Raw genomic sequence first — 115343 nt, forward strand, 5'->3', positions numbered from 1 at the left:
TTTTGACTTGAAATCAAAAATATTAATCCACCTCTTTGTGTTTAAAAGGGAAAATGGCCGTCTATAATGAGGGATGGTAGCTGTCACATTTTTTCTATTTTTAGCTTATTACTTCTTAAATTGTCATACTTAAGGAAACCTACCTTTTCATGTAGTATAGTTTCTAAAAAGGAGGTATACAAATGCAGCATCATATTGAAATTACATCTGAAAAAATAGCCATTATCAGGCTGGGGGGCGAACTCGACCACCATGCAGCTCGCCATATCCGCGAAGACATCTCTCAGGCGATCTATAGCGGTTATGTACAAGACATTATCTGGAACTTAGAAAGCCTTCAATTTATGGATAGCGCAGGCGTAGGCTTAATACTTGGGAGGATGCGAGATCTGCAAGTTCATAATGGCCGTACATTAATTATTAAACCTTCTTCTACCATGGAGAAAATATTCCAGTTCTCTGGATTAGGAAAATATATTTGGCATGACACTGAACAAGAAGCCATCCAAAGTTTAGGAGGGATTCTGCATGGATAATGAAATGACGCTATCATTCATGGCAGTAAGCGATAACGAAGCACTCGCTAGAATAGCGATTACAAGCTTTTTATCAGTACTTGATCCAACTATTGAAGAACTATCAGAAATTAAAACAGTTGTCTCAGAAGCAGTAACAAATGCGATTATTCACGGTTATGATGAAAATCCTAATGGCATTGTAACAGTACAAGCTTCAAGACATGGCCGAGAAGTAACCATAACAATTCTTGATCAAGGTATAGGAATTGAAAATGTGACACAAGCGATGGAACCGCTATATACAACAAAACCATTGCTAGAAAGGTCAGGGATGGGCTTTACCATCATGGAAAGCTTTACAGATCAATTAACTGTGCAATCAGAACTCGGGAAAGGAACGGCCGTTACTTTCAAGAAACAATTTCAACCAGTCCAAGAGCCGCTATATGTAAGGTGACAATATGACATCAAACCCGCAAGCGTCAAAAGAGTTACTAACACAAGATCGGATGCGAGAGCTTATCAAATTAGCGCAGGCAGGGGATGAAGCAGCAAGGAAAGATATGGTAGAAGGAAACACAAGACTCGTTTGGTCCATTGTTCAACGATTTGCATCACGAGGGGCAGACTTAGAAGACTTGTTTCAAATAGGTTGTATTGGCCTCATGAAATCAGTTGATAAATTTGATTTATCCTACCCGGTAAAATTTTCCACATATGCTGTTCCAATGATCATTGGGGAGATTCAACGATTTCTGCGCGATGACGGTATGGTAAAAGTGAGCCGCTCCATTCGTGAGCTTAATTTTAAAATCCGTCATGCAACAGATGACTTCCTGAAGAACAATGAAAGGCCGCCGACATTGCAAGAATTGGCGCAGCAATTAGATGTTTCTATTGATGACATCACAATGGCCAGCGACGCGCTACGAGACCCTGCTTCACTTCATGAACAAATTTTTGAAAGCGATGGGGATCCGATCAGCTTAATGGATCAAATGAAAGATGAAAGATCTGAAAAACCTTTTGAACATATTCCATTAAAAGATATGTTAGAGAGACTGGGGAAAAGAGAACAATCAGTCATCTATCTGCGCTATTACCATGATTGCACCCAAAGTGATATTGCCGAACGTTTGGGCATTTCTCAAGTGCAAGTGTCACGGCTAGAGAAGAAGATATTAGCACAGCTTAAAATTTGGTTAACAGATCAACAATACGAACAATTGGTAAAGGTGGCAGAACATGAGCAATGATACCAATAATAAAATAGTATCTTTATTTCAAAGCAACGAAGCTGCAGAAGAGTTCATGATTTCGCAGTTTGGTAAAAGTGAAAGCTATGATATCAATATGAAATATGTCCATGTGCACAACATGGACGTATTTATGATTAATATTAATGGCTTAACTGATACAGAAAATTTCACACGTATTTTAACAGCCACACAGCCTACTTCTGTCTTTGCGAAGAACCAAGCTCAAGTGGAAAAAGAAGATGCTCCAGAATTAGATGCTAATAAAAAAGATGAAAAAGTGGATTCAAGCAAAGAAGAGAAATTAAGTGTAGAAGCAAAGTACTTCTTTGAATGTTTTCCTTATTTTGCTTGGGAAATGCAAACCTCTAAGGATAAATTGTTAGCTGCGATCTTAAGTGGGCAAGTCGCATTTATCACACCCTCTGGTATAGCATTTGTTGCTGATTTAAGAAGTTATCCTGGTAGACAACCAGAAGAACCAGATAATGAAAAGGTAATAAGAGGTTCTAGAGATGGCTTTACAGAAAATATAGTTTTGAATACAGCGCTAATAAGAAGGCGAATTCGAGACACTTCTTTAAGGTTTGAACTTCACCAAGAGACAGCTAGAAGCAAAATGGACATAGCTATTGTTTATATTAAAGAACTTGTTAATGATGAGCATCTCCATTATGTAAGAGAGCGACTTAAAGCAATTCACCATGACGGCATGACAATGTCCGATAAATCACTAGAAGAATGGCTCATTAAGCAACGTTATCACCCGCTTCCATTTGTCCGATACAGTGAAAGGCCGGATATTGTAGCTGCGCATGTTTTAGAAGGTCATATCGCCATTGTAGTAGACACATCACCATCTGTTATATTGGTCCCAATTACAATGTTTCATCATTTGCAACATGCTGAAGAATATAGACAAGCGCCAGCCATTGGCACAATGCTTAGATTTTTGCGCTTCTTTGGCGTATTTTTAAGTTTCTTTTTGCTTCCTCTATGGTTTTTACTAGTTAAACATCCTGAATTTATCCCGCAATCGATTGATTTTATTGGCATTAACAAAAAAACCTCAGTTCCTCTCCTCGTCCAAATATTAACTGCAGACATAGGCGTCGAATTTTTAAGGATTGCCGCGATTCATACTCCTACTCCTTTATCAACTGCCATGGGACTTATTTCAGGGATTATTATAGGACAAATTGCAATCGATGTCGGCTTATTCTCAGCTGAGGTTGTTCTCTATACGGCTATTTCGGCCATTTTCACCTTTGCTATTCCTTCTTATGAGCTAAGTATATCAATAAAAATATTTAGAACCATCTTGCTCTTATTAACAGCAGCATTAGGGTTAAATGGTTTCTTTATAGGATTATTCCTACTTGTTTGGTACATGGTCTCTCTAAAACCGATGAAGGTACCTTATTTATGGCCGCTCATTCCATTTTTCCCAGCTGGGTTTGCCCATGTATTAATTCGCTTCCCAATGACTAACGACGCTCCTCGTCCGTATATTGTTGGAGCGAAAGACAGAAAGCGAAACTAACAGCGCATTGCATCTCTCTTCCTATCATGGTAAAGTTCATTATAAAGAAAATTCGGTTTATTCATGATAGGAGAGATTTGATGTTTTTATATGGAACGCAAGCAATTAATGAATTAGGCCATTTAACAATTGGAGATATAGATACGGTAGATCTTGCAAAGAAATATGGGACACCCCTTTTCGTGTATGACCTCGAGTTATTTTACAAAAGGGCAAAGAGCTTTATCGATACTTTCGAGAAAGCTTCTGTGAAAGCACAGGTGTGTTATGCAAGCAAAGCGTTTTCAAGTATCGCCATCTATCAGGCTGCAGCGGAAGCAGGCTTATCGATAGATGTGGTTTCAGGAGGCGAGCTCTACACAGCATTACAGGCAGGAATTCCTAGCAATCGAATTCACTTTCATGGAAATAATAAAAGTTTGGAAGAATTAGAGCTTGCTTTTAATGAAAGAATTGGCTGTATTGTCATTGACAACTTTAGAGAAATTCAATTACTAAAAGAAATAGCTGCGCGTCAAGAGCAGAAAATGGACGTAATTCTTCGGGTTACACCGGGGATTGAAGCACATACCCATGATTTTATTACGACAGGACAAGCAGATTCGAAATTTGGCTTTGACTTGAATAATGGGCAAGCAGACAGAGCATTTAAAGAGCTGCAACACGATCCTTTTCTAAAACTGCAAGGTCTCCACTGTCATATTGGCTCACAAATTTTTGACAGTACAGCATTCAGGTTGGCTGCCATTAGATTGATAGAAAAAATTGGTAAATGGCATAATGAGGAAGACTATGAGATCAACGTGCTAAATTTAGGCGGAGGCTTTGGTATTCGATATACGGAAGACGACGAGCCATTGGAGCCAAATATCTATGTAGAAGAATTAATTCGAACAGTATCAGAAGAAATCAAAAGGCACAGTTTAAGCATGCCTGAAATTTGGATTGAGCCAGGTCGCTCACTAGTAGGCGAAGCTGGAACAACTTTATACACTATAGGTTCACAAAAAGTGGTTCCTGAAACACGAAAGTACTTAGCAGTTGATGGTGGAATGTCTGATAATATTCGTCCAGCTCTATATGGGGCGAAGTATGAAGCGGCCATTGCTAATAAGATTTTACAGAAACCTGCTGAGTTTTACACGATAGCTGGTAAGTTATGCGAATCTGGTGATAAACTGATTGAGCATATACAATTGCCAGAGGCTGAGCCTAATGATATTCTTGCTATATTTTGCACGGGTGCTTACGGGTACTCCATGGCCAGCAACTATAATCGAATTCCCCGGCCTGCGGTGGTATTTGTAGAAGAGGGAAGACATCAGTTGGCAATCAAGCGTGAAACATATGAGGATATTGTAAGGTTAGACCTTCCTTTGACAATTGGAAGGAGGTAAAAGCTATCGTGAGAAGAAGCAATATTATTTTATTAATATCATTTATTTTAATGGCTGTGATTTGGGGAGTAATCTATTGGTTTTTTGTAGCACCTGATTCCCTTACCAAATAACGGAAGAATATTTGCGCATTTATTTATTTTCGTGTAGGATATTCAAAGAGACTTAAAGGCAAAAAGAAGAGGGATCTAATACATGTTATGTCGTTATAAAAAAGCAAACGAAAAAATTGCAATGGGGCTCTTGTCCTTTATGCCAGAACATAAAGACGTGAAAAAATTGCAAGAGACGATTTGTCAATATAACTCTGATCCAAACTGGCAACTATATTTGTGGAAACAAGACGATGATTATATTGGTCTTGTAGGAGTCGAAATTAAAGATAATAAATGGATTGTTAGACATATTTCCGTTGATCCTTCTCATCGTGGAGAAGGCGTTGGAGTCGAAATGATTCGAAAGCTTTATGAAATGGATGTTTGTGGCTCTATTGCCGCTGATGAGTTAACAGAGCCGTTTATACAAAAATGTTTAACAATGTTGGAAGAAGCAGACGAAGAGGTTTAATGTCTGCTTCTTCTTTTTTCGTTCCGTGCACGAAGAATATCCGTACGATCTCTAAGCATATGCTTATTTTGAAGGAATTGATCATCTAGGTTTGGCAATATAGAGATGGATTCTTCTACACTATCTTTTAAAGAAATTGATATTATATTGACTGGCCAGTTTTTAAAAGGTTCCCTAAGACTCACATTTTTTTGAGTTTGATGAATATGTTCGATTACGCTAAGAGCATCGATTTCCTTGTCATCAAAAAAAGGCGAGTGAAGGGAGTTGCGAAGAGTTAACTCTGCTTTTTTTAAAATAGTATCAGCACCTTTGTAATTGCCTCGCCTATAATGATATAAGCCAGTAGCTAATTGGATCCAGCCTGTTAGTGGATGTAATTTATCCCGTGGAGCTACATACTTCCAGTACTCCTCTAATACTTCATGGCACTCAAAATAATCTTGGTTGCCATTAAAGTATGCGAGAAATTGAATAAATAAAGGATGATGCATAGGATGCATTTTGCTCACCTTTCCTCTATACTAAATTTTAAAGAAAAATTGTCAGGTGGTAAGATATGTCATACGAAGTGAAGTTAGAGGCTTTTGAAGGCCCTCTTGATTTATTATTACACTTAATTCATCGTTTGGAAATTGATATATACGATATACCGATGGCTGAGCTTACTGCACAGTATATGGGCCATATTCATACGATGCAAGTTTTGGAATTGAACGAAGCAAGCGAATATTTGGTTATGGCTGCAACATTGCTCGCCATTAAAAGTAAAATGCTATTACCAATATATGAAGGGGAACTGACTGAAGAAGAGTTTGAAATTGAAGAGCAGGATCCCCGTGATGAGCTTGTAGCAAGATTAATAGAATATAGAAAATATAAAGAAGCAGCTCTTAATTTGAAAGAATTAGAAACCAGCAGGACACATTATTTTACGAGACCGCCAACAGATTTATCTGCTCTTATGCCAGAGGAACAACTTGCTTTATTTGATGCTTCAGTCAATGTTTATGATATGGTTGCGGCGTTCCAAAAAATGTTAAATAGAAAAAGATTGAAAGCACCTTTGTCTACAAAGATAACAAAACAAGATATCACGATAAAAGCTCAAATGAAGTCTGTAATTAATGTATTAAAGTTTTCCAATGGACGTGCAGACTTTTTTGATTTATTTCCGTCAGATGACAGAGAAATGCTTGTTATCACATTTTTATCACTTCTAGAATTGATGAAGCGGCAAATCGTGGCGATTGAACAATTGAACAACTTTGCCGATTTAACGGTGATACTACGGAAGGAAGAAATAACAGATGAGCAACTTGAATCTATTGATGAGTAAAATTGAAAGCCTATTATTTGTCATAGGTGAAGATGGACTGACAATTAAACAACTATCCATTTTACTAGAGGCTGATGAAGGAGAAATAAAATTAGCTCTTGAGCAAATGATGAAAGACTATGAAGAACAGGATAACAGGGGAATCAAACTAAAAGAATTAGCAGGAACCTTTCAGCTAATTACGAAGCCACAGCATGCTGAATTAATCCAAAAATTAGTAGAGAACCCTCCAAGCCAATCATTGTCACAAGCATCTTTAGAAGTGTTAGCTATTGTCGCGTACAAGCAGCCAATAACTCGTGTAGAAATTGATGATTTAAGAGGTGTAAAAAGTGAGAGAGCGTTACATACTTTAAATGCAAGAGGTTTAATCCATGAAGTGGGAAGAGCAGAAGGGACTGGACGTGCAATATTGTATGGCACCTCGAAAGAGTTCCTAAATTATTTCGGTTTAAATGATTTATCTGAATTGCCGACTCTCCCAGAAGAAGGAATGGAAGAGCTGGATGATCAACCAGACTTATTTATGTCTAAATTCCAAGAAGCCTTCCAGGAACCTGGAACAGAATGAAGTTAAAGGAGTGACAATTTGTATCGTTGGATTATCGTAGTATTAAGTTGCCTTGTCGTTTTTATGCCATTTGAAAAAACCGCTCAAGCTGCTTCTCATTCGTATGCAGTAATTGATGCAGATACGGGAAGGCTGCTTATAGGGATGAACGAACATGAAAGACTCCCAATTGCAAGTCTTACAAAAATGTGGACAGCTTTTGTAGCAATTAAAGAAATGGATATAAATAAAACGACAACCATTTCGAAAAGAGCAACCTTGAGCGAAGGGTCTTCCATTTATCTAAAAGAGGGTGAAGAGACGAGCCTCAAAACACTGCTCAATGGCCTGCTTCTCCGTTCGGGTAATGATGCTGCAACAGCAATTGCAGAAGAAGTAGGTGGGTCAGCAGAAGGCTTTGTTAAATTAATGAACGATTATGCTGTGCTCTATGATTTAACAGAAACGAGATTTGAAAACCCTTCTGGCCTTCATCATGAAAAGCACTTATCCTCTGCTTATGATACGGCCCAAATGCTTCGTATTGCGATGCAGGAGAAAAAATTCCGTAAAATTGCTACTACCAAATTCTATAAAAGTGATTTGGAAAACCCAACAGTTTGGCAAAACAAACACAAATTGTTACACTCTAATAAATATGCGATTGCAGGTAAAACAGGTTATACAAAAGTAGCAGGACGAACACTTGCAACATATTTTGAAAAAGATGGAAAACGTGTAATTGTTGTGACGCTAAACGAATCAAATGACTGGCAAGTGCATGCTGGATTTGCAGACACAGTTTTCAACAAATATGAACAACGTGTCTTAGCAAAAAAAGGTGTTTATCAAGTGAAAGATGATTTACAAGTTAAACTTGACCATCCTGTGTCGGCTTTGTTAACAAAAGATGAGAGCAAAAAAGTCAAATCTATTTTGCAAATGCCGCGCATTGCACAGGGAGAGATTGGTGTATGGCAATTCCAGTTAAATGGAAAGCCTTTGATTGAAGAGCCTGTACAAATGATTTGGAAGTAAAAGGACTGTCCTAGTGACGGTCTTTTTTTCTTTTATTATTAGTCAAAGTATGACATAATTTTTGAAGGCTAATAGCATTAAGTTTAATGAGGTGACTAAATGGAAAGACTACAGAAAGTAATTGCACATGCGGGAATTGCTTCTAGAAGAAAAGCAGAGGAATTAATTACAGAAGGTAAAGTAAAAGTAAATGGTCAGGTCGTTCGTGAGCTTGGTATCAAAGTATCTTCACATGATTCGATTGAAGTAGAAGGTGTAAAAATAGAAAAGGAAGAGAAAGTATATTACTTATTATATAAACCGCGTGGTGTTATTTCAGCTGTATCTGATGATAGAGGGCGCAAAACTGTTTTGGATCTTTTTCCGCAAGTGGAACAGCGGATTTTTCCAGTCGGCCGTTTAGATTTTGATACATCTGGAGTTTTATTGTTAACAAACGATGGAGAATTTGCAAATCAAATGACACATCCTCGCTATAAAATTGATAAAACATATGTAGCAAAAGTGAAGGGTTTACCTCGCAGGGAAGATTTAAAAAAATTAGAACGCGGGATTGAGCTAGAAGATGGCAAAACTTCTCCGGCAAAAGTGAAAGTGCTATCATCGGATAAACAGCAAAATAAGTCCATCATTGCGCTTACCATTCATGAAGGTAAAAATAGACAAGTGAAGCGTATGTTTGAAGCTATTGGATGCCCAGTTCAAAAATTAAAACGGGAGCAATTTGCATTTTTAGGTTTACATGGATTAAATGCAGGAGAATCACGCGAATTAACAGCACATGAAGTAAAACAGCTACGTGTATTGTCAGAAACAGGAAAAATCGGCTAACCAGCCGATTATCCTTCATAAAGCTTTCACAAAGACCTATATCTTACAGAACTAATTAGATTAAATTTGCTATAATGGAATAGGCTGTTTCTACTGTTAAAGGAGGCTTTCTATGCCAATGGAAAAAAAACAAAAAAGGCTCTATCTACGAATAGCCATCTTGGCTGTTCTTGTAGCTGCAATCGTTTACACTATTTATACAACAGCAAATAAGAATGATGTAAAGTTGCTTAAAGTGGGGGATGATGCTCCTAACTTCTCGCTTGTGGATTTAAATGGTAAAACACATAAGCTATCGGACTATAAGGGTCAAGGTGTCCTGTTAAATTTTTGGGGAACTTGGTGCAAACCTTGTAAAAAAGAGATGCCTGCTATAAACGATCAATATAAAGAATTTAAAGATCAAGGAATCCAAATATTGGGTATTAATATTGCTCAATCCGAACTTGAAGTAGCAAGTTTTACAGACAAGCTAGGAGTTGAATTTCCAATAGTGATCGATAAAACTAGAAGTGTTATGAGGGCATACAATGTTGATCCGTTGCCAGCTACGATACTGATTAATAAAGATGGCAAAATTGAGAATATTATTACCGGGGAAATGAAAGAGAAAGAGATTAATCAATATCTAAACAGTATTAAACCATAATAAGGAGTTCTTACGGATGAAAAACATAACGTGTGAATGTGGCCATGTCAATCCTGAAGGAACACATCTGTGTGAAAAATGCGGAAGGCCGCTAACAGAAGAAGAAAAGCACGCAAAAGTCGTCGATATGAAGTATGAAGGAAGAGCCATTCGTTCAAAAACATACAATAAAACAATCATCGATAAAATATGGAACTTCTTTTCAAGTGTCAAAGTCGGCGTCTCGATTATCGTCATTACACTAGTTGCTGCAGCTATCGGCACATTCTTGCCGCAAGTAATGTATGTTAATGTCATGCAAGGTGAAGATGCAAAACAGGCTTATATTGATAACTATGGAACTTTTGGTAAAATTTACTACAACTTAGGACTGAGTGATATTTACAGTTCTTGGTGGTTCCAAACCTTAATTGGTATGCTGGCGATCTCTATTATTGCTGCAAGTATTGATAGAGGCGTGCCTCTTTACAAATCATTAAAGAATCAACGTGTAAAACGACATGAAAGTTTTATGAAACGCCAACGTATTTTTGGCGAGAAAGAAATAGCCGCGGATAAAGCGGAAGAGTCATTAAATTTAGCTGAGAAGAAAATGAAAGAGCTAAAGTATAAAGTGAGAAGAGAAGATGGAGTATTGCTCGCGGAGAAAAACCGATTTGCGCGCTCTGGTCCATATATCAATCACGTAGGGCTTATCATTTTCTTATTTGGTGTTATGTTGCGCTTAATGCCTGGATTTTATATTGATGAATCATTATGGATTCGAGAAGGCGAGACAGCATCTATTCCTGGTATGGATGGTTATTATCTACATAATAATAAATTCACCTTTGAAACGTATAAAAAAGAGGAACAAAAACAAGAGTTCAATCAATCCAAAGCTGCTGTTAATTCAATAGCAAAAAATTATCAGTCAGATGTTGTGCTTTATCAATCAAAGGATGAAGGCATTGCTGGTGAGACCCAAGATATGAAGAAAGTGGCACACCATGCAATACAAGTGAATAAACCACTGAAATACGATGGCTACGCCCTCTATCAAATGGATTTTAAATTAAACGAATTAAAAGCAATGAATTTTAATTTAGTGAACAAGAAAACAGGAAAATCTTTAGGTGAAGTAGATATTGACTTAACTGAACCAAAAAAAGAGTATGATTTAGGAAATGGTTCAAAAGTCGAGGTTAAAGGTTACTATCCAACTTTTTCAGGTTTTGATGATGGGGAACCGCAATCTGACTCACCGCTACCTAATAATCCTGCTTTTATTTTCAAAATGTATACACCAGAAACACCAAAGGGTGAGACAAGCTTTGTTGCAATTAAGCAAACACTTGAACCACTTGGCACAACTAAATATCAAATGAAATTCCAAAATATCGAAACTCGTAATGTTTCCGGCCTAACAATACGTAAAGATAGGACTCTCCCAATTTTAGCAATCGGTGGTATAATCTTTATGTTAGGTGTAGTAATAGGTTCATATTGGAGTCATCGTCGACTTTGGCTACAACGTACAAATGATGGTCGCCTGTTGCTTGCTGCGCATACAAATAAAAACTGGTTTAGCATGAAGAAGGATTTGGATGCGGTTACTACTTACGCCCACCTGCCTTTATGGGTTGACCAGCAAGAAGAAGATGAGAAGGAAATGGAAGAAAAGGAAGGTGACAACACCTTATGAGTTTAATTGATCTGAGCAGCACGTTATTATTTATTGCTTTTATCGCTTATTTAGTAGGTACGCTATTTTTTGGTGGAGCGGTAAAAGGCGGAAAACAAGATGCATCCGTCTCCAATAAAAAGTGGGGAACTATCGCCATTACTGTTACAATTATTGGTTTTATTGCAAACTTAGGCTATTTCATTACTCGCTGGATTTATTCTGGACACGCGCCTGTAAGTAATATGTTTGAGTTTACGACTGCATTTGGCATGTTTGTTGTCGGTGCGTTTATTCTCATTTATTTTATTTACAAACTGCCATCACTTGGCCTTTTTGCTTTGCCAATCGCCATTTTGATTATTGCTTATGCAAGTATGTTCCCAAAAGAAGTGACGCCATTAATCCCAGCACTTAAAAGTTATTGGCTAACTATCCATGTTATTACGGCTGCGATGGGCGAATCCATCTTAGCCATTAGTGCTGTAGCTGGTTTGATTTATCTTATGAAGAGCGTTGATACACAAAAACGTACAAAGAGCAGCATTTGGCTAGAAATCGTCATGTATGCTGGCGTACTTGTATTAGGATTTGTGATTGTGACTACTACTTTTAAATTAATGGATTACAATGCTGATTTCACCTATGTAGATAAAAATGGCGCGACACAAGAAATTACTTATAACACGCCGGCTCTATTCGGTATGCATGAATATGAAATGAAATCTCCAGACAAGATGAAACCTTTAGCTGCCATGCCGGCATTAGTAAATGCGAAAAAATTAACGACAGTAGTTTGGTCCATACTCTTTGGCTCAATCTTGTATATTATCATTCGTTTAATTCTTCGCAAATCCATTAGCCGTGCAATCCAACCACTTACAAAACGAGTAAATATGCAGTTGTTGGATGAAGTTGGTTATCGATCTGTACTAATTGGTTTCCCTGTCTTTTCACTTGGTGCGCTAGTCTTCGCTATGATTTGGGCACAAGAAGCTTGGTCAAGATTCTGGGGATGGGATCCTAAAGAAGTTTGGGCTCTTATTACTTGGTTATTCTATGCTGCATTTCTTCACCTGCGTTTATCTAAAGGGTGGCAAGGACAAAAATCAGCATGGCTTGCAGTAATCGGGTTTGTTATTATTATGTTCAATCTTGTAGCAGTTAACTTGATTATTGCTGGACTACATTCTTATGCTGGATAACAGCTAATTAATTAAAGCAATAAACCTAACAACTATAGTTAAATATAGTTAGATATAAGGTTAGCTTGATATTTCACAATGAGAATACGCTGTATTGACTAGAGTACTTGTCTTTAGATGCTATTTCTATGACAAAAGAAAAGCCTTTTTTCTCTTATGAGAAAAAGGCTTTTCTTTTCATTTTCTATTAAGAATTGTACAATAATACTATAGCATACTGGGAGGCATGTACAGTGACTGAACAAATTTCAATATTAATAGTTGATGATGAAGAAAGAATTCGTCGACTTATCAGAATGTATCTTGAGCGTGAAGGATACATAGTAGAAGAAGCAGAAAATGGAGAAGAAGCGGTAGAAAAAGCATTAACCAATGATTACCGCTGTATTCTTTTAGATATTATGATGCCGAAAAAAGATGGTTTAGAAGCCTGCGAGGAAATTCGTGAGAAGAAATCAACACCAATTATTTTGTTAACAGCAAAAGGTGAAGAGGCTAATAGGGTCCAAGGTTTTGAAACGGGTGCGGACGATTATATTGTAAAGCCATTTAGCCCACGAGAAGTAGTACTACGAGTAAAAGCTATTCTACGCAGATCGGCTGCCTTTTCACCCGTAACAGTGACATCGGTTTCGAAGGATTTAGTTGTGTTCCCGCATTTGACTATTGACAATGATGCACATCGCGTTTCAGCGGATGGCGTAGAAGTGAATCTAACGCCGAAGGAATATGAATTGCTTTATTATTTGGCAAAAGCACCAGATAAAGTATTTGACCGAGAACAGCTATTGAAAGAAGTATGGCATTATGATTTCTTCGGTGATCTGCGTACAGTTGATACACATGTCAAAAGACTTCGTGAAAAATTAAATCGCGTATCGGAAAATGCTGCAAAAATGATTGTAACTGTTTGGGGAGTGGGCTATAAATTTGAGGTAGTGAATGATTAGGATATGGGGCAGTGTAGTCGGGAAGCTATGGGTAACCATATTGCTTCTCGTTTCATTTGTTTTATTTGTATTCACAGTATTGATGCTTGAATTTTTATCCAAATACCATACCCAACAATCTGAAGCCCTACTAAGACAAGAAGCGACCACCATCGCACGAGTCGTCGATGACCATAAATCGATAGCCTCTACTAAATCTATAATACATGATATTTTAAGCGATGAAACAAATGCAGTTATAGCAGACAAGCCTGGTCATGATCTATTTTCTTTGCAAGAAGGGGTGAATTCAGAGAAGATAAAAGAGCGGATTATTCGTGAAAAATCCTTCAATAAAGCTTTTACTTCATCTAAACCTATTGTGAAAGAAATGATGCTTCCTTCCTCAACCGAGAAGGACCATGTTGAATCGTATATTGTTTTAGCCTTTCCTTTAAATGTTGAGAAGATGGAGCATAGTGTCGTCTTTATCTATCAAAGTCCTGATGCGATTCATCGAACATCAAAAGAAACAACAAAGATTGTATTTCTATCAGCTATTATAGCCTTTCTATTAACAACTTTCTTTGCCTTTTTCTTATCAACGCGTATCACATCCCCTTTATTGAAAATTCGTGAAGCGGCGTTTGAATTAGCGAAGGGACACTTTGATAAAAAGGTACCGGTCCTGCAAAATGACGAAATTGGTCAGTTAGGGATAGCCTTTAACCAAATGGGTAAGCAGCTCAAGCACCATATGGAAGTTATCAACCAAGAAAAAGAACAACTTTCAAGTATTCTAACTTCGATGACAGATGCTGTTATTACATTTAATAGTGAAAGAAGTATCATATTAAGCAATCCTCCCGCGGATCTCTTGCTTCAGAAATGGGCGATCAAAAAACGAGATGAACACCAATTGATCCCTAATGAAATTTACCATATGCTTGACCATGTCTTAGAAATGGAAGAAGTATTAAGAGAAGAGTTGGAAATGGAAGGGGCATATTTTTTAATCTCTATAAGCCCTCTCTATAGCGGTGATTCTGTGCGGGGGGCTGTTGCCGTGCTTCGCGATAAAACAGAAGAACATCGCTTAGATAAGTTGCGTTCTGACTTTATCGCAAATGTGTCACACGAACTAAGAACGCCGATTGCTATGCTGCAAGGCTATAGTGAAGCTATTATCGATGATGTCGTATCTAGTGAGGAAGAACGGAACGAAATGATACGAATTATCTATGATGAATCACAGAGAATGGGTAGGTTGGTTACAGATTTGCTAGATTTGGCGAGGATGGAATCGGGGAACATCACCTTATATAAAGAAGTAGTACCGATTACGCCTGTGTTCGAACGAATCACCCAGAAATTTGTTCAAGCAGCAAGAGAAAAGCATATCACGCTAACCTACTCATCGTCATTTGATGATGTGACACTGATTAGTTTAGATGAAGACCGCATTGAGCAAGTCCTAACCAATTTAATTGACAATGCCATTCGCCATACAAGGGAAAAAGGTATAGTACAAGTTGTTGTTGATCAGCAGCAAGACTATGCGCGTATCCAAGTTAAGGATAATGGCGCAGGTATTCCAAAAGAAGACATAGAATATGTATTTGAACGATTCTATAAGGCTGATAAAGCAAGAACTAGGGGAAAAGGCGGCACAGGATTAGGACTTGCGATTACTAAAAATATTATTGAAGCACATAAAGGCAGGATCTTGGTAGAAAGTGAAGTGGATGTGGGTACAAGTTTTATTTTCTACTTGCCGTTAGCCAAGGTCAGTGAAAATAAATTTTAATAAATAAAAACGCCAGCATAAAGTTGCTGGCGTTTTTTGTTACAACGAATGGTGCAACTCTCTTTACAAAGTTCTAAATCTCTTATATAGTTGAATTGTAATAAAAACATATTGATTCATCTTCGGGGCAGGGTGAAATTCCCGATCGGCGGTATTAGAGGCATTTTGACCTCTTGAGCCCGCGAGCCGTTAAGGCAGGACTTGGTGAGAATCCAGGGCCGACAGTATAGTCTGGATGGGAGAAGGTGAAGGTACGGTCGTCTGTGCATTTTTTTGTGAAATGCGAGGACGTTTATTTGACTATGCCTAACTCTCCCTTAAGCGAATTTTTGCTTAGGGGTTTATTTGTTCATAATCAAAACGGGCCTTTCCTCTTTTTGAAGTGAATCGCAAAAGGAGAGAAAAACGTTGAAGAACACACGTCTACAAAAAATGGTGACGATTGGAATGTTGAGCAGTATTTCATTTGTATTAATGATTTTTAACTTTCCATTGCCTCCATTCCCGGCTTTTCTAGAAGTCGACTTTAGTGATATCCCCGCTCTTTTGGCAACAATTACAATGGGGCCTGTTGCAGGAATAACAGTAGAAGTCATCAAAAATGTGCTAGATTGGTTTTATAAAGGCAGCCCAACAGGTGTGCCAGTAGGACATTTGGCAAATATTACAACAGGTATATTATTTATTATGCCGGTTTACTTTGTATATAAACGTTTAACAACTACCAAAGGGCTTTCAACTGGATTAGTAGTCGGTACAATTTCAATGGCTATAGGGATGAGCGTTCTTAATTATTTCTTATTTATGCCGATGTATTCCTACTTCTTAAATGTACCAACTGAGACAGGGACTGTCCTAACAAAAACAATTGTAACGGGTATATTGCCTTTTAATATTATTAAAGGTATTATCCTAACAGCTATCTTCTTGCTTCTAGCTTCAAACATGAAAAAGTGGATACAAAAACAGCAAAAACAATATATGTAAAAATAGATTGCTAGCTTATGATAAATAAGCTAGCTTTTTTTGTTTAATGGAGTTCGAGCTAATGAGCCCCTTTTTTCTTTAAATTATAGTATAATAGATAAGTCGTTTTAAAAGCCAAGATTTATCGGCGTCTAAAAATTACTGACCCCGTCTTAATATCTTGTAAATATGAAAGATAGGTGAAATAAATGAAATATCAAGTTTTATTATATTATTTCTATACAAAAATCGAAGATCCTACGCAATTTGCTCAGGAGCATCTAGCATACTGCCAATCAAATGAATTAAAAGGCCGTATATTGGTTGCTCCAGAAGGAATCAATGGTACACTTTCTGGAACTGTAGAAGCTACAAATGCATATATGGATTATATGCGAAACAATCCACTTTTTGAGGGAATTGTTTTTAAAATAGATGAAGCAGAGGGCCATGCCTTTAAAAAAATGCATGTACGTCCGAAAGATGAATTGGTGAATCTCCATTTAGAAGAAGATATTAATCCAAATGAATTAACCGGTGAATATTTAGAACCAGCAGAGTTTTTGAAAAGAATGCAAGAAGATAATACAGTTGTGATAGATGCACGTAACACATATGAATATGATCTGGGGCATTTTAGAGGTGCGATTCGTCCAGATATTCAAACATTCCGCGAATTGCCAGAGTGGATTAATGAAAATAAAGAGCAATTTGAAGGTAAGCAAATCTTGACATATTGCACGGGCGGCATTCGTTGTGAAAAATTCTCTGGATGGATGAAGAGAGAAGGCTTTGACAATGTGGCTCAGCTTCATGGAGGCATTGTCACATATGGTAAAGATGAAGTAGCTAAAGGGCAATTATGGGATGGCCAATGCTATGTGTTCGATGAACGGATTGCGGTTCCAGTTAACCAAGTAGAACATGTCATTGTTGGTAGAGACCACTTTGATGGTGAACCTTGTGAGCGTTATATCAATTGTGCAAATCCTGAATGCAATAAACAAATCTTATGTTCGGAAGAAAATGAACATAAGCATCTTGGTGGTTGTACGCATGAATGTAGGGTCCATCCAAGAAACCGTTATATTGCTAAACATCAATTAACTGAAAGTGAAGTACTAGATCGTCTAGCGCAAATTGGCGAAACGATTGCTAAATAGATATAAAAAAAGCAAAACGCACAGCGCGTTTTGCTTTTTTTATGACTGTTTTTTATTCTTAAAATATTGAAGAATAAATTGTCGGAATTGCTTAGCACCTGGAGATAGATAACGTTCTAAAGACCAAGCCATTCCAATGACCCTTTCTAATTTTAAATCGCTAATTTTTATTTTCGTCATCCTTTTTGGATTTATTTCTTCTCCATCAGGTAATATGGAAACACCTAATCCTGCTGCCACGAAACCTGCTACCGTGGCTACTTCATCCCCTTCAAATGTAATTGTCGGAGTTAAGCCTGCTTGATCTAGCGCTTCATCAATTTGAATGCGCAAGGCATATCCCTTTTTAAGCAATACGAAAGGTTCATTGGCCAACTCAAATATGGTAATAGTTTTACGATCGGCAAGCGGATGTGATATTGGTACTATAGCATATAGCTCTTCACGCCAAAGCTCCATCCATTCTATAGGTTTTTCTACATTCATTTCAGCAAGCAGACACAGGTCTAGTTCCCCGGATTTTAGTTGTTTAAGCTGTGAGTGAGTGTGATTTTGCTTTAGTACAAAATGAATGTTTGGAAACTGTTTTCTAAAATGCATAATCAAATCTGGCACTACATTTGTGCCAAGTGTATGTAAAAAGCCCAGATATACTTCTCCGTGATTCGGATTAATTAGTTCTTGAATTTCATGGAGCCCATCTTGATATTCTCGCATAATATTGTGGACACGTTTAACAAATATTTCGCCATACCTATTTAGCTTGATGGAACGGCCCTGTCTTTCAAATAAAGGAACCCCCAACTCCATTTCTAACCTAGCAATTGATCGGCTTAGTGCTGGTTGGGAAATAGACAATTTCTCGGCTGCTTTGGTCATATGCTGGATTTTAGCCAACACCTGAAAATATTCTAACTGTTGCCATTCCATTAGACTTCGCTCCTCTTACCTTTGATTTAATTATAGTAACATATCTACAGCCTTTTTCGCTTTGTTAAGAGATGAATAAAAGGATGTGAATCCTATTTAAAAAATGGAATAAATACAATATAAAAGACTTATAGGAAAGTAAGTGATATAATTTGTAGAAGAAAATAGAAGAAAAGAATATTATGACAAATATGTAACATCCGTTACGCTTCTATTAAATGCCATCAAAAGACCTATACAAACGCTTTATTCATGATAATATAAGTAATGGTAAATAACGCATATAAAGAAAAATAGGGAAATGAGTTGATTTAGATTGAATAAACGCACAAAATGGGGTCGCACTGCTATAGCAACCCTTGCACTGTCATGCGGCTTTATGTACACAACGCAACAACCAATTGATGTAAATGCAAAAACATCCGCGCAGATGATTCAAAAGAAAGCATCCATCGATCATAAAATTAACCTCTTAAATAAAGAAATTAAACAACTACAAAAACAACTAGACAAAAAACAAACTGAATATGAAAAAACTTTACAAGAAATAGCAGAAACAAACAATGAGATTGCAAAAACTGAAAAAACGATCAATGAACGCTCAAAGATTATTGAGGACCGTTTAAAAGCATACCAAAATCAAGATCGCACATTCAGTCCATACCTAAATGCTATTTTAGGCGCAGATAACTTTGCGGATGCTGTAAGCCGTACTGTTTCTGTAAAAACCATTTTAGATGCAGACCAAAACTTATTAGATGAACAGAAAAAAGACAAAGCTAAGCTTGCTAAAGAAAAACACAATTTGCAAGAGAAGCAATCTAAGCTACAAAAACAATTCCAAGAAATGCAAGAAGAAGAAAATAGATTAGAAACAAAAAAAGCTGAAAACAAAGCAAAATCTCTAAAATTGAAAGAACAAATTGCAACGAAGAAAGAACAAGAAAGACTTGAAAGAGAACGTAAAAAGCGTGAAAGAGAAGCAAGACGCTTAAAAGCTCTTCAAGAAAAGCAATTCTTGCAAGCTAAAAAAGCAAAAGAAGCACAACAAGCTCAAGAAGCAGAAGCAGTAAAAGCTGCACAAGTCAGCAAAACAAGCAATAATACAGTAAAAGCTGAAAGCGTACCTCAACAGAATAATGCTGGCTCATCAGGTAATGCGGGCAATGGTAACAATGGTGCAAAAGTTACCGATAGTGATCAAAAAGCACCTTCTGTATCAGGTTCTGGTTCAGCTAAAGCTGCAATAGCTGAAGCTAGTAAATATTTAGGACGAGCTTATGTATGGGGTGGAAGTAATCCATCTACAGGATTTGATTGCTCTGGTCTAACTCAATGGTCGTTCAAACAAGCAGGCATTAGCTTGCCGCGAACAGCTGCACAGCAATATATAGCTACCAAAAAAATTAGTGCAAGTGAAGCGAAGGCAGGAGACCTTGTGTTCTTTAGTTATGGACAAGGGATCGCTCATGTCGGTATTTATTTGGGTGGCGGAAGAATGCTAGATGCCCAAAATAATGGTGTTGTAACTGAATCTCTAGATTGGTGGAACCAATATTTAGTTGGATACGGTCGCATTTCTGGTGTTAACTAATATTATATTGTCCACTCTCAAACTTACTTTATCGCCAATTATATAGATATGTTAGTAGGGAAGATGAACCAATAATTATATAGCACTCTACAATCCCATAGATATTTTAACTTCTGAATTAGCCTTCTCTTATGAAGGCTTTTTCTTTTTATACCCTGTAGGAAAAGATTTAAAACAAAATTGAAAGGGTAAGATACTATGTAGATAATTTTAGATGATTATATGGTAAAGTAATCTATAAGTTAGTAGTTAATACATATCCTAGGAGGTATAATATATGGATTTAATGGAGAATTTGCAGTTAAAGTATCCGATTGTGCAAGCCCCGATGGCTGGAGTGACCACTCCTGAAATGGTAGCAGCGAGCTCAAATGGAGGAATCTTAGGATCTATTGGTGCAGGCTATTTAAACGCAGAGGTGACAAGAGCTTTTATTCAGGCTGTCAAGGAAAAAACGGATAAGCCGTTTGCTGTCAATTTGTTTATTCCCAATTTTGTAGAAACGACAACAGAAGAACTAGAAGAAGCCTATAATGTGTTAAAGCCGTATCGCAAAAAATTAATGATTGCGGAAGAAGGGGCTCCATTATCTGCCACTGATTTTGATGGACAGATTGATGTCATTATAGAAGAAGGCGTAAAAGTTTGTTCTTTCACGTTTGGCGTACCATCTGAAAATCTCTTAGATAGACTCAAGCAACATGGCATTTATACAATCGGGACAGCTACGACAATAAAAGAAGCCTTATACATTCAAGAGTTGGGAATGGATGCGGTTGTACTACAAGGTGAAGAAGCGGGGGGACATAGAGGTTCATTTATAGAACCTATAGAGTTTATCCCACTCAAACAACTATTAAAAGAAGCGCAAGAAGCGATCCATATTCCTAAAATAGCAGCTGGAGGTATTGCAACGAAAGCCCAAATGGAAGAAGTGCTCTCTTTAGGGGCACAAGCGGCACAAATCGGTACGGCCTTCATTGTCAGTGAAGAAAGTGGTGCAGCTTCAATTTATAAAAAACAGATTTTGTTAGCTGATGAAGACAATACTGCCTATACAAAGGCTTTTTCAGGGAAATATGCAAGGGGTATAGAAAATGACTTTATGGTCTTTATGGAGGGAAACACGATTGCTCCATATCCTTATCAAAATGATTTAACTAAAAATATTCGTCTTCGGGCGACAGAGCTAGATATGTATAGTTTAATGGCAATGTGGGCCGGAACAAGTTTGCATCTAGCTAACGAGGGAACGGTGCAAGACATTATAGATCGACTAACCAAGTGATCGCCTTAAAATAAGTGCGTTCATTGGCTAGAAAATAAAAAACTGCTTCACCCAATGTTAATATGGGATGAAGCAGTTTTTAGTGTTATTAGATGCCAAGAATATGATAACCGCTATCGACATAAATAACTTCTCCTGTAATGCCGCTTGATAATTGGCTAAGCATAACAACGGTCATGTTTGCCACTTCTTCAAGTGTCACATTACGTTTTAACGGAGCAGATTCTTCAATTTTATTTAAGATAGTATTGAACGAAGGAACACCTTTAGCAGCGAGTGTTTTGATGGCTCCAGCTGAGATAGCATTTACGCGGATACCGTCAGTGCCTACATCTGCAGCTAAATAACGAACAGATGCTTCTAAAGCAGCTTTAGCAACGCCCATGACATTGTAGCCCTCAAGTACACGTTCTGCACCTAAGTAAGTCATAGTGACAATCGAGCCGCCTTCAGTCATAAATGGACGAGCAGCGTTTGCAACAGCGATCAAGGAGTAAGCGCTTGTATCTTGTGCAAAAGCATATCCTTCGCGAGATGTTTCAACAAAACGATTTTTTAAATCTTCTGCATGTGCAAAGGCAACAGAATGGACAATCCCATGAATTGTACCTACTTTTTCAGAAATTTCGTTGAATGCATGCTGTATACTTTCATCGCTATTTACATCACATTGAATTAATAGTGGTTGAATATCCTCATAGTTTGCAAGTTGTTTCTCTAATTTTTTTAAAGAACGTTCTTTACGGTATGTAAAGATGACATTAGCGCCGACTTCAATCAATGCTTTGGCTGTACCCCATGCAATACTTCTGTCATTTGCTACGCCCATCACGACGATATTTTTATCTTTTAGTTGAAATAGATTATCCATCGTACCCTCCTATAATAGTTGCTATTAATACCAGATACTAAAAATTGTAACCTATCTATTAAAAGAATGCAATCGTGAAATATACCCTTCTTTGTGGTATGACAATTTAGAAGAATGGGAATTTGTGAATGCTGAGTACTTGTATATTCTTTGCTCGTTGTAGTTAATATTTTCATGCGTTATCGTTTCTTAAAGCATAAGAAAAGTGCGCTATTACAAATTAAAAGGAGATGAAATGATGAAAATAAAAATCTTCCCATTAATTACAGCTATGGCACTTACTTTGGGTTTTGCTTTACCTGCTTTTTTCAAGTAAGTACAATCTGTTAATTTGGAAAACAGAAGAATATGGTAGAATATTAAAGGGGAAAAGTTTCTAATTAAAAAAAGAGTGTCAGGGATGCCTAAAGCATTTTTGATATAAAGGAGTAATAAAATGTTAATTGATTTTGATGAGTCAATTATGCTTATTGCAGCTTTCTTTTGGATAATTATAATTTTATTTTTAAAAATAAAATATAAAAAAAGCTATGTATATTTGTTCTTTTTCACTATATTTTTTATATATTTATGTAATGTTTTAAAGTACACTCAATTCCCTATAATCCTTGACGGAGAGATGAAAAAAGACATAGGGCAAAATGTATGGGGGGACGCTAATTTCATTCCATTTAATCCAGATTATTTTGCAATAAAAACTTCCTTACTTAATATTTTATTGACAATTCCATTTGGATTTGGACTTCCTTTCATTTCTAAAGTAAGTTTTAAAAAGATTGCCGTTTTAGGTTTTTTACTAGGGGTTTTTATAGAAATTTTACAGCTAATCATAGCTTTAATGGTTGGTTTCACTACTCGTTATGTTGATGTAAATGACATAATCTTTAACTTTTCGGGGGTCCTCTTGGGTTATGGTGTATTTAAATTATTCCTGAAATCCTTTAAGTTTTTAATCAAAAAGAACAATATTGAACTAAATTCTTTTTTGAAGTTTATACTTAACTCGCACTCGTAATAGCGAAATTAAAATGCTCAATTTACCCCTAAGATTTATAATTGTTACATATAAGGTTTCGACAGCAGAAAAACAGTCTCGACGAGTTAGCTCTAATATATCCAGTAAATGAATTTGAAATGATAAAAAGAGCACCGAATTAGGTTCGATACTCTTTTATCTATAACGTTATATAATTATTCATATTTAAGCGCGTCGCCTTCAAAAGACTCCTCTGCTACTTTAATCGAATCTGTTGGACACCCTTCAAAAGCATCCTCCATATCTTCCATCAAATCTTCTGGAACTACAGCTGTTCCCGTGTTATCATCTAAAATAACGAAGGCAATACCTTCATCATCGTAATCGTAAATATCCGGTGCTGCCGCCCCACATGCACCGCAAGCAATACATGTATCTTGGTCAACGATGGTAAATTTAGCCATTATACTTCTCTCCTTTACTATCAATCCCAATAGCTTCTTACTTATTCTAAAACGCTTTTCCTCACATTTCAACCTAAATCACTTTAAATGGAGGAATAATCATGTATATACAACAAGTACTATTATCTATTTTTTCTTCAATGAATGGCCAGCGTTCTGCAACAGCAGCCCTTCATTTGTTAAGGGGGAAGAGGTCAGGCCAGACGATTCAAGATGTGGGAACATTTCACCTTCACAAATATTTTGGTATCCTGCCGAAACTTTCTAAAAATACCTTTACGGATGAATTAAATCAATTAATTGATGCAGGCTGGGTTCATATAAATGATGGACAACAAGCAATTATAACAGCAAGAGGGAAAACAGTTCTTCAGCAATCTAAGGAAATACTTTTTAATGGATGGTACTATCGTGGCAATGAACACATCTTTTTTAAGCGACTTTCGCTTGTAGTGCAAACTTTGTCGCATTTTCATGCAGGAGACTATCGTTTCATGCCACTACAGAAAGATGAGGAAATTCAACACTTTGTAAAACAGTTTTTAATGGGAAAACCATATAAAGAGGATAAATTTAAAAACCAGTTCAGAGATGAGTTGGAAGAATCTATCCAACAATTGCCGTTAGATGACAAGCACAAGTTAACGATTGTTTTACGAATAACAGGGTATCGTTTATCAGGCTGGACATGGCAACAATTAGCGGAAGAGTTTGATGCAACTGAGTTAGATATGCAATTAATATTAATCGAGTCGTTACATATTTGGCTGGACGACCTGTATGCAAAGCGTAATCAATATCCCTTTTTACATCAACTGGCTGCAGGAATAAGGCTTGAAAATGTTTTAAATGATTCCACAAAGAAAACCGCAGATTTATATTATAATGGCTATACACCAGACCAAATCGCACAAATGCGTTCATTGAAAATCAGCACAATTGAGGACCATTTTGTAGAGATGGCAATGAATGATATAGATTTTCCACTCAATCAATTTATTAGCGAAGAGGATACAGATAAAGCAAGAGATGTAATGAGACAGACTGGGAGCAAAAAATTAAAAGTTATTCGTGAAAGTATTCCGCATTTGTCTTATTTCCAAATTCGATTAGTGATGGCGACAAAAGGAGGTTGAGCTTATGAAACTTGAAGATATTCTTTATCGGCATTTTGGTTATGAGTCGTTCAGAGAAGGACAAAAGGAAGTAATAGAGGCCATTTTAGAAGGACGAGATGCAGTAGCGCTACTGCCAACAGGAATGGGCAAGTCATTATGCTATCAGCTTCCGGGATATATATTAAATGGTCCCATTTTAATTATTTCACCGTTGCTCTCATTGATGCAAGACCAGGTAGATTCATTAAAAAGGTTTGGAGAAAAGAGAGTGATAGCTCTCAATTCTTTTTTACAAGGCAGTGAAAAGTTACATGCACTTCAACGAATAGCTACTTATCGATATATATTTATATCTCCTGAAATGCTTGCAACCGACTTAATCCAGCGTGTTTTTCAAAAGATAGATTTCTCGCTCATTGTTGTAGATGAGGCGCACTGTATTTCACAATGGGGATTTGATTTCCGCCCAGATTATTTGAAGATTGCCAGTTGGATTCCTAAGAGAAATAGACCCCCAATATTAGCCTTAAGTGCGACTGCTACAGAACAAGTGGTAATTGATATTAAAACATATTTGAAAATGATTCATCCATTTGAATATATCCACTCTGTTGAAAGGCCTAATATTCATTATGATGTCATTAATCTTCCTAGTGTTGAAGAAAAACTACCATGGATTATTAATCATGTTGTGCAAACCGAGGGACCAGGTATCATTTATACACAGTCGCGAAAAAAAACGCTTCTTTATGCTGAAGAGCTTCGAAAAAAACAGATAAGAGCAGCCGCTTACCATGCTGGAATGGAGATGGAAGATAGGCAGTTTATCCAACAGCAATTTCAATCAGGAGAATTAGAGTGGATATGTGCTACAACTGCATTTGGTATGGGAATCCATAAAGATAATGTTTACCAAGTCCTGCACGATCATATACCTGCCACAATGGCGAATTATATGCAAGAGGTTGGAAGGGCAGGGCGTGATGGGAAAGATGCGCTTTCCATCTTGGTACATAGTCCAAAGGATGAAGATCAGACACGCTTTATCGTGACAGATGATTTGCCAAGTTCATACCATGTGGAAGCTTTTATGGAATATCAACGTCTAGAACAAGATCCAAAAAAAATGATTGATTTAAACCAGATTAGCGAAACGGGTTATCGGGTTTTGTCATATTGGATGGCACAATTGCCAGGGGAAAAGGTTATCCAAAAGTTAGAAGATTTACGCAGACAAAAGGTAGAGCAAATCAGAGAGGTTGCAAACTTTGTAGAAGCTCAAAAATGTATGCGAGAAGGATTAGTTTCCTACTTTGGGCAATCGTTGGAAGAGAAGCCACCAAACTGCTGCCATTTTTGCGGGATTAATCACCAAGAAATTGTCGCAACAAGAGAGTTTCATCCTGTATCAAGAAATCGACCATCATGGCAAGAACGGTTACACGCACTTATGCCCTAGTAAGTTCGTTCATTTACAAGTACCTATTAATTCGTCATAATAGGAGAATAGAAGTTTTATTGAAATGGGGGATTTCCATGCCTCAAGATGATTACCGAGGAAAAATTGAAGAACATAGACAGGCAATTTATATTGAGCCGGAAGAAGAAGAGAAAAATCCTTCTAGAATGAAAAGAAGACATCAAAACGATGAGGGTAAGCAGAAAAAAAACCAAAGCAAACCTAAATTGCTAACAGCATTAGCAATTGTCTTTATATTAATTCCTATTTCCACCTTGATATATTTTAGTACACTCTCACATGAAAACAGTCATGAGAAAGCTGAAATAGAGAGTGACAGTGGTGTCCATATTGAGACCAATAGCGAAAAAGAAAAAGTAACTACTCAAGCGTCAAAAAAAGAGGAACAGGAGCAGCTGAAGAAAGAACAAGCCGCTCAAAAAGAAGCAGACCGAATAAATGCAGAAAAAGTGAAAAAAGAACAAGCAGAAAATGCCAAGCTTGAAGCACAAAAAGAGAAAGAAGAACAAGCAGCAAATGCAGAGCTTGAAGCACAAAAAGTGAAGCAGCAACAGTTATATGAGGAAGCAAAGGCAGCTGGACGTCTCTATAATGTTAAAGAAGGGGAAACAATTGAAAGTATCGCAATCAACTTCTATGGTAGTACTGCCGGAATTGCGATTATTCAGGAAGCAAACGGTATTACTGGAAATACCGTTGCGCCAGGAACAACAATTGCAATACCAGCCCAAAAATAAATTAGATGTAACACAAATTTTGTTTTTAGGCTAAATACCTTTGTATCTTGTAAACCATGCCTGTGTATAGGACACCGCCTCAATTATTATTGTCAATCTTAATTGAGGTGGGCAAAAGTCCGTAAAAAAATGCTTATATTTTAAAAGAGTTCGGGTATGTGGTATAGGGCGCATGCCTGTTTTTTTATGGTGTCCAGGCGTATAATGTACAATTAGACAATACTGTAAACTTAAAATTGATTGTTTAAAGGATGTATATAGAGATATCTCTGAAACGAAAGAAATTACAAGGAGTGACATTGTAGTGCTACAAGAAGAAGCAATTATTGTAGGCGGCGGTCCATGTGGCTTAGCTGCGGCTATTTCATTAAAACAGATTGGTCTAAACCCTATTATTATTGAAAAGGGAAATATCGTTAATTCGATTTATAATTATCCTACGCATCAAACATTTTTTAGTTCAAGTGAAAAACTAGGAATTGGTGATATACCTTTCATTACTGAACAACAAAAACCAAAGCGGAACCAGGCATTGGTCTATTATCGTGAAGTTGTAAAGAGAAAAGACCTAAATATTCATCGCTTCGAACGAGTTGAACAAGTAACGCCAAATGAGGGCAAGTTTATTGTGAAAACAGATCTGGCTGAATATGAAACACCGTATGTTATCATTGCGACAGGATATTATGACCATCCCAACTACATGAACATACAGGGAGAAGAACTACCAAAAGTGTATCATTATTTTAAAGAGGGCCATCCCTTCTTTGATACAGACGTATTGATTATTGGGGGGAAGAATTCTGCGATAGATGCAGGACTAGAACTTCATAAAGCAGGTGCTCGTGTGACAGTTGCCTACCGCGGGTGGGAATACTCACCGAGCATTAAACCATGGGTATTGCCAGATTTCGAGGCGCTTGTTCGCAATGGCGAAATCAATATGATGTTTAATACACTTGTGAAAGAAATTACGCAGGATGAAGTGATGTTATTGCAGGAAGGTAAAGATACTACTATCAAGAATGACTTTGTATTCGCGATGACAGGGTATCATCCTGATCATTCGTTTATTCAAAAAATGGGCGTAACAGAAGATAAAACGACGGGCCGCCCGACATTTAACCCAGAAACCATGGAAACTAATGTACCTGGATTATACATTGCAGGCGTAATTGCAGCTGGTAATAATGCTAATGAAATTTTTATTGAAAATGGAAAACTGCATGGAGATTTAATCGCAAAATCAATTAAAGAAAAACGCTAAAATAAACAGCTATGCTTTTATCGATAAGTAAATGTATCTGACGACTTATCTTTACGAAGAAACTTATAATTAAGATTGTTTTTTCAAACAATTATTGCTGTTAAAATTAAAAGACAGATTTACTCTACAAATGTGTAGAATAAATCTGTCTTTTGGATTTTATAATTTGTGACTTAAAAAACTAAGCCAGTCCTAGGGTGATCTTTCATGAATTAGATAACTTCGATTGATTTTTTATAAGTATATTTTTTATGAACGCTGATCCCGCCGCCACCATTATTGTTACAAGAAGTATCCCGGATCCCATTACTGCAATTATTGGCGGTAGTGCATTTGCATTATCAAGTGTAAAGATTCCAATGACATACAAAAGAATAATAACAAGTGCACAGTATTTTATTCGATTTAATCCTTGAACAAAGCGACTAGAAATAATAGATTGACACTCAATAATTTTAATCATATTTAGAGTCTCATATATCGCATAAAAAAAGGGCAGCGCTGTAGCGTACATTCCTAATAAAATAGGATATTTTAGATATGTAACTTCTGGATGTATTAATACGGTTTCCTGTGCTATCCTCGGTAAAACAAACACACACATTAGCAAAAAGAATATGCAAGTTAAAATTAGGGTTGAACTCAAAAAGACGTAATTGATTTTTTGCATCCTCATCATCATCTTCTCTCCTTAATTATATAGTTATTAAATATAACGACTGACTATTCAAAATGTTTCGATGAATAATGAGTCATCTGCTTTGCCACTGATGGAGTACAAAAAGGCAGAATCATAAAGATTCTGCCTAAGTAATATGAAACAAATTATTTTCTATTATTTAGTGTTTTCGATTTGATTATGATAAAAACCATGTGAATAACATACTTTACTTCTTTATTGACTTAATAACAAGCCTTCCTCATTAATCGGTTTTTTATCTTTATTTAGAGTTATTAATAGCTTAATCCGTGCCTTTTGTCCATTAAGATCAGTTACGAAAGATACACCTAGGTCCTCTAACATTTTACCGCCACCCTCATAACCATACACGCCTTGTGCGATCCCATTAAAACAACGAGAAACGAGTACAACAGGAATATTGTGTGCAATCAATTCTTTAATTGCCGGCAACAGGGATGGTGGAACATTGCCTTGTCCTAAACCTTCCAACACAACACCATCATATTTGCAATCAATTGCCGAATAAAGAAGGTCTGCTTCCATTCCAGCATATATTTTAAATAGGGCAACCTTTTTATCTAAACTGTTTACTTCTACATACTCTCGTTTGAGAGGAGCTTGTTGAAAATGAATTAAAGTTTTAGTCACTAACCCAAGCGGACCATATTGTGGCGATTGAAAAGTAGAGACTGAACTAGTAGAAGTTTTTGTTACGTTTACAGCAGAATGCAGCTCATCATTCATAACTACAAGAACACCTTTATTTCTTGCTACCTCAGAAGAAGCAACTCGGACAGCTTCCACTAGGTTGTAGACTCCATCAGCACCTAATTCATTCGATGAACGCATGGCGCCTGTTAATACAATCGGTATCTCAAGATTAGTCGTTAATTCTAAAAAATAAGCAGTTTCTTCTAAAGTATCTGTACCATGTGTAATTACAACACCATCGATAGCATGTCCCTCAACCGTCTTAATAATTAAATTTCGTAGCTCTAACATCTTCTGAGGCGTAATATGTGGTGAAGGAAGATTGAAAGCTTCTATTTCAATAATGTCAGCGATATTTTCTAGTTTTTTACTTTCTTGTATTAATGGATTTACGATATCAGGGATGACACCTCCGTCTTCACTGACATGCATAGAAATAGTGCCACCTGTATGAATAAGCAAAACTTTTTTCTTCATAAAAAGTCCTCCTCGAAATTTCATGTCTTTTCTTATAAAATAGTACTATAAATAGAGATGGGGTGCTTAAAAAAATGTTCGTTCTTTTATCCGTGTCCATTGCTCCCGCTCTAGCGCTCTTTAGTTTTTTTTATTTAAGGAATCAAATGGCGACAGAGCCGAGAACAACATTGTTACACACTTTTATATATGGTGCAATATTAACATTTCCTATATTATTTTTGCAATTTGTATTAATGGAAGAACACATATTTTCACATGTTATCTTACAAGATGTGTTATTTTCCGGAGTAGTGGAAGAGTTTTTTAAATGGTTTATATTATTTGTGGCTATTTACAATCATATAGAGTTTGATGACCCATATGACGGTGTTTTATACGGAGTCAGTATATCACTAGGATTTGCAACTGTTGAAAATATATTATATCTTCTCTCTTATGGATTAGATACAGCTTTTATGCGGGCTCTCATGCCTGTATCTAGCCATGCCCTTTTTGGCGTTGTTATGGGCTACTATCTTGGAAGAGCTAAGTTTACGGAGAAAAAGATTTCTATACGTTATCTAGTAGTAGCTTTAACTTTGCCAATGCTACTTCATATTGTATATAATTTCATCCTCACAATTGAAGGCATGTGGGCATATATTATGCTGCCATTCATGTTATTTTTATGGTGGTTTGCCCTGCGCAAAGTGAAAACTGCACATAAACAATTGGTTCAAATGCTTGTGGCGCAACAAAAATTTTAATACTTATAATGTTCTATTCTGAGAGGATTTTTTCTCTCAGTTTTTTTGTATAAAAAACATGCAAGAAACCATGCTTATAGAAAAGGAGCTGTCAATATGAGACGTTATCAAATGCTTTTGTTGGTTATTCTAAGTCTTTTTCTTACAAGCGTGGCCCCGAGGACAGGAGAAGCATTCTCCTCACAAGTTATTACAAGAGGCGCGTTTGGCGATGACGTTATTGAATTGCAATCAAGACTTCAATACATTGGATACTATAAAGGAACGATTGATGGGAAATTTGGCTATAGCACATATTGGGCATTGCGAAATTTCCAGGATCAATATGGATTGCCGATAGACGGAGTAGCTGGTGCAACGACGAAGAAGAAGTTAGCATCGGTTTCAAACTATGATAAAGACTATGTAATGGGACAAATAAGAAAAGGAAATAAATTTACTGTCTATGGTGGCCAAAAGAAAACTACACAAGAAGGCACTGGCAATGGGGCAGATATGCAAATCCCAAGTAAATTTACGGAACAGGATTTGAAGTTGTTATCAAATGCAGTATATGGAGAGTCAAGAGGAGAGCCATATGAAGGACAAGTGGCTGTAGCTGCTGTGATATTGAATCGTTTGGAAAGCCCTGATTTTCCTAACACTGTTTCAGGTATCATCTTCCAACCTGGTGCTTTTACAGCTGTATCAGATGGACAAATCTGGCTTGAACCGAATAAACAAGCGATGGAAGCAGTACTGGATGCAATGAATGGATGGGATCCCTCACAAAATGCCCTTTATTATTTCAACCCAAAAACAGCAACAAGTAAATGGATATGGACAAGAAAACAAATCACACAAATTGGCGAGCATATCTTCTGCATTTAGTAAAACTGGAGGTGAAAACGAATGAAAAAAACCATATTTTTATTAAGCTACGCATTAATAGCATGCTTAATATTTATAGTAGCATCGAATAGAGAAAATAAGGAACTTCAATATCTACTGCATGGGCAATATACAAATAAAATGGCAGATGCTTCAACACAACTAAATGAGTTACAGCAAGCTGTTCAGCAATCCTTAATGTATAAAGATACCACCGCATTGCATCAATCATTACAGGATGTATGGCGCTTGTCATCTGATATTAAATATTCCATAGCGGATTTACCGTTAGATCAAGAATTTACAAGCGAATGGATGAATTATCTTGGTCGACTAGGTAACAATGCAAAAATGACGATGACATCTAAAGAGAACGCTGATAAATGGCATGCTAACATAAAGAATGTTTCTGAAAACCTCACAAACTTTTCAAATGATTGGCAAGTAGCAACAGCTCATGTGTTGCAGCAAGATAACAATTATAAACATTGGCTAGAAGAACAAACGGCAGACCCATCGACAGGTAATTTTAAAAATATGGCTAAATCAATTAAGACATATAGAGAAAGTGATTTTCCGCTGACTGCTAGTGAATCAGATCATGAAAAGAGGAAAAACCTGCAAAAATTAGATGACCGAAAAATTAGCGAAAGCGAAGCAATAAATCGTTTTAAAGATATGTTCCCAGAGTTATCAAATGCCACTATAGTAGTGAAAAATAGCAGAAAAGGGGCACCGTATCCTTTTTATCATATTACTTTCACTAAAGGCGAACGCACAGGTTATGCGGATTTGACTGTAAAAGGTGGCCATCTTCTTTCCTATTTAGTTGAACGACCATTTGGACAAACTAGTCTTCCAATTCTAAAACTAAAAAAATTGGCAGATCAACATTTAAAAGAACTAGGCTATACCGATGTTGTTGAAACAGATGCAAGAGAAAATAGTGAAGTTTGGCACTTAAGCTACGCAAGAGTAGATCAATCAACAAAAGCGAAGATTTATGCGGACGGCGTGCAAGTGAAAATAGCTAAAGATACTGGTGAAGTTGTTGGTCTTAATGGAATTGAGTACATTCAAAAAGAAAAAGTAAAACCGCAAACGATGAAGAAAATAGATTGGAATACATTCTTTAATCGCGATGCGGAAGTAATGGAAGAGGATTTAGCATATGTTGAGGATAAAGATTTTGTTGAGAGACTTTGTTATGAAGTAACAGTTAGAGTGAACGCAAATAAAACGCAGCACACATACAAAGTACTAATTGACACAGAGACAGGTGAAGTAATTAAAAACGAGCGACTGTCATAAAAAACATATATCAGTGGGGAACGTATCCTCACTGATTTTTTTATAGGTCTAAAGGTGTCGGATGATTAAATAATATGTCGTTTTTAAATTCATAATGATAAAAATAAAAAAAATTATAAATGCATTTTATGCTCTTTTCCTTAATGTAGAATGGATATAGCTAAATTGTCCAATCCGTGGCATAATAAAAACACAACTTATGAATCATAAAGGGAGATTGCTATGGAATTGAAAATAGGTACCAATATAATATTAGAATCAATTTCTTCCGATGTAAAAGATCGCCTTCGCGCTAAAATTGTAGAGCAAAAAAACAATATTCTCTACATTGATTATCCAACCAATATACAAACAAATAAGACCTCTTTTTTGTTAGAGGGTGGACAATATCGCGTTTCTTTTGTTGATGAAGCTAAAAACGCTTTTGCATTTAAAACAGAAGTACTTGGAAGAATTAAAAACAATATTCCAATGATTATGCTGGCATTACCTGCTAACGATCAGTTTATTAGGATACAAAGGCGTGAATATGTTCGTGTAGCTACACCTGTTGATATTGCTGTAGAGTATAATCAACAGAATTATCAATATGTGGCGGAAGACATTAGCGCTGGTGGCTTAGCAATCAACATTCCCAGAATTGTACCATTTAAAGAAAATGATGAATTGCAACTTATCATTGTCTTGCCATTTTCGAATTCAAATGAAGGAGTTAAATATGTTCATACCTCTGCAAGAGTCATTCGGATAATCGAAAAAGACCAAAGAATGTTGGCTACACTGCAATTTACAAATACGGATGACGTCGACCGACAATACATTGTAAGATTCTGTTTTGAACGGCAATTACAAATTCGCAAAAAGGAAACAAGCTTTTAGGATATCTTGAAACTGTGAAGTTGTAATCTGGTAGTAAAAGCAATAGACGACTAATCATTTAATATAAAGACGAGAATAGCGTCTCCTATGAGGAAAGCCCGTCACAAAATTTTTTATTATGAATGGAAAATAATATCAAGAGAAATGGACGAATGTTGAGTTTAAAAATCACATTTGTTCGTTTTTTTATTACCTTAAATAAATATGCTAGCTTCATATTAATAAGGTGGTTCTCCTTGCTGTTTGAACGAAGATTCAATATTGAGTAATGTTTCACTTTATCTTTTCACGGGCAATTGGTTTCTGTGTTACAATATGACGGAGAGAAGGGGTTGACATTTGAATATGAATATACAAATCGCTATTGATGGTCCTGCAGGGGCCGGCAAAAGTACAATTGCCAAAATAGTGGCAGAAAAGCTTGGCTATACTTATATTGATACGGGCGCAATGTACCGTGCACTTACATTAAAAGCATTGAACGAACATATAAATTTAGAAGATGCTAAAAGCATTACTGATTTGCTTACAAATACGAAGATCCAGTTAAAGCCTTCAAGTAATGGACAACTTGTATTTCTTGATGAGAAAGATGTATCGGAAGAAATCCGTTCTAATGAAGTGACCAAGAATGTATCGAAAGTTGCTAGTCATGCAACGATGCGAGAGATTATGGTAGATCACCAGCGCGAAATGGCAAAGCAGGGCGGTGTAGTAATGGATGGACGAGATATTGCTACCGCAGTGCTGCCAGAAGCAGAATTAAAAGTATTTATGTCAGCGACAGTGGAAGAAAGAGCTCGGAGAAGATATGAGGATAATAAACACCGAGGTATTGAATCATCATTGGAACAATTAAAATCCGAAATAGCAAATCGCGATAAATTAGACAGTGAGCGTGAAGCTTCTCCTTTAATTCAGGCACCAGATGCCATTTTCCTGGATACAACAGAGCTTTCTATTTCTGAAGCTGCACAAACTATTTTGGAATTAGCAAACGAAAGGATGGGCTAAATGGACTTTTACCAATTTGCTAAAACAGTTGTGTTTAATGTACTAAAGCCAATCTACCGCATGGAAGTTATAGGGAAAGAAAATTTTCCTGAAGAAGGCGGTATACTTTTATGCTCAAATCATATCGATAATTTAGATCCTCCAATGGTGGGCATTTGTTCACCAAGACCGGTCAACTTTATGGCAAAGGAAGAGCTTTTTAAAGTACCTATTCTAAAATCCATTCTCCCTAAGGTACATGCATTTCCTGTGAAGCGCGGTTTAAGCGATAGGCAAGCTTTGCGAGTTGCAATTGATACATTAAAAGACGGCCAAGTTGTTGGTCTTTTTCCAGAAGGTACTCGCAATAAAAGCGGCAAACTAGGCAAAGGTTTTTCGGGCGCTGGTTTTTTTGCATTGCGAGGAAATGCAAATGTGGTTCCATGTGCCATCATAGGTCCATATAAACCGTTTAGAAAAGTGAAAGTTGTATTTGGTAAACCAATCGATATGGAACCGTACAGAGAAACAAAGGCAAAAGCGGAAGAAGTAACACAAGTGATCATGGATCATATCCAGCTATTGCTAAATGAACATCATCCTGAAAATAAATAATATGTGATTATAAGGGTTAATTTTTGTTTTTACTAGCAAATTCTTATAAAATAGGAATTATACATTGTGAAGGAGGATTACATATGTCTGAAGAAATGAACTTAAACGAAGTAAACGAAATCCGTGAAGGCGATGTCGTAAAAGGCAAGGTCGAACGAGTGGAAGATAAAGTTGCAATCGTCACTATAGCTGGTGCACCGTTTGATGGCGTAGTGCCAATTAGCGAGCTATCTAGCTTGCATGTGGAAAAAGCTTCTGACGCTGTCTCCGTAAATGATGAATTAGAATTAATCGTAACAAAAGTTGAAGAACCCGATGATGCAAAGCCTGGTCAATACGTGTTGTCAAAACGCAAGGTTGATGCGAAAAAGGCATGGAAAGTTTTAGAGGAACAATTTAATAACGGCGAAATAATTGAAGCTGAAGTGAAAGATGTAGTGAAGGGTGGCCTTGTCGTTGATCTAGGCGTTCGAGGATTTGTACCCGCTTCACTTGTAGAAGATCACTTTGTTGAATCTTTCGACGATTACAAAGGAAAAACGTTAACATTCAAAATCGTAGAGATGGAAGAAGAGAAAAACCGTCTAATCCTATCTCACCGCGCAGTTTTAGAAGCCCAAAAAGCTGAGAAAAAGGGCGAAGTGTTAGGTGGTATTCATGAAGGGGATGTACTAGAAGGCACTGTTCAGCGTTTAGCTTCGTTCGGTGCATTTGTAGATCTGGGTGGCGTTGACGGCCTTGTACACATTTCTCAGGTATCTCACGAACATATTGATGATGTGGCAACCGTTCTTTCTGAAGGACAACGTGTTAAAGTAAAAGTTCTATCCGTTGATCCAGAACAAGAGCGTATTTCTTTATCTATTAAAGAAACACAAGAAGGCCCATGGGCAAATATTGAAGAGAAAGCTCCAGTGGGTGCTGTTCTTACAGGGAAAGTGAAACGCCTAGTTGGTTTTGGCGCTTTCATCGAAGTATTCCCAGGTGTAGAAGGACTTGTCCATATCTCGCAAATTTCACATAATCATATTTCCACTCCTCATGAAGCTTTAAAAGAAGGCCAAGAGGTGGAAGTGAAGGTTCTGGGCGTTGATCAAAACGAAAAACGTTTATCTCTTAGCATTAAAGCATTACTAAATAATGCAGAAGAAGAAGTAACAGACTATGAAATGCCAGAAGAAACAAATGGATTTTCATTCGGTGATGTGATTGGTGATCAACTAAAAAATTTCTCAAAAAATAACTAATTAAAAGAAACAGACGCAAAGAATCGTTCTAGCGTCTGTTTTTTCTTGCAATGCATCAGTTTTTTGATAAAATAAAGATATATTGACTTGAATTGTAGGTGATGGTGACAGATCAGATGCCATCACCTTTTTTGTTGTATAATAGGATTAAGAAGTTGGAAGGATGAATTTAAAATGACGAAACCGATTGTCGCAATTGTCGGCCGTCCAAATGTCGGTAAATCGACTATTTTTAACAGAATTGTAGGTGAACGTGTGTCCATAGTGGAGGATATTCCAGGTGTGACGCGCGACCGAATCTACAGTTCTGCGGACTGGCTTACACATGATTTTAATATTATTGATACTGGCGGTATTGATATAGGAGATGAGCCGTTTTTAGAACAAATTCGCCATCAAGCAGAGATTGCCATGGACGAAGCAGATGTAATAATCTTTATGGTCAATGGAAGAGAAGGCGTAACATTGGCAGATGAGCATGTAGCCAAAATTTTATACAAAACAAAAAAACCAGTAGTACTAGCTGTTAATAAAATTGATAACCCTGATATGAGAGATATGATATATGATTTTTATTCATTAGGCTTCGGCGATCCATTCCCAATTTCAGGCTCACATGGTTTAGGCTTAGGAGATTTGCTTGATGAAGTAGCTAAACATTTCCCAAATGAAGAAGAACAAGTATACGATGAGGATGTCATTAAGTTTTCATTAATTGGCCGTCCAAATGTCGGCAAATCTTCTTTAGTTAATGCCTTTCTTGGAGATAACCGAGTTATTGTCAGCGATGTTGCTGGTACAACGCGTGATGCCATTGACTCAAATTATGAATTTGATGGTCAAGAATATGTCATCATTGACACTGCTGGAATGCGCAAAAAAGGAAAAGTCTATGAGACAACAGAGAAATACAGTGTCCTTCGAGCCCTTCGAGCAATTGAACGTTCAGATGTTGTTTTGGTTGTTTTAAACGGCGAAGAAGGTATTCAAGAACAAGACAAAAAAATTGCTGGCTATGCGCATCAAGCTGGTAAAGCTGTCATTATTGTTGTGAATAAATGGGATGTTGTAGAGAAAGACGAAAAAACAATGAATGAAAAAACAAAGGAAATTAGAGAACAATTCCAGTTTCTTGACTATGCACCTATTATTTTTGTGTCTGCTAAAACCAAGAAACGTGTACATTCCATTTTGCCAATTATTAATCGCGTCAGCGAAAATCATTCCATGCGGATTCAATCGAGCATCTTAAACGAAGTAATTTCAGATGCTGTAGCAAGAAATCCTGCACCAACAGATAAAGGTCGTCGCTTACGTATTTACTATGTAACTCAAGTAGCGATTAAGCCGCCAACATTTGTTGTCTTTGTCAATGATCCGGAATTAATGCACTTTACTTACGAGCGTTTCCTAGAAAACCGAATTCGCGATACTTTTGACTTTGAAGGAACGCCGATTAAGTTGATTACAAGAGCGAGGGACTAATAACTATTTAATAGAAAGGGGCTTTTACATGAGTCGTGTAGCAGTGCTAGGAGCAGGTTCATGGGGGACATCATTAGCGATTGTTCTAGCAGAAAACGGGCATGATACATTACTATGGACACATAGAAAAGAACAGGCGGAAGAAATTAGCAACCAACATAGGAATGCTAAATATTTGCCGGAAACAATCTTGCCGGAGAATTTAAATGCGACAGATGATATGGAAAAGGCAATTTCACATGCGGAAATAGTTGTCATGGCTGTGCCTACTAAAGGTATCCGCGAGACTTGTAAAAAAATGCTCAAGACATTAGACAAAAAGGTCCTTTTTATACATGTCTCAAAAGGAATCGAACCAAATACTTTATTGCGGATATCTGATATTATTAAAGAAGAAATTCCAGCTGAATTTATTGAGGAAATTGTAGTCTTGTCAGGTCCTAGTCATGCAGAAGAAGTGGTATTGCATCATCCTACAACAGTAGCAGCTGCGTGTGAAGATATAGTAGCAGCTGAGCGAGTACAAGATTTATTTATGAATCAATATTTCAGAGTATATACAAATAAGGATGTCATCGGCGTAGAAATAGGCGGTGCCTTAAAGAATGTTATCGCATTAGCTGCAGGAGCCGTTGATGGTTTAGGATTTGGCGACAATGCCAAAGCCGCCCTAATTACGCGAGGTCTTGCCGAAATCTCCAGATTGGGTGTGAAAATGGGTGCTAACCCACTTACATTCTCAGGGCTGGCAGGCATGGGTGATTTAATTGTCACATGTACAAGCGTCCACTCCCGTAACTGGAGAGCGGGCCATATGCTCGGCAAAGGGTATACACTAGATGAGATTCTTGAACAAATGGGCATGGTGGTAGAAGGCGTTCGTACAACAAAGGCAGCCCATCAGCTTGCAGAGAAGTACGATGTGTCCATGCCGATTGCAGAAGCGTTGTACAGCGTTTTGTTTGAGGATAAGAATCCTCGTCAAACGGTGGAAGAACTTATGCTTAGAGTGAAAAAGCAAGAATTAGATGCGTATTATCTTTAAACTTTGTTAACTTCCATACTGTATAATGGTGTCATAAGATATTTTCAACGATCTACGTATTTAGTGAATAGTCAAAATAAGAGGTGAGCAGCAGCCATCTCTTATTTTTTTAGGCTATCTCATAGGGTTTAACTGAATGTACATAAGAAAGGTGGTTGTATCGTTGTCAAATTTAGTGCTTCTTGCTAGTACAGGCATATCCGGTATGACAATGATGTGGATTTCTTTTTATTCCATTGGTTTTATGCTTGTCGCGTCAGGACTCATTTATTTAAGCAGACAAAAGATAAAAAATCGAATTATCAGTTCAATTGTCGCGTTGATTGCGTATATTTTTTTAATAATTGGCTTTTTGACAATGGTATTTGTTGTAATGTCATTTTAAAATAAATTAATGAGGGAAAGTTTATGAAAAAATATAGCTTATTATTATTTGTTGCATTACTTACAGTGGTGTTGACAGGATGTATGTATCCAGATAAAGAGAAAGTAGAAAATCAATTGCCTGATCAAGCACAGTTATTAACAGTCCAAAAGACTATTGATCAATTCAGAAAAGATACAGGCGGTTTATTGCCGATTCAGAATCGTGATCAAGATGTAGACCAATATATCAAGTACCCAATAGATTTTTCAAAGCTTATAAGTGGCGGATATATTCCGAAAGCTCCAGGCAATTCTTTTGAAAAGGGCGGAATATATCAATATGTAATCTGGCATGCAGAGAGCAAAAAGCCAAAAGTAAAATTAGTCGATCTGCGGGGCACTGAAATTATCCGAGAGATGAATATTAAAAAAGGTGTGAATGGATTTGTGCCAATTGCGGGCCAAATCAAGGATGATATTTATCAAATAGATTATAAAAAAATGGGCTATAAACAAGCCCCTACTGTTCCTAGCCCTTATTCAAATACCAATCTGCCCTTTATAGTAAAAGGAAGTGGCGAAATTTGCATTGATTATTCTATTGAACTGCAAAGAATTCTTGATAAAGAAAAGCCAAATGTGAAAAGTGGTGAGGATATCAGACACCTTTTATCGGATCGCTATGAGGTTTTGCCTGCCTATTCTTTGCCTTATACAGTGAATGACAAACAAGAAGTTGAATTTCTTACAGATTCGAAAAGAAAATAATAATTTACCTTTTTAAAAAGCGTTTCATGACTTGTGCATGAAACGTTTTTTGCGTGCATAGGATATAGTGCTGAGAAAAAGGGGGAAGAAAAACATGTCACAAGAAGTGTACGAGCAAATGGCAACAAGAACGAACGGCGATATTTATATTGGTGTAGTAGGACCTGTAAGAGTAGGTAAATCAACGTTTACAAAGCGTGTTATGGATATTATGGTATTACCGAATATGGAAGATGAAAAAGAAAGACAACGAGCACAAGATGAGCTGCCACAAAGCTCGCCTGGTCCAGTCATTATGACAACAGAACCTAAATTTGTCCCAGCGAATGGCGCGCAAATTTCAGTAGGCAATCAGGATATGCCTTTTAAGATTAGATTTGCAGATTGTGTAGGATACATTATTGATGGAGTGAAAGGCTATGAAGATGAAAATGGACCAAAGTTGGTACATACACCATGGCACAACGACCCAATTCCATTCCAAGATGCAGCTAAAATTGGCACAGACAAAATTATACGAGAGCATGCTAATATTGGTGTTGTAATGACGACTGATGGTACAGTTAATGGTATTCCGCGTGAATCTGTCCGTCAGGCGGAGCAAGATATTATTGATCAATTACAAGAAATCGGCAAACCATTTGTCATTGTAGTGAATAGCAAAATGCCAGCACATACGACTGCTAAAGAATTATGTGATGAACTACATGAGAGGTATAATGCACCAGTCATTTCTACATCAGTAGATCAAATGACGTTAAATGAGGTAAAACATATCCTAGAAGAAGCATTATATGAATTCCCAATTAAAAAATTGGAAATGGAAAAACCGGATTGGTTGGATGTACTAGAAGAGAATCATGAATTAAATAAATTGATCAAGCAATCAATTGACAATTGGAAGCAATCTGTCAATAAAATTAGAGATATTGAACGCTTGACAAAAGAATTGCTTGATGAGGACTTCATTGCTTCAGCACAGGTGAAAAGTGTAGATGCGGGATTAGGGCATGCGATAATTAGCTTACAACTGAAAAATGATATTTTCAAAAATATCTGTGACGAATGGCTGGAAGAACCTATCCAAAGTAAGAAGGATTGGTTATTATTTATAAAAGAATCGCAACAAGCGAGAAAATCTTATCAACGCTTCCATGAAGCAATTGAGCAAGCACGCAAGGATGGTTATGGTGTAACACTGCCGACCCTTCAGGAATTCGAACCGTCAAGACCAGAGATTATTAAACAGAATAATTTCTTTGGTGTCCGCATGGAAGCAAAAGCACCATCTTATCACATTTTACGTATTGATATGGCAGCGGAATTCGCACCATTGATTGGGTCAGAGTTTCATAGCCAGCAGCTGCTGAAAGATTTAACGTATGCCTTTTTACATGATCGGGATGCATTATGGGAAACGCAATTATTCGGCACACCATTGTTTGAAGTAATGAAAGAAAGCATTGCTTACAAGACAGATGCAGTTCCTAAACATGCAAAAGCAAGAATGCGCCAAACGATAGAAAAAATGGTCAATAAAGGCGATTCAGGCATGGTAACATTTATTTTATAAATACAATGAATCTGGAATGAAGCTTGATTTATCTAAATAAAGAAAATAATTTATAAATTGAATAAAAGGAACAATGAAGGACTATTTACAGTATGTAAGTAGCCCTTTTTTTATGGTGTTTTTCATGTATCTATATGTAAAATCGATATCATATATTTGCTTTAATTGTACATATTTTACTGTCGTATACTTCATTTAAACATGCTATATTGGTTGAGACAGGCATTATTATTTGCTTAAAATCAACAAATGAAGTATAAATATTGTTGCACAGTAAATAGTGTTGTGATAATCTTTTTACATGATTTAGTGGTATGCCTTTTGAGAGGAGGTGAATGGTGTGAATAAAACAGATTTAGTAAACTCTGTTGCAGAAACTGCAGAACTTTCTAAGAAAGATGCAACAAAAGCAGTTGACGCAGTATTTGAATCTATCCAAGCAGCTCTTGCAAAGGGAGATAAAGTACAATTAATTGGTTTTGGTAACTTTGAAATCCGCGAACGTGCGGCTCGTAAAGGACGCAATCCTCAAACGGGTGAAGAAATCGAAATCGCTGCAAGCAAAGTACCTGCATTCAAGCCAGGTAAAGCGCTTAAAGATGCAGTAAAATAATTTTGCATCTGTTACATAGAGTAGCCAATTTAACTGGCTACTCTTTTTGTATAATTAAGAGTGAACAGGACCAACTATACATAAAAAGATATTACTTAGTGGGATGGGCTAAGAATAATATAGGTTTTTTTAAGTTTAGAAAATGGGATAAATCCGTTTTCATATTTTGCGATTAGAGGTCTTGTATGTTAATCTCATTTTGAGACTTTTTTAGAAGCATAGGGGGTTACCATGATTAATATTAAAGAAGAGAAAATCGATCATTCAAATTCGAATGTTGACTTAAATAAAATTGAACAAGCAGTAAAAATGATACTTGAAGCAGTAGGAGAAAATCCTGATCGTGAAGGATTATTAGATACGCCAAAACGTGTGGCGAAAATGTATGCAGAAATGTTCCAAGGTCTTCATATAGATGCTAGAGATTATTTTAAAACAGTTTTTCATGAAGAGCATAATGAAGTAGTGTTAGTAAAAGATATACCATTCTATTCTATGTGTGAACATCACTTAGTACCTTTTTATGGTAAAGCACATATTGCTTATTTGCCAAAGGGTGGAGTTGTTGCAGGTCTAAGCAAGCTTGCGCGAACAGTTGAAACTATATCACACCGTCCACAATTGCAAGAACGTATTACAAGTGAAATTGCTGAAACAATGATGGAAATGCTAGAGCCAGAAGGTGTTTATGTTGTGGTGGAAGCAGAGCATATGTGCATGACTATGAGAGGTATTAAAAAACCAGGTGCAAAAACGGTTACATCTTCAGCAAAAGGAATCTTTTCAGAAGATGATGTGAAACGACAAGAAATACTATCATTCATTAAAATGGCTTAATTTACGCCTTTTTTTATGGTATGATAGGAAAAGGAAATTCGAATACAAGGAGACTCTTCAAATGGGCCAAAATGATTATGTAGTAATACGTGCAAAGGAAGATGGCGTCCATGTGATCGGTTTGACTCGCGGGAATGATACAAAATTTCACCACTCGGAAAAACTGGATGAGGGTGAAGTAATGATCGCGCAATTTACAGAACACACTTCAGCGATGAAAATTCGAGGCAAAGCAGAGATTCAAACAGCATTTGGTATTGTTGAAAGCGATGCGAAAAAATAAAATTATAGCCCGTTATACTATCTCTTGAAAATAAGGTGTTGAAAGATTGATTGGGCCAAGCTTGCAGTAGGTGAAAAAGCCCCAATTGACCTTTTACATTGTTAAAACGAGATAAGTAATACAGTATAGCAACAGGAAATGAACTGAATGGAGAAAAGTTTATGAATGCAGCAATTTTAGAAGAACATTTATTACAATCAAAAAATAATATATTAACCAAATTGCATCATAGAACGCTCCTGCAGTATACAGGCCAGCCAATTATTTTTGATGGACAACTTCGCTATATATTATTGCCAAAATTGAACGGCGAACATTGGCCGAAAAAAATAGAACAGGCTGTAAACGCAGTTGCTATGGTTTATGCCGCATTGAATGGCCATGAACAAATCAACGAACAAGATGCTGCCACAAAAAGGCAGCAACTAACAGTTCTTGCTGGCGATTACTATAGCGGTATGTATTATGCAACACTTGCAAAAATTCCTGATATTGAACTTGTTCGTTCATTGTCTGAGGCTGTCGCCAAGAGTAGCGAATCTAGGACTGTTTTGTATGAGCCTATGAAGCGTTCGATGGATGAATGGTATAAGATTCTAGAAGTGATCGAATCAACGATTACATGCCAGTTTTTGAAACATTTTAATCTAGATAGTTATATTGAAATTGTCAAAGACGGACTGGTTTTGGAACGACTTAAACGAGAATTACAGTTCTTACAAGAAAAGCATATGAAAACGCCATTCCTGAAAATACTAGAACAACAGCAAGAGTATGCAGGCATGAACAATGAACAAATTTTAAGACGGCTAATCTCTAACCTTTCATCTAGGCTAATACGTATTATTACAGCTTCTCCGATCTTACAAGATGAAGTAAAAACATTTATGTTGCAGCATGTTGAAGTAAATGTAGAGGCACAGATTACGATGAAAGGTGTTGAGTAGAATGGCTCAATCTAAAGAAGAGCGCGTACACGCTGTATTTGAAAATATTTCAGATAGCTACGATAAGATGAATTCTGTTATTAGTTTTCAGATGCATAAAAATTGGCGTAAAGATACAATGAAACGCATGGCTGTAAAACCAGGTTCTCATGCGCTAGACGTCTGCTGCGGCACTGCAGATTGGACAATTGCGCTTGCTGACGCAGTTGGAGAGAATGGCCATGTCACAGGGCTAGACTTCAGCCAAAATATGCTGAATGTAGGCATTGAAAAAACAAAGAATATAAAACAAATAGAGCTAATACAAGGAAATGCGATGGAACTGCCATTTGATGATAATACGTTTGATTATGTAACAATTGGCTTTGGTCTTCGCAATGTACCTGATTATATGCAAGTTTTAAAAGAAATGCACCGTGTGGTAAAACCGGGCGGCAAGGTTGTATGCCTTGAAACATCGCAACCTGAAATTCCGGGTTATAGACAATTGTTCCGCTTTTATTTTCACTATATCATGCCGTTATTCGGCAAGCTTTTTGCTAAAAGTTTCAATGAATATTCTTGGTTGCAAGAATCTGCTAATGATTTCCCAGGGATGAAAGAATTGAAAAAAATGTTTGAAGCTGCGGGCTTACAAAATGTAATATACAAATCATATAGTGGCGGAGCAGCTGCTATGCATATGGGCATAAAAAAAGAAATTTAGTGTAGGGGATGTTTAGACGCGTGGAAAAGATGAAGTTAAAGCTTCTTTATGCTGATCTGCAATCAGACATAAGAGTCATCGAAAAAGAATTAGAAACAGCGTTGGATTCATCTTCACACTATTTGAAAGATGCCTCTCTCCATTTGCTGAAGGCTGGCGGAAAACGTATTCGACCTGTCTTTGTGTTGCTCGGTGCAAAATTTGGCCAATATAATATAGATGATATGAAAAACGTAGCTGTGCCACTTGAGTTAATACATATGGCATCGCTTGTACATGACGATGTCATCGATGACGCTGAGCTGCGTAGAGGGCGTCCTACTGTTAAATCCCAATGGAATAATCGTGTTGCTATGTATGCCGGTGATTTTATTTTTGCAAGGGCATTAGAATATATGACTAATATTCAAAATGAAAAGGCTCACCAAATTCTATCTAAAACGATGGTGGAAATTGTGCAGGGAGAAATCATTCAAATTGAGGATAAGATGCATTTAAACCAATCTATCCGTGATTATTTCCGTAGAATTAAACGGAAAACTGCATTGCTTATATCCTCAAGCTGCCAGCTTGGTGCTGTAGCCGCTGGAGCAGATGATAGCGTAGCACATCACTTAAAGAAGTTCGGCTACTATGTAGGCATGTCATTCCAAATCATTGATGATGTTCTGGATCTGACAGCTACAGATAAACAGTTAGGGAAACCCGCAGGCAGTGATTTACTTCAGGGGAATATCACATTGCCTGTCTTATTGGCGAAAAACGATTCAGCTATTCGGCCATATATTGAAAAAGCTTTGAGCGGCGATATGAAAGAAGATGAACGACAAGTTTTCTTGAAAAAAATGCGTAGCTCTAACGCAATCAACGAAGCCTATCATATAAGCAACTTATATTTGCAAAAAGCTTTAAAAGAAATTGAAGAATTGCCAGCCAATTCTGTGAAAAAGTCTTTAAAAGATATTGCTTTATATATGGGGAAACGCAAATTCTAAAAATTGTTGAACATTCAAGCGTTCAATGATACTATTTTCAAGTAGGGTTTTTACCCTAGAACATCTTAAGGAGTTGTAATATTTAATGGCTATCCAAAAAACATTTTTAATGGTTAAACCTGACGGTGTAAAACGCCAATTAGTTGGTGACATCGTTGATCGATTCGAACGCAAAGGTTTCGTACTAAAAGGTGCTAAACTTATGCAAGTATCTCAAGAATTAGCTGAAAAACACTATGCCGAACATGCGGACAAGCCATTCTTTGGTGAATTAACTGAATTCATCACATCTGGTCCTGTATTTGCGATGGTATGGGAAGGCGAAAACGTTATCTCTGTAGCTCGTCTAATGATGGGTGCTACAAACCCTGAGCAATCAGCGCCTGGCACAATTCGTGGTGACTACTCAACAACTTTATCTCACAATGTGATCCACGGTTCTGATTCATTGGCTTCAGCAGAACGTGAAATCGGTCTATTCTTCACAGAAGAAGAAATTCACTAATATCAAGAAAACTGTTCACTTCAAATGAACAGTTTTTTTATTTTCCTTCAAACTCTATTAATAGACCATTTCCGATTTGGAACTAATTAGGTATAATAAACCTAGGTCTAAAGAGAGGGAAGAGCATATGACGGATTATGAAGGATTTATCACAAATATTAAACGTAAAACAAACATTGATTTGGCTTTATATAAAGAAGCCCAGATGAAAAGAAGGTTAACATCCCTATATGAAAAAAGAGGATTTAAAAATTTCAATGATTTTTATAAGGGAATGGAAAGAGATCAACAATTATTAAATGAATTTTTGGATCGAATGACAATAAATGTATCAGAGTTTTATCGTAACGGCAAACGGTGGGAAGTTCTTCAAAATAAGATATTTCCAAGATTATTAAAAGAGAATAGAAAACTCAAAATATGGAGTGCAGCCTGCTCAACGGGAGAAGAGCCATATACTATCGCTATGGTCTTATCAAACTATCTTCCTTTATCGCAGATTTCAATTTTAGCAACTGACCTTGATGAAAATGCAATAGCAAAAGCAAAAACTGGGATATATCCAGAACGATCGCTAGCAGAGGTTCCTACAGCTATTAAAGAAAAGTATTTTGTGAAAAACGGGATGTTCTACCAAGTGAAAGATGAAATAAAACGGACAGTGACCTTCCGCAAACATAACTTGCTCAAAGATCCATATGAACAAAATTATGATTTGATTGTGTGCCGCAATGTAATGATCTATTTTACAGAAGAAGCAAAAGATCAAATATACCTCAATTTTAGTAAAGCGCTTCGGCCAGGTGGAGTATTATTTGTTGGTAGTACAGAGCAAATCTTTAATCCATCAAAATATTCGTTTGATATTGAAGATACATTTTTTTATAGCAAGGCATAAGTTGAAGGCGCTTTCGTTTTATACGAAATGCGCTCTTTTTATTAATCACAAATTTATCCGTCTGTTCATGCTTTTTTGAGTTAAAATATGTTATAGTGAAAAACATACACTTTAACGAGTTGAAGGGGGAAAGTATATGCGTTATTTAACAGCAGGAGAGTCGCATGGACCACAATTAACTACTATTATCGAAGGAATACCAGCCCAATTAGAGCTAACAACAGAACAGATTAATAAAGAACTTAAACGTCGACAAGGTGGCCATGGAAGAGGGCGTCGCATGCAAATAGAAACAGATACTGTAGAGATTGCTTCAGGTGTTCGACATGGCAAGACGTTAGGGTCGCCGATTGCGCTAATTGTCAAAAATGATGATTGGAAACACTGGACAAAAATTATGGGTGCGGACCCTTTGCCAGAAGATATAAACCCAGATGAGATTAAAAGAAAAATTACGAGGCCACGCCCAGGACATGCAGATTTAGTAGGCGGAATTAAATACGGTCATAGAGACTTAAGAAATGTATTGGAACGCTCATCGGCAAGAGAAACGACTGTGCGTGTAGCAGTTGGCGCTGTAGCAAAAGTTTTACTAAATGAATTAGGCATCCATATTGTATCGCACGTAACAGAAATCGGGGGAGTCATTGCAAATCCTGAAACGACGATGAATAAAACAGTTCATGAAATTCGTCAAATCATTGAAAATGATCCGTGTTATTGTGTAGATCAAGATGCTTCTATTAAGATGGTAGAAGCAATTGACGCAGCTAAAAAAGCGGGAGATTCGATTGGCGGCGTTGTAGAAGTTATAGTAGAAGGTGTACCAGCTGGAATCGGTTCTTATGTCCATTATGACCGTAAATTGGATGGTAAATTAGCTGCGGCTATGATGAGCATCAATGCCTTTAAAGGAGTGGAATTTGGTCTTGGCTTTGAAATGGCTCATTTAAAAGGCAGCGAGGTGCATGATGAAATTCTCTGGAATCCTGAAGAGGGATACACAAGGAGAACCAATCACTTAGGCGGTCTAGAAGGTGGTATGTCTACTGGGATGCCAATCGTCGTTCGAGGAGTAATGAAGCCTATTCCGACATTATATAAACCACTTCAAAGTGTTGATATTGATACTAAGGAACCTTTTAAGGCAAGTGTCGAGCGTTCCGATAGTTGTGCTGTACCTGCTGCTTCAGTGGTGGCAGAACATGTTGTAGCTTTCGAAATAGCAAAAGCTATCGTTGAACATTTCCATAGCGACCAGCTTGGCCAATTAAAAGACCAAATAAATGAGATGAGAAAAATAATGAAGGAGTTTTAGTGATGAAAATTCCAATCCATACTCCCTCCCGTAGCTATAATGTGCATATAGGTCAGGGAGACCTTGAAGAAGCTATAAAAACGTATCAACAATTTATCGTAGAAAGAGACAAGGTAATTGTATTTACGGACGAAAATGTATGGGGAATCTATAAAGATGCATTCACAAAGAGTTTCCCTTTTCCGTTCTCTGTATTTGTTATGCCAGGCGGAGAAGCATGCAAAACATTTGAGCAATACTTAGCCGCGCAGACATTTTTGTTAGAACAAAATTGTACACGTAAATCAATGCTGTTTGCTTTTGGTGGCGGAGCAGTTGGTGATCTTACAGGCTTTGTTGCCTCCACTTTTATGAGAGGAATTCCGATCATTCAATTGCCTACGACCATTCTTGCCCACGATAGCGCAGTAGGAGGAAAGACTGCGATAAATCATGCTTTAGGCAAAAATATGATAGGAACCTTTTATCAACCAGAAGGTGTCATATTCGATATTGAATTTTTAAAAAGCTTGCCAGCACAAGAGGTAAGATCAGGAATGGCTGAAGTAGTAAAACATGCACTTATTTCTGACATGGTCTGGTTACAGGAATTAATGGAACTTCCGCCAATGTTCAATCTAGATGATGAGAAAACGATGGGCTATTTAGAACATGGGATTCGTGTAAAGGCTAATATAGTAGCCCAAGATGAAGAAGAACATGGCGTACGAAAATTTTTAAACTTTGGCCATACATACGGCCATGCACTAGAAGCAGCATTTGGCTTTGGAAAATTAACGCACGGCGAAGCAGTGATGATTGGAATGGTATATGCTTTATTGCTAAGCGAGAAGTATGGTCAAATATCACGCTCATTTACGAAAGAATTTCTTTTGTTTGCTATACGTAATAAATATCCTGTAGAATCCGTTGCTAATTTTAATTTTGATGAATTATTTGAGTTTATGCAAAAGGATAAAAAAGCTGAAGATGGTGAACTGCAGTTTGTACTTTTAAAGGATATCGGTAAACCATTCACTCAGCGAATATCTCGTAGTGAGTGTCAAGAAACGGATCTTCTTTTAAGAGAATTAATAGAGGGGGTATCATATGATTAGAGGAATACGAGGCGCCAGTACAATCGCTTATGATAATCCAGCATTAGTAATGCAGGAAACAAAGAATTTAATGGAGCGAATAATAAAGGATAACGAGGTGCTTCCGGAGAATGTTGCATCAGTGATTATTTCTACAACTGCAGATATCGTTTCAGCTTTTCCTGCTAAAGCTGTACGGTCACTTCCGAAATGGGAGTATGTTCCCGTTATGTGTACACATGAGATGAATGTGCCAAACGGGCTTCCCCTATGTATCCGAGTACTAGTACATGTGAATACAACTGTCCCACAAAATGAAATCCAGCACATCTATCTGAATGAGGCTGTAAAATTAAGACCAGATTTGACAAAATAATAGATATAGAAGGAGAGAGTGCAATGAAATGGAAGAAAGAAATTGAGGGGCTAAAAGCATATCAGCCAGGAAAGTCGATTGAAGCAGTTCAAAAAGAATTCGGACTAAGCACTATTCATAAGCTTGCTTCAAATGAAAATCCATATGGCTGTTCGCCCAAGGTGGAAGAATTCTTAGCAAAAGAAGCATTCAACTTTGCTTTATATCCAGATGGAGCAGCAACTGATATGCGGTCAACCGTCTCAGAGCATTTAGGTGTTAGTGGTCGAAAGCTTATTTTTGGCAATGGGTCTGATGAATTAATTAGCATTATATCAAGATCGCTTCTTCGTCCAGGGGTTAATACAGTAATGGCAAAGCCCACTTTTTCACAATACGCATTAAATGCAAGAATTGAAGGAGCAGAAGTACGCGAGGTTCCTTTGAAAGACGGTACTCATGACTTAGTAGGGATGCTTGAACAGATTGATCATGAGACAACAGTCGTATGGCTATGTAGTCCAAACAATCCAACAGGAGTTGTGATTGATGACAGTGCCCTTACAGCATTTCTTGACAAGGTTCCTCAGGACGTATTAGTGGTCCTAGACGAAGCTTATTTTGAATATATAACAAACCCTACATATAGAAATACGCTTTCGTATATAGATGAGTATCCTAATCTACTTATCCTACGTACGTTTTCTAAAGCTTATGGATTAGCCTCTTTCCGAGTTGGCTATGGAATGGCTTCAGAACCGATTATTGCTAAATTGGAACCTGTTAGAGGACCATTTAACACTACCGTATTAAGTCAAGCCGTAGTAAGTGTAGCAGTTGAGGATCCATCCTTCATAGATATGTGCAGAAGTGAAAATGAAAAGGGTAAACAGCTAATAGAGAAATTCTGTACGGCGCATAATCTTCATTTTTATCCTTCAGATACTAACTTTATTTTAATGGAAGTGAAGACTGACAGTGATATAGTCTTCCAAAAACTAATGGAAAAAGGATATATTGTAAGAAGCGGCAATGTACTTGGCGTACCAGGGTATGTACGGGTGACGATTGGAACGCGAGAACAGAATGAGGGCTTCTTGAGACAGTTATCAGATGTTCTTAAAGACCAAGGCGTTGCTATATGAAGAAAACTATTCTCATTGTCGGTTTAGGATTAATCGGCGGTTCCGTTGCGGTTTCATTACGGAAGTCACCTAATCTACATGTGATTGGCTATGATATAAACGAAAAGAATACTGATGCCGCCTTAGAATTAAATATTATACAAGAAGGAACATTGGATCCTAAAAGTTCATCAGAAAGAGCTGACATAATACTATTTGCAACACCTGTAAATGCTACGTTATACTGGCTAGACCAAATAAAGGACTGGCCATTAAAGAAAGATGTAATTATTACGGATACAGGTAGCACCAAAACATTAATTATGGAAAAAGCGTGTGAACTAAGGAAATTAGGAATAACTTTTATTGGCGGGCATCCGATGGCGGGCTCGCATAAAAGTGGCATATCAGCTGCAAAGCCATATTTATTTGAAAACGCCTATTATTTGCTGACTCCTCTAGAAAGTGAAGAGGAAGCAACAATACAAAGGTTAAAAGAAATACTTTCTTATACAAAGGCCAAGCTCTTAACTGTATCAGCAACATCTCACGATCAAATGACAGCTGTAGTGAGCCATTTCCCTCATATTGTGGCAGCTTCATTAGTGAATCAATTAAAAGAAGAAAGCACGCAAAACCAAACTACAAAAATGTTAGCGGCTGGAGGATTCAGAGACCTCACAAGGATTGCCTCTTCAAACCCGAAGTTATGGCGTGATATCACAATTCAAAATCGAATTCAGATACTTGCTCAATTGACTAGTTGGCAAAAGGAAATGGCTAAAGTAAAAGAGGTTCTTGAAACGGGAAACGCGGATGAAATTGAAATATTTTTTTCCGATGCAAAAGAATATAGAGATCAGCTTCCGAGTACAAAAGGGGCTTTATTTTCTACATATGATTTATCAATTGATGTCCCTGATTACCCAGGTAGCATTGCAGAAATTACTGCTTATTTTGCAGAAGAACAGATTAGCATTACAAATATTCGTATTATAGAAACACGAGAAGACGTATATGGTATCCTTGTGGTTAGTTTTCAAAACGAAGAAGATCGCGAAAAAGCAGCAAGTTGTATTAAGCGCCGTACCCAATACGATGTTTATATAAGATAAAGAGGCAGGTGTTTTGATTATGAATCAAATGAATTTAGACTATCATAAACCAAGCTTGCATGGAGAATTGAGTATACCGGGGGATAAATCGGTCTCACATCGAGCGATTATGTTCGGTAGTATGGCGAAAGGACGCACGACAGTTAGCGGATTTTTGCTAGGTAATGATTGTTTGAGCACTATCGATTGTTTTCGAAAACTCGGTGTTAAGATAGAAGTAGAAGGCACGAATGTTGTGATTGAAAGCAAGGGGATGGCCGATTGGGAAGAACCGAAAGACATACTTGATACAGGCAACTCAGGGACGACAACCCGTTTGATGTTAGGGATATTAGCTGGTTCCAAATTACACACTGTCTTGAATGGCGATTCTTCCATTGGGAAGAGGCCAATGAGACGAGTGATAGATCCTTTACGCCTGATGGGAGCGCAAATTAATGGCAGAGAGAATGGACAGTATACTCCGCTAGCAATCAAGGGTAATCCATTGCAAGCAATTGAATATACAATGCCAGTCGCTAGCGCTCAAGTGAAATCTGCTATTTTGCTTGCAGCAATGCATGCACGCGGAACAACTACCATTTATGAGAAGGGTTTAACCCGTGATCACACAGAGAGAATGCTAAGACAGTTTGGCGCAGAAATTATAGCTGAAAATGGAACAATTTCATATAAAGGCGGCCAAGACCTCAGCCCAGCTCATGTTGAAGTGCCTGGTGACATCTCTTCAGCCGCCTTCTTTTTAGTAGCAGGCGCACTTGCAAAAAACAGCGAAGTTATACTTCATAATGTTGGGCTAAACCCGACTCGGGCAGGCATTCTCACTGTGCTGCAAGAAATGGGGGCAGATATCGAGGTTTCCAACGTAGATGAGCATGCTTATGAGCCTAGAGGAACAATTACAATTAGCACATCTACTTTAAATGGCATAACGATTAGCGGGGACTTAATTCCATTATTAATCGATGAAATTCCAATTATTGCTCTTTTAGCTACACAAGCAAAAGGAAAAACGATTATTCGGGATGCAGCAGAACTAAGAGTCAAAGAAACAGACAGAATTGCTGCTGTTGTTTCTGAATTAAAAAAACTTGGAGCAGATATAGAAGCTATAGAAGATGGAATGATTATCCAAGGAGGAAAACCACTCCATGGTGCATCGCTTCAAACATATGGGGACCATCGTATAGGCATGATGGGTGCAATCGCAGCTTTGATAACTGAAGGAGCTATTCAGTTAGATGATAGCGACTGCATTGCTGTGTCCTATCCGAACTTCTTTGAAGATTTAAAGACTATTTTACAATCACGATAATTAATACGAGGAATGTTTTTTTCTTGTACCAAAAGAGACACTCATGTAGCATTAGAATGAATCCTTATTTATTTGTAGAAACTAAGTTATATATCAGGATTTAAAAATTAATGTTAAAACAGGTGACAATATGGATATTGAAAAAAAAATGATAGATGCAATTCAGCAAGGGGATTTAAAAGAAATTCAAGATTTGCTTGGAGACGTATTATTAAAAGTTAATCCCGATATGCAATATGAGATTGCAGGCCTACTGATTAATTTCGGATTTTTAGATGAAGCAGATGAACTATTGGAACATTTACAATATGTTTTTCCAGATGAGGTTCAGCTTAAGATTGATAGGGCCACTCTTTTAATGGAGCGTGGCGAAGAAGATCAAGCACTTGAATACCTAATGTCTATCGGTAAAGAAGAACCAGAATATCCACAGGTCCTACTTGCATTAGCCGATTATTATCAAATGCAAGGCTTATATGAAGTCGCAGAGCAACGTATGAATGAAGCATTGGAAATATTGCCGGATGAGCCACTTCTCCAGTTTGCGAAAGCTGAGCTTTTAATGGAAATAGGGCGCTTCAGTGAAGCAGCTAGGCTTTATCATTCAATAAACAAAGATACAGAAGAAATTGCTGGTGTGAGATTGGTTGAACGATTAGCTGAAGTATATAGAGCTGGTGGCGCATTTGAAGAGGCATATGAATTTTATACGCAAGCACTAGAAAAACAAACTTCTCCAGATTTATTATTTGGCGCTGCGTATTCAGCTTTTCAATGTCAAATGTATGAAACTGCTATTCGCTATGCAGAAGATTTAAAAACACTGGATCCAGATTATTTTTCCGCATACTTATTGCTTGCTCAAAGCCATGCTATGTTAGAAGACAACAAAAAAGCTTTAGAAGTAATAAAAGAGGGAATAATGCGTGATGAATATGATAAAGAACTATATTTGTTCGCAGGCAAAATGTCATTGAAAAATAATTTACCAAATGAGGCCGAGCAATATTTGCGCCAAGCGATTGCATTAGATAGCGAGTATATGGAAGCTATCCTTACCCTTGTATCCATACTTTCCAATGAAGAAAGAGACGAAGAGGTAGTCGAATTAATTGAACAGCTTGAAAAAGATGATTTTGATTGGTCATCGCTGTCTGCGTTTGCCGCTCTCTCATATGATCGATTAGAAAACTTCAAACGTGCATACGAATTTTATAAGTTAGCATATACTGAACACAAGGAAGATCCACTGTTCCTCGAAAAATACGTTTATTTCCTAATTGAAGATGGTAAGCGTATGGAAGCACAGCAAGTCGCTCGGCAGTTGGTAGCATTACAGCCAGATGAACCGGCTTGGCAAGATCTTTTACAAACTTTTGAATGAGAGGAGACCCATGCAAAATGACGGCATCCGTTTCTGTCTTGGACAAAAAAGAATTTGTTCGTTGGTTTTTAAAAAAATACCAAATGAAACGACGTGAATGTGTATGGATTTTAAACTATCTGCTGGGCCATGATGAATTATTAGAACGCATTCATTTTGTAGAAGAAGCACATTACTGTCCAAGAGCAATGGTAATGTCTACAACTGATTCCTCAGGTATCCCATTCCGATTTTACCGTGAGAACATCATGACTGCAGACGCAGAAAAATCCTTTCACGATTTAAGGCTTCACCCAAACGAAGAAATGTACATTCAATTAAACTTCCCTAAGGTTCCGCCGAGTCGTGAATATTTAACAGTATTAGAGGAAAATCCTTTTATGCCAAATTATTTGCAAATCAGCGAGTCGGATCGGCAGCTGGCGGAGGAAATTTTGCAAGATAGTATGAAAACTTTTCAAGAGGAAGCTGTTCTAAAACAAATTGATGAAGCACTAGACCAGAACGACAAAGAGAAGTTTTATAAGTTATCTGCACTATTAAATATAATAAAAAATGAAGAAAAATAAAAACTTCATCCTTTTTGGATGAAGTTTTATCTTGAGGAGGAATTAGTATGTTTTGGACAAGCAAAGATATAGATGAATTTTTAAAGAATAAACAATTTATAGATACAGCAATCGTTCCATTAGTTTTGTTAGAAGGAACAGAAATAGGTATAAAACAGAGTGCATCTGGGGCAGAATTCTTAATGTCGTTAACAAATTTTTTGGAACAGCAATTTAAAGGAAGGGTTGTATTAACTTCACCTGTTACATATACCAAATCTTTAAACAGAAAAGAATTGATAGCGGCTATGCATGACGAGTTAATAGCGAGCGGTTTTACATATGTTTTCTTCATTACAAGTGATCATGAATGGACACAATTAGCGCCGGAGAAGGATGTTTTGTGGTTGCCGTCCGTACCTTTAAGCGATATGGATCAAAAAGTTAGACAACAAGTGCTTAGCGACCAATTACGACAAGTTATTCCAATGTTATCGGCTAAATGGTCAAATCAATAAAATTGTATACTAAATGCTAATAGCCTAAACTGCTGTTTTATAACAGGTTTATGAAGGACTGTCAGATTAAGAGCGATAGTATGCAGGAAGGTTATCAACAATTGGAACTTTCACTTTTTTCGATAAATGTTCACAAAACTGTCTAAAACAATTGAAAGCGTTATTGACCTAACATTTTACTTGATATATCATAGATATGTCCTAGTATTACTATTTTGTATAAGTTTGTCCATTGGACTGACCTGAAGTTAGAGGGGGGAAAAGGATGAGTAACAATCGTGTCACAAGACGTCAATTTTTGAACTATACACTAACAGGTGTTGGTGGTTTTATGGCAGCAGGTATGCTTATGCCAATGGCTCGCTTTGCAATTGACCCAGTTCTAGAAAAGAAAGCTGGCGGAGATTTTGTAATGACTGATAAAAAAGCATCAGAGCTATCAGAAACTCCTGTAAAAGTTGATTTTAAGTTCGAGCAAGTTGACGCTTGGTACAAATCTGATGTTACAGATACAGCGTGGGTTTATAAAGATGGCGATAAAATTATCGCACTTTCACCTGTATGTAAACACTTAGGTTGTACTGTCAACTGGAACGGCAGCCCAGAATTTAAAAACCAATTCTACTGCCCATGCCACGGAGGTCGTTACGAGAAAAACGGTAAAAATATTCCGGGTACACCGCCACTTGGTCCGTTAGACGAATTTGAAGTAAAAGTAAAAGACGGTCTAGTAATGATCGGAAAAACAAGAGCAAACACATTAGTATAATTGTAAGGGGGTACGACGTCAGTGCTTAATAAAATCTATGATTGGGTCGATGAACGCCTAGATATTACACCGATTTGGCGTGATATTGCCGACCATGAAGTTCCAGAGCACGTAAACCCTGCACATCATTTCTCTGCATTCGTATATTGTTTCGGGGGGTTAACGTTCTTCGTTACTGTTATTCAAATCTTATCAGGTATGTTCTTAACAATGTACTATGTACCGGATATTGAAAATGCTTGGAAATCAGTTTACTATCTCCAAAATGAGGTAGCATTCGGTGAAATCGTGCGTGGTATGCACCACTGGGGCGCTTCTCTCGTAATTGTTATGATGTTCCTTCATACATTACGGGTATTCTTCACAGGTTCATATAAAAAACCTCGTGAATTGAACTGGATTGTTGGGGTTCTAATCTTCTGTGTAATGTTAGGCCTTGGCTTTACAGGTTACCTGCTTCCTTGGGATATGAAAGCATTATTTGCTACTAAAGTAGGTATTCAAATTGCTGCATCAGTACCGTTTATTGGTGAACTTATAAAAATCTTATTAGCTGGTGATGCAACAATCATCGGTGCTCAAACACTAACTAGATTCTTTGCGATTCATGTATTCTTCTTGCCAGCAGGCTTGCTTGCATTGCTCGCGGCTCACTTTATCATGATTCGTAGACAAGGGATATCTGGCCCATTGTAAGATTTACAATGCCATTAATATTTCCTTAAGGAGGGGACAAAATGCATAAAGGAAAAGGGATGAAATTCGTAGGGGATTCGCGTGTTCAAGAAAAGAACAATAAAAGCGTTTACCCACCCGATTATTCCGAATATCCTGGCAAAACAGAACCGTTCTGGCCTGACTTCTTATTAAAAGAGTGGATGGTTGGTGCTGTATTCTTAGTTGGATATTTAATCTTGACTGTTGCCCATCCGTCGCCACTAGAAGGACAAGCGGATCCAACAAACACAGGTTATATTCCAATGCCAGACTGGTATTTCTTATTCTTATACCAATTACTTAAATATGAATATGCTTCAGGCCCTTATAATACAATTGGTGCAATTGTAGTGCCTGCTATCGCAATTGGTGCTTTAATGTTAGCTCCATTCTTAGATAGAGGTCCTGAACGCAAACCGCTTAAACGCCCACTTCCAGTAGCATTTATGCTATTAGCGCTAGCTTCTATGGTTTACCTAACTTGGGAATCTGTTGTAAACCATGACTGGGCTGCTGCTAAGAAGCAAGGTCAAATTGTGAAAGAAGTTGAAATTGACCAAGAAGACCCTGGCTATAAAGTATATGCAAAACAATCTTGTATTAACTGCCATGGTGATAAACTTCAAGGTGGAGCAGGTCCAAACCTGACAAATACTGGCTTATCTCCTGATGAGATTGCAAAAATCGCTCATGAAGGTAAAGGCGGTATGCCACCTGGACAATATAAAGGTTCAGATGAAGATTTACAGAAATTAGCTAAATTCATTTCTGAATTAAAAGCTGAATAATATGGAGAGAAGAGTCAGGAAACTGGCTCTTTTTTTCTACAGTAAATGAGAGATTCTGTTATGACAACAATTAAGGGAAAGCAGAAAGTAATACATATACAGTAATATTACATACAAAATAAAGAAGAAGAAAATAACCAGGAGGACAACATGAAGTTTAGTTTTATTATATGGCAGTATTTAACACACAAAGCCTTCTTATGGATATTATTGGTTGTGAACATTTTGGGAACAATTGGCGGATATATTTGGTATGGTAGTCAATTGGCTGATACAAAGCCGATATTTAGAATTTTTGTGCCTGATAGCCCTACTGCTACTTTGTTTTTCTCTATAGCCATTATATTCTGGTTATTCGGGAAACACTTTCGTTTAATAGAGGCTTTGGCATTGATCACATTGGTAAAATACGGACTTTGGGCTGTAGTAATGAACCTGTTGGCATTACAACAATTAGGATCAATCGGCTACGATGGCTGGATGCTTGTGATTTCTCATTTTGCAATGGCAGTACAAGGTGTTCTGTATATCCCGAAATTTAAGTTTCGTTTAATCCATGTGGCTCTTGCGGGAGCTTGGACATTGCATGATGTCATCATTGACTATGTGTTTGGCCAAATGCCTATTTATAGTATGCTATCTGATTATATTGCACAGATTGGCTACTTTACTTTTTGGTTATCCATTTTATGTATCGCGCTTGCATATTGGTCCATGAAAAAAAGGTTTTTATTTGATAGTAAAATCGACAACCATTAAAATAGTATTAAGTAAGTATTAGGAGGATGGTTTAGTTGTCAATAGCGATGTATATCGTTTATTTTCTTGTACTAATGTTACTGCCGCTTTATGCGCAGAGAAAAGTAATGAAAACATACCGGCGTTATTCTGAAGTACGCTCTACTTCTGGCATGACAGGTGCAGAAGTAGCAAGAACTATATTGGATAACAACGGATTGAGCAATGTTCGTGTAGTAAGAACAGAAGGAGTCCTATCAGACCACTATGATCCTACGAGCAAAACAGTAGCTCTTTCAGCAGATAACTATGATTATGCATCAGTCGCAGGTACGGCTGTAGCTGCTCATGAATGCGGCCATGCAATTCAACATAAAGAAGCATATGCTTTCTTGACGCTACGTTCTAAATTAGTTCCTGCAGCTAATATTTCATCCAATGTTTCATGGATTTTCATTATGATTGGTATGTTTAGTACCGCGATGCATCAATTAATGTTAGTTGGCATCGTATTATTAGCAGTTGGTGTGCTTTTCCAAATTGTAACGTTGCCAGTAGAATTTGATGCTTCAAGACGAGCAATGCATCAAGTAGTGGACTTAGGGATTATAAGAAATGAAGAAGAACCTCATGCGCGCAAGGTTTTAAGTGCTGCAGCATTGACATACGTAGCAGCAGCAGCTACAGCTGTTATGGAGTTATTACGTTTGTTGCTCATTTATACAGGCATGGGCAATAATAATGATGATTAATTCGAAGATCGAGTAAAAAGCGAAGGGCCATTTTAACGGCCCTTCGCTTTTATTAATATGCATGTAATTTGTGTTATTCAAGCGGATTTTTTTGATTATCGAGCGTAAAACCTTCACCACTTACATCATGAACCTCAGAAACAGATACAAATGCATGCGGATCTACTGATAGCACAATACTTTTTAGCCTAAACATTTCATTTCTTGCCACTACACAATAGAGAACTTCTCGGTCTTCTTTTGTATAATAGCCATAACCTTTTAGGAAAGTAACACCACGATCCATTTGTTTAGTAATTTTTGCTGCAATTTCATCACTATTTTTAGAAATAATGAATGCACCTTTCGCAGCATAAGCACCTTCTTGTACAAAATCGATTACTTGTGCGGTGATAAACACACAGACTAGCGTATACATAACGGACCGTGCATCCAGGTATGTTAACCAAGATAAAATAATGACGATAGCATCAAACATAAACATAGTTTTACCCATCGGCCATCCGAAAAACTTATTTGCAAGCCTTGCAATAATATCAACTCCACCAGTTGTACCCCCGACACGGAAAATGATGCCGAGACCAGCGCCTAGGAATACGCCAGCAAATAGCGCCACTAAAAACATATCATCGTGCAAGTCGATAGGGAATTGATAAATTTGGAAAACTTTTAAAAATACTGATACCGAAACAGTTCCGATAATTGTATAAACAAAAGTTTTTTTGCCTAGGATTCTCCATCCTATGACAAACATGGGGATATTTAAAACTAAATTGAGTATTGCTGGATCCCATCCTAATACATTATAAAGAATTAACGTTATACCATTAAAACCGCCCTCACCTAAATGGTTTTGTATATTAAAGTGGACAAAACCGAAACTGAATAATGCTGCGCCTAAAATAATAAATAATGTATTTTTAACTTTAATTTTTGGCATAAGCTTCACCTCATCTTTTTGTTATAGAATATAATAGCTTTAAATGTACAAAAATAATTGTCCTTTATCGTAATTAAGCCAAATAGATGTTACATTATTAGTAGAAATACCTAAAAATCAACACAAGAATATATTATCATGTATTTCCAAGGTTTTTTCAACTAGAAGCCTACAATAGATAAAATATATGGTAGAAATGAGAAAGGACGATGAAAATGGTAATCCGAGTTGCAATTGCAGGCCCACGAGGCAAAATGGGTCAAAATGCAGTACATACTGTAATGAGAGATGATAAGATGGAATTAGTAGCTGTGTTTGATTATAAAAATATTGCTCCCAATTTAGCACAGTATCAGGAATTTGACGCCACTTATAGTGTTCCTGTCTTTTCATCAATACAAACATTATTTGAAACGGTACAAGCAGATGTTTTCGTTGATTTGACTGTACCAGAAGCAGGATTTATACATACCAAGGCAGCACTTTTTGCTGGTGTGCGGCCTGTTGTTGGCACAACTGGGTTTACGGAGAGCCAATTACAAGAATTAAGGTATTTATCAGAAAGCGCAGGCATTGGTTGCATTATTGCTCCAAACTTTTCTATTGGGGCAGTTTTAATGATGAAGTTTGCTCAAATGGCTGCGTCCTATTTTCCTGATACAGAAATTATTGAAATGCACCATGATGGTAAATTGGATGCGCCATCAGGGACAGCCCTAAAAACCGCGCAGATGATTAAAGAAAATCGCATGGCGCACCGCCAAGGAGCTGAGGCAGAGCGTGAAACATTAGAAGGAGCTCGCGGAGGCGATTTTGATGGCATGCGTATACATAGTGTGCGGCTGCCAGGATTAGTTGCCCATCAGCAAGTATTATTCGGTGGTACAGGGGAATTGTTAACCATAAGACATGATTCGTTTGACCGCAATTCCTTTATGACAGGCTTAACCTTATCAATTGAAAAAGTACTGGAATTGAACCAGTTTGTATATGGCCTTGAAAATATTCTATAAAAGGGGTGTATCAATTGAAAATAGCTTTAATTGCACATGATAAGAAAAAGGAAGATATCATACAATTTGCGACAGCTTATCGTCCTATATTGCAACAACATGAGTTGTTTGCAACAGGTACAACAGGTAAACGTATTATGGAAGCGACAGGGCTCAATATTACCCGATTTCGTTCAGGTCCTTTAGGTGGAGATCAACAAATAGGATCAATGGTCGCTAATAATGAGATGGATATGATAATATTCCTTCGCGATCCGCTTACTGCACAGCCGCATGAGCCTGATGTTTCTGCCTTAATGAGGTTAAGTGATGTGTATCAGGTCCCCTTAGCGACCAACATGGGGACAGCAGAAGTATTAATTAAAGGACTTCAAGAAGGATTTATGGATTGGCGTTTAATACAACATCAAGAAGATTAGAAAGGTTGTGGTCGGATGAAAAAATTAAAAATCGGAATCACATGTTATCCGACTGTTGGAGGTTCTGGTGTTATGGCAACAGAACTCGGAAAAATGCTAGCTGAAAGAGGCCATGAAATACATTTCATTACTTCAAGCATGCCATTTAGATTAAATAAAATGTATTCAAATATTTTTTACCATGAAGTACAAGTCAGCAATTATCCTGTATTTCAATATCCTCCATATGAAATTGCTTTAGCAAGCAAAATGGCAGATGTTATTCAGAGTGAGGGACTTGACGTGCTTCATGTTCACTATGCTATTCCACATGCAGTATGTGCGGCTTTAGCAAGGGATATGGCCGGAGAAGATGTAGGAATCGTCACAACATTGCATGGTACAGACGTTACCGTGTTGGGTTATGACACTGCATTAACAAGTGCTATTAAATACGGCATAGAAAAATCTGATATTGTCACTGCAGTATCCAATTCATTAAAGCAGCAGACATATGAATTAATTGATACTTCTAAACCGATTGAGACCATCTATAATTTTGTAGATGAACGAGAATATAAACCACAAGACTGCACAGTTCTCAAAGAAGAGTATGGGATTCAGGAAGATGAGAAAGTGTTGATTCATGTTTCAAATTTCCGGAAAGTCAAGCATGTGCCGGACGTTATTCAAACATTTTTAAAAGTAAGAGAAAAAATGCCTGCAAAATTGTTATTGGTAGGCGATGGACCAGAGAAGAGCAAGATTATGCATAATATCAAAAAAGGGCCATTTGCTGAAGATATCCTCTTTTTAGGAAAGCAAGAAAACCTATCAGAGCTTTATGCTATAAGTGATTTAAAATTACTTATGTCTGAGAAAGAAGCATTTGGGCTTGTTCTGTTGGAAGCGATGGCTTGTGGCGTGCCAGGCATAGGAACGAATATTGGTGGTATACCAGAAGTCATTTCACATGGCGAAAATGGATATATAGTTGATTTAGCAGATGTAGAAAAAGCTGCAGAATATGCAGTTCAATTGTTGCAAGATGAAGAAAAACACCGTCAATTCAAAGAAAATGCGATTGCAACGGCCCAGCAAAATTTCCATTCTACTCATATTGTGGAACAATATGAAGCGCTTTATGAAAAGGTGGCAAAGAAAAATGTATGAGCAGAAATCCTGGAAAGCAGCCTTTAATGTAATGGAAACATTAATTAACCATGGCTATGAAGCTGTCATTGTAGGTGGTGCTGTAAGGGATTTACTGCGAGGGCATTTGGTACATGATGTAGATGTTGCAACAAATGCACACCCTGAAGAAGTGAAGGCACTTTTTTCTAATACAGCAGATGTTGGGATTGCGCATGGTACCGTGCTGGTCATTCATAAGCTCAGCCCTATTGAAGTAACGACTTACCGTACTGAAGGGCAGTATCAGGATCACAGACGGCCAGATGAAGTGAAGTTTGTCTCATCCCTCTCTGAAGATTTGAAAAGACGCGATTTTACCATTAATGCGATGGCTTTAACCATCCATGAAGAAATCATTGATTTATATGGTGGCAAGGAAGATATGGAACGACATATCATCCGAGCAGTGGGCGAACCAACAAAGCGCTTTAAGGAAGATGCTTTAAGAATGCTCCGCGCCATAAGGTTTAGTGCACAATTAGGGTTCCAGATTGAAATCAATACGTTGGAGGCTATTAAAAAGCAGGCGGAAGACATCTGCTTTATTGCTAAGGAACGCATAAAACAAGAGTTCGATAAAATCTTTATAAGCCGCTATCCGAAAAATGCATTTCTCCATATTTTAAATAGCAGTCTGTCACAATTTCTGCCAGGGGATTATAGCCATTATGAGGCATGGGAATGTTTTAAACCTAACGGAAAATCTGTAAAGGGGTGGGCATTTTTAACTCTCTTACAACCTAATCACGATGCTTCAATATTGTCGCAATTAAAATGTTCGAATAGTGAAAAGAAATATGTTAAAGCAGTAGTTGAAGCATTTCAATTGCTAAATGATGATGGGTGGACTAAAAGGGATTACTTTGACTATGATGTAGATATTTTAGAAACGGCATATGAGTTTGCTTGCCAATTAAACAAGAATGTAAAGGCTCCTGCATCTCAGTATGACATAGTCCAGATCAAAAGTAGCTTAGCGATTCAGTCCCAACAAGAATTGGCAGTGAGTGGACAAGACCTAATAAAGTGGAGCGGTCAAAAAGGTGGGCCTTGGCTAAAAGAAATGCTGGATAGGATTTTAAATGAAATTCTTGAAAATCGGCTGTCTAACAGTACTGAACAGATAAAGGAATGGTTTTTGCGTGAACACACCCATTAAATATGAAATTGTAAAGCGTTTATTCGCTGCAAAAGATAAGCCCATTTCCGGCCAGCAATTGGCAGATGAGCTCCAAATTTCACGTACAGCGGTATGGAAGTATATGAAACAGTTAGAAGAAGAGGGCTATGAGTTTGAAGCAACACGTAAAAAAGGCTATCTATTGCAGAAAAGCCCGGATACTCTTGACCCATCAAAAATAAAAGCATTTTTGGAAACAGAGCGCTTTGGCAGAGAAATTATTTATGAAGAATCGCTAACATCTACGCAAACAATTGCTCATCAGTTAGCACAAGAGGGAGCCCTTGATGGGACATTAGTAATTTGTGAAGAACAGACTGAAGGTAGAGGCAGGCTCATGCGTGAGTGGAAGTCTCAAAAAGGGAAAGGAATCTGGATGAGCATTATTATGCGGCCAGATGTGGCACCTTATCAAGCACCACAATTTACATTGGTGGCTGCAGTCGCTCTTACATATGCTATTTTTGATGTAACAGGCGTTAGCCCTGCCATAAAATGGCCGAATGATTTGCTGATCAATGGCATGAAATGTACAGGGATATTGACTGAAATGCAAGCAGATCCCGATAGAGTTAATGCGATTATTATGGGAATCGGCATAAATGTTAATCACCAGCAAGAAGATTTTGGTGAAGAGATTGCGTCGATTGCTACGTCTTTACGTATATCACTTGGTAAAGAAATTGATCGGGCGGCGCTTGTAGCAAAAATTCTTTATTATATGGAAGCGTTCAGCAAGCAATATGTAGCTGAAGGTTTTGAGAAAATAAAAACATTGTGGGAAAAGAATTCTTGTACAATCGGCAACCGAATTAAAGCAACCACTCTCCGTGAAACATTTATAGGCAAGGCTGTCGGTATAACAAAAGATGGCGTCCTGCAATTGCTGTTAGATGATGGAACTATAAAAGAAATTATCTCAGCTGACATTGAATTAGAAAAATAAATATTGGCAATTGTTATAGAACTTGTTATAGTGAGTCTAGGGCAGTATCCAACTCGGAACTGTACCTCCGAAACGACAGTATTACAATAATTGATCTGCCTTGATCGCCTAGACAGGGACGGAAGAAAACGATTGCTTTACGAAAATTCTGCCCTTCTATCCTTTAAGATAGAAGGGTTTTGTTTTCTTCCTCTTCAAAAAGGAGGAAAAATAATGAAATCGACAACGGATTTTATCAAAATGAAAGAAATGAACGAGAAAATCACAATGATCACGGCCTATGATTATCCCTCAGCACAGCTTGTGGAAAGTAGCAGAGTCGATATGATTTTGGTTGGTGACTCGCTTGGGATGGTAGTCCTAGGCTACGATTCTACAGTCAATGTGACGATGGAAGATATGATCCATCATGGAAAAGCAACACGTAATGGAGCAAGAGATACATTTATCGTAGTTGATATGCCATTTGGCAGTTACCATGGCGATGAAACAGAAACCTTGAAAAATGCAGTACGCCTATTTCAGCAAACAGGTGCAAATGCCTTAAAGGTAGAAGGGGCAGGGATGTTACTCCCTTCTATAAAAAGAATGATTAATGCAGGTATACCAGTTGTGGGACACCTTGGATTGCAGCCGCAGTCTGCTGCTATTTTAGGTGGATTTAAAGTACAAGGCAAAAATGCTGAAGCAGCCAAAAAATTAATCCAAGATGCCAAAGCCTTAGAGGAGGCGGGAGCATTTGCTCTCGTTTTGGAATGTGTACCGCATCAATTAGCTGAAATTGTTACGCAAGAATTACGCATACCGACAATCGGAATTGGGGCTGGACGCGATGTCGATGGGCAAGTGCTTGTTTATCATGATGTATTAAGATATGGCAATCATCATTTGCCAAAGTTCGTAGAAACTTATGCAGATGTTGCTTTAGAAATAAGCAAGGGTATCACGTCATTTTGCAATGCTGTAAAAAACAATGAATTTCCGACTCCAAAACATCAATTTACTATGTCTGAAGAGACGATAGATGAATTGTATGGAGGCATAAAAAGATGAAAGTAATATCAACAGTTGCAGGATTGCAAGAAGAGCTAAAAGAGTTTCACTCTGCCCATAAAAGCGTCGCATTAGTTCCAACGATGGGGTATTTGCATGAGGGGCATATATCACTGATTGATGCAGCAAGAAGAGATAATGAAATAGTGGTGTTGAGTGATTTTGTAAACCCTACTCAATTCGGTCCCAATGAAGATTACGAAAACTATCCTAGGGATCTGGATAGGGATCGAGAAATAGCAGAGAAGGCTGGAGTAGATTATTTATTTGCTCCTTCAGTGGAAGAGATGTATGGAACAGATGGCGGAATTCAATTTGCTGCAGGGCCTGCTACATCTATATTATGCGGAGCGAGCAGACCGGGCCATTTTAATGGAGTATTGCAAATTGTAACGAAGTTGTTCCATATTGTGCAACCAACAAATGCATATTTTGGTCAGAAAGATGCACAACAGTTAGCGCTGATTGAAATGCTGGCAAGGGATTACTTTTTCCCTGTTACAATATGCAGTGTGCCGATTGTGCGAGAAGAAGACGGCCTAGCCAAAAGCTCTCGTAACGTTTTTTTAACAAGTGAGGAAAGAAAAGAAGCCCCTAACATTCAACAAGCGTTACTTTTGGCAAAGCAAGATTTCTTGCAACATTCAGATAAAAAACAAGCCATTGAAACAGCAAAAGAATACATCCATGCTAATACAAGCGGCCGGATTGATTATATAGAAGTCTGGAGCTATCCGGATTTGCAGGAAGTACAGGCGAATACGGAAAAATTAATCGTCGCTGCTGCTGTTTATTTTTCAGAAGTACGTTTAATTGATAATATTCTTTTTTCTACTGAGGAGATATAAAAAATGTTAAAAATGATGATGACATCTAAATTACACCGTGCAACAGTGACACAAGCTGATCTGAATTATGTCGGCAGCATCACAGTTGACGAAGATTTATTGGAAGCAGTCGGCATTTTGCCAAACGAAAAAGTACAAATTGTAAATAACAATAACGGGGCTCGTTTTGAAACGTATACTATTGCTGGAGAGCGTGGTTCAGGAGTTATATGCTTAAACGGTGCTGCTGCTAGGCTTGTGCAACCGGGAGATATAGTCATTATTATCGCTTATAGCTATATGACAGCAGAAGAAGCTTTGAATCATAAACCAGCAGTTGCCATTTTAAATGAGCACAATCAGATTAAACAAATGCTTCAGCATGAACCAGAAGCTACGGTTATCGTTTAATATATAAAGAGGATCGGATAAAACAAAATTCGTCCCTTTCAAAACAAAATAATCATAATTTATAGTATAAATTTGAATTCAAAGATAAATAAAAACCGAACAAGTGTGATAATAATCGCACTATAGTTCGGTTTTTTATATGCTATTCCATTTTCGTTTTATCACTTGTTACGACCAAAGTAGATTAAAAGCCCATTTACAACACCTTCTGCAACGGTTTCACGGAAATCATCTGTGTTCACAAGCTTGACGTCATCCTTATTGGAAACAAAACCAAGCTCTAAGAGAATAGATACAACCGAGTTCACGCGTGTTACTTGAAGACTTTTATCTTTAAGCGCGCTATTGTTTGCTTTCCGAATATTATAATTCGGATATTCATCTTTTATGGCTTTCGTAATTTCATCGTTAATTATTTTTGCAAAGTTATAGCTAGAAACCTTAGCAGATGATGTATAGTAGCTTTCATAACCACTTGCTGCTGCAGGACCAGAATTATGATGAACACTGATAAAGGCATTGGCTCCAACCTTTGCAGCATAGAACGAACGTTGATCCAGTGTCAAAAATTCATTATCACTATTACGTGTCATAGAAACTGTACCACCGACTGATTGGATTGCGTCTCTGACAGCTTGTGCTGCATAAAGATTCAATGTTTTTTCATAGACTCCATTGCCGACAGCGCCGGAATCTTGTTTACCGTGGCCTGCATCTACTACAATTTTCAACCCTGTTAGCGAGCCTTTTAAAGGATTCGATACAGAAGTTGTTGGTTTTTTTGTTGTAATGGTACTAGAGCTAGTATTCGCTGAGATCCAGCCTTTTTGTTTTGAGTTATATTGAACTTGTACCCAATTGTTGCTTGAAATACGTAAGATTTTAAAGTAATTGCCTTTTGAAGCTTTTCCTAATGTAGGTGCTACTGTAGAAGGCAGTGAACGAATATTCAATGTATCAGCTTTCATTACGAAGTAAGAAGTCTTAGATGGTATGCTTGATGTATATGAAATGTTTTCTATCGAAGCAAAGCCATAATATGTGCTCCCGTTAATCCATCCTTCTACATCGTTATATTTTACATAAATCCACCCGTTACTAGCTTGCTTTAAGATTTGTACCTTAGTTTCGAAGGGGATAGTTTGTCCAAGTGACTTTGCGTTCACACTATAACTGTTACGCATCGTGAGTCCTGTTGGTTCTGTAATATAGTAGTAGGTTGTTTGTTCAGGCACAACAATTGTAACGGAATTTGTAATTGGTTCTTTCTTTTGCTGTTTGCCGTATTTTGAAAGTACCCATCCTTTTTTTCCTGTTTTATAAGTAACCTCAATCCACCCATTGCTGGCAATTCGTGAAATTAAAAGAGATTCATTCTTTTTTACATATGTGAGCAGCTTGGAATCGGCATAAGGTTCAGCGCGTACAGATAAAGAATTTGCTGTCACCGCGAAATAATAATTGGCTGCAGCTGCTGTCATAGAAGGTTTAGTAGAAACAGTTACATAAGCAGCGTTTACCCACCCAGTAATAGATCCTTTACTAATTTGTACCCAATCGCCTTTTTTAGCCTTATAGGTTGCACTTTCTCCCTTTTGCATTTTTCCAACTATTTTCGAAGAAGTAGTGTTGCTTTTGCGAATGTTTAGGTCATTTGTTTTGGATAAAACTACTTTTGTTGTGTTGCTAAGAGGCTGTAGTGTCTGCTTGACCACTTTTAAATAAGTAGCTGAAGCCCAACCTGTTTGATTTTTGTACTTTACTTTATACCATGAACCCTTTTTTGCTAACTTGGTGACAACAGTATTTTTTTTGATGCTAAAAAGGACACGTGATTTAGACGTAGTTGGTGCATTTCGTACATTTAAAGCATTCGCTGTCACCTTCAATTTCACTGTAGCAGCTTCTGCTTTTGGTACGACTGCAAATAATGAAAACACTAGCAATAAGCAAAGTGTGACAATGGTCGCTTTCTTTCGATTATTAGTATCCATGTTTTTCCTCCTTTTCTACATTGTAAGATGAAAAGTCATAAAAAACTACAACTTTTTTGATAGTTTAATAAAAAATTTTTCCTTTATTCCACATCTTTCGGGAAAACTTCATAAATACAGCTTTTAAATTTTGTTAAAATTTTGATGATAAAAAAATATAAAATATACAAGAAAACCTAGATCAAACAAAGATAGAGCAATAGTTGACATATTCCTTAGAAATGATATTATAGGTATTATCTAAAAAATTGATCGCCAAAGACCAAGAAAGTAACAATCAGCAAGTACTTTTTAGAGAGGAAAAAGCCGTGGCTGCAAGCTTTTCCATTGTACTGATTTGTGAATAACACTTGAGAGGCTTTTCTTCGAACGGACATTGTTCTAGTAGGGGGAAACGGTATCGGCCGTTATCCGATTTGAGAGGATTTAGTCATTATACTAGATCAACTAGGGTGGAACCGCGGAAGCTATAGAGCTCTCGTCCCTTGCATTTATGCAAGGGGCGAGGGCCTTTTTTGTTAGGATTAAGTACTAGTTGATCTTTTTTAAAATAGAAAGGAGTTCTACTATGAATTTTAAAGTTCCTAGAGGTACGCAGGATTTATTGCCTGGTGTGACAGAAAAATGGCAAAAAGTTGAGGAGATTATCCGTGAGCTATGTCATCTTTACCGCTATCCAGAAATCCGCACACCAATTTTTGAAAGTACTGAATTGTATACGCGTAGCGTAGGTGACACCACCGATATCGTACAAAAGGAAATGTATACGTTTAAAGATAGAGGAGATCGTTCATTAACACTGCGCCCAGAAGGTACTGCAGGCGTTGTTAGATCATATGTAGAACATAAAATGTTTGGTCAGCCAGATCAGCCGATTAAGCTATCTTATTTAGGGCCAATGTTCCGTTATGAACGCCAACAAGCTGGCCGTTATCGTCAATTTGTTCAATTTGGTGTAGAAGCAATTGGAAGCAAAGACCCCGCTATTGATGCAGAAGTAATTTCCCTAGCTATGAATATTTATAGCAGTGTAGGCCTTCAAGATGTGAAGCTTGTCATCAATTCACTTGGGGATCAAGAGGTACGCGCAAATCACAGAGAAGCTCTAGTCAATCATTTTAAGCCACATATTGATGAATTCTGCCAAGATTGCCAATCGCGTTTAGAAAAAAATCCTCTACGCATTTTAGATTGTAAGGTGGATCACGGTCACCCATTAATGGCGACAGCTCCAGCATTGACAGATTATTTAAACGAAGAATCTGCGAATTACTTCAATAAAGTAAAACAGTATTTAGATGTCTTAGGCATCTCTTATGAAGTGGATCCTAACCTAGTACGTGGATTAGACTATTACAATCACACAGCATTTGAAATTATGAGTACGTCAAAAGGCTTTGGTTCCATCACAACATTATGCGGTGGCGGAAGATACAACGGTTTAGTAGAAGAAATTGGTGGACCTGAGTCACCAGGCATTGGTTTTGGTATGAGTATTGAACGCTTGCTACTAGCATTGGAAGCAGAAGGCAAAGAGCTGGATATTGAAGACCAGTTAGATATGTATATTGTTGCTATGGATGAAGATGCAAAGTTAAAAGCGGTTGAGCTAGCTAGCTCATTCCGAGCAAAAGGCATTTCAACAGAGCTTGATTACACGGACCGCAAAATGAAAGCCCAAATGAAGTCAGCCGACCGAAAACAGGCTACATGGGTTATCGTGCTAGGGGAAACAGAATTAGCAGAACAACAAGTGGCTGTAAAACATATGGCTACAGGCGATCAAGAGAAAGTGCCGTTCTTCGACTTAGTAGAATATTTAACAAAACAGAAGCAGAAGCAAATGGAGGAAAAGTAAAGATGGCTATAAGAACACATGAATGTGGTATTTTACGCGGCGAACATGCAGGTGAGCGCGTGGTTTTAAAAGGGTGGGTACAACGCCGAAGAGATTTTGGCGGTTTGATTTTTATTGACTTGCGCGACCGCTCAGGGATTGTACAAATCGTATTTACCCCAGAAAACTCACAAGAAGCGCTTGATTTAGCCGATAGCTTCCGTACAGAATATGTAATCGAAGTGGAAGGCGAGGTAAAACGCCGTGCAGATGATATGATTAATCCGAATATGGAAACAGGTATGGTTGAAGTTTATGTAGACAAAGTAGAATTAATTAATAAAGCCAAAACAACGCCATTCCAAATTGAGGACCGTATTGTAGTAAATGAGGATTTGCGTCTGAAATATCGTTATTTAGATTTGCGCCGTCCTGTAATGTATAACACATTTAAAATGCGTTCAGACGTAACAAAAGTCATCCGTAACTTCCTGCAAGATGAAGGTTTCTTAGAAGTGGAAACACCAATTCTGACAAAATCTACTCCAGAAGGCGCACGTGACTATCTTGTACCGTCTCGCGTTCATGAAGGTGAATTTTATGCATTGCCTCAATCACCTCAATTGTTCAAACAATTGTTGATGGTATCTGGTTTTGAAAAGTACTTCCAAATTGCTCGTTGCTTCCGTGATGAAGACTTGCGTGCTGACAGACAGCCTGAATTTACGCAAATAGACTTGGAAATGAGTTTCATGACGCAAGAGGAAATTTTAGACTTAAATGAACGATTGATTCAAAAAGTAATGAAAGATATTAAGGATATTGAGATCCCACGTCCATTCCAACGCATGAAATATGACGAAGCAATGGCTCGCTATGGCTCTGATAAGCCGGATGTCCGTTTTGGTTTAGAGTTAATCCAACTTTCTGATGTGGTAGAAGGCTGTAACTTCAAAGTATTTGCTCAAACAGTTGAAGCCGGCAATGAAGTTAAAGGCTTGAACATTAAAGGTGCCAACGACAAATATTCTCGTAAAGACTTAGACGAATTGACAAAATACGTTGGCCGCTACGGAGCAAAAGGCTTAGCATGGATGAAAGTAACAGAAGAAGGGTTAACAGGCCCAATCGGCAAGTTCTTCCAAGATGAATTTGGCCAAAAACTAATGGAACGCATGGGTGCAGAGCCAGGTGATACGCTAGTATTTGTAGCAGATAAACGTTCAGTTGTTGCAGATTCACTTGGTGCACTTCGTAAGAAATTAGGAAAAGATTTAGGTCTAATTGATGAATCTCAATTTGCATTCCTTTGGATCACTGATTGGCCGCTGCTAGAGTACTCAGAAGAAGAAGGACGCTATACAGCAGCACACCATCCATTCACACGCCCATTTGAAGAAGACCTTGAAAAAATGGAAACAGCTCCAGGTCAAGTACGTGCCCAAGCATATGATATCGTTCTTAATGGATACGAATTGGGTGGTGGTTCATTACGTATTTACGAAAAAGAATTACAAGAAAAAATGTTCGAAGTGCTTGGTTTTACAAAAGAACAAGCGAATGAACAGTTTGGTTTCCTAATGGATGCATTTGAATACGGCGTTCCTCCACATGGCGGGATTGCCTTCGGCTTAGACCGTTTGGTAATGTTGTTGGCTGGCCGAGATAATCTACGTGATACTATTGCGTTCCCTAAAACAGCATCTGCTAGCGATTTAATGACCGAAGCGCCAAGTGAAGTATCAGAGGCGCAACTGGATGAACTTCATATTAAAACAAAAACACTTGCTGACGAATTGTAATTAAAAGCTAATAGTGCTGAAAAAGAGATCGAGAAAAATTTCTCGATTCTCTTTTTTTTATGTTTATCTCGTGTGTGACAGTGGTATATATTCTTATCTTACAAGATTTAATATTACTATCAGCCCGATTCAAGGTTGATGAGAATTAAGTCATAGAAATGTAAGAAGCACGAATGAAAGATTAATAATTAAAGAGTAAAAACTTTTATTTTGATTTTTCAAAACTTTCGTGTTAATATGTATTTAACAACAAATCCTGAGGTGTTCGTTGAAGCTCATATCGTCTTGACCGAACATATCGTCTTTGGGAGTTGCTCATTTTGGAATGGCAAACATGCCCTTTACTTTGTAGGGGGACTTTTAAAGTTTCGAATACGACACCCACCTGCTAGAGTGCGGGTTCAAGGCTATTTGCATTACTCGACGGCACAATCGGGATTTGTTCATATTGTAAGATTGATAACCTGTGATTCTCTGAGAATTAGAGGATTTTTTTATGCAATTTAATGCTAGAAATACGTGATAATTTTTTTTAAAACCGGCAATATTTTATAGCAAAAGAGGGTATATCTTCTGGAGGAAAATAATACTTTATTAATGTATGAAAACGCTTTATACTAATTGGTATAGACAACTATACCAAAACAAAGGAGAGTGTATTGAAATGTTAGGTTTCTTGCAAAAGATTGGTAAATCGCTAATGTTCCCGATTGCAACCATGCCTGCAGCTGCATTGCTTGTTCGTCTTGGCTCGCCTGATATGATTGGGAGTAGCCATGTGAAATTTATTCAAATTGTCGCCAAGGTTATGGAAGCATCAGGTAATGCAATAATTGGTAATCTCCCAATTATTTTTGCTATTGGTATTGCGATGGGATTTGCTTTTGACAACAATGGGGGTGCAGCGTTAGCTGGTGCGATAGCCTATTTAGTTTTATCAGGGGTACTTGAAAAAATAGATAAAGATTTGAATATGGGTGTTTTCGGAGGGCTTGTTTCGGGTATTGTCGCAGGACTTTTATATAATAAATTTTATAATGTAAAGTTTCCTGAGTGGCTTTCATTCTTTGGCGGCAAACGATTTGTCCCCATAATAACCTCGATCACTATGGCTATAATTGCCGCGTTGCTTGCTTATATTTGGGGACCAATTCAAGGAGTTATTGATTCTACAGGTAACTGGATTATCGGAGCAGGCGCAATTGGTTATGGGGTTTACGGTTTCTTAAACCGTTTGTTACTTCCGATTGGTTTGCATCATGTAATCAATACAATAGTATGGTTTGACTTTGGTAAATTTACGGATGCTGCGGGTAAAGTAGTAAAAGGAGATATTCCTCGTTTCTTAGCGGGAGATCCAGCAGCAGGACTCTTCCAAGCTGGTTTCTTCCCGATTATGATGTTTGGTTTGCCAGCAGCTTGTTTAGCTATGTACTTTGCAGCTAAAAAAGAGAAACGCGCTATTGTGGGCGGCATGTTCCTGTCAATCGCCTTAACAGCTTTTGTCACAGGGGTGACAGAACCAATCGAATTTACATTTATGTTCTTATCTCCAGTTTTATATGCAGTGCACGCTGTATTAACGGGTATCTCTTTAATGATAGCGGCTGCATTAAATATTCATGATGGTTTTGGTTTCTCTGCCGGTCTAATAGATTATTTATTGAATCTCGGTATCGCACAAAAACCTTTCTTGCTTATACCTCTTGGTTTAGCATTTGGTGCTATCTATTTTGTAATTTTCTATTTCTTAATAACAAAATTCAATTTAAAAACGCCAGGCCGTGAAGATGACGAGGATGAGGAAACAGAAACAATGCAAGGAACAGAAGATGAAGTACTTGACGCAAAAGCTTATCATACAATTGAAGCGCTAGGCGGCAAGGAAAACATCGTGCAAGTCGATCACTGTACGACACGCCTTCGTTTAACTGTAAAAGATGCGGGTTTGGCGAACGAAAAAGAATTGAAAAAATATGGTGCACGTGGTGTTATGCGCATCAGTAAAACAAACTTGCAAGTCATCATTGGTACGTCTGTAGAATTTTTGGCAGACGCAATGAAAAAACGCATCGCCAAAGGAAATCCAGCTCCCAAAAATGTAATAAGTGAAGCAGCATTGGAAGAGACAGATGTTACACATACGAACTTATTGCCGGAAGACTTTGTTATGCCGATAACAGGTGATGTAATTCCACTTTCAGAAGTACCTGACCAAGCATTTGCATCTGGCATGATGGGACCTGGTTTCGGTATTTTGCCAAAAGATGGTGTTATACAATCACCTGTTGACGGGAAAGTTATGATGATCTTCCCGACAAAACATGCAATCGGCCTTGTAACGGATACAGGAATTGAAATTTTAATCCATATCGGCCTTGATACGGTAAAATTAAATGGTAAAGGCTTTGAGGTGCTAGTAAAACAAGATCAGCTTATTCAACGCGGGGATGATTTAATCAAAGTTGACTGGGCATATGTTAAAGAAAATGCTCCATCCATTGCGACACCTGTAATCTTTACAAACTCACAAGATAAAAGCGTGAAGCTTGAAAAAACAGGCTACCAACGTAGTGGAACATCAAATATCATCAGATTAGAAGAATAAAATTTAAGTCAGGTATAACAACAGATTAATGAATGTTGTAGCTTTAATAAAAGTGAAATCAGCTAAAACACTACAGTCCAGAAAGCTTGGGTCTAAATGTGGAATAGAAGCTGATTTCACTTCATTCCAATCAAAAAGTGTTTTAAAGCTATGTAACATTATATTTAAAGTTTTCTGTTAGACACCTGGATTTTCTTTAGGAGATGTTAAATTTGAAGCAAACATGCCTGATAAAAAATGTAACCATTGTAAATGCCGATGAACGTATGGACAATTATGACGTATATATAAAAGATGGGGTTATTCAACACATCGGCCGTTTGATAGAGATAGAAGCAGATGAAGTGATAGATGGCGTTAACCAATATCTTCTTCCTGGATTTATAGATATGCATATACATGGATCAGCTGGTAGTGATGCAATGGATGCTACGCCAGAATCGCTTCATATAATGGGGAAATCCCTGCTGAAAGAGGGGACAACCAGTTTTCTTGCAACTACCATGACTCAATCGATTGACAAGATAGAAGAAGCACTAAAAAATTTAGCTGTTTTTCAAAGTGGGAAAGATGAAGCCGAAATGGTCGGCGTTCACCTGGAAGGTCCGTTTGTTTCGAAAAAACGCGCGGGTGCACAGCCGCTCGAGCATATTATTCCACCCCAATTATCATTATTCCAACGGTTTCAAGAACTTAGCGGATACCGGATTAAAGAAGTAACTGTAGCACCAGAAACAGATGGCGGATTTGAATTTGTAGAAAATGTCGCAAAGACAGGCGTTGTAGTTTCTATCGGTCATTCAGATGCAACTTTTGAAGAAGTGCAAAAAGCAGTAGTTCTTGGCGTGAAACAAGGAACGCATCTTTATAATCAAATGCGACCCTTCCATCATAGGGATCCAGGCGTGGTAGGAGGTACATTGCTTCTGCCTGAAATTCAATCAGAGATCATTGTCGATTTCATTCACTCACATCAGGAATCAGTTAAGCTTGCTTATCAAATGAAAGGCGCCGATCATATTATTTTAATTACCGACGCAATGAGAGCGAAAGGCTTACCCTATGGTGACTACGATTTAGGTGGGCAGCTTGTACATGTCACAGAGAGTGGCGCTCATTTAGAGAATGGCGCCTTGGCTGGCTCCGTATTAAAAATGGATCAAGCTCTTAGAAATATGAAAGAAGCAACCAACTGTACACTTCAGGAACTTGTCGCTATGACTTCCTTCAATTCGGCAAAGCAATTGAATTTGACTGGCAAGGGAAGAATCAAAGAACATTATGACGCCGATCTCGTTATATTGGATAAAGACTTAAAGGTTCAAAAGACGATTAAAAAAGGCAACGTCATTGAAAATCTGTAGTGTAAGTTCATTAATTTAAAGGTGTTGAATAGATTTGGTTGATCGGAATTCGCATGTGCCTATATATATACAGATTGAAGATATCATCAAAGAAAAGATAGCGGTTGGCGAGTACATTAAAGGATCTTCTATACCTTCCGAAAGGGAGCTGTCTGAGACATACAATGTCAGCAGGATGACAGTGAGGCAAGCGATTACAGGATTAGTTAATAGTGGTTTGCTATATAGGGAAAAAGGGAGAGGCACTTTTGTGGCTGATCCTAAATTTGAACAGCCGCTCAATGGCTTGACCGGTTTTACGGAGGATATGATCGCAAGAGGTATGGAGCCGAGCAGTGATATTGTACTGTTTGAGAAACAATTACCTTCTTTTGAAATAAAGCAAGATTTAGGTTTAAACGATGAAGATGAGGTATACTTTATAGTGCGTATTCGAAATGCGGACCATCTTCCCATGGCTATTGAAAGGACGTATATACCTGTTAAACTTGTCCCAAACTTAAGCAAAGATCAGCTAAGTGGATCTCTCTATCAATTGATTGAGCAGGAATATGGACTAGACATTCACAATGCCACACAGCAGATGGAAGCCGCTATTGTTTCAAAAGAGGATGCAAAATATCTAAACGTTGGGCAAAAAGCAGTTGTTTTGATTATCAAAAGAACAAGTTATTTATCGAACGGAAGGCCGTTTGAACTTGTGCGCAGCGTGTATCGCGCAGACCGTTATAAGTTTATAAGCGAGATTACGAGGTGACACATGAACAATTATTTTGCTGAAGTCACGCATCTTTTAAAAGATGTATATGAAAAGGAAATGCCTGCCATAAAACAAGCAGCGATGCTAATTGCAGAGAGCGTGAACAAAGGGGGCATTTTACAGTTATTTGGCTGTGGACATTCTCACCTTCTGGCTCAAGAAGCATTTTATAGGGCAGGCGGATTGGTTCCTGCCAAACCAATTAGTATAGAACCCCTTATGCTTCACAGTGGTGCGCTCACTTCTTCTAAAAATGAAAAAGATTCAAATTTTGTTGAAAAGCATATAGAAAGTTTTGATTTTCACGATGGAGATGTCCTTCTTATTATTTCTACATCTGGGCGAAATGCTGTTCCAATTGACGTTGCACTTTTAGCAAAAAAGTTAAAAATCACCACCATTTCGCTTCAGTCTCTTAACTATTCAAGGGAATCTTCAAGGCACCTTTCACACAAGCGGCTTGAGGATGTAGTAGATGTGATAATAGATACACATGTGCCTGTTGGCGATGGCGTCCTTTATAGAGGCGATCTGCAATATGGTCCTGTCTCTACAACCATCGGTTCTTGCATGTTGAATGCTTTGATAAGTGAAGTGGTGGAGATTATTATGGAAAAAGAGGAGCGCGCTCCAGTATTTTCTAGTGCAAATGTAGATAAAGCAGGAAAGAATAATGAAGCTTTGATAGAAAAATATCAAAAGCGGGTCAATTTTAATTAACTCTTGGAGGTATTTACAATGGAAAAGAAATTTAACATTACTGCATCAGAAGGTTTACATGCAAGACCATGTACAGTTTTAGTACAAGCTGTAACACCATTCTCATCAGAGGTTCAACTTACGTATAATGACAGAACGGTAAACCTTAAATCAATTATGGGTGTGATGTCACTGGGCATTCCTTCAGGAGCAGAGATTTTAGTATCTGCGGAAGGAAGCGATGCAGAAGAAGCTTTAAACAAAGTCAAAAATGTTCTTTCTACAGAAGGAATTGGTGAAGAATGCTAGAAATGAAGGGGATTGCCGTATCAAACGGTATTGCCATTGCTAAAGCGTATTGTTTAGTAGAACCAGACTTGTCATTTGAAAAAGTCACCGTCAGCGATTCAGAAGCAGAAAAAAAGCGTCTAAAAAATGCTGTAGCCGAAGCTAAAAAGGATTTAGAAGGAATCAAAGCAGAAGCTGAAAGGAAATTTGGACCTGATAAAGCAGCCATTTTCCAAGCACATTTGCTAGTATTAGAGGATCCTGAAATGCTCGGTATGATTGATGGGAAGATCGATGAAGGTACGAATGCCGAAGCTGCTCTCCATGAGGTATCAACTACATTTATCGAGATGTTTGAGGTAATGGAGAATGCTTACATGAAAGAAAGAGCGGCAGATATACGAGATGTGTCAAAGCGTTTGTTGTCAAAATTATTGAATGTAGAGATACCAGATTACAGCCATTTAAATGAAGATGTAATCATAATTGCAAATGACCTTACACCATCTATGACGGCTCAACTCGATAAAACACATGTTAAAGGATTTGTGACAGATATCGGTGGTAGAACCTCCCATTCAGCAATTCTTGCTAGAACAATGGAAATACCAGCGGTTGTTGGCGCCAAAACAGCGACAAAAGATATCCAACAAGGAGCATTAGTCATTGTAGATGGTTTAAAAGGCGATGTTATAGTAGATGCAGAGCCGGAGATAGTTGGTACATACCAAGCGGCTCAAAAAGCTTATCTTGAAGAACGTGCATACTTTGAGCAGTTTAAGGGCGAGCCAAGCATAAGTAGAGACGGACACCATGTTGAAATCGCTGGGAATATCGGTAAGCCTGAAGATGCAGATATTGTATTAGAAAATGGCGGAGACGGCGTAGGTTTATTCCGAACAGAATTTTTATATATGGACCGCACCGATTTGCCATCTGAAGAAGAACAATTTGTTTCTTATAAATCTGTTCTTGAAAAGATGAAAGGAAAGCCAACAGTAGTTCGGACGTTAGATATTGGTGGCGACAAGAAGCTTCCGTATTTGAAAATGGAAGAGGAAATGAATCCTTTCTTAGGCCACCGTGCCATTCGCCTTTGTTTAGATGATACAGCATTGTTCCGAACGCAGCTCCGTGCATTGCTTCGTGCAAGCATTTATGGCAATTTAAAAATTATGTTTCCTATGATCGCAACACTTGATGAATTTAGAGAAGCGAAAGCCATTCTAGAGGATGTGAAAAAGGAGCTTGTAACCGAAGGCAAAGAAGTAAGCGATACCATTGAAGTCGGTATGATGGTTGAAATACCTTCTACTGCTGTTATGGCCGATTTATTCGCGAAGGAAGCAGACTTTCTTTCTATAGGCACAAATGATTTAATTCAATACACACTTGCAGCAGATAGGATGAATGAAAAAGTTTCTTATTTGTATCAACCGTATAATCCTGCTATTTTGCGTCTTGTGAAAAGTGTCATTGACGGCGCTCATAAAGAAGGCAAATGGGTAGGTATGTGTGGCGAAATGGCAGGCGATGAGATAGCAATTCCTATTTTGCTTGCAATGGGGCTAGATGAATTCTCAATGAGTGCATCTTCAATACTTAGGGCACGTGCACAAATCGCCAAATCTTCAAAAGAAGATTTAGAAAAGCATATAGAAAAGATTCTGCAACTTTCCTCCAATAAAGAAGTTTCAAGCTATGTAACACAATATTTAATGAAGGAAACTAAATAGAAAAGGGAAGTGACCAGTTGGCTATTCAATTAGAAACCGTGAAGGACCTAGATCAATTATATACTCGAGCTTTTCAATTAATTGAGGAGCAGAAAGACAATGGAGCTAAAACTTTCGGACTTGCAACTGGAGGAACAATGCTTCCTTTATACGAACGTATCCGAAATAGCTCAATTGACTTCTCTAACTGTGAGAGTGTAAATTTGGATGAATACGTTGGATTACCAAAAGAACATCCTGAAAGCTACCTTTCTTTTATGACGCAACAATTGTTTAAAGAGAAGCCTTTCAAAAATTCTCATTTACCTAATGGAGAAGCTACAAATCCAGAATTAGAAGCAAAGCGATATGAGGAGCTTTTACAATCCCTAACTCTTGATTTTCAATTATTAGGCGTAGGTGAAAATGGACATATCGGTTTCAATGAACCGGGTACTTCTTTTGACAGTGAAACCCATGTCGTAGATTTGACACCTTCTACAAGAACAGCTAATGCACGATTTTTTGAATCAATTGATGAAGTTCCTGAAAAAGCGATTACAATGGGTATAAAATCCATTATGAGGGCGAAATACATCCTTTTAATCGCAGTGGGAGAGAAAAAAAGAGATGCGATCAAATCTTTAATCGATGGGAATATGACTGAAGAGGTGCCAGTAACCGTCTTAAACAATCATTCAAACGTGATTGTTTTGACAGATTTGGATTTCTAGATAAAGAGAAGGCCTAGATTCTAAGGCCTTCTTTTTTATCAAGAGTCTATTTTCAATTACATTTTCATGCTATAATTTGTTTTGTTTATCTTAGTAAGTTACTTGGTTTACTTAAGTAGAAGGAGTGCGATATCATGTTGCATCAATTTTCAAGAAATGAATTAGCTATTGGCCAAGAAGGCTTGGACAAGCTTAAAAATACGACTGTTGCCATCTTAGGAGTCGGCGGTGTGGGATCTTTTGCTGCAGAAGCATGTGCAAGAAGCGGAGTAGGTCGTATTATTTTAGTGGACAAAGATGATGTAGATATTACCAATATTAATCGCCAATTAGTCGCATATCTATCGACAATCGGCAAATCCAAATCAGCAGTTATGAAAGAAAGAATAGCCGACATCAACCCTGAGTGTGAAGTAATTGACCTTCATATGTTTTATACTGAAGAAACATACGAAGAATTCTTTAGCTATCAGCCAGACTATGTCATAGATGCTTCAGATACGGTCAAATACAAAATCCATATGATTAAAGAATGTCTAAAACGCAAAATCAAAATCATTTCAAGTATGGGAGCAGCTAACAAAACTGATCCGACACGTTTCAAAATTGCAGATATTTCTAAGACGCATACTGATCCACTTGCAAAAGTGATTCGCTTAAAATTGCGAAAAGAAGGTATTAAAAAAGGCGTTCCGGTTATTTTCTCTGATGAGAGCCCAATTGTAATACGACAAGATGTAGCTCAAACAGTTGGTAATCCAGACGCAGAGATTCGGAAAGCTAAAATGCCGCCTTCATCCAATGCGTTTGCCCCATCTACAGCAGGACTCTTTGCAGCTAGCTGGGTCATTAATGATATTCTAAAAGACATTAAAATACAACGTGTTCGTGACTAATTGTAGCCGTATTCGCATGTACTGTGCGAATGCGGTTTTTTTAATATTTTAGGACATAAGTTTTCTAAAAAAAGAAATATAAGGATGTTATAGGAAATTATATGATAAGATAGATGTGTATAGTGCTAGGAGCTAAAAAATCTCAATATTAATGAAGACAATTAGTTTTCAAAAATTTTTCAGTGGTACTGCACTTAAATAGTTAAATAAATGAATACTTTATGCTGTACTAAACGTATATGTAATATGTTCGGAAAATTTTTATAAAAGGAGACAGCTATGGCTTTAAAAATTGATCATGTCACGAAGAAGTATCAAAATTTCACTGCGGTTAACCAGCTTTCATTTACGATTGAAAAAGGAGAGATATTCGGTTTGATCGGGCAAAATGGAGCGGGTAAGACAACTACTTTTCGTATGATTCTTGATTTACAGGAAACGACGGAAGGGAACATCTCCTGGAATGATATACCTATCAATAAAGTAAACAGAGATGTCCTGGGCTATTTACCGGAAGAGCGAGGAATATTTCCATCAATGACCGTTGAAGACCAGCTTTATTTCTTTGGTGTTTTGCGTGGTAGGGGCAAAAAAGATTTAAAACAGGATGTAGATTATTGGATTGAACGTTTTGAACTAGTCGACAAAAGAAAGGCGAAAGCTGAGACCTTGTCAAAAGGGAATCAACAAAAAGTGCAGTTGATTGCAAGCTTTATCCACCAGCCTGAATTTTTAATCCTTGATGAACCTTTTAGTGGTCTGGATCCTGTAAATCGTGAGCTTTTGATGGATGCCATTCTCTATTTAAAAGAAAAAGGAACCACAATTTTATTTTCTAGTCACCAAATGGCTAATGTTGAAGAGCTCTGTGACCATTTGTGCATATTAAAAAGAGGCGTTTCGCTTTTCACTGGTAGTTTAAAAGACTTAAAAGAACAATATGGTAAAAAGAAATTAAGCATTCGAACAGATTTAACAGAAAAAGAGTTACATACATTAGAAGGCGTAACAAACGTTAAAAAAACAAGAGATGGATATACACTTACACTGGAAGACGAAACGTACGGGAAACAGCTATTTGAACAAATTAGTAGAGGACAATATATGGATAAATTTAGCATGGATTATTTAACTCTTGATGAAATTTTCAAAGATTTGGTAGGTGGTATAGTTGTCTAAGTTTTGGATTTTAGTTACACAGCTTTATAAACAAAAAATTAAAACGAAATCATTTATTCTATCTATTCTTTTGTATGTTGCCGTTATTAGTTGTGTAATGTTCTGGTCTGATATTAAGGCTGCATTATTTTCTGAAGAGCCTGTAAAAATTGCGATGGTCAATGAGACAGAACAGGATTTCAAGCCATTGTTTAAATCGGATAAAGACATGAAATTTAATTTTACAGATCAATCAAGGGCTGAGGTCGAAAAGAAAGTAAAGAATGGAAAGTACGACGCAGCTGTTTTTCTTACAAGCAAGAATAAACAAATGGAAGCAGAAATAGCGACATTCGAACCGCTTGAATATAACGATCAAACCGCTTTGTCAGGGATGATTCAATATGCTGGCAGAATTTATGCCGTACAACAGTTGAATCTGACAAGCGATCAGGCTGCACAGATTCTTGATGCCAATACAACGATTATCTCTAAAAACTTAGATAAACAAAAAGGCACAGGTAAAAGTGAAGATGAAAAATCTGCCGGGATCGGTGTTTCTATTTTAATCGGTTCCATTGTCTATTCTTTTGTTATTTCATTCTTATCGATGATAACCACCGATGTCGCATCTGAAAAAGGATCGCGTGTGCTTGAAGTAATGCTTGCAAGTATAAAGCCTTCCACGCACTTCTTGGCGAAAATTACCGGAACATATTTGCTGGCGCTAACTCAGCTCATTGTGTTAATCGTTGTTCAAGTAGCGCTGTTTTTAGTTGTGGATGGAGGTTCTAAATGGGATAAAGTAACGAATACGATTGACCATCTATCTTCAACCTATATTTTATACACTATTGCATACTTATTGTTGTCCATTTTCTTATTCTTAATTGTGGGGGCGCTCTTTGGTTCGCTTGTATCAAAGGTAGAGGAAGCTAGCCAAGCTATGATGCCTGCAATGTTAATGGGTATGGCGGGTTTTTATATCTTGATGTCCGGCTTGTTTAGCCCAGATACGATGCTAGTAAAAGTGTCATCCTATATCCCGTTTATGACCGTAATGGTTATGCCGCTACGCATAAGTGCAACAGATCTTTCACCAATGGAGCCGTTGATTGCGCTTATTATCCTGATCGTCACAGTTATCGTATTGTTCTACATCAGTTTTTCATTCTATAAACGAAGTGTATTGACATACAGCTCAGGCGGCATGATGCAAAAAATTAAAACGGTTTTAAAAGTAACAACATAATGAAAAAAATGATTGAAGAGGCATTAGCCTTTTCAATCATTTTTTATTTTTCTTTTTTAATTGGTTTAAATGATCATAAATGCCTGCCATTCGCTTTTCTTGTCCGGCAATTACAGGTTTATAGAATTCTGAGCCGACTAGCTTGTCTGGCAAATATTCTTGGTCTACCCAACCGCCAAATGTGCCGACAGGTGTATTATGTGGATATTGATAACCTTCTACGCCAAGTGTTTTGGCTCCGCTATAATGAGCGTCTCGCAAATGGAGCGGGATGTCACCAGTTTTTCCTTGATGGATAGAAGAAATTGCTGCATCAATCGCTGTGATGGCAGAATTAGATTTCTCAGCCAAACACATCTCGATTACAGCAGATGCAAGCGGTATGCGAGCTTCCGGCATACCGAGTCGTTCGGCGGATTGGATAGCTGCAAGTACATGCGCGCCTACTTCAGGAGCGGCTAGACCGATGTCTTCGTAGCTCATGACAAGAAGCCGTCTTGAGACAGCAACTAAATCGCCATTTTCTAAGAGATTAGCTAGATAATATATGGCGGCATTAGGATCACTTCCGCGAACTGATTTTTGTAACGCAGATAATAAGTTATAAAAATGGCTACCCTTTTGGTCTCCGTAAACACCGATGCGCTCTGCTAAGCTTTGGATAGTCGCATCGTCTACAATTGTCTCGTCATTTTCTTCATCAGAGGCGTAATAAACAGATTCTAGCAGAGTAAGAGCTTTTCTTGCATCCCCGTTTGCTGCAAGAGCAATTTCCTGAATTTGCTTTTCAGTTATGCGGATTGAATATTGGCCAAGGCCACGCTCTTTATCTTCTAGAGCCCGTTGAATTAATGAAACTATATCACTTTCTTCGAGCTTTTTTAGCTGCTTAATCTCACCGCAGCGTGAACGAATGGCTGGATTCACATCATGAAATGGATTTTCTGTTGTGGCTCCGATGAGTACAATAGCACCGTTTTCAACGTGCGGAAGTAATGTATCCTGTTGCAATTTATTGAAGCGGTGTATTTCATCAAGGAATAATATGACTTGTCCTACAATCTTCGCTTCATTTACTACATCCTCTACATCTTTTTTTCCAGCCCTTGTCGCATTCAATGCAAAGAACGGCAAGTTAGAAGAACCAGCAATAGCAAATGCAATGGATGTTTTACCTATACCAGGTTCTCCATATAGCAACATGGAGGGAACATGACCTTTTTGAATCATTTTATATAAATTAGTCTTTGGTCCAATGATGTCTTGATGACCGACAACTTCATCCAGATTGCGCGGACGCATGCGAAATGCAAGTGGTTGTTGCGGCAACGTGGTCACCTCTTTTCTAATATCTAAAACCTACTTTGTTATTTTCTCAAATATTCACTAGCTTTGCATTAAAATAGATTAGGCATTTTAAATCTTGTTGTCACTACTGATTAATTCCTCTTCAGTATTAACATATAAAAGCAAAATGTGCATGTTCATAAATCATACCCGAGTAGAATGAAGGGAAATATGCTATACTTGTGCATAGACAAATTCGCTAAATATAGAGGTGTATAAATGAAAATATCAACAAAAGGGCGATATGGGCTAACCATTATGATCGAACTTGCCAAACAATATGGACAAGGGCCCATTCCTCTTAGGCAAATCGCATCCCAGAATAATTTATCGGAAGCATACTTAGAACAACTAGTTTCACCACTAAGAAATTCGGGTCTCGTTAAGAGTGTTCGAGGTGCATATGGAGGATATATGCTTTCCAAGCCTCCTCATTTGATTTCTTCGGCAGATGTAATTAAAGTGTTAGAAGGCCCAATTCAGCCTGTTGAAGGGATTGAGGAAGAAGCTCCTGCTCAAAGACAGTTATGGCTTCGTGTACGTGACGCTGTCAAAGAGGTTTTAGAGAAAACGAGCCTAGAAGATTTAGCTTCTTATACAGAAGAGCCAGATGATAAAGGATATATGTTTTATATATAAGCAGCATCTATTCAGGGAGTACAAATGGAATTAGATGTTCTGCGATGGTATTGACGGCAGTTACCCCCTCTAACTGTTTGTTTTTTAGCTCAATTTTGTACGGGGAAATCTATCTTACTGCCCGTTAATCCGGTTTAGAAGGAGTTTTAAAGATGAAAGAAATTTACCTTGACCATGCGGCTACAACACCCATGCATCCACAAGTGATTTCCAAAATGGTAGAAAGTATGGAATCAGTTTACGGCAATCCATCTAGCATTCATAGAATTGGCCGCTTTGCTAGAAAGCACTTGGATGACGCTCGACATACTTTAGCTAAAAGCATTGGGGCGAAAGACCAGGAGATTATAGTGACAGGCGGCGGCAGTGAAGCAGACAATTTGGCTATTACAGGAACAGCTTATGCGAAACAGAATGAAGGCCGCCATATTATCACAACTGTAGTAGAACATCATGCAGTTCTTCATACATGTCAACAACTGGAGAAAGAAGGATATGAGGTAACTTATTTGCCTGTTGATGAAACGGGTCGTGTTTCTCTTGAAGACATCAAAAAGGCCTTACGCGATGATACTATCTTAGTAACGATTATGTTTGGAAATAATGAAGTCGGTACTATACAGCCTATTAAAGAAATCGGCGAGTTGTTGAAAGAGCATAGTGCAACATTCCATACTGATGCGGTACAGGCGTTTGGCATTCTACCGATTGATGTCAATGATTTGCACGTTGATTTGCTCTCAGTATCTTCCCACAAATTGAACGGTCCAAAAGGCATTGGATTCTTATATCAACGTAATCAAACAAAGCTAAAGCCACTAATCTATGGTGGAGAACAAGAGCGTAAGCGCAGAGCAGGAACGGAAAATGTTCCATCGGTTGTTGGGTTTGCTGAAGCTGTAGCCATTGCGCAAAGGAATTTTGAAGAGAAACAACAAGCATACAAAGAATTCCACCAACACTTCTTAAAGAAATTAGATCAGGCAGAAATCGATTATCATATAAACGGAAATGAGCAATACTGCTTGCCACATGTAATGAATATTAGCTTTAAAAATATGGATGTCGAATCATTCTTAGTCAATTTGGATATGGCAGGTATTGCAGCATCTAGTGGCTCTGCTTGCACGGCCGGTTCCATTGATCCATCGCATGTACTTGTTGCAATGTATGGAAGCGAAGCAGATGAGCTTAGGAATTCGATTCGTTATAGCTTCGGTTATGGATTAGAGCTAGAAGATATTGATACAGCGGCAGAACGGACCATTGAGATCGTAAAACGATTAGCGAAATAATAGAAAAAAGGTGAACAATATGAATACAACGAAAGACCCCTCACAAACCCGAGTTGTGGTTGGTATGTCTGGAGGAGTCGATTCTTCCGTAGCAGCTTATCTACTGAAAAAACAAGGGTATGATGTTATCGGTATTTTCATGAAAAACTGGGATGATACCGATGATTCAGGCGTATGTACTGCGACTGAAGACTATGAAGATGTTATTAAAGTATGTAATCAAATCGGTATCCCATATTATGCAGTCAATTTTGAACAACAATATTGGGACAAAGTATTTACGTACTTTTTAGAAGAATACAAAGCAGGACGTACACCGAATCCTGATGTGATGTGCAATAAAGAAATTAAATTTAAAGCATTCTTAGAACACGCATTAAAGCTAGGTGCGGATTATTTAGCAACAGGCCATTATGCACGCGTTGAAGTACGCGATGACGAAACAAGAATGCTTCGTGGCATTGATCAAAATAAAGATCAAACTTACTTCTTAAACCAGCTTTCACAAGAACAACTTTCAAGAGTTATGTTCCCAATTGGTGAACTTGAAAAACCACGCGTTAGAGAAATCGCTGAAGAAGCAGGCCTTGCAACGGCTAAGAAAAAAGATTCAACTGGTATTTGCTTTATTGGAGAACGAAACTTTAAAGAATTCCTAGGTCAATATTTACCTGCACAACCTGGTAATATGGAAACATTCGATGGCACTGTAATAGGCAAGCATGACGGCCTTATGTATTATACAATCGGCCAACGTCACGGCCTTGGGATTGGTGGAGACGGCGATCCTTGGTTTGTTCTGGGGAAAGATTTAAAACGCAACGTATTATTAGTGGGACAAGGCTTCCACAATGATAAGCTTTATTCAACAAGCTTAAAAGCTGTAAAAACAGGCTTCACGACGCATCGTGATATGCCGAAAACATTCCAAGCGACCGCTAAATTCCGCTATCGCCAACAAGATGTGCCGGTGACAGTTGAAATCACTGGTGATGATGAATGGTACGTAACATTCAACGAACCAACACGTGCTATCACTCCTGGCCAATCTGTTGTACTTTATGATGGTGATGAATGTTTAGGTGGCGCTACAATAGACGAAGTATTTAAAGACAGTAAAAAACTAACGTATGTAGGGTAATAGAGGTGAAAAAATGGATTTAAATGAGTTAGGTATTAAAGCCATCCAAGAAAAACGGTATGAAGATGCCGCAAAAGCCTTTACACAAGCTATAGAAGAGAATCCAAATGAAACAATTGGCTATATTAACTTTGGAAATTTGCTCGCATCGCTTGATGATATCGAGCGAGCAGAGCGATTTTTCCAAAAAGCTATTTCATTGGATGAATCTGCGGCAACTGCTTATTATGGCCTTGCAAACCTTTACTATAATTCAGAACGTTATACAGAAGCAGCAAAACTGTATGAACGTTCTATCCGCCATGGTATTAAAGGAGCAGACGCTTATTTTATGCTTGGCAAAAGCTTTGAACATATCGACGAGCCGAAACTCGGATTGCCTTATATGCAAAGAGCTGCAGAACTAGCACCGGAAGATTTACAGATCAGGCTTTCTTATGGCATTATGTTAGCTACTTTGGAGCTTTTTAATGAGGCAGAAAAAGAGCTGAAGTATGTAATCGATACAGATTGGAACAATGCCGATGCCCATTATAATCTGGGTGTCCTGTATGCTGTTTCTACCGATAAAATAGAAGATGCACAGTATCATTTAAAGCAAGCTTTTACTTTGCAGCCAGAGTTTGATCAAGCACGTTACATTCATGACATGCTTGCAATGAAAAAAGATTAAAAAGAAAGGTGGTGGCAGCGTTGGCTGAAAATCTATCTTTATTTTCCGATGAACCACTTTTTATTGTCGGCCGGCCTGTCGTCACAATATTTCATAATGCACAAAACTTATTCTCGATTATTAAATTGAAAATCCAAGAAACAAATACGGATTATAAAGAAAAAGAGATTATTGTCGCAGGCTATTTTCCTGCTGTCTCAGAAGAAGCGTTATACCGTTATACAGGGCAGCTGAAACAGCATCCTAAATATGGGCTGCAGTTTCAAGCTGCCACTTTTGAAAAAGAGATTCCAGCAACTGAAACAGGTGTCGTGCAATATTTATCTAGCGATTTATTTCCGGGGATAGGCCACCGTACAGCTGAAACGATTGTTCAACAGCTAGGTGCAGATGCTATTAAAACCATCATTGAAAATCCTGATGTGTTGGATGACGTTCCACGCTTAACAGAAGATAAAAAACAAACACTGCGCTCTGTACTTGAGCAAAATTTAGGGCTTGACCGCATTATGATTCAATTGAACGAATGGGGATTTGGTGCTCAAATTGCTGTGAAGATTTATCAAATGTATGAAGGTGAGACACTACAAGTACTACAAAAAAATCCGTACCGCCTCATTGAAGATATTGAGGGGATCGGTTTTCAGCGAGCGGATGAACTGGGCGCTAGGCTACAAATCACCGGCAACCATCCCGACCGCATCAAAGCCTCTATACTTCACTTGTTAAACACTGCCTCATTATCAGAAGGGCATGTTTTTTTAGATGCAAGAGAAATTTTGCCTGCTTCCAAGGCGATGCTTGAATCGAGTCAGTCATGCACGATTGAATACGATGATATTTCCCAAGCAATAATTGAACTAGGCGAGAATGGCAAAGTTTGCGGTGAAGAAACAAGAGTTTATTTGCCGTCTCTTTATTATTCTGAAATAGGCATTGCTTCAAAGATTACAGAGCTAGCTCAAAAAAACGAAGAGCACTCATCTTTTCCTTCTTCTGAGATAAGGAAAGTAATTGGTGAAGCAGAAGAGCGCTTTGGTGTTACATATGCAGATACACAAGTAAAGGCAATTGAAACGGCTATTAATTCAGCTGTAATGATTTTAACGGGGGGCCCCGGAACGGGGAAAACAACAGTTGTCAGGGGGATAGTAGATGTCTATGCAGAACTGCATGGACTCTCGCTCAATCCTAAAGATTACGCTGAGAAAGAAGAGGCCTTTCCAATCGTCCTTGCGGCTCCTACGGGTAGAGCTGCCAAACGCTTAAGCGAATCAACGGAACTGCCTGCAATGACTATTCATCGCTTGCTAGGTTTCACGGGTCAAGAAAAAGAAGAAGATGTGGAGCGAGAAGTAATGGGGCGGCTTATTATAGTCGATGAAATGTCAATGGTTGATACATGGCTCGCACATCAACTTTTGAGGGCATTGAATGATGACTGCCAAGTAATATTTGTAGGCGACCAAGACCAACTTCCGCCGGTAGGCCCTGGTCAGGTTTTAAAGGATTTGCTTGCCTCAAAAGCCATTCCAACAGTGGAGTTAACAGATGTTTATAGGCAATCAGAAGGATCATCAATAATTCAGTTGGCACATGAAATGAAACGTGGTACTGTCCCTCAAGACTTGATGGTGAAAACAAGCGACCGTTCATTTATACGTGCAACCCAAGATCAAATTGCAGACGTTGTAGGACAAGTGGTCAAGAGTGCTATTAATAAAGGCTTTTCTATTCATGACGTCCAAGTGCTCGCACCAATGTATCGTGGCAATGCTGGCATTGATGCAATGAACAAAATGCTACAAGAATTACTAAATCCTAAAAAATCCCAAAAAACAAAAGAGATTGCCTTTGGTGATACAATTTACCGGATTGGCGATAAAGTGCTACAACTTGTTAATCAGCCAAATAATAATGTGTTTAATGGCGATATGGGTGAAGTCATTTCAATTGTGAAGGCAAAAGAAACGATTGAAAAAACGGATTTAATGGTTGTATCGTTTGATGGCATTGAAGTAACGTATCAAAAAAGTGATCTAAATCAGGTAACGCTTGCGTATTGCTGCTCCATTCACAAATCGCAAGGAAGCGAGTTTCCGATGGTTATAATGCCAATAGTCCGCGGTTATTCCAAAATGCTTCGGAAAAATTTGCTATATACAGGCATTACAAGAGCTAAAAATTTTCTTATTCTATGTGGCGAGCCAGACACATTTGTGTATGGCTTTCAAAAAACAGATGATATGAAACGCCATACCTCACTTGTAGAGCGTTTATCATTGGAAGAGACAACTGAAATCAAATCGCTAGAAGAAAAGAATGATACAAAATCGGACCCAACTGAGAAAGAAGCAATACAATCAGTAGAAGACAAGGTACCTGTTACTTTAACGCTAGATAATTATTCAGGCATTCATCCAATGATTGGAATGGCCGGCATTAGCCCTTATGATTTTATGAATAATGAGAATTGACAGAAGTAAAAGCATTTCTTAAAATAAGTAAGAGTTATCCTATTTAAACAAGATTGATCTCTAATACTGCAATACGTTGAAGGAAAAAAGTACTTGTTGGTCCGTGTACAGAAAGAGGTTCCTAGGCTGTGAGAACCTTCACCAACCAATTTGGAAAAGCTATTCCTGAGTGTAGCCAAAAACTACCGTGTGCCGCGTTAAGGTAATTAAGTGATAATAGCAAAAGCTATTATAATTAGGGTGGTACCGCGAATAGAAACCTTCGTCCCTGTTACAGTGGATGGGGGTTTTTTTATATATAAAAGGAGGAAAATTAATGAAAACATCAGCAGAAATTCGTCGCAAGTTTATCGAATTCTTCGAAGAGAAAAAACACAAACAAGAACCTAGTATGCCGCTTGTGCCAATCAATGACGCGTCATTACTATGGATCAATTCCGGAGTAGCAACGTTAAAAAAATATTTTGATGGCTCAGTGATCCCTGAAAATCCACGTATTACGAATGCACAAAAAGCAATACGTACGAATGATATTGAGAATGTCGGTAAAACAGCTCGCCACCATACATTCTTTGAAATGCTTGGGAACTTCTCTATTGGTGATTACTTTAAAAAAGAAGCTATCCACTATGCATGGGAGTTCTTAACAGATCCAAAATGGATGGGCTTTGAAGGTGAAAAATTGTCCATTACCATACATCCGGAAGATAATGAGGCCTATACGATTTGGAAAGACGAAGTTGGTATTCCAGAAGAACGCCTAATTCGTTTGGAAGGGAACTTCTGGGATATTGGAGAGGGTCCTAGTGGTCCTAACTCAGAAATATTCTACGATCGCGGGGAGAAATACGGCAACGACCTGAAAGATCCAGAATTATATCCAGGCGGTGAAAATGAGCGCTATCTAGAAATATGGAATCTTGTTTTTTCTCAATTTAATCATAATCCAGATGGCACATATACACCTCTGCCAAAACAAAACATTGATACAGGTATGGGCCTAGAACGTATGGCTTCAGTTGTTCAAGATGTGCCAACTAACTTTGACACAGATTTGTTTATGCCAATCATCGAAAAAATTGAAGAATTTGCAAATCGTAAATATAAACGCCCAAATGAAATCGATTTAAATGAAATCTTTGGCAGCGAGGAAGATATAAACACGCCATTCAAGGTCATTGCAGATCACATCCGGACAGTGGCATTTGCAATTGGTGATGGAGCATTACCTTCAAATGAAGGTCGTGGTTATGTGCTTCGCCGTTTACTTCGCCGTGCAGTACGATATGCAAAACAAATAGGTATCGAAAAACCATTCATGTACCAACTTGTACCAACAGTTGGTGAGATCATGGCTGACTTCTATCCAGAAGTGAAAGAAAAAGCTGAATTTATCGCTCGCGTTATTAAGAACGAAGAAGAAAGATTCCATGAGACATTACATGATGGCCTTTCTATCTTCAATGAAGTGGTAGAAGCCCAAAAAGCGAAGGGGCAAACAAGCATTCCTGGAGCAGATGCATTCCGTTTATATGATACCTACGGCTTCCCAGTTGAATTGACAGAGGAATATGCAGAAGAAGTAGGCATGACAGTGGATGTTGAAGGTTTCGAAGCGGAAATGGAAGTTCAACGTGAACGTGCTCGTAATGCGCGCCAAGATGTCGATTCTATGCATGTTCAATCAGAAGTACTTGCAAACCTAACAGAGGCAAGCACATTTGTGGGTTATGAAACTCTTGAGACAAACACAACAATTGCGGCAATGGTAGTAAATGGACAAATCGAAAAAACAGCTTCAGAGGGTGATGAAGCACTAATTATTCTTGCTGAAACACCTTTCTATGCTGAAATGGGTGGGCAAATCGCTGACCATGGTTCAATTAGCAACGATTCATTCAAAGCATTTGTAAAAGATGTACAAAAAGCGCCAAATGGCCAAGCATTGCACACAGTTATTGTTGAATCTGGCGAAATGCATGTAGGTGAAGATGTATTTGCACAAGTTGATCGCACAGAACGTAACTTGACTGTGAAGAACCATACAGCAACACATCTATTGCAACGCGCACTGAAAGATGTGTTAGGCGATCATGTAAGCCAAGCTGGTTCATATGTAGGACCAGATCGCCTTCGTTTTGACTTCTCACACTTTGGTGCTGTTACTAAAGAAGAGTTAGAAAAAATAGAGCAGATCGTTAACGAAAAAATCTGGGATGACATCGCAGTAGTTATTGAGGAGATGCCAATTGCAGATGCAAAAGAAATTGGTGCAATGGCTTTATTTGGTGAAAAATACGGTGATGTGGTGCGCGTAGTACAAGTGTCCGATTATTCTATTGAACTATGCGGTGGTATCCATGTTAAACGTTCTTCTGAAATTGGATTCTTTAAAATCATGTCAGAAGGCGGTATTGGTGCAGGCACACGACGTATTGAAGCTGTAACAGGCAAAGTTGCATATCAAGCAACGAAAGAAGAACAGCATGTTTTAGAACAAGCAGCTAGTTTGCTGAAAGCAAATCCGAAAGACTTAGTCGCACGTGTAGAAAGCCTTCAACAAGAGTTGAAAGAGCAACAACGCGAGAATGCGTCATTATCTGCCAAAATAGCAGGTGCACAAGCTTCAACTATCTTATCATCAGCACAGAAAATCGGCGATGTAACGGTGCTGGCAACAAAAGTTGAAGCAAAAGACAACAATCAATTACGCCAACTAATGGATGATTTGAAAGCTAAAATGGACCAAAGTGTCATTGTTTTAGGCGCAGCATCTGAAGGCAAAGTTATGCTGATTGCCGGGGTAACAAAAGATCTAGCAAACGGAAACTATCACGCAGGCAAGATTGTGAAAGAAGTTGCTGAGATTTGCGGAGGCAAAGGCGGAGGCCGTCCTGATATGGCTATGGCGGGTGCAAAAGATGCTTCTAAATTGGAAGAAGCGTTGGATTCCGTGTATAATTATGTAAAATCTATTTAAAAGGTTTGTTGAATAGGGTATACTAACATAGATACAAGACGTTATTCTACTATTTTAAAGTGAGGTGCCCTGCATGAGTAAGTTTGATCAGACGATGAAATTTAATTTCCCTGAAGAATCGATGGAACAAGAAGTTAGAGAAACCATGCAACGAGTACATGCAGCACTAGAAGAAAAAGGATACAATCCTATCAATCAAATCGTTGGTTATCTATTATCAGGAGATCCTGCTTATATCCCTCGCCATCAGGATGCACGGAACAAAATTCGTAAACTTGAACGTGACGAAATTTTAGAAGAGTTGGTTAAGTTCTATATTAAAAAGAATAACGAGGCATAATGATGAGAATAATGGGTTTAGATGTTGGCTCCAAAACGATTGGCGTAGCAATTAGCGATGCGCTAGGTTGGACAGCCCAAGGTATCGAAACGGTAAAAATCGATGAGGAAAATAATGAATTCGGCATTGAAAGAATCCAAGAACTGGTGAATGAGTATGGCATTGCTGAATTCGTTGTAGGTTTCCCCAAAAATATGAACAATACCGTTGGACCAAGGGGCGAGGCATCACAGGCCTATGCAAAGCTTTTAGAAGATACATTTTCTAAGCCAGTAACGCTTTGGGACGAGAGATTGACAACAATGGCTGCGGAACGTTTGCTAATCGAAGCGGATGTACGTCGCAAAAATCGAAAAAAAGTCATTGATAAAATGGCGGCGGTTATGATTCTTCAAGGATACTTAGACCGAAAACAGTTATGAGGTGGAATTATGGAAGAATTTGAAGAAAGACATATTACAGTTGTAGATGATGAAGGCAATGAGCAACTTTGCGAAGTGCTTCATACATTTGATTCCGAACAATTCGGAAAATCATATGTACTTTACTCTATTATGGGTTCAGAAGACGAAGATGGCACAGTTGAGATCTTCGCATCCTCTTATGAACCATCTGATAATGGAACAGATGGTGAACTTACTCCAATCGAAACAGATGAAGAGTGGGATTACATCGAATCTGTTATTGAAGAGTTGGATGAGGATATTGAACAAGGATAATTGCAGAGAGTTGGCAGTTTAGTTTAAAATAAATGTTCAGCAATATGTATTTATCCATTATAAAAGCAATACTTAAGATGCTGCTGTAGTAGACAGCACAAAATATATAGAAGAGGTGACCTAAATGGCACATGAACACGAACATGATCACGAGCACATCGTGGCAGTAGATGAATTCGGTAACGAACAAGTATACGCGGTACTTTATACATTCGACTCTGAGGATTTCGACCGCTCCTATGTACTTTATTATAAAGAAGGCGCTGCAGAAGGCGAAGAAGTTGAAATCTTTGCATCTGCTGTTGTCCCAGCTGAAGATGGTGAAGGCGGAGAACTTGTTCCTATTGAAACTGATGAAGAATGGGACATGGTGGAAGAAGTTTTAAACACTCTTGACGCTGAATTTGGCGAAGAGTAATTGTTTGCCTAAGCGGAATGAGCAACTAGCATTCCGCTTTTTTGTGCAGCAAACATCCGTTAAGGAGGAATTGCCTACGTGGAAAAGAAGAAAAACCAAGATCAAATCAATAAAATAAAAGAGCGGCAGTCTGAAAAAAGGGTTGTACGTAAAATTGTATTAGCTGCATCCGGAGTATTTATTGCACTTGCACTGGTTCTTGGGATAAGTATGTATTTTTATGTAAATAATGCGTTAAAGCCAGTAGATGAAAATGCAACTAAAACAGTCAAAGTTAATCTCCCGATCGGTTCATCGATTGATACTATTTCCGAAACCTTGGAGAATAAAAATATTATTAAAAATGCTAAAGTCTTCAAGTATTATACAAAGGTAAAAAATGAATCAGAATTTCAAGCAGGTACCTATAATCTGACGTCTTCTATGACGATCGATGAAATTATCAAAAGTCTGAAAACAGGGAAAGTGTACCGTACGCCAATCTTTACGATTACAATCCCAGAAGGATTAACTCTTGACCAAATTGCAGAAAAAGTTGAAAAAAGTACAAACTACTCGAAAAAAGAGTTTATGGATCTCGTGAATAGCAAGAAATTCATTAAACAAATGAAAAAAGCGTATCCACGCACCGTTACAAAAGCAATTGACCAAAAAGATATACGCTATCCGCTTGAAGGCTACCTTTACCCTTCGACATACCCGTATTTCGAAGAGAAGCCGACATTACAGGAAATCATAGAGCCAATGATTGCACAGACCAATGAGGTTATCACTAATTACTCTGGCCAATTGAAGCAAAAACATTTATCTGTTCATAAATTTTTGACATTTGCTTCCCTTTTGGAGAAAGAAGCAACAGCCAAAACAGACCGTGAAACGATTGCTAGTGTCTTTTATAATCGTTTAGAAAGCAAAATGCCACTTCAAACCGACCCTACTGTTCTTTATGCATTAGGAGAGCACAAATCCCGGGTCCTTTATAAAGATTTAGAAGTGAAAAATCCATACAATACGTATAAGATTAAGGGATTGCCACCAGGCCCTATTTCAAACGCAGGTAAGGAATCACTTGAAGCTGCAATAAATCCAGCAACGACAGAATACCTATACTTTGTGTCAGACAAAAACGGCAACAATCACTTCTCTAAAACGTATGATGAACATTTAGGTAAAGTTGAGAAATATATAAAGTAAACTAGGAAAAAGATGCTGAACCGATTTATTGAAATTAGGTTTGAATAACTAAGATAGGAGAAGAGCGGCTCTCGCTTTTCTTCTATTTTTGTGATAAGATAAAGTGTATTTTTGAAAAAATAAGGAGGGAATTGTATGGCTATTTCGGATGCATATACAATGTCCTTTATAAAACCACGAAATCCATTGCTTACTGAGATGGAACAATTCGCAAAAGAAAACTTTGTGCCTATTATGCAACTGCCAGCAATTGAACTATTGCTGCAAATGCTCCGAATCCAACAACCTAAAAGTATATTAGAAATTGGCACTGCAATTGGCTACTCTGCCATTCGTATGGCTGAGGCATTGCCCGAAACAAAAATAGTGTCAATTGAACGAGATGAAAATCGTGTACAGCAAGCTAAACATTTTCTTTCGAAATCTTCTGTTGCTGAGCAAGTGGAAATCATCACAGGCGATGCATTAGAAGTAGATATAGAAAATCATCACTCAGCATTTGATGCTATTTTTATCGATGCTGCAAAAGGACAATATCAAAAGTTCTTTGAAAAGTATAGTCCGCTTATAAAACAAGGCGGTATTATATATATCGATAATATGTATATGCACGGCCTTTCCGATCTAGAGCTTTCAGAGGTACCTAGGCGGAAAAGAACGATGATTCGTAATTTGCATCAATTTGCGGATTGGATGATAGAAAATGAAGATTACCAATCCACATTCTTCCCAGTTGGTGATGGATTATTGATTTGTATAAAGAGGTGACCATAATGACAAAACCTGAATTACTTGTAACTCCACAATCGCTTTCACATATTAAAGCGCTTATTGAAGCAGGTGCAGATGCCTTTTTAATAGGTGAACAGCAATTTGGTTTACGATTAGCAGGAGAATTTACTATTGAAGAAGTACGTGAAGCTACTGCAATCATTCACGATGCTGGAAAAAAAGTATACGTTGCGATGAATGCCATCTTCCATAATGATCGGGTGGATGCATTAGCACCTTATATGAAAGCATTAGCAGAAATAGGAGTGGATGGCATCGTCTTTGGCGATCCATCAGTTATCATTGCTAGACGCGAAGCAGACGTTAACATTCCATTACATTGGAACCCAGAAACAATTGCAACAAACTGGTTCCAAGCTAATTATTGGGGCAAACGCGGTGCAACAAGAGCTGTCCTTGCTCGTGAATTGAGCATGGATGAAATAGTTGAAATTAAAGAAAATGCCGAAATCGAAATCGAAGTCCAAGTGCACGGAATGACATGTATGTTCCAGTCGAAACGCCCACTGCTCGGCCATTACTTCATGTATGAAGGCAAAGCAATGGAAGTTGAAAAACGGAAAAACAATCGCAATATGTTCTTGCATGATCCAGAACGAAACAGCAAATATCCAATATACGAGGATTTAAACGGTACGCATATTTTCAGTCCGAATGATATGTGTATTATTGATGAATTAGACGAATTATTTGAAGCTGAAATCGACGTTTTCAAAATTGAGGGTGTTTTGCATACAGAAGAATATGTAGTCGCAGTAACAGAGTGTTACCGCAAAGCAATCGATGCATACACGGAATCTCCTGATGCATACTTCGATATAAAAGAAGAACTACTCGCAAAAATTGAAGAAATTCAACCAGAGTTGCGTCCATTGGATACAGGCTTCTTCTTCAAGGAAACTGTATACTAGGAAAGGAGAAAAAGACCGTGACATTATTAAAAGACGATGCGATAAGCGAAATTCGTGATGGCAAAAGAGTCATCGTTAAAAAACCCGAATTGCTAGCACCTGCAGGCAACTTGGAAAAATTAAAAATTGCAGTCCACTATGGTGCAGACGCTGTATTTATCGGCGGCCAAGAATTTGGTCTTCGCTCAAACGCAGGAAATTTCTCAATTGATGAAATGCGCGAAGGCGTAGAGTTTGCTAATAAATATGGTGCCAGAATCTATGTGACAACGAATATTTTTGCTCACAATGATAATATGGATGGGCTTGATGAATATCTAAAAGCACTGGAAGGCGCAGGAGTAGCAGGTATTATTGTAGCGGATCCATTAATTATTGAAACATGTAAAATTGTTGCACCAAAATTAGAAATCCATTTAAGTACACAACAATCCCTTTCCAACTGGAAAGCTGTTCAGTATTGGAAAGAAGAAGGATTAGAGCGTGTCGTGTTAGCACGTGAAACAAGTGCGGAAGAGATCAAACTAATGAAAGAAAAAGTGGATATTGAAATTGAGTCATTTGTTCATGGCGCAATGTGTATTGCTTATTCTGGTCGTTGTGTTTTATCTAACCATATGACTGCGCGTGATTCTAATCGCGGGGGTTGTTGCCAATCATGTCGATGGGATTATGATTTATATGCAGTAGAAGATGGTGAAGAAAAGCCTTTATTTGAAGAAGGCAACGAAGCCTTTGCAATGAGCCCGAAAGATTTGAAGCTTATCGAATCTATTCCAAAGATTATTGACTTAGGCATCGATTCTTTAAAAGTGGAAGGCCGTATGAAATCAATTCACTATATAGCTACTGTAGTCAGTGTCTACCGTAAAGTAATCGACGCATATTGTGCAGATCCTGATAATTTCAAAATTAAACGTGAATGGCTTGAAGAGCTAGATAAATGTGCAAACCGTGAAACAGCTTCTTCTTTCTTTGAAGGACAACCTGGATATGAACAACAAATGTTCGGTGAACATGGCAAGCAAACGAAATTTGATTTTGTTGGCATGGTCTTAGATTACAATGAAGAAACACAAATGGTTACATTACAGCAACGCAATTACTTTAAACCTGGCGACGAAGTAGAGTTTTTCGGACCTGAAATTGAAAACTTTAAAGTTGTCATTGACGAAGTATGGGATGAAGATGGACAAGCACTTGATGCTGCTAGACATCCATTGCAAATCGTTCGTTTCAAATGTGCTGAGAAGCTGTATCCAATGAATATGATGCGCAAGGAGATGCGATAGATGGAAAAACAACGTCCAGTTGTGATTGGCATCGCTGGAGGTTCTGGGTCTGGCAAAACAAGTGTGACACATGCCATCCATGATGTATTTAAAGAACATTCAGTAGTAGTGATTGAGCAAGACTTTTATTATAAAGATCAAAGCCATTTGGAATTTGATCAACGACTAGAAACGAATTATGATCATCCGGATGCTTTTGATACGGATTTATTAATTAGTGATGTAAAGCGTTTATTAGAAAGAAAGTCCATTGAAAAACCAGTGTATGATTATGCACTACATACACGTTCAAAAGAAACCATTCATATTGATCCGCAAGATGTTATCATTCTTGAAGGAATTTTGGTACTTTTTGATCCGCGCTTGCGTGAATTGATGGACATTAAATTATTTGTGGATACGGATGCAGACTTGCGGATTATTCGCCGTATTTTACGCGATATCAATGAGCGTGGTCGTTCAATGGATTCTGTCATTGAGCAATATCTTTCTGTTGTTCGTCCGATGCATAATCAATTTATTGAGCCAACTAAGCGTTATGCAGATATTATTATTCCAGAAGGCGGCCAAAATGAAGTTGCAATTGATTTAATGGTTACAAAAATAAAAACAATTCTTGAAACAAATAGTATTGTGTAATATCATTGTAAATGATTAGTAAATATTCTTGTTAGAAACTATGTCGCATGCTTTAACGAGTAGCGACATAGTATTTTTATTAAGATGATGAAGAAGCAATCGAGGAGTGAATAAAATGGCAGCAGAAAAACAATACCCAATGACTGCAGCGGGTAAGCAAAAACTAGAAGAAGAATTAGAATTCTTAATTTCAACTAAACGTAAAGAAGTTGTTGAACGCATCAAAACAGCTCGTGGTTTTGGTGACTTATCGGAGAACTCCGAGTATGATGCTGCGAAGGACGAACAAGGCTTTGTAGAAGGCCGTATTTCGCTTTTGCAAACAATGATTCGTAATGCCATGATTATCGAAGAAGGCGCAAGTACATCTGATATCGTAACAATTGGCCGTACAGTAACATTCAAGGACCTAGAGGAAGACGACGAAGAAACTTACACAATCGTAGGTTCAGCAGAAGCAGATCCTTTCGAGGGTCGCATTTCAAATGATTCGCCAATCGCTAAAGCCCTACTTGGCAATAAAGTAGGAGACCGCGTAAAAGTTAATACACCTGGTGGAGACATGGATGTCGAGATTATTTCTATTAAATAAAAAGTAAATCCTTTTAAAGAAGACAATCGTTTGTATTGTCTTCTTTTTTTTATTAAACGCAATTAAGCGGAAATTATTGTATTCAACAAGTGAGGTTTTTGTTATAAATAGATTAAGTAAACGTATCGGTCATTATTAAATGGTTGAATGAGGAAAGAGTAAATAAATTATATTCTGAATTATTAAACGAAGGAAAGGAAGATTTAATTGAAAACATCTAAAAAGAAAAAGTTAATCGCGATTTTCGGTAGCGTTGGCATTTTAACTTTGGGTATATCACTCATGATCATCATTAAATATCAGTACCATACGAATCAATTAATTATAGCTGATTGTTTTGAAAACTACGGAAATGAAACGACAGTAACAATTAAAAAGCATGTTATTGGGTCTGCGGTTACTTGTAAAAGAAATGAATAAGACTTTAATCCTTATTTTATACGCTATAGGGCTACCTGGAATGCTTTTCATGTATACTCGCAAAGCTAGAAGCGTATTCTGTTTTTATGCTATGATAGACAAGAGTATTAAGAAACCAAACCAGATGATGCGCGTCATCATGTAAAGAAGTAAGGGGGAGACTTATGGCTGAAATTGGACGCCGATATAATCCGAATGGCAAAAAACCAAAAAACACAGATAAAAAGAAAATGGATAAAATATTGAATGTGTTAATTGGTGTTGTAGCTGCACTTATACTCGTTGTAGCTGGATTCATTGTCATTGGCGGCTCGCATAACAAAGACACTAAAAGTGATAAAGTTGCCCAACAAACACCGCAAGAAAATGAATCCGAAAAAGATAATATAGTAGAAAAAGATTCAAAAGAGCTAGAAAAAGAGAAAGCAAAACAAGCGGAAGAGGCCAAGAAAGAAAAAGCAGACGCAGCTGAAGAAGAAAGTGATGCACAAGCGGAAGACGATAATTCGTCTAGTGAACAAGAAGAGACGGCTAGTGATGAAGAGAATAATTCAGCATCAGATGAAACACAAGATAATGAAGAAAGTAAGAAAGACAGTGACCAATACAGTCATACGGCTAAAGTCGAAGAATCTAACGATCCAAACGTGAAAAAAGTTGTTACCGATTCAAAATGGAAGCCAACTAAAACAAAACAAAAAGAATCCAGCGATGTCCATAATTCAAGCTATACAAAAGGTTCACTTGATTGGAACGAAAAAATAAAAACGATTGCTCATACGACAGGCTTAGATGAAAATGATATGATTATATGGTATGTTAAGAACGGTGGTAGCCCGAATACGTCAATCGGGATTGTTTCTTCAAAAGACAAGACCAAGAACTATCGTGTTTCAATGGAGTGGATTTCTAATAAAGGTTGGAAACCAACTAAATTGGAAGTCTTAAAAACACATCAAGGCGCTTATTAAAATATGTGCGATGCCCCCAATAAGTGAGGCATCGCCATTCTTTATGTTGTAATATAATAAGCGTTATGTAGTATAAGTGACTATCTCCTAAGGGAAGATTACGGCCCAGTACGGAGTAGATTTATCTTAAGGAAGGAAGTATAAAAATGAGAATTGCTGTCATTGGCGCAATGGAAGAAGAAGTAGAATATTTAAGAAACACACTAGAAAATACGGAGAGCCGAACCATGGCGCATAGTGAATTTACGACAGGTACATACGCAGGCCATGATGTCATCCTTCTGAAGAGCGGGATTGGCAAGGTCAATGCAGCCATGACAACTACATTGCTACTGCATGAATACAAACCGGATATTGTCATTAATACAGGATCTGCAGGCGGCTATGATGAAAATCTTGATATCGGTGCAATAGTTATTTCAGACGAAGTAAGGCATCATGATGTGGATGCTACTATTTTCGGCTATGAAATCGGACAAGTTCCACAAATGCCAGCTATGTTCCAATCAGATCAAAAACTAATCGAAATCGCGAAAGAAGCTGTAACAGAAATAGGCGAGCACCAATTTGCAGTTGGTCTGATCACAACGGGCGACTCGTTTATGAACGATCCTGTTCGTGTGGAAAAAGTACGTGGGGATTTTAAATCAATGAAAGCTGTTGAGATGGAAGCAGCTGCTGTAGCGCAAGTTTGCTATCAATTTGATACTCCTTTTGTGGTCATTCGTGCTCTTTCTGATATTGCTGGCAAAGAATCTGCAATCAGCTTTGATGAATTTTTACAAGTAGCAGCAAAACATTCAACAGAGATTGTTTTGAAGGTTATTTCAAAGTTAGCGTAAGGCAGTGGCCTGACACAATTTATCCAAAATTTAGACAGCAGTTGTTCATAATGTTCCATTCAAAGCCTTCTTTTAAGTGGTAAGATAAAAGCAACAGATACTTACATACTTAGGATGCGGGAGGGATTCTCATGACTTTTATTATGGCGGCGGCTATGGCAATTACAGCAGTATTAAGCCTTATAATGGTATCAGAAGTTTCCGAATGAATGAATCTTAAAGATAGAAAAGAACTGCCATATATATGGCAGTTCTTTTTTATTGCTCGAAATTTCGATGATTTTTCTTTTTTAAATGCTGGTACAGTTTGACTAGTGCACGTTTTTCAATGCGGCTAACATAGCTTCTGGATATATTCATGTCTTTTGCAATTTCCTTCTGGGTTTTGGGTTCTTGCTGGCCGAGTCCATAGCGCTGTTGAATAATGCTTAATTCACGGTCATCTAATAAATCTAGATGCTCATATAAAAGCTGCTCTTCTTCACACCTTTCAATCTGTTGTTCGGTGGAAGGTTCATCGCTTTGCAAAAAATCTGCAATTTCTAGCGGGTTACCATCTTTGTCAGAGCCGATGGTTTCGTGTAAAGACACGTCTTTTTGAACTTTTTTCTGGCTTCTTAAATGCATTAGTATTTCATTTTCTATACAACGAGCTGCATATGTAGCAAGCCTCGTCTTTTTCTGCGGCGTAAAGCTTGCTACCGCTTTCATTAACCCAATCGTCCCAATGGAAATATAGTCATCAAGCTGTTCGTGTTTCGGATGGAATTTTTTGACGACATGCGCAACAAGCCTCATATTTCTTTCAATGAGTTCAAGTTTTGCAGATTCATCGCCATTCATATACCGTTCGAGACACTCGGCTTCTTCCTCTTTTGAAAAGGGTTGCGGAAACGATTGGCCTTTTAAATAGCCAAGTAAGACGGGGAGATCGACCCACAGTTGCATGATGGCTGTTAAAAGGGAGCTAATTGTCGTCATCCTTCCTTACATGTGAGTAACACATCATATGACAAGAGAAGTCATTTTACAACAAAAAAATGACCTGCAAATGCAGGTCATACTTATTCGCCAAATTAAACCTTCTTTAATGTAAACGTGCTAATCATAAGAACTGATAGAAGTGGGAATAAAAACATATAAAAAACTGGGGATAATACCGGTATGAAGAAAAATGTTAACGTTAAGATAGCACCAGATGCGGTAATTGGCAGACCGCTGAAATAGCCATTGGATTCTGTAATATTGAAACGAGCCAGCCTAAATGCACCGCATGCAATATATAATACAGCGACAATCATACCGATCGTGCCAAAATGGACAAGTGTCATTTCATACATTAATATCGCTGGAGCCACACCAAATGATATAATATCACTCATGGAGTCCAATTGTTTTCCTAGCTCTGATTCTTGATTGAATTTCCGTGCCACTTTGCCATCGTAACGATCCAAAAAGGCAGCTATGAAAATAAACAATACAGCATAATTAAAGGATTCATGGATGGTTGCCATAATAGAGGCGCCGCCGAATGAGATATTCCCTAGTGTGATAGTATTAGCTAAGTGTGCTTTCATTTTTTTAATTGTGGTATCCACTACTTCAATTAAAAACAATGGACATCATTCCTTTATGTTCAGTATTACAATATTATACTTCTTTTAATTGGGAGTGTAAAACTTTTTTAAAATGAGGGTTGTCAATGTTACGTGAAAAATATTACCGGTCACTTGTAGAATTAACAAACGGCAGGTGGTCGTCTACGATACTGCGAGGAGTAGCTGGTTCTCGCTTTAGCAAAAGAATAATTTCTTCCTATATACGATTATATGGAATTGATACGCAAGAAACGGAAAATAACACATACCACAATCTACATGACTTTTTCACTCGGAAATTAAAACAGGGTGCTCGGCCGATTGCAGAAGGAACTGAATTGTATACAAGCCCAGTTGATGGAAAAATTGAATCCTGCGGCGATATTGTAGAAAACAGTATATTTTTGGTGAAGGAAAAAAGGTACAACCTTGTTGATCTACTAGGCAAAGAAGAAAATATTGCAAAGTATATCAATGGAAAATACATTGTGTTTTACCTTAGTCCGGCGGATTATCATAGGCTTCATAGTCCGATTGATGGTGAAGTGATAAAACAATTTACACTTGGAAGAAAATCTTATCCCGTTAATTCTTTAGGATTGACTTATGGGGATCAGCCGATTTCAAAAAACTACCGACAAATCACAGAGCTACAAACAGCAAACGGTGCCACTTGCGCGTTCATTAAAGTAGGTGCCATGTTCGTGAATTCCATTCATTTGACGAATACAACAACAGAGTGGAAAAAAGGAGAAGAAGTAGGGTTCTTCAGTTTTGGATCAACCGTTGTGATGCTTTTTGAACCCAATAGCGCAGAATTCTTGGAACAAACTGTTCCCGGTCAAAAGATCCAAGTGGGTCAAGCATTTGCACATATGCTATAATTTGTAGAGCGTAGATAAACCATTGGGCTTTTACGGGAGGTTCACCCCTTCCTAGCTTCTTGAGCAAATATATTTGTTAGGGGAACAGCCTGTAAATGCAGGATAATAGATTTATTGGAGGAAAAAATGTACAAATTGATTATGCCACAGGAATTTGCACTTTCGGTGTTTGATATTACGCCGGAAAAGCTGAAAGAAAAAGGCATTCGGGGGATTATTACAGATCTCGACAACACATTAATCGAATGGGATCGTGCAGATGCTACAGAGGACTTAATTGCCTGGTTTCAGCAGATGAAGGATGCTGGAATACAGGTTGTCATTCTGTCAAATAATAAAGAGGCACGCGTCAAAAAATTTGCAGATCCGGTCGGAATTCCTTATATTTTCCAAGCACAAAAACCGCTTGGCAAGGGATTTAAACGTGCTCTTGCATTACTTGATATGAAACCTGAAAAAGTGCTCATGCTGGGAGATCAAATGCTCACAGATATGATGGGAGCAAACCGTAGTAGGTTATATACGATTTTAGTAAAGCCTGTTGCACAATCGGACGGTTTTGTTACACGATTCAATCGTTTCATCGAACGCCGTGTTTTTAAATATTTAAGCAAAAAAGGAATTAAAACGTGGGAGGAAAAAGAATGAAAGACATGCCACAATGTATTGGCTGTGGTACTACCATCCAAACTGAAGATAAAAATGCACCAGGATATGCTCCTGCAGCAACGTTAGAGAAAGAAGAAATCATATGCCAGCGCTGTTTCCGTCTCAAGAATTACAATGAGCTTCAGCCTGTTTCTTTGACAGATGACGACTTTTTGCGCATCTTAAACGGCCTTGGTACTCAAAAAGGCTTAATCGTAAAAATTGTAGATATATTTGATTTTAATGGGAGCTGGTTACCTGGATTACATCGTTTTGTCGGCAATAATCCGGTACTCCTCATCGCAAATAAAGCGGACTTGTTACCAAAATCAGTGAAAAAACAAAAAGTGATTAATTGGCTGAAAAGAGAAGCAAAAGCGCTTGGGCTAAAACCAATCGATGTCTTGCTTGTCAGTGCGCACAAAGGCAGCGGTATGGATGAAGCGATAGAAGCAATAGAGAATTATCGTAATGGACAAGATGTTTTCGTTGTTGGGTGTACAAATGTAGGGAAATCTACATTCATTAACCGCATTATTAAAAGAGCAACAGGAGCAGGGGATATCATCACTACTTCTTATTTCCCTGGCACTACGCTAGACATGATTGAAATCCCGTTAGAAGATGGACAAGCTATTTATGACACGCCGGGTATTATCAATCATCATCAAATGGCGCATTACTTAAATCCATCAGAGCTTAAATATATTATGCCCAAAAAAGAAATTAAACCAAAGGTATTTCAATTAAATCCGGCGCAAACTCTATTTATCGGCGCGCTTGCGCGATTTGATTTTATTAAAGGCGAGAGGGCAGCCTTTACAGTGCATATTGCTAATGAACTGATAATTCATCGTACTAAGCTCGAAAATGCAGATGAACTTTACGAAAACCATAAAGGCGAGCTGCTATCACCGCCTACAAAGCAACATATGGATGCACTGCCGAAATTGGTACGCCATGAATTTTCAATTAAAGAAGCGAAAACTGATATTGTCTTTTCTGGGCTTGGCTGGATTACAATACAAGATCCAAATGTCGTAATTGCGGCATATGCACCAGAAGGAGTCGAAGTGCAAGTTCGCCCGTCATTGATATAGGGAGGAACTAAGATGAAGAAATGGTATGCCGTTATAGGAAACCCCATTGAGCATTCTTTGTCGCCTTTAATGCATAGTACGTGGATTGAAAAAGAGGGCAAAAATGCAAGCTATATCCCGGTTCATGTATTGCCAGAAAATTTAGAAGCAGCCGTGACTTCATTAAAACTACTTGGCTGCAGCGGCTGGAATGTGACCATACCACATAAAGAATCCATTATTCCATTCCTTGATGAGATTGATGACACAGCTGCACAGATGGGTGCGGTTAATACAGTCGTAAGGATGCAGGATGGTCGGTATAAAGGTTATAATACGGACGGGCTTGGCTTTGTACGTTCTTTAGAAGAAGCAGTTGGCATAGACCATCGCCATAAGTCTGTCTTGCTAATTGGAGCGGGCGGGGCCGCTCGGGGCATTGCGTTTGCTTTAAAGCAAACTGGATATAGGCAAATTAATATTGCCAATCGTACAATCAGCAAGGCACAGGCTATTTGTGATGATTTGGATATAGAGGCTAAGGCGCTTACCTTAGAGAGAGCATCAGAGGATTTGGATCGATATGATATTATTATCCAAACGACGGCTGCAGGTTTAAATAAAAGTGAATTTTCAATGCCCATTGGGCTCAAACGGCTGTCTAAGACTGCAATTGTAGCAGATATTGTGTATAATCCAATGATGACGCCATTTTTAAAAGAAGCAAAGCGATCAGGAGCCACCATTGTGACAGGGCTAGGTATGTTTATCCATCAGGGTGCACTTAGTTACAGTTACTGGATGGGCTCGTACCCGAATGCGAAAGATGTAGAAGAACTTTTGCTTCGGCAAATAGGAGGAAATTGATTTTATGTTAACAGGTAAACAAAAAAGATTTTTACGTGCAGAAGCACATTCATTACAGCCGATTTTTCAAGTGGGCAAAGGCGGTGTTAATGAAGCAATGCTTGTACAAATTAAGCAAGCATTAGAAGTGCGTGAATTATTAAAAGTACGTATTTTAGACAACTGTGAAGAAGATAAGCATGATGTGGCAAAACAATTAGCTTCAGGCACAAATGCAGAACTTGTTCAATTGATTGGTCTTACAGTTGTTTTATATAAACAAGCATCAAAACGTGAACATCGCAAAATCGAATTGCCAAAAGCAAAATAAGGATTTGATTCCATGAAAAAAGTAGGGCTTCTCGGCGGCACTTTTAATCCGCCGCATATTGCGCATTTAATCATGGCTAATGAAGCGTATTATGCGCTTAATTTAGATGAAGTGCGCCTCATGCCAAATGCAATACCACCGCATAAAGTTAAACCAGAAGATGCAACAGCAGAACAGCGATTTCATATGACAGAACTCGCTGCAGAGATGGTTCCACATTTTACGGTAGAACCTTATGAAATCAAGCATGGCGGCGTATCTTACTCTTATGATACGTTAAGAGCCTTAACAGCATTAGAGCCAGAAGTAGAGTTTTATTTTATCATTGGCGGAGATATGATAGATATGTTGGATGAATGGTATCATATTGAGGAATTGACAAAGCTAGTCCATTTTGTTGGTGTACACCGCCCTGGTTCAGTTGGTAGCACGTCGTTGCCTGTGCAAAAGATTGAGGCGCCGATGGTCGATTTATCTTCAACAATGATTCGCGAGCGATTACATGCAGGGAAACCAGTTACATTTATAGTGCCGCCTGCGGTGGAGGAGTACATACGAAAGGAAGGTTTATATGGGACGAAATGAATTATTAGCTGCAATGAAAGACCGTATGCCTGAGCGTCGTTATATCCACACCATTGGCGTTGCAGACACAGCAATCGAATTAGCAACGCGCTTCAATTTAGATACAAAAAAAGCGGAAACAGCGGGAATTCTGCACGACTCATGCAAATATGCGGACCGTGTTTGGATGAAGGAAGTTATTAAAGGCGAGAACATGAATCCATTACTGCTTGAATACCACCATGAATTATGGCATGGTCCTGTAGGTGCTTATGTTGCGCAAAGAGAATTCCATGTAGAAGATGAAGATTTGCTCAATGCGATTCGCTACCATACAACAGGGCGCGCTAACATGAGTGATTTAGAAAAAATCATTTATATCGCTGATATGATTGAACCGAACCGTCAATTTTCAGGGGTTGAAGAGTTGAGGAAAGCTGCACAAGAGCTACCTTTAGATGAACTAATGAGTAAATGTATTACGCACTCAATTGGGTTTCTTATCAGCAAGGGTCAACCTGTGTTCCCAGATTCTTTCCAGTGCTACAATGATATATTGCAAAAAAGAAGAAGTAATATATAAGAACTTTTCAGCAACCTCTTACTTAAATCAACGGTTAATATAGACTAAACTTGCGTAACATAAGTATATGTTTTGGCGTAAAGTCAAAGGAAAGAAGGAAAACAAATATATGGCAAATAATTTATTAGAAATTGCTTTTAAAGCTTGTGATGACAAAAGAGCAGAAGATATAGTTGCGTTAAATATGGAGGGGATTTCACTTTTGGCGGATTACTTCTTAATTTGCCATGGTAACTCCGATCGCCAAACCCAAGCAATTGCGCGTGAAATCGCAGATGTTGCTCATAAAGCAGGCTATGAAGTAAAAAGGCTTGAAGGTTTTGATTCGGCTCGATGGATTTTAGTAGATCTAGGTGAAGTGGTATGTCATGTTTTCCACAAGGACGAACGCGCTTACTATAACTTAGAACGTCTATGGGGAGACGCGCCTGAAAAATTTGTAGCAGTGGATCCAGAATGAGTAGCTACTCACAATTCGCACAAATATATGATGGCTTAATGACAGACGTTCCATATGATGAATATGTCAATTGGGTCACTTCACATGCATCGCCTGCCTCTTATCCCAATCTCTTGGATATTGGCTGCGGTACAGGGACAATGGCCGCAAAATTTGCGGCTCTTGGCTATAAAGTTAGCGGCATCGATCTTTCTGAAGATATGCTAATGGTAGCTTCTCAAAACTTTGCAGAAGCAGGCCTTGATATTCCTCTCTATTGCATGTCCATGGATGAGCTTGAGGGTTTCAATCATCTCGATGTCATTACGATTCCGATAGATTCTATCAACTATGTTCTAGAAGAAGATGCGGTAAGAGAAACACTTAAGCGTATATATGAATCATTAAAAAGCGGCGGACAGCTGTTTTTTGATGTGCATTCAATTTACAAAATGGATGAACTTTTTATGGACTCTCCTTTCACTTATGATGACGGAGAAGTCAGCTATTTGTGGATGACTGAAAAAGGTGAAGAACCTCATTCTGTCCATCATGACATTGTTTTCTATTCCCAACTAGATAACGGGTATTATGAAAGATTTGAAGAATTTCATACACAGCGTACATTTGATGTAGAAATGTATAAAAATATGCTCAAAGAAGCCGGCTTTCAGGATATCTTTATCACAGCTGATTTTGCTGAAAAAGAGCCTGTAGAATTTTCTGAAAGAATTTTCTTCCGGGCTGTAAAATAGTCTTTTCAAAAAAATGAATATCCTATATACTGGAATTAGCTTCGTATATTGCCTTCTGACAAAGAAAGGATGTGCGGACTAATTCCTTCTTTTTTGAAGAAAAATGGCAAAAAATTTGGCATCCCCATAGCCATCGTTATTTTTTTCTTTACTTTTATATACTTTTCCAAACAATCGTCCACACCCCCACAGGACGACTTATTTTCCCGTGCTGAAAAACAAAACGAATTAAACGAACCAAATACTGCTGATCTTGCAAATGGCAAATCAAATAGCACATCGATTGAAAAAACTGAAATCGTAGCGTCTACATCCATAATGGTAGATGTCAAAGGAGCGGTCAAAAATCCAGGGGTCTACAAGCTGGATGGTGATAGCCGCGTTATAGATGCTATTAAGCTGGCTGGAGGATATGCTAAGAATGCACAATCTAAGCAAATCAATCATGCACAAAAGTTGCAGGATGAGATGGTTATTTACGTGCCCCAAACAGGCGAAGAGGTAGAAGAAGTGCTGTCCATTGCATCAAACGACAAAACCGCAGTCCAGCCGTCTATCAATACTAGCAGTCCAAGCGGTGGTAGCCAAAGTTCTTCAAATTTAGTAAATCTCAATACTGCAGATGAATCAGTTTTGCAAACCTTAAATGGTATTGGTCCTGCAAAAGCCCAAGCTATCCTTGCCTATCGGACAGAAAATGGATCTTTTCAAACAATTGAAGATTTAAAAAATGTAACGGGAATTGGTGACAAAACATTTGAATCGCTACAAGATCAAATAACAGTCAATTAAATAGCCCGTTTGCCTGTTGAAAAAGATGTCTCTTAAAATTACACTGAATATAATAAGTAATAATTACAGGAGGCAATAATATGGAGCGAATCACGTGGAACCAATTTTTCATGGCGCAAAGCCATTTGCTTGCACTTAGAAGTACATGCACAAGATTATCAGTAGGGGCTACAATAGTCCGTGAGAAACGAATTATTGCTGGAGGTTATAATGGTTCGATTTCCGGAGATGACCATTGCATCGATAATGGGTGCTATGTTGTGGACAATCATTGCGTTAGAACAGTGCATGCTGAGGTTAATGCTTTGTTGCAATGTGCGAAATATGGAACGCCGACAAAAGGAGCAGATCTCTATGTGACGCATTTTCCTTGTTTGCCATGTACCAAATCTATCATACAAGCAGGCATCCAAAACTTATACTATGCAACAGACTACAAGAATAACCCGTACGCCATCGAATTGTTGGCGCAAGCGAAAGTGAATGTCGTACATGTACCTTTTGATGAGAGAAAAATAGACTTTTTAAGTGATGAAAAAATGATGCTCTATATGGACATGCTTACTAAATTGCGTGAACATGGTGCAACGCCTGAAGAATTGGCCCCTTACGAACAGAAGGTGGAAGAATTATTTGGCCATTCTCTTTTAGACATAAATTAATATATATAGCTTTAGCTATTATGCTTGCTGTTCTCGCAGCATTTAAAGATAGCTTTCTTCTTTGGCTATTCGTTCCGTATAGCTGTTTTCTATGGTGGAAAAAAGAAAAAACATGGCTTCTTGCCATTATCGCCGTTTTTTCTTTTTCTGCCTTTTTTTATACAAAGAATCGAAATGAAGATTTAAAAGAACATATTCCAGAGCATGCGGTGATTACATGGACTGGTTCCTATACAATCAGTGGCGCTAAATTGCGTGGTTTTTCTATAACGGACAGTGGTGCCAAAATTTATACGGTCATGACGTTTTCAAACAAAGAAGAGAAAGAAGAATACGAAAATATTTCTTTAAGTGGGGCTATGTTCCATGTTAAAGGAAAACTTACGCCAGCTAATATGCCTGCGCATCAATATGCTTTTTCAATGGATGAGTACCTGAAGAGTCAAGGTGCTATAGGCATTTATGAAATTGAACAAGCTGAATATATTGGAAAAAAGAAAAGTATTTCTTCCGTTTTGGCACAGCAACGATTAAAAGTTAAAAAGCATATAGAAAGGACATTCCCTAAACGTTTAGCAGCTGAAGCAGAGGCACTGATTATTGGCGACCAAGGGAATGTGGATGATGATCTCAGTCGCGCTTATCAAAAACTGGGTATCACACACTTATTCGCTATTTCTGGGTTACATGTTGCGCTTATCACGCTATTGCTTTTTGAGATAATGCTGAGGTGCCATGTCCGCAAAGAGCATGCAACACTGGCTATCATGATTGTTCTTCCGCTGTATGCTTGTCTAGCTGGTGGGGCCCCTTCGGTATGGCGATCTGTGACTGTGGTAGAAATAATGATGATTAGTCGAGCAAGCAAATCATTATTAACGGTAGATGATGCACTTTCTATAAGTTTCATTTTGCTTCTTGCCTATCAGCCAGCTATGATATTTCAAGTGGGGTTTCAATTGTCATATTTGGCGACAGCTGCGCTAATTTATTCAAGTAGGATTTTACAATCTTCAAATCATGTATTGCTCCAATCATTTTATATGACATTTGTCTGTCAGCTATTAGTCTACCCTTTATTGATTTACCACTTTTTCGAGCTGAGCCTTTCTTCATTCGTGGCTAATCTTGTGTTCGTGCCCCTATTTTCGTTTGTGATTTTGCCAATTAATCTCATTATGCTTGTATTAACA

At 37.9% G+C, this 115343-nt stretch carries 120 protein-coding genes, 1 other RNA gene, 1 riboswitch and 2 other annotated features (1 of these 124 only partly in view); of the genes, 110 read left to right on the top strand and 11 right to left on the bottom strand.

The window, feature by feature from the left end; all coding sequences use genetic code 11:
- Nucleotides 1-182 precede the first annotated feature (182 nt).
- From F0527_RS04750 to F0527_RS04775, 6 genes are all read left to right on the top strand, one after another.
- The gene (locus F0527_RS04750; RefSeq protein WP_066785922.1) at nt 183-536 is read left to right on the top strand and encodes an STAS domain-containing protein; all 354 of its coding nucleotides are present in this window, start codon (nt 183-185) and stop codon (nt 534-536) included.
- Entirely contained in the window at nt 529-975 is a 447-nt protein-coding gene (spoIIAB, locus tag F0527_RS04755) for an anti-sigma F factor (protein ID WP_066785925.1), read from the top strand. The genes F0527_RS04750 and spoIIAB overlap by 8 nt, the downstream gene beginning before the upstream one ends.
- Before the next feature lie 4 nt (nt 976-979).
- Nucleotides 980-1774: a SigF/SigG family RNA polymerase sporulation sigma factor gene (locus F0527_RS04760; protein ID WP_066785928.1), complete on the top strand. Its 795-nt coding sequence runs from the start codon at nt 980-982 to the stop codon at nt 1772-1774.
- On the top strand, nt 1764-3317 hold the full coding sequence (locus F0527_RS04765; RefSeq protein ID WP_223823521.1) for a spore germination protein: 1554 nt from the start codon (nt 1764-1766) through the stop codon (nt 3315-3317). Before F0527_RS04760 ends, F0527_RS04765 begins: the two co-directional genes overlap by 11 nt.
- 80 nt (nt 3318-3397) lie before the next feature.
- Nucleotides 3398-4714, top strand: coding sequence for a diaminopimelate decarboxylase (gene lysA, locus F0527_RS04770; RefSeq protein ID WP_150283963.1), 1317 nt, complete (start codon nt 3398-3400; stop codon nt 4712-4714).
- A gap of 195 nt (nt 4715-4909) precedes the next feature.
- Complete coding sequence (locus tag F0527_RS04775) at nt 4910-5281, top strand: GNAT family N-acetyltransferase (RefSeq protein WP_066785937.1); 372 nt, start codon at nt 4910-4912, stop codon at nt 5279-5281.
- Here F0527_RS04775 and F0527_RS04780 read toward each other — a convergent pair.
- The gene (locus F0527_RS04780) at nt 5278-5784 is read right to left on the bottom strand and encodes a DUF309 domain-containing protein (protein ID WP_150283964.1); all 507 of its coding nucleotides are present in this window, start codon (nt 5782-5784) and stop codon (nt 5278-5280) included. The two genes, F0527_RS04775 and F0527_RS04780, sit on opposite strands and share 4 nt — an antisense overlap.
- A gap of 56 nt (nt 5785-5840) precedes the next feature.
- Here F0527_RS04780 and F0527_RS04785 point away from each other — a divergent pair, with 56 nt between their 5' ends.
- The 11 genes from F0527_RS04785 (at nt 5841) to trhO (ending at nt 17421) form a co-directional block, all read left to right on the top strand.
- A complete protein-coding gene (locus F0527_RS04785; RefSeq protein WP_150283965.1) occupies nt 5841-6620 on the top strand; it encodes a segregation/condensation protein A in 780 nt (259 codons plus the stop codon).
- Nucleotides 6592-7191, top strand: coding sequence for an SMC-Scp complex subunit ScpB (scpB, locus tag F0527_RS04790; RefSeq protein WP_150283966.1), 600 nt, complete (start codon nt 6592-6594; stop codon nt 7189-7191). The genes F0527_RS04785 and scpB overlap by 29 nt, the downstream gene beginning before the upstream one ends.
- 18 nt (nt 7192-7209) lie before the next feature.
- A complete protein-coding gene (locus tag F0527_RS04795; protein ID WP_223823522.1) occupies nt 7210-8208 on the top strand; it encodes a D-alanyl-D-alanine carboxypeptidase family protein in 999 nt (332 codons plus the stop codon).
- 99 nt (nt 8209-8307) lie between these two features.
- Entirely contained in the window at nt 8308-9039 is a 732-nt protein-coding gene (locus F0527_RS04800) for a pseudouridine synthase (protein ID WP_066785957.1), read from the top strand.
- A gap of 118 nt (nt 9040-9157) precedes the next feature.
- Nucleotides 9158-9688 carry a thiol-disulfide oxidoreductase ResA gene (resA, locus tag F0527_RS04805; RefSeq protein WP_150284908.1) on the top strand — a complete coding sequence of 177 codons (531 nt, stop codon included), beginning with the start codon at nt 9158-9160 and terminating at the stop codon, nt 9686-9688.
- Between the two features lie 16 nt (nt 9689-9704).
- On the top strand, nt 9705-11372 hold the full coding sequence (gene resB / locus F0527_RS04810) for a cytochrome c biogenesis protein ResB (RefSeq protein ID WP_150283967.1): 1668 nt from the start codon (nt 9705-9707) through the stop codon (nt 11370-11372).
- Nucleotides 11369-12556 (top strand): c-type cytochrome biogenesis protein CcsB, encoded by a 1188-nt coding sequence (gene ccsB, locus F0527_RS04815; protein ID WP_150283968.1) that lies wholly within the window; start codon nt 11369-11371, stop codon nt 12554-12556. Before resB ends, ccsB begins: the two co-directional genes overlap by 4 nt.
- 233 nt (nt 12557-12789) lie before the next feature.
- Nucleotides 12790-13506, top strand: coding sequence for a response regulator transcription factor (locus F0527_RS04820; protein WP_066785966.1), 717 nt, complete (start codon nt 12790-12792; stop codon nt 13504-13506).
- Nucleotides 13499-15292: an ATP-binding protein gene (locus tag F0527_RS04825; RefSeq protein WP_150283969.1), complete on the top strand. Its 1794-nt coding sequence runs from the start codon at nt 13499-13501 to the stop codon at nt 15290-15292. The genes F0527_RS04820 and F0527_RS04825 overlap by 8 nt, the downstream gene beginning before the upstream one ends.
- A 114-nt stretch (nt 15293-15406) precedes the next feature.
- A riboswitch (FMN riboswitch) is annotated at nt 15407-15543 on the top strand.
- A gap of 157 nt (nt 15544-15700) precedes the next feature.
- Nucleotides 15701-16279, top strand: a complete 579-nt coding sequence (locus tag F0527_RS04830) for an ECF transporter S component (protein ID WP_150283970.1) — start codon at nt 15701-15703, stop codon at nt 16277-16279.
- A 188-nt stretch (nt 16280-16467) separates the two neighbouring features.
- Nucleotides 16468-17421: an oxygen-dependent tRNA uridine(34) hydroxylase TrhO gene (trhO, locus tag F0527_RS04835; RefSeq protein WP_150283971.1), complete on the top strand. Its 954-nt coding sequence runs from the start codon at nt 16468-16470 to the stop codon at nt 17419-17421.
- A gap of 39 nt (nt 17422-17460) precedes the next feature.
- Here trhO and F0527_RS04840 read toward each other — a convergent pair whose 3' ends face one another.
- On the bottom strand, nt 17461-18351 hold the full coding sequence (locus F0527_RS04840; RefSeq protein ID WP_150283972.1) for a LysR family transcriptional regulator: 891 nt from the start codon (nt 18349-18351) through the stop codon (nt 17461-17463).
- Nucleotides 18352-18667: 316 nt separating this feature from the next.
- Between F0527_RS04840 and F0527_RS04845 the strand changes: the two genes are divergently transcribed.
- Nucleotides 18668-19945 (top strand): C40 family peptidase, encoded by a 1278-nt coding sequence (locus tag F0527_RS04845; protein ID WP_223823523.1) that lies wholly within the window; start codon nt 18668-18670, stop codon nt 19943-19945.
- Between the two features lie 277 nt (nt 19946-20222).
- The gene (locus F0527_RS04850; RefSeq protein WP_150283973.1) at nt 20223-21233 is read left to right on the top strand and encodes an NAD(P)H-dependent flavin oxidoreductase; all 1011 of its coding nucleotides are present in this window, start codon (nt 20223-20225) and stop codon (nt 21231-21233) included.
- An 88-nt stretch (nt 21234-21321) separates the two neighbouring features.
- Here F0527_RS04850 and fabI read toward each other — a convergent pair whose 3' ends face one another.
- Nucleotides 21322-22104, bottom strand: coding sequence for an enoyl-ACP reductase FabI (gene fabI / locus F0527_RS04855; RefSeq protein ID WP_066785986.1), 783 nt, complete (start codon nt 22102-22104; stop codon nt 21322-21324).
- 436 nt (nt 22105-22540) lie between these two features.
- Between fabI and F0527_RS04860 the strand changes: the two genes are divergently transcribed.
- Nucleotides 22541-23119 carry a VanZ family protein gene (locus tag F0527_RS04860; protein WP_150283974.1) on the top strand — a complete coding sequence of 193 codons (579 nt, stop codon included), beginning with the start codon at nt 22541-22543 and terminating at the stop codon, nt 23117-23119.
- A gap of 176 nt (nt 23120-23295) precedes the next feature.
- On the opposite strand, the gene F0527_RS04865 is transcribed toward F0527_RS04860, so the two are convergent.
- Nucleotides 23296-23544, bottom strand: coding sequence for a ferredoxin (locus F0527_RS04865; RefSeq protein WP_066785991.1), 249 nt, complete (start codon nt 23542-23544; stop codon nt 23296-23298).
- Nucleotides 23545-23645: 101 nt separating this feature from the next.
- Here F0527_RS04865 and F0527_RS04870 point away from each other — a divergent pair, with 101 nt between their 5' ends.
- The 4 genes from F0527_RS04870 (at nt 23646) to F0527_RS04885 (ending at nt 28146) form a co-directional block, all read left to right on the top strand.
- Nucleotides 23646-24680 (top strand): YpbB family protein, encoded by a 1035-nt coding sequence (locus tag F0527_RS04870; RefSeq protein WP_150283975.1) that lies wholly within the window; start codon nt 23646-23648, stop codon nt 24678-24680.
- Nucleotides 24681-24684: 4 nt separating this feature from the next.
- Nucleotides 24685-26121, top strand: coding sequence for a RecQ family ATP-dependent DNA helicase (locus tag F0527_RS04875; protein ID WP_150283976.1), 1437 nt, complete (start codon nt 24685-24687; stop codon nt 26119-26121).
- Between the two features lie 77 nt (nt 26122-26198).
- Nucleotides 26199-26879, top strand: a complete 681-nt coding sequence (locus F0527_RS04880; protein ID WP_150283977.1) for a LysM peptidoglycan-binding domain-containing protein — start codon at nt 26199-26201, stop codon at nt 26877-26879.
- A gap of 304 nt (nt 26880-27183) precedes the next feature.
- Nucleotides 27184-28146: a YpdA family putative bacillithiol disulfide reductase gene (locus tag F0527_RS04885; protein ID WP_150283978.1), complete on the top strand. Its 963-nt coding sequence runs from the start codon at nt 27184-27186 to the stop codon at nt 28144-28146.
- 205 nt (nt 28147-28351) lie between these two features.
- Here the strand turns inward: F0527_RS04885 and F0527_RS04890 are convergent, their stop codons facing one another.
- Together F0527_RS04890 and F0527_RS04895 are read right to left on the bottom strand one after the other, a co-directional pair.
- Nucleotides 28352-28828, bottom strand: coding sequence for a DUF2975 domain-containing protein (locus F0527_RS04890; RefSeq protein ID WP_370454630.1), 477 nt, complete (start codon nt 28826-28828; stop codon nt 28352-28354).
- A gap of 213 nt (nt 28829-29041) precedes the next feature.
- Nucleotides 29042-30016, bottom strand: a complete 975-nt coding sequence (locus F0527_RS04895) for an asparaginase (protein ID WP_150283979.1) — start codon at nt 30014-30016, stop codon at nt 29042-29044.
- 74 nt (nt 30017-30090) lie between these two features.
- Here F0527_RS04895 and prsW point away from each other — a divergent pair, with 74 nt between their 5' ends.
- The 34 genes from prsW (at nt 30091) to F0527_RS05065 (ending at nt 60218) form a co-directional block, all read left to right on the top strand.
- Entirely contained in the window at nt 30091-30765 is a 675-nt protein-coding gene (gene prsW / locus F0527_RS04900) for a glutamic-type intramembrane protease PrsW (RefSeq protein ID WP_150283980.1), read from the top strand.
- A 96-nt stretch (nt 30766-30861) separates the two neighbouring features.
- A complete protein-coding gene (gene sleB / locus F0527_RS04905; RefSeq protein WP_066786013.1) occupies nt 30862-31635 on the top strand; it encodes a spore cortex-lytic enzyme in 774 nt (257 codons plus the stop codon).
- Between the two features lie 21 nt (nt 31636-31656).
- Nucleotides 31657-32946 carry a PepSY1/2 domain-containing protein gene (locus F0527_RS04910; RefSeq protein ID WP_066786016.1) on the top strand — a complete coding sequence of 430 codons (1290 nt, stop codon included), beginning with the start codon at nt 31657-31659 and terminating at the stop codon, nt 32944-32946.
- Nucleotides 32947-33168: 222 nt separating this feature from the next.
- Complete coding sequence (locus F0527_RS04915; protein ID WP_066786018.1) at nt 33169-33825, top strand: flagellar brake protein; 657 nt, start codon at nt 33169-33171, stop codon at nt 33823-33825.
- A 339-nt stretch (nt 33826-34164) separates the two neighbouring features.
- The gene (cmk, locus tag F0527_RS04920) at nt 34165-34839 is read left to right on the top strand and encodes a (d)CMP kinase (protein WP_190323381.1); all 675 of its coding nucleotides are present in this window, start codon (nt 34165-34167) and stop codon (nt 34837-34839) included.
- On the top strand, nt 34840-35433 hold the full coding sequence (locus tag F0527_RS04925) for a lysophospholipid acyltransferase family protein (protein WP_150283981.1): 594 nt from the start codon (nt 34840-34842) through the stop codon (nt 35431-35433). It abuts the gene before it with no gap.
- A gap of 83 nt (nt 35434-35516) precedes the next feature.
- Nucleotides 35517-36680: a 30S ribosomal protein S1 gene (gene rpsA / locus F0527_RS04930; RefSeq protein WP_150283982.1), complete on the top strand. Its 1164-nt coding sequence runs from the start codon at nt 35517-35519 to the stop codon at nt 36678-36680.
- Between the two features lie 174 nt (nt 36681-36854).
- Nucleotides 36855-38165: a ribosome biogenesis GTPase Der gene (gene der, locus F0527_RS04935; RefSeq protein WP_066786029.1), complete on the top strand. Its 1311-nt coding sequence runs from the start codon at nt 36855-36857 to the stop codon at nt 38163-38165.
- A gap of 28 nt (nt 38166-38193) precedes the next feature.
- Nucleotides 38194-39210 (top strand): NAD(P)H-dependent glycerol-3-phosphate dehydrogenase, encoded by a 1017-nt coding sequence (locus tag F0527_RS04940; RefSeq protein WP_066786032.1) that lies wholly within the window; start codon nt 38194-38196, stop codon nt 39208-39210.
- A 163-nt stretch (nt 39211-39373) separates the two neighbouring features.
- The gene (locus tag F0527_RS04945; RefSeq protein WP_307723577.1) at nt 39374-39595 is read left to right on the top strand and encodes a DUF2768 domain-containing protein; all 222 of its coding nucleotides are present in this window, start codon (nt 39374-39376) and stop codon (nt 39593-39595) included.
- A 23-nt stretch (nt 39596-39618) separates the two neighbouring features.
- A complete protein-coding gene (locus tag F0527_RS04950) occupies nt 39619-40344 on the top strand; it encodes a hypothetical protein (protein WP_150283983.1) in 726 nt (241 codons plus the stop codon).
- A gap of 94 nt (nt 40345-40438) precedes the next feature.
- Nucleotides 40439-41917, top strand: a complete 1479-nt coding sequence (gene spoIVA / locus F0527_RS04955) for a stage IV sporulation protein A (protein ID WP_066786036.1) — start codon at nt 40439-40441, stop codon at nt 41915-41917.
- A 340-nt stretch (nt 41918-42257) separates the two neighbouring features.
- The gene (locus F0527_RS04960; protein WP_066786039.1) at nt 42258-42530 is read left to right on the top strand and encodes an HU family DNA-binding protein; all 273 of its coding nucleotides are present in this window, start codon (nt 42258-42260) and stop codon (nt 42528-42530) included.
- A 231-nt stretch (nt 42531-42761) separates the two neighbouring features.
- Nucleotides 42762-43367 carry a GTP cyclohydrolase I FolE gene (gene folE / locus F0527_RS04965; RefSeq protein WP_066786042.1) on the top strand — a complete coding sequence of 202 codons (606 nt, stop codon included), beginning with the start codon at nt 42762-42764 and terminating at the stop codon, nt 43365-43367.
- A 61-nt stretch (nt 43368-43428) separates the two neighbouring features.
- Complete coding sequence (gene mtrB / locus F0527_RS04970) at nt 43429-43650, top strand: trp RNA-binding attenuation protein MtrB (protein ID WP_066786045.1); 222 nt, start codon at nt 43429-43431, stop codon at nt 43648-43650.
- A 161-nt stretch (nt 43651-43811) separates the two neighbouring features.
- Nucleotides 43812-44597: a heptaprenyl diphosphate synthase component 1 gene (locus F0527_RS04975; protein WP_150283984.1), complete on the top strand. Its 786-nt coding sequence runs from the start codon at nt 43812-43814 to the stop codon at nt 44595-44597.
- Between the two features lies 1 nt (nt 44598).
- Nucleotides 44599-45303 (top strand): demethylmenaquinone methyltransferase, encoded by a 705-nt coding sequence (locus tag F0527_RS04980; protein ID WP_147193952.1) that lies wholly within the window; start codon nt 44599-44601, stop codon nt 45301-45303.
- Nucleotides 45304-45323: 20 nt separating this feature from the next.
- On the top strand, nt 45324-46298 hold the full coding sequence (gene hepT / locus F0527_RS04985; RefSeq protein WP_066786058.1) for a heptaprenyl diphosphate synthase component II: 975 nt from the start codon (nt 45324-45326) through the stop codon (nt 46296-46298).
- An 85-nt stretch (nt 46299-46383) separates the two neighbouring features.
- Entirely contained in the window at nt 46384-46803 is a 420-nt protein-coding gene (ndk, locus tag F0527_RS04990) for a nucleoside-diphosphate kinase (protein WP_066786060.1), read from the top strand.
- A gap of 127 nt (nt 46804-46930) precedes the next feature.
- Nucleotides 46931-47701 (top strand): CheR family methyltransferase, encoded by a 771-nt coding sequence (locus F0527_RS04995; protein WP_066786063.1) that lies wholly within the window; start codon nt 46931-46933, stop codon nt 47699-47701.
- A 136-nt stretch (nt 47702-47837) separates the two neighbouring features.
- Nucleotides 47838-49019, top strand: a complete 1182-nt coding sequence (gene aroC, locus F0527_RS05000) for a chorismate synthase (protein WP_150283985.1) — start codon at nt 47838-47840, stop codon at nt 49017-49019.
- 2 nt (nt 49020-49021) lie between these two features.
- Nucleotides 49022-50116: a 3-dehydroquinate synthase gene (gene aroB, locus F0527_RS05005; RefSeq protein WP_150283986.1), complete on the top strand. Its 1095-nt coding sequence runs from the start codon at nt 49022-49024 to the stop codon at nt 50114-50116.
- A complete protein-coding gene (gene aroH / locus F0527_RS05010; protein WP_150283987.1) occupies nt 50109-50471 on the top strand; it encodes a chorismate mutase in 363 nt (120 codons plus the stop codon). Before aroB ends, aroH begins: the two co-directional genes overlap by 8 nt.
- Nucleotides 50472-50494: 23 nt before the next feature.
- Nucleotides 50495-51595, top strand: a complete 1101-nt coding sequence (gene hisC / locus F0527_RS05015) for a histidinol-phosphate transaminase (protein WP_150283988.1) — start codon at nt 50495-50497, stop codon at nt 51593-51595.
- Nucleotides 51592-52689, top strand: a complete 1098-nt coding sequence (locus tag F0527_RS05020; RefSeq protein ID WP_150283989.1) for a prephenate dehydrogenase — start codon at nt 51592-51594, stop codon at nt 52687-52689. Before hisC ends, F0527_RS05020 begins: the two co-directional genes overlap by 4 nt.
- Before the next feature lie 19 nt (nt 52690-52708).
- On the top strand, nt 52709-54004 hold the full coding sequence (aroA, locus tag F0527_RS05025; RefSeq protein ID WP_150283990.1) for a 3-phosphoshikimate 1-carboxyvinyltransferase: 1296 nt from the start codon (nt 52709-52711) through the stop codon (nt 54002-54004).
- A 130-nt stretch (nt 54005-54134) separates the two neighbouring features.
- Nucleotides 54135-55388 carry a tetratricopeptide repeat protein gene (locus F0527_RS05030; protein ID WP_150283991.1) on the top strand — a complete coding sequence of 418 codons (1254 nt, stop codon included), beginning with the start codon at nt 54135-54137 and terminating at the stop codon, nt 55386-55388.
- Nucleotides 55389-55405: 17 nt separating this feature from the next.
- The gene (locus tag F0527_RS05035) at nt 55406-55957 is read left to right on the top strand and encodes a ReoY family proteolytic degradation factor (protein WP_066786083.1); all 552 of its coding nucleotides are present in this window, start codon (nt 55406-55408) and stop codon (nt 55955-55957) included.
- 47 nt (nt 55958-56004) lie between these two features.
- Nucleotides 56005-56454 (top strand): DUF2487 family protein, encoded by a 450-nt coding sequence (locus F0527_RS05040; RefSeq protein WP_150283992.1) that lies wholly within the window; start codon nt 56005-56007, stop codon nt 56452-56454.
- 265 nt (nt 56455-56719) lie between these two features.
- Complete coding sequence (locus tag F0527_RS05045; protein ID WP_066786089.1) at nt 56720-57223, top strand: QcrA and Rieske domain-containing protein; 504 nt, start codon at nt 56720-56722, stop codon at nt 57221-57223.
- 21 nt (nt 57224-57244) lie between these two features.
- On the top strand, nt 57245-57919 hold the full coding sequence (gene qcrB / locus F0527_RS05050; RefSeq protein ID WP_066786091.1) for a menaquinol-cytochrome c reductase cytochrome b subunit: 675 nt from the start codon (nt 57245-57247) through the stop codon (nt 57917-57919).
- A 41-nt stretch (nt 57920-57960) separates the two neighbouring features.
- Nucleotides 57961-58728: a menaquinol-cytochrome c reductase cytochrome b/c subunit gene (locus F0527_RS05055; RefSeq protein WP_066786093.1), complete on the top strand. Its 768-nt coding sequence runs from the start codon at nt 57961-57963 to the stop codon at nt 58726-58728.
- 150 nt (nt 58729-58878) lie between these two features.
- Complete coding sequence (lhaT, locus tag F0527_RS05060) at nt 58879-59487, top strand: lipoprotein heptaprenylglyceryl N-acetyltransferase LhaT (protein ID WP_150283993.1); 609 nt, start codon at nt 58879-58881, stop codon at nt 59485-59487.
- 47 nt (nt 59488-59534) lie between these two features.
- Nucleotides 59535-60218: a zinc metallopeptidase gene (locus F0527_RS05065; protein WP_084247006.1), complete on the top strand. Its 684-nt coding sequence runs from the start codon at nt 59535-59537 to the stop codon at nt 60216-60218.
- A 73-nt stretch (nt 60219-60291) separates the two neighbouring features.
- Here the strand turns inward: F0527_RS05065 and F0527_RS05070 are convergent, their stop codons facing one another.
- On the bottom strand, nt 60292-61158 hold the full coding sequence (locus tag F0527_RS05070) for a YitT family protein (RefSeq protein ID WP_066786098.1): 867 nt from the start codon (nt 61156-61158) through the stop codon (nt 60292-60294).
- A 215-nt stretch (nt 61159-61373) separates the two neighbouring features.
- Here F0527_RS05070 and dapB point away from each other — a divergent pair, with 215 nt between their 5' ends.
- The 8 genes from dapB to panD all read left to right on the top strand — a co-directional run bounded on the left by dapB (nt 61374) and on the right by panD (nt 68180).
- Entirely contained in the window at nt 61374-62171 is a 798-nt protein-coding gene (dapB, locus tag F0527_RS05075; protein WP_150284912.1) for a 4-hydroxy-tetrahydrodipicolinate reductase, read from the top strand.
- Nucleotides 62172-62185: 14 nt separating this feature from the next.
- Complete coding sequence (mgsA, locus tag F0527_RS05080; RefSeq protein WP_066786101.1) at nt 62186-62590, top strand: methylglyoxal synthase; 405 nt, start codon at nt 62186-62188, stop codon at nt 62588-62590.
- Nucleotides 62591-62605: 15 nt separating this feature from the next.
- Complete coding sequence (gene bshA / locus F0527_RS05085; RefSeq protein WP_150283994.1) at nt 62606-63742, top strand: N-acetyl-alpha-D-glucosaminyl L-malate synthase BshA; 1137 nt, start codon at nt 62606-62608, stop codon at nt 63740-63742.
- Complete coding sequence (locus F0527_RS05090) at nt 63735-64922, top strand: CCA tRNA nucleotidyltransferase (protein ID WP_150283995.1); 1188 nt, start codon at nt 63735-63737, stop codon at nt 64920-64922. The genes bshA and F0527_RS05090 overlap by 8 nt, the downstream gene beginning before the upstream one ends.
- The gene (locus F0527_RS05095; protein ID WP_150283996.1) at nt 64906-65889 is read left to right on the top strand and encodes a biotin--[acetyl-CoA-carboxylase] ligase; all 984 of its coding nucleotides are present in this window, start codon (nt 64906-64908) and stop codon (nt 65887-65889) included. The genes F0527_RS05090 and F0527_RS05095 overlap by 17 nt, the downstream gene beginning before the upstream one ends.
- A gap of 213 nt (nt 65890-66102) precedes the next feature.
- On the top strand, nt 66103-66942 hold the full coding sequence (gene panB / locus F0527_RS05100; protein ID WP_150283997.1) for a 3-methyl-2-oxobutanoate hydroxymethyltransferase: 840 nt from the start codon (nt 66103-66105) through the stop codon (nt 66940-66942).
- A complete protein-coding gene (gene panC, locus F0527_RS05105) occupies nt 66939-67790 on the top strand; it encodes a pantoate--beta-alanine ligase (RefSeq protein WP_150283998.1) in 852 nt (283 codons plus the stop codon). Before panB ends, panC begins: the two co-directional genes overlap by 4 nt.
- A 3-nt stretch (nt 67791-67793) precedes the next feature.
- Nucleotides 67794-68180 carry an aspartate 1-decarboxylase gene (panD, locus tag F0527_RS05110; protein ID WP_150283999.1) on the top strand — a complete coding sequence of 129 codons (387 nt, stop codon included), beginning with the start codon at nt 67794-67796 and terminating at the stop codon, nt 68178-68180.
- Nucleotides 68181-68341: 161 nt separating this feature from the next.
- On the opposite strand, the gene F0527_RS05115 is transcribed toward panD, so the two are convergent.
- Nucleotides 68342-70174 (bottom strand): N-acetylmuramoyl-L-alanine amidase family protein, encoded by a 1833-nt coding sequence (locus tag F0527_RS05115; protein WP_150284000.1) that lies wholly within the window; start codon nt 70172-70174, stop codon nt 68342-68344.
- A gap of 249 nt (nt 70175-70423) precedes the next feature.
- Nucleotides 70424-70663 (top strand) — a binding site (T-box leader).
- 79 nt (nt 70664-70742) lie between these two features.
- Here F0527_RS05115 and hisS point away from each other — a divergent pair.
- The 13 genes from hisS to F0527_RS05180 all read left to right on the top strand — a co-directional run bounded on the left by hisS (nt 70743) and on the right by F0527_RS05180 (nt 85287).
- Nucleotides 70743-72032, top strand: coding sequence for a histidine--tRNA ligase (hisS, locus tag F0527_RS05120; protein ID WP_150284001.1), 1290 nt, complete (start codon nt 70743-70745; stop codon nt 72030-72032).
- Between the two features lie 2 nt (nt 72033-72034).
- On the top strand, nt 72035-73813 hold the full coding sequence (gene aspS, locus F0527_RS05125; RefSeq protein WP_150284002.1) for an aspartate--tRNA ligase: 1779 nt from the start codon (nt 72035-72037) through the stop codon (nt 73811-73813).
- Between the two features lie 250 nt (nt 73814-74063).
- Nucleotides 74064-74256, top strand: a non-coding RNA gene (ssrS, locus tag F0527_RS05130) — 6S RNA.
- Between the two features lie 221 nt (nt 74257-74477).
- The gene (nagE, locus tag F0527_RS05135; protein WP_150284003.1) at nt 74478-76421 is read left to right on the top strand and encodes an N-acetylglucosamine-specific PTS transporter subunit IIBC; all 1944 of its coding nucleotides are present in this window, start codon (nt 74478-74480) and stop codon (nt 76419-76421) included.
- A gap of 212 nt (nt 76422-76633) precedes the next feature.
- Nucleotides 76634-77785, top strand: coding sequence for an N-acetylglucosamine-6-phosphate deacetylase (gene nagA / locus F0527_RS05140; RefSeq protein ID WP_223823524.1), 1152 nt, complete (start codon nt 76634-76636; stop codon nt 77783-77785).
- Nucleotides 77786-77819: 34 nt separating this feature from the next.
- Entirely contained in the window at nt 77820-78542 is a 723-nt protein-coding gene (locus tag F0527_RS05145; RefSeq protein ID WP_147193917.1) for a GntR family transcriptional regulator, read from the top strand.
- Nucleotides 78543-78545: 3 nt separating this feature from the next.
- On the top strand, nt 78546-79265 hold the full coding sequence (locus F0527_RS05150; protein ID WP_150284005.1) for a sugar isomerase domain-containing protein: 720 nt from the start codon (nt 78546-78548) through the stop codon (nt 79263-79265).
- Nucleotides 79266-79283: 18 nt separating this feature from the next.
- Nucleotides 79284-79553 (top strand): phosphocarrier protein HPr, encoded by a 270-nt coding sequence (locus tag F0527_RS05155; RefSeq protein ID WP_066786144.1) that lies wholly within the window; start codon nt 79284-79286, stop codon nt 79551-79553.
- Nucleotides 79547-81268 carry a phosphoenolpyruvate--protein phosphotransferase gene (gene ptsP, locus F0527_RS05160; RefSeq protein ID WP_150284006.1) on the top strand — a complete coding sequence of 574 codons (1722 nt, stop codon included), beginning with the start codon at nt 79547-79549 and terminating at the stop codon, nt 81266-81268. Before F0527_RS05155 ends, ptsP begins: the two co-directional genes overlap by 7 nt.
- Nucleotides 81269-81285: 17 nt before the next feature.
- Nucleotides 81286-81981, top strand: a complete 696-nt coding sequence (locus F0527_RS05165; protein ID WP_370454632.1) for a glucosamine-6-phosphate deaminase — start codon at nt 81286-81288, stop codon at nt 81979-81981.
- 134 nt (nt 81982-82115) lie between these two features.
- Nucleotides 82116-82877, top strand: coding sequence for a tRNA threonylcarbamoyladenosine dehydratase (locus F0527_RS05170; RefSeq protein WP_066786151.1), 762 nt, complete (start codon nt 82116-82118; stop codon nt 82875-82877).
- A 279-nt stretch (nt 82878-83156) separates the two neighbouring features.
- Nucleotides 83157-84056: an ABC transporter ATP-binding protein gene (locus tag F0527_RS05175; protein WP_066786154.1), complete on the top strand. Its 900-nt coding sequence runs from the start codon at nt 83157-83159 to the stop codon at nt 84054-84056.
- Complete coding sequence (locus F0527_RS05180; protein ID WP_150284007.1) at nt 84049-85287, top strand: ABC transporter permease; 1239 nt, start codon at nt 84049-84051, stop codon at nt 85285-85287. Before F0527_RS05175 ends, F0527_RS05180 begins: the two co-directional genes overlap by 8 nt.
- A gap of 36 nt (nt 85288-85323) precedes the next feature.
- On the opposite strand, the gene F0527_RS05185 is transcribed toward F0527_RS05180, so the two are convergent.
- Nucleotides 85324-86616 (bottom strand): replication-associated recombination protein A, encoded by a 1293-nt coding sequence (locus tag F0527_RS05185; RefSeq protein WP_149031985.1) that lies wholly within the window; start codon nt 86614-86616, stop codon nt 85324-85326.
- 237 nt (nt 86617-86853) lie between these two features.
- Here F0527_RS05185 and cymR point away from each other — a divergent pair, with 237 nt between their 5' ends.
- The 19 genes from cymR (at nt 86854) to mtnN (ending at nt 104969) form a co-directional block, all read left to right on the top strand.
- Nucleotides 86854-87273 carry a cysteine metabolism transcriptional regulator CymR gene (cymR, locus tag F0527_RS05190; protein WP_066786159.1) on the top strand — a complete coding sequence of 140 codons (420 nt, stop codon included), beginning with the start codon at nt 86854-86856 and terminating at the stop codon, nt 87271-87273.
- Between the two features lie 152 nt (nt 87274-87425).
- The gene (locus F0527_RS05195; protein WP_150284008.1) at nt 87426-88568 is read left to right on the top strand and encodes a cysteine desulfurase family protein; all 1143 of its coding nucleotides are present in this window, start codon (nt 87426-87428) and stop codon (nt 88566-88568) included.
- A 19-nt stretch (nt 88569-88587) separates the two neighbouring features.
- Nucleotides 88588-89709, top strand: coding sequence for a tRNA 2-thiouridine(34) synthase MnmA (gene mnmA / locus F0527_RS05200; RefSeq protein WP_150284009.1), 1122 nt, complete (start codon nt 88588-88590; stop codon nt 89707-89709).
- Nucleotides 89710-89722: 13 nt separating this feature from the next.
- Nucleotides 89723-90382: a tetratricopeptide repeat protein gene (locus tag F0527_RS05205; RefSeq protein ID WP_150284010.1), complete on the top strand. Its 660-nt coding sequence runs from the start codon at nt 89723-89725 to the stop codon at nt 90380-90382.
- Nucleotides 90383-90402: 20 nt separating this feature from the next.
- Nucleotides 90403-92859: an SF1B family DNA helicase RecD2 gene (gene recD2, locus F0527_RS05210; RefSeq protein WP_150284011.1), complete on the top strand. Its 2457-nt coding sequence runs from the start codon at nt 90403-90405 to the stop codon at nt 92857-92859.
- 67 nt (nt 92860-92926) lie between these two features.
- Nucleotides 92927-93132 (top strand) — a binding site (T-box leader).
- 43 nt (nt 93133-93175) lie between these two features.
- On the top strand, nt 93176-95839 hold the full coding sequence (alaS, locus tag F0527_RS05215; protein ID WP_150284012.1) for an alanine--tRNA ligase: 2664 nt from the start codon (nt 93176-93178) through the stop codon (nt 95837-95839).
- A gap of 73 nt (nt 95840-95912) precedes the next feature.
- The gene (locus tag F0527_RS05220; RefSeq protein WP_147193895.1) at nt 95913-96179 is read left to right on the top strand and encodes an IreB family regulatory phosphoprotein; all 267 of its coding nucleotides are present in this window, start codon (nt 95913-95915) and stop codon (nt 96177-96179) included.
- Between the two features lie 2 nt (nt 96180-96181).
- A complete protein-coding gene (gene ruvX / locus F0527_RS05225) occupies nt 96182-96601 on the top strand; it encodes a Holliday junction resolvase RuvX (protein WP_066786180.1) in 420 nt (139 codons plus the stop codon).
- Between the two features lie 9 nt (nt 96602-96610).
- A complete protein-coding gene (locus F0527_RS05230) occupies nt 96611-96898 on the top strand; it encodes a DUF1292 domain-containing protein (RefSeq protein WP_066786183.1) in 288 nt (95 codons plus the stop codon).
- A 124-nt stretch (nt 96899-97022) separates the two neighbouring features.
- Nucleotides 97023-97316 carry a DUF1292 domain-containing protein gene (locus F0527_RS05235; RefSeq protein WP_066786187.1) on the top strand — a complete coding sequence of 98 codons (294 nt, stop codon included), beginning with the start codon at nt 97023-97025 and terminating at the stop codon, nt 97314-97316.
- A 78-nt stretch (nt 97317-97394) separates the two neighbouring features.
- Nucleotides 97395-98510, top strand: coding sequence for an endolytic transglycosylase MltG (gene mltG, locus F0527_RS05240; protein WP_066786192.1), 1116 nt, complete (start codon nt 97395-97397; stop codon nt 98508-98510).
- A 135-nt stretch (nt 98511-98645) separates the two neighbouring features.
- Complete coding sequence (locus tag F0527_RS05245) at nt 98646-99278, top strand: O-methyltransferase (protein ID WP_066786194.1); 633 nt, start codon at nt 98646-98648, stop codon at nt 99276-99278.
- 5 nt (nt 99279-99283) lie between these two features.
- Entirely contained in the window at nt 99284-100213 is a 930-nt protein-coding gene (locus F0527_RS05250; RefSeq protein WP_150284013.1) for a peptidase U32 family protein, read from the top strand.
- A 17-nt stretch (nt 100214-100230) separates the two neighbouring features.
- Nucleotides 100231-101505: a peptidase U32 family protein gene (locus F0527_RS05255; protein WP_066786200.1), complete on the top strand. Its 1275-nt coding sequence runs from the start codon at nt 100231-100233 to the stop codon at nt 101503-101505.
- Nucleotides 101506-102144 (top strand): uridine kinase, encoded by a 639-nt coding sequence (gene udk, locus F0527_RS05260; RefSeq protein ID WP_147193886.1) that lies wholly within the window; start codon nt 101506-101508, stop codon nt 102142-102144.
- A 115-nt stretch (nt 102145-102259) separates the two neighbouring features.
- Complete coding sequence (gene greA / locus F0527_RS05265; protein WP_066786206.1) at nt 102260-102736, top strand: transcription elongation factor GreA; 477 nt, start codon at nt 102260-102262, stop codon at nt 102734-102736.
- A 207-nt stretch (nt 102737-102943) separates the two neighbouring features.
- The gene (locus F0527_RS05270) at nt 102944-103156 is read left to right on the top strand and encodes a hypothetical protein (protein WP_150284014.1); all 213 of its coding nucleotides are present in this window, start codon (nt 102944-102946) and stop codon (nt 103154-103156) included.
- Between the two features lie 164 nt (nt 103157-103320).
- Entirely contained in the window at nt 103321-104127 is an 807-nt protein-coding gene (locus F0527_RS05275) for a YrrS family protein (RefSeq protein WP_150284015.1), read from the top strand.
- 146 nt (nt 104128-104273) lie between these two features.
- Nucleotides 104274-104969: a 5'-methylthioadenosine/S-adenosylhomocysteine nucleosidase gene (mtnN, locus tag F0527_RS05280; protein ID WP_066786216.1), complete on the top strand. Its 696-nt coding sequence runs from the start codon at nt 104274-104276 to the stop codon at nt 104967-104969.
- Between the two features lie 258 nt (nt 104970-105227).
- Here the strand turns inward: mtnN and sigK are convergent, their stop codons facing one another.
- Together sigK and pssA are read right to left on the bottom strand one after the other, a co-directional pair.
- A complete protein-coding gene (gene sigK / locus F0527_RS05285; RefSeq protein ID WP_066791851.1) occupies nt 105228-105941 on the bottom strand; it encodes an RNA polymerase sporulation sigma factor SigK in 714 nt (237 codons plus the stop codon).
- Nucleotides 105942-106045: 104 nt separating this feature from the next.
- Nucleotides 106046-106585, bottom strand: a complete 540-nt coding sequence (gene pssA / locus F0527_RS05290; protein ID WP_066786218.1) for a CDP-diacylglycerol--serine O-phosphatidyltransferase — start codon at nt 106583-106585, stop codon at nt 106046-106048.
- An 86-nt stretch (nt 106586-106671) separates the two neighbouring features.
- Here pssA and F0527_RS05295 point away from each other — a divergent pair, with 86 nt between their 5' ends.
- The 12 genes from F0527_RS05295 to F0527_RS05350 form a co-directional block, all read left to right on the top strand.
- Nucleotides 106672-107451 carry a phosphatidylserine decarboxylase gene (locus F0527_RS05295; protein WP_150284016.1) on the top strand — a complete coding sequence of 260 codons (780 nt, stop codon included), beginning with the start codon at nt 106672-106674 and terminating at the stop codon, nt 107449-107451.
- A 126-nt stretch (nt 107452-107577) separates the two neighbouring features.
- Nucleotides 107578-108099 carry a YqeG family HAD IIIA-type phosphatase gene (locus F0527_RS05300; RefSeq protein ID WP_150284017.1) on the top strand — a complete coding sequence of 174 codons (522 nt, stop codon included), beginning with the start codon at nt 107578-107580 and terminating at the stop codon, nt 108097-108099.
- Complete coding sequence (gene yqeH, locus F0527_RS05305) at nt 108096-109199, top strand: ribosome biogenesis GTPase YqeH (RefSeq protein ID WP_150284018.1); 1104 nt, start codon at nt 108096-108098, stop codon at nt 109197-109199. The genes F0527_RS05300 and yqeH overlap by 4 nt, the downstream gene beginning before the upstream one ends.
- Before the next feature lie 12 nt (nt 109200-109211).
- Nucleotides 109212-110045, top strand: coding sequence for a shikimate dehydrogenase (aroE, locus tag F0527_RS05310; protein ID WP_150284019.1), 834 nt, complete (start codon nt 109212-109214; stop codon nt 110043-110045).
- A 4-nt stretch (nt 110046-110049) separates the two neighbouring features.
- On the top strand, nt 110050-110355 hold the full coding sequence (gene yhbY, locus F0527_RS05315) for a ribosome assembly RNA-binding protein YhbY (protein ID WP_150284020.1): 306 nt from the start codon (nt 110050-110052) through the stop codon (nt 110353-110355).
- Nucleotides 110356-110367: 12 nt separating this feature from the next.
- A complete protein-coding gene (locus tag F0527_RS05320; RefSeq protein ID WP_147193871.1) occupies nt 110368-110940 on the top strand; it encodes a nicotinate-nucleotide adenylyltransferase in 573 nt (190 codons plus the stop codon).
- A complete protein-coding gene (gene yqeK, locus F0527_RS05325; protein WP_066786235.1) occupies nt 110927-111502 on the top strand; it encodes a bis(5'-nucleosyl)-tetraphosphatase (symmetrical) YqeK in 576 nt (191 codons plus the stop codon). The genes F0527_RS05320 and yqeK overlap by 14 nt, the downstream gene beginning before the upstream one ends.
- Nucleotides 111503-111611: 109 nt before the next feature.
- Nucleotides 111612-111962 (top strand): ribosome silencing factor, encoded by a 351-nt coding sequence (gene rsfS, locus F0527_RS05330; protein WP_066786237.1) that lies wholly within the window; start codon nt 111612-111614, stop codon nt 111960-111962.
- Nucleotides 111959-112696 (top strand): class I SAM-dependent DNA methyltransferase, encoded by a 738-nt coding sequence (locus tag F0527_RS05335; RefSeq protein WP_150284021.1) that lies wholly within the window; start codon nt 111959-111961, stop codon nt 112694-112696. Before rsfS ends, F0527_RS05335 begins: the two co-directional genes overlap by 4 nt.
- Before the next feature lie 48 nt (nt 112697-112744).
- The gene (locus F0527_RS05340) at nt 112745-113488 is read left to right on the top strand and encodes a helix-hairpin-helix domain-containing protein (RefSeq protein ID WP_223823525.1); all 744 of its coding nucleotides are present in this window, start codon (nt 112745-112747) and stop codon (nt 113486-113488) included.
- An 80-nt stretch (nt 113489-113568) separates the two neighbouring features.
- A complete protein-coding gene (locus F0527_RS05345; protein ID WP_066786247.1) occupies nt 113569-114150 on the top strand; it encodes a ComE operon protein 2 in 582 nt (193 codons plus the stop codon).
- Nucleotides 114151-114170: 20 nt separating this feature from the next.
- Nucleotides 114171-115343, top strand: the 5' portion of a protein-coding gene (locus F0527_RS05350) for a DNA internalization-related competence protein ComEC/Rec2 (protein ID WP_150284022.1). Its footprint extends 1104 nt past the window's final position; the window shows 1173 of its 2277 coding nt (coding positions 1-1173); it begins with the start codon at nt 114171-114173; its stop codon lies off the right edge, out of view.

The organism is Rummeliibacillus sp. TYF-LIM-RU47, assembly GCF_008638315.1.
GTDB classification, from domain to species: domain Bacteria; phylum Bacillota; class Bacilli; order Bacillales_A; family Planococcaceae; genus Rummeliibacillus; species Rummeliibacillus stabekisii.

What these genes read in the sequence shown, in the direction of transcription:
- F0527_RS04760 (WP_066785928.1), top strand. Translation starts at nt 980, where the DNA reads ATGACATCAAACCCGCAAGCGTCAAAAGAGTTACTAACACAAGATCGG.
- mtnN (WP_066786216.1), top strand. Translation starts at nt 104,274, where the DNA reads ATGAGAATTGCTGTCATTGGCGCAATGGAAGAAGAAGTAGAATATTTA.
- aroH (WP_150283987.1), top strand. Translation starts at nt 50,109, where the DNA reads ATGATTAGAGGAATACGAGGCGCCAGTACAATCGCTTATGATAATCCA.
- scpB (WP_150283966.1), top strand. Translation starts at nt 6,592, where the DNA reads ATGAGCAACTTGAATCTATTGATGAGTAAAATTGAAAGCCTATTATTT.
- mtrB (WP_066786045.1), top strand. Translation starts at nt 43,429, where the DNA reads ATGGGCCAAAATGATTATGTAGTAATACGTGCAAAGGAAGATGGCGTC.
- hisS (WP_150284001.1), top strand. Translation starts at nt 70,743, where the DNA reads ATGAATTTTAAAGTTCCTAGAGGTACGCAGGATTTATTGCCTGGTGTG.
- F0527_RS04865 (WP_066785991.1), bottom strand. Translation starts at nt 23,544, where the DNA reads ATGGCTAAATTTACCATCGTTGACCAAGATACATGTATTGCTTGCGGT.
- F0527_RS04800 (WP_066785957.1), top strand. Translation starts at nt 8,308, where the DNA reads ATGGAAAGACTACAGAAAGTAATTGCACATGCGGGAATTGCTTCTAGA.
- F0527_RS05175 (WP_066786154.1), top strand. Translation starts at nt 83,157, where the DNA reads ATGGCTTTAAAAATTGATCATGTCACGAAGAAGTATCAAAATTTCACT.
- F0527_RS05155 (WP_066786144.1), top strand. Translation starts at nt 79,284, where the DNA reads ATGGAAAAGAAATTTAACATTACTGCATCAGAAGGTTTACATGCAAGA.
- dapB (WP_150284912.1), top strand. Translation starts at nt 61,374, where the DNA reads ATGGTAATCCGAGTTGCAATTGCAGGCCCACGAGGCAAAATGGGTCAA.
- F0527_RS05045 (WP_066786089.1), top strand. Translation starts at nt 56,720, where the DNA reads ATGAGTAACAATCGTGTCACAAGACGTCAATTTTTGAACTATACACTA.
- greA (WP_066786206.1), top strand. Translation starts at nt 102,260, where the DNA reads ATGGCAGCAGAAAAACAATACCCAATGACTGCAGCGGGTAAGCAAAAA.
- lhaT (WP_150283993.1), top strand. Translation starts at nt 58,879, where the DNA reads ATGAAGTTTAGTTTTATTATATGGCAGTATTTAACACACAAAGCCTTC.
- F0527_RS04780 (WP_150283964.1), bottom strand. Translation starts at nt 5,784, where the DNA reads ATGCATCCTATGCATCATCCTTTATTTATTCAATTTCTCGCATACTTT.
- alaS (WP_150284012.1), top strand. Translation starts at nt 93,176, where the DNA reads ATGAAAACATCAGCAGAAATTCGTCGCAAGTTTATCGAATTCTTCGAA.
- F0527_RS04950 (WP_150283983.1), top strand. Translation starts at nt 39,619, where the DNA reads ATGAAAAAATATAGCTTATTATTATTTGTTGCATTACTTACAGTGGTG.
- F0527_RS05020 (WP_150283989.1), top strand. Translation starts at nt 51,592, where the DNA reads ATGAAGAAAACTATTCTCATTGTCGGTTTAGGATTAATCGGCGGTTCC.
- aroC (WP_150283985.1), top strand. Translation starts at nt 47,838, where the DNA reads ATGCGTTATTTAACAGCAGGAGAGTCGCATGGACCACAATTAACTACT.
- prsW (WP_150283980.1), top strand. Translation starts at nt 30,091, where the DNA reads ATGTTCGTTCTTTTATCCGTGTCCATTGCTCCCGCTCTAGCGCTCTTT.
- F0527_RS05345 (WP_066786247.1), top strand. Translation starts at nt 113,569, where the DNA reads ATGGAGCGAATCACGTGGAACCAATTTTTCATGGCGCAAAGCCATTTG.
- F0527_RS05275 (WP_150284015.1), top strand. Translation starts at nt 103,321, where the DNA reads ATGGCTGAAATTGGACGCCGATATAATCCGAATGGCAAAAAACCAAAA.
- F0527_RS04825 (WP_150283969.1), top strand. Translation starts at nt 13,499, where the DNA reads ATGATTAGGATATGGGGCAGTGTAGTCGGGAAGCTATGGGTAACCATA.
- panB (WP_150283997.1), top strand. Translation starts at nt 66,103, where the DNA reads ATGAAATCGACAACGGATTTTATCAAAATGAAAGAAATGAACGAGAAA.
- yqeH (WP_150284018.1), top strand. Translation starts at nt 108,096, where the DNA reads ATGAAAGACATGCCACAATGTATTGGCTGTGGTACTACCATCCAAACT.
- F0527_RS04940 (WP_066786032.1), top strand. Translation starts at nt 38,194, where the DNA reads ATGAGTCGTGTAGCAGTGCTAGGAGCAGGTTCATGGGGGACATCATTA.
- F0527_RS05205 (WP_150284010.1), top strand. Translation starts at nt 89,723, where the DNA reads ATGGATTTAAATGAGTTAGGTATTAAAGCCATCCAAGAAAAACGGTAT.
- F0527_RS04925 (WP_150283981.1), top strand. Translation starts at nt 34,840, where the DNA reads ATGGACTTTTACCAATTTGCTAAAACAGTTGTGTTTAATGTACTAAAG.
- F0527_RS05195 (WP_150284008.1), top strand. Translation starts at nt 87,426, where the DNA reads ATGAAAGAAATTTACCTTGACCATGCGGCTACAACACCCATGCATCCA.
- F0527_RS04875 (WP_150283976.1), top strand. Translation starts at nt 24,685, where the DNA reads ATGAAACTTGAAGATATTCTTTATCGGCATTTTGGTTATGAGTCGTTC.
- F0527_RS04895 (WP_150283979.1), bottom strand. Translation starts at nt 30,016, where the DNA reads ATGAAGAAAAAAGTTTTGCTTATTCATACAGGTGGCACTATTTCTATG.
- F0527_RS04915 (WP_066786018.1), top strand. Translation starts at nt 33,169, where the DNA reads ATGGAATTGAAAATAGGTACCAATATAATATTAGAATCAATTTCTTCC.
- F0527_RS05250 (WP_150284013.1), top strand. Translation starts at nt 99,284, where the DNA reads ATGACAAAACCTGAATTACTTGTAACTCCACAATCGCTTTCACATATT.
- F0527_RS04840 (WP_150283972.1), bottom strand. Translation starts at nt 18,351, where the DNA reads ATGGAATGGCAACAGTTAGAATATTTTCAGGTGTTGGCTAAAATCCAG.
- F0527_RS04775 (WP_066785937.1), top strand. Translation starts at nt 4,910, where the DNA reads ATGTTATGTCGTTATAAAAAAGCAAACGAAAAAATTGCAATGGGGCTC.
- F0527_RS04785 (WP_150283965.1), top strand. Translation starts at nt 5,841, where the DNA reads ATGTCATACGAAGTGAAGTTAGAGGCTTTTGAAGGCCCTCTTGATTTA.
- fabI (WP_066785986.1), bottom strand. Translation starts at nt 22,104, where the DNA reads ATGGATAATCTATTTCAACTAAAAGATAAAAATATCGTCGTGATGGGC.
- folE (WP_066786042.1), top strand. Translation starts at nt 42,762, where the DNA reads ATGATTAATATTAAAGAAGAGAAAATCGATCATTCAAATTCGAATGTT.
- yhbY (WP_150284020.1), top strand. Translation starts at nt 110,050, where the DNA reads ATGTTAACAGGTAAACAAAAAAGATTTTTACGTGCAGAAGCACATTCA.
- F0527_RS05090 (WP_150283995.1), top strand. Translation starts at nt 63,735, where the DNA reads ATGTATGAGCAGAAATCCTGGAAAGCAGCCTTTAATGTAATGGAAACA.
- spoIVA (WP_066786036.1), top strand. Translation starts at nt 40,439, where the DNA reads ATGTCACAAGAAGTGTACGAGCAAATGGCAACAAGAACGAACGGCGAT.
- F0527_RS04910 (WP_066786016.1), top strand. Translation starts at nt 31,657, where the DNA reads ATGAAAAAAACCATATTTTTATTAAGCTACGCATTAATAGCATGCTTA.
- F0527_RS05035 (WP_066786083.1), top strand. Translation starts at nt 55,406, where the DNA reads ATGACGGCATCCGTTTCTGTCTTGGACAAAAAAGAATTTGTTCGTTGG.
- rsfS (WP_066786237.1), top strand. Translation starts at nt 111,612, where the DNA reads ATGGCAAATAATTTATTAGAAATTGCTTTTAAAGCTTGTGATGACAAA.
- F0527_RS04870 (WP_150283975.1), top strand. Translation starts at nt 23,646, where the DNA reads ATGTATATACAACAAGTACTATTATCTATTTTTTCTTCAATGAATGGC.
- resA (WP_150284908.1), top strand. Translation starts at nt 9,158, where the DNA reads ATGGAAAAAAAACAAAAAAGGCTCTATCTACGAATAGCCATCTTGGCT.
- spoIIAB (WP_066785925.1), top strand. Translation starts at nt 529, where the DNA reads ATGGATAATGAAATGACGCTATCATTCATGGCAGTAAGCGATAACGAA.
- bshA (WP_150283994.1), top strand. Translation starts at nt 62,606, where the DNA reads ATGAAAAAATTAAAAATCGGAATCACATGTTATCCGACTGTTGGAGGT.
- F0527_RS04880 (WP_150283977.1), top strand. Translation starts at nt 26,199, where the DNA reads ATGCCTCAAGATGATTACCGAGGAAAAATTGAAGAACATAGACAGGCA.
- F0527_RS05170 (WP_066786151.1), top strand. Translation starts at nt 82,116, where the DNA reads ATGTTGCATCAATTTTCAAGAAATGAATTAGCTATTGGCCAAGAAGGC.
- resB (WP_150283967.1), top strand. Translation starts at nt 9,705, where the DNA reads ATGAAAAACATAACGTGTGAATGTGGCCATGTCAATCCTGAAGGAACA.
- yqeK (WP_066786235.1), top strand. Translation starts at nt 110,927, where the DNA reads ATGGGACGAAATGAATTATTAGCTGCAATGAAAGACCGTATGCCTGAG.
- sleB (WP_066786013.1), top strand. Translation starts at nt 30,862, where the DNA reads ATGAGACGTTATCAAATGCTTTTGTTGGTTATTCTAAGTCTTTTTCTT.
- nagE (WP_150284003.1), top strand. Translation starts at nt 74,478, where the DNA reads ATGTTAGGTTTCTTGCAAAAGATTGGTAAATCGCTAATGTTCCCGATT.
- F0527_RS04975 (WP_150283984.1), top strand. Translation starts at nt 43,812, where the DNA reads ATGAATGCAGCAATTTTAGAAGAACATTTATTACAATCAAAAAATAAT.
- udk (WP_147193886.1), top strand. Translation starts at nt 101,506, where the DNA reads ATGGAAAAACAACGTCCAGTTGTGATTGGCATCGCTGGAGGTTCTGGG.
- ccsB (WP_150283968.1), top strand. Translation starts at nt 11,369, where the DNA reads ATGAGTTTAATTGATCTGAGCAGCACGTTATTATTTATTGCTTTTATC.
- F0527_RS05115 (WP_150284000.1), bottom strand. Translation starts at nt 70,174, where the DNA reads ATGGATACTAATAATCGAAAGAAAGCGACCATTGTCACACTTTGCTTA.
- ptsP (WP_150284006.1), top strand. Translation starts at nt 79,547, where the DNA reads ATGCTAGAAATGAAGGGGATTGCCGTATCAAACGGTATTGCCATTGCT.
- trhO (WP_150283971.1), top strand. Translation starts at nt 16,468, where the DNA reads ATGAAATATCAAGTTTTATTATATTATTTCTATACAAAAATCGAAGAT.
- aroB (WP_150283986.1), top strand. Translation starts at nt 49,022, where the DNA reads ATGAAAATTCCAATCCATACTCCCTCCCGTAGCTATAATGTGCATATA.
- F0527_RS05235 (WP_066786187.1), top strand. Translation starts at nt 97,023, where the DNA reads ATGGCACATGAACACGAACATGATCACGAGCACATCGTGGCAGTAGAT.
- ndk (WP_066786060.1), top strand. Translation starts at nt 46,384, where the DNA reads ATGGCTATCCAAAAAACATTTTTAATGGTTAAACCTGACGGTGTAAAA.
- aroE (WP_150284019.1), top strand. Translation starts at nt 109,212, where the DNA reads ATGAAGAAATGGTATGCCGTTATAGGAAACCCCATTGAGCATTCTTTG.
- ruvX (WP_066786180.1), top strand. Translation starts at nt 96,182, where the DNA reads ATGAGAATAATGGGTTTAGATGTTGGCTCCAAAACGATTGGCGTAGCA.
- F0527_RS04860 (WP_150283974.1), top strand. Translation starts at nt 22,541, where the DNA reads ATGTTAATTGATTTTGATGAGTCAATTATGCTTATTGCAGCTTTCTTT.
- F0527_RS05245 (WP_066786194.1), top strand. Translation starts at nt 98,646, where the DNA reads ATGGCTATTTCGGATGCATATACAATGTCCTTTATAAAACCACGAAAT.
- F0527_RS04995 (WP_066786063.1), top strand. Translation starts at nt 46,931, where the DNA reads ATGACGGATTATGAAGGATTTATCACAAATATTAAACGTAAAACAAAC.
- rpsA (WP_150283982.1), top strand. Translation starts at nt 35,517, where the DNA reads ATGTCTGAAGAAATGAACTTAAACGAAGTAAACGAAATCCGTGAAGGC.
- F0527_RS05230 (WP_066786183.1), top strand. Translation starts at nt 96,611, where the DNA reads ATGGAAGAATTTGAAGAAAGACATATTACAGTTGTAGATGATGAAGGC.
- F0527_RS05295 (WP_150284016.1), top strand. Translation starts at nt 106,672, where the DNA reads ATGTTACGTGAAAAATATTACCGGTCACTTGTAGAATTAACAAACGGC.
- hisC (WP_150283988.1), top strand. Translation starts at nt 50,495, where the DNA reads ATGAAATGGAAGAAAGAAATTGAGGGGCTAAAAGCATATCAGCCAGGA.
- F0527_RS05030 (WP_150283991.1), top strand. Translation starts at nt 54,135, where the DNA reads ATGGATATTGAAAAAAAAATGATAGATGCAATTCAGCAAGGGGATTTA.
- F0527_RS05335 (WP_150284021.1), top strand. Translation starts at nt 111,959, where the DNA reads ATGAGTAGCTACTCACAATTCGCACAAATATATGATGGCTTAATGACA.
- F0527_RS05065 (WP_084247006.1), top strand. Translation starts at nt 59,535, where the DNA reads ATGTATATCGTTTATTTTCTTGTACTAATGTTACTGCCGCTTTATGCG.
- F0527_RS04980 (WP_147193952.1), top strand. Translation starts at nt 44,599, where the DNA reads ATGGCTCAATCTAAAGAAGAGCGCGTACACGCTGTATTTGAAAATATT.
- F0527_RS05320 (WP_147193871.1), top strand. Translation starts at nt 110,368, where the DNA reads ATGAAAAAAGTAGGGCTTCTCGGCGGCACTTTTAATCCGCCGCATATT.
- cymR (WP_066786159.1), top strand. Translation starts at nt 86,854, where the DNA reads ATGAAAATATCAACAAAAGGGCGATATGGGCTAACCATTATGATCGAA.
- F0527_RS04765 (WP_223823521.1), top strand. Translation starts at nt 1,764, where the DNA reads ATGAGCAATGATACCAATAATAAAATAGTATCTTTATTTCAAAGCAAC.
- F0527_RS05220 (WP_147193895.1), top strand. Translation starts at nt 95,913, where the DNA reads ATGAGTAAGTTTGATCAGACGATGAAATTTAATTTCCCTGAAGAATCG.
- der (WP_066786029.1), top strand. Translation starts at nt 36,855, where the DNA reads ATGACGAAACCGATTGTCGCAATTGTCGGCCGTCCAAATGTCGGTAAA.
- F0527_RS04890 (WP_370454630.1), bottom strand. Translation starts at nt 28,828, where the DNA reads ATGATGATGAGGATGCAAAAAATCAATTACGTCTTTTTGAGTTCAACC.
- aroA (WP_150283990.1), top strand. Translation starts at nt 52,709, where the DNA reads ATGAATCAAATGAATTTAGACTATCATAAACCAAGCTTGCATGGAGAA.
- F0527_RS05040 (WP_150283992.1), top strand. Translation starts at nt 56,005, where the DNA reads ATGTTTTGGACAAGCAAAGATATAGATGAATTTTTAAAGAATAAACAA.
- F0527_RS05070 (WP_066786098.1), bottom strand. Translation starts at nt 61,158, where the DNA reads ATGCCAAAAATTAAAGTTAAAAATACATTATTTATTATTTTAGGCGCA.
- panC (WP_150283998.1), top strand. Translation starts at nt 66,939, where the DNA reads ATGAAAGTAATATCAACAGTTGCAGGATTGCAAGAAGAGCTAAAAGAG.
- F0527_RS05300 (WP_150284017.1), top strand. Translation starts at nt 107,578, where the DNA reads ATGTACAAATTGATTATGCCACAGGAATTTGCACTTTCGGTGTTTGAT.
- F0527_RS05150 (WP_150284005.1), top strand. Translation starts at nt 78,546, where the DNA reads ATGAACAATTATTTTGCTGAAGTCACGCATCTTTTAAAAGATGTATAT.
- F0527_RS05055 (WP_066786093.1), top strand. Translation starts at nt 57,961, where the DNA reads ATGCATAAAGGAAAAGGGATGAAATTCGTAGGGGATTCGCGTGTTCAA.
- mnmA (WP_150284009.1), top strand. Translation starts at nt 88,588, where the DNA reads ATGAATACAACGAAAGACCCCTCACAAACCCGAGTTGTGGTTGGTATG.
- lysA (WP_150283963.1), top strand. Translation starts at nt 3,398, where the DNA reads ATGTTTTTATATGGAACGCAAGCAATTAATGAATTAGGCCATTTAACA.
- aspS (WP_150284002.1), top strand. Translation starts at nt 72,035, where the DNA reads ATGGCTATAAGAACACATGAATGTGGTATTTTACGCGGCGAACATGCA.
- panD (WP_150283999.1), top strand. Translation starts at nt 67,794, where the DNA reads ATGTTAAAAATGATGATGACATCTAAATTACACCGTGCAACAGTGACA.
- F0527_RS04750 (WP_066785922.1), top strand. Translation starts at nt 183, where the DNA reads ATGCAGCATCATATTGAAATTACATCTGAAAAAATAGCCATTATCAGG.
- F0527_RS04850 (WP_150283973.1), top strand. Translation starts at nt 20,223, where the DNA reads ATGGATTTAATGGAGAATTTGCAGTTAAAGTATCCGATTGTGCAAGCC.